At 66.3% G+C, this 110733-nt stretch carries 114 protein-coding genes, 3 tRNA genes and 1 rRNA gene (1 of these 118 only partly in view); 64 read left to right on the top strand and 54 right to left on the bottom strand.

The window, feature by feature from the left end:
- Positions 1-14 carry the 5' portion of an NfeD family protein gene (locus tag ACT4ML_RS05645; protein WP_444719985.1) on the bottom strand. It extends 580 nt beyond the left edge of the window, so the window shows 14 of its 594 coding nt (coding positions 1-14); its start codon is at positions 12-14; its stop codon lies beyond the left edge, outside the window.
- A 245-nt stretch (positions 15-259) separates the two neighbouring features.
- Between ACT4ML_RS05645 and ACT4ML_RS05640 the strand changes: the two genes are divergently transcribed.
- Genes ACT4ML_RS05640 through ACT4ML_RS05620 form a run of 5 tightly spaced genes read left to right on the top strand, consistent with a single transcriptional unit; the run spans position 260 to position 6405 of the window.
- Complete coding sequence (locus tag ACT4ML_RS05640) at positions 260-1348, top strand: M48 family metallopeptidase (RefSeq protein ID WP_444719984.1); 1089 nt, start codon at positions 260-262, stop codon at positions 1346-1348.
- Positions 1345-3006, top strand: a complete 1662-nt coding sequence (locus tag ACT4ML_RS05635) for a DUF4129 domain-containing protein (protein WP_444719983.1) — start codon at positions 1345-1347, stop codon at positions 3004-3006. The genes ACT4ML_RS05640 and ACT4ML_RS05635 overlap by 4 nt, the downstream gene beginning before the upstream one ends.
- Positions 3003-3677 carry a DUF7269 family protein gene (locus ACT4ML_RS05630; RefSeq protein WP_444719982.1) on the top strand — a complete coding sequence of 225 codons (675 nt, stop codon included), beginning with the start codon at positions 3003-3005 and terminating at the stop codon, positions 3675-3677. Before ACT4ML_RS05635 ends, ACT4ML_RS05630 begins: the two co-directional genes overlap by 4 nt.
- Complete coding sequence (locus ACT4ML_RS05625; protein ID WP_444719981.1) at positions 3674-5029, top strand: DUF58 domain-containing protein; 1356 nt, start codon at positions 3674-3676, stop codon at positions 5027-5029. The genes ACT4ML_RS05630 and ACT4ML_RS05625 overlap by 4 nt, the downstream gene beginning before the upstream one ends.
- Entirely contained in the window at positions 5026-6405 is a 1380-nt protein-coding gene (locus ACT4ML_RS05620) for a hypothetical protein (protein ID WP_444719980.1), read from the top strand. Before ACT4ML_RS05625 ends, ACT4ML_RS05620 begins: the two co-directional genes overlap by 4 nt.
- Here ACT4ML_RS05620 and ACT4ML_RS05615 read toward each other — a convergent pair.
- Complete coding sequence (locus ACT4ML_RS05615) at positions 6391-7359, bottom strand: AAA family ATPase (protein ID WP_444719979.1); 969 nt, start codon at positions 7357-7359, stop codon at positions 6391-6393. The two genes, ACT4ML_RS05620 and ACT4ML_RS05615, sit on opposite strands and share 15 nt — an antisense overlap.
- A 72-nt stretch (positions 7360-7431) precedes the next feature.
- Complete coding sequence (locus ACT4ML_RS05610; RefSeq protein WP_138246212.1) at positions 7432-7779, bottom strand: DUF7471 family protein; 348 nt, start codon at positions 7777-7779, stop codon at positions 7432-7434.
- 188 nt (positions 7780-7967) lie between these two features.
- Between ACT4ML_RS05610 and ACT4ML_RS05605 the strand changes: the two genes are divergently transcribed.
- Together ACT4ML_RS05605 and ACT4ML_RS05600 are read left to right on the top strand one after the other, a co-directional pair.
- The gene (locus ACT4ML_RS05605; protein ID WP_444719978.1) at positions 7968-8402 is read left to right on the top strand and encodes an SPW repeat domain-containing protein; all 435 of its coding nucleotides are present in this window, start codon (positions 7968-7970) and stop codon (positions 8400-8402) included.
- 147 nt (positions 8403-8549) lie between these two features.
- The gene (locus tag ACT4ML_RS05600; protein ID WP_138246214.1) at positions 8550-8879 is read left to right on the top strand and encodes a YbjQ family protein; all 330 of its coding nucleotides are present in this window, start codon (positions 8550-8552) and stop codon (positions 8877-8879) included.
- Positions 8880-8934: 55 nt separating this feature from the next.
- Here the strand turns inward: ACT4ML_RS05600 and ACT4ML_RS05595 are convergent, their stop codons facing one another.
- Positions 8935-9981: a phosphatase PAP2 family protein gene (locus tag ACT4ML_RS05595; RefSeq protein ID WP_444719977.1), complete on the bottom strand. Its 1047-nt coding sequence runs from the start codon at positions 9979-9981 to the stop codon at positions 8935-8937.
- A gap of 171 nt (positions 9982-10152) precedes the next feature.
- Between ACT4ML_RS05595 and ACT4ML_RS05590 the strand changes: the two genes are divergently transcribed.
- Positions 10153-10680, top strand: a complete 528-nt coding sequence (locus ACT4ML_RS05590; RefSeq protein WP_444719976.1) for a winged helix-turn-helix transcriptional regulator — start codon at positions 10153-10155, stop codon at positions 10678-10680.
- Between the two features lie 78 nt (positions 10681-10758).
- Here the strand turns inward: ACT4ML_RS05590 and ACT4ML_RS05585 are convergent, their stop codons facing one another.
- Positions 10759-11778 (bottom strand): AI-2E family transporter, encoded by a 1020-nt coding sequence (locus tag ACT4ML_RS05585; RefSeq protein WP_444719975.1) that lies wholly within the window; start codon positions 11776-11778, stop codon positions 10759-10761.
- 116 nt (positions 11779-11894) lie between these two features.
- On the opposite strand from ACT4ML_RS05585, the gene ACT4ML_RS05580 reads away from it, so the two are divergent.
- Positions 11895-12632, top strand: coding sequence for a DUF547 domain-containing protein (locus ACT4ML_RS05580; protein WP_444719974.1), 738 nt, complete (start codon positions 11895-11897; stop codon positions 12630-12632).
- Positions 12633-12644: 12 nt separating this feature from the next.
- Here ACT4ML_RS05580 and ACT4ML_RS05575 read toward each other — a convergent pair whose 3' ends face one another.
- Positions 12645-13346 carry an amphi-Trp domain-containing protein gene (locus tag ACT4ML_RS05575; RefSeq protein WP_444719973.1) on the bottom strand — a complete coding sequence of 234 codons (702 nt, stop codon included), beginning with the start codon at positions 13344-13346 and terminating at the stop codon, positions 12645-12647.
- A gap of 109 nt (positions 13347-13455) precedes the next feature.
- On the opposite strand from ACT4ML_RS05575, the gene ACT4ML_RS05570 reads away from it, so the two are divergent.
- Positions 13456-14259 carry an HNH endonuclease gene (locus tag ACT4ML_RS05570; protein ID WP_444719972.1) on the top strand — a complete coding sequence of 268 codons (804 nt, stop codon included), beginning with the start codon at positions 13456-13458 and terminating at the stop codon, positions 14257-14259.
- A 32-nt stretch (positions 14260-14291) separates the two neighbouring features.
- Here ACT4ML_RS05570 and ACT4ML_RS05565 read toward each other — a convergent pair whose 3' ends face one another.
- Positions 14292-15050 (bottom strand): Lrp/AsnC family transcriptional regulator, encoded by a 759-nt coding sequence (locus tag ACT4ML_RS05565; protein ID WP_138246221.1) that lies wholly within the window; start codon positions 15048-15050, stop codon positions 14292-14294.
- Between the two features lie 283 nt (positions 15051-15333).
- Between ACT4ML_RS05565 and ACT4ML_RS05560 the strand changes: the two genes are divergently transcribed.
- Positions 15334-17622: an amino acid permease gene (locus tag ACT4ML_RS05560; RefSeq protein ID WP_444719971.1), complete on the top strand. Its 2289-nt coding sequence runs from the start codon at positions 15334-15336 to the stop codon at positions 17620-17622.
- 26 nt (positions 17623-17648) lie between these two features.
- On the opposite strand, the gene ACT4ML_RS05555 is transcribed toward ACT4ML_RS05560, so the two are convergent.
- The 4 genes from ACT4ML_RS05555 to ACT4ML_RS05540 form a co-directional block, all read right to left on the bottom strand.
- Entirely contained in the window at positions 17649-18377 is a 729-nt protein-coding gene (locus ACT4ML_RS05555) for a nucleoside phosphorylase (protein WP_444719970.1), read from the bottom strand.
- 124 nt (positions 18378-18501) lie between these two features.
- The gene (locus tag ACT4ML_RS05550) at positions 18502-18804 is read right to left on the bottom strand and encodes a HalOD1 output domain-containing protein (protein ID WP_444719969.1); all 303 of its coding nucleotides are present in this window, start codon (positions 18802-18804) and stop codon (positions 18502-18504) included.
- 140 nt (positions 18805-18944) lie between these two features.
- Positions 18945-19832 carry a carbohydrate kinase family protein gene (locus ACT4ML_RS05545; protein WP_444719968.1) on the bottom strand — a complete coding sequence of 296 codons (888 nt, stop codon included), beginning with the start codon at positions 19830-19832 and terminating at the stop codon, positions 18945-18947.
- 86 nt (positions 19833-19918) lie between these two features.
- A complete protein-coding gene (locus ACT4ML_RS05540; RefSeq protein WP_444719967.1) occupies positions 19919-20740 on the bottom strand; it encodes a DUF63 family protein in 822 nt (273 codons plus the stop codon).
- Between the two features lie 345 nt (positions 20741-21085).
- Between ACT4ML_RS05540 and deoC the strand changes: the two genes are divergently transcribed.
- Together deoC and ACT4ML_RS05530 are read left to right on the top strand one after the other, a co-directional pair.
- Positions 21086-21721: a deoxyribose-phosphate aldolase gene (deoC, locus tag ACT4ML_RS05535; protein WP_444719966.1), complete on the top strand. Its 636-nt coding sequence runs from the start codon at positions 21086-21088 to the stop codon at positions 21719-21721.
- A 75-nt stretch (positions 21722-21796) separates the two neighbouring features.
- Complete coding sequence (locus tag ACT4ML_RS05530; protein ID WP_444719965.1) at positions 21797-23224, top strand: universal stress protein; 1428 nt, start codon at positions 21797-21799, stop codon at positions 23222-23224.
- 320 nt (positions 23225-23544) lie between these two features.
- On the opposite strand, the gene ACT4ML_RS05525 is transcribed toward ACT4ML_RS05530, so the two are convergent.
- Positions 23545-24732, bottom strand: a complete 1188-nt coding sequence (locus ACT4ML_RS05525) for an NAD-binding protein (RefSeq protein WP_444719964.1) — start codon at positions 24730-24732, stop codon at positions 23545-23547.
- A gap of 169 nt (positions 24733-24901) precedes the next feature.
- Between ACT4ML_RS05525 and ACT4ML_RS05520 the strand changes: the two genes are divergently transcribed.
- From ACT4ML_RS05520 to ACT4ML_RS05510, 3 genes are read left to right on the top strand one after another with little or no spacing between them, the layout of a single operon-like run.
- The gene (locus tag ACT4ML_RS05520; RefSeq protein WP_444719963.1) at positions 24902-26164 is read left to right on the top strand and encodes a potassium transporter TrkA; all 1263 of its coding nucleotides are present in this window, start codon (positions 24902-24904) and stop codon (positions 26162-26164) included.
- Between the two features lie 52 nt (positions 26165-26216).
- A complete protein-coding gene (locus tag ACT4ML_RS05515; RefSeq protein ID WP_444719962.1) occupies positions 26217-27503 on the top strand; it encodes a potassium transporter TrkA in 1287 nt (428 codons plus the stop codon).
- A gap of 31 nt (positions 27504-27534) precedes the next feature.
- Positions 27535-27816, top strand: coding sequence for a ubiquitin-like small modifier protein 1 (locus ACT4ML_RS05510; protein WP_444719961.1), 282 nt, complete (start codon positions 27535-27537; stop codon positions 27814-27816).
- Positions 27817-27865: 49 nt separating this feature from the next.
- On the opposite strand, the gene ACT4ML_RS05505 is transcribed toward ACT4ML_RS05510, so the two are convergent.
- From ACT4ML_RS05505 to ACT4ML_RS05490, 4 genes are all read right to left on the bottom strand, one after another.
- A complete protein-coding gene (locus tag ACT4ML_RS05505) occupies positions 27866-28831 on the bottom strand; it encodes a GNAT family N-acetyltransferase (protein ID WP_444719960.1) in 966 nt (321 codons plus the stop codon).
- Between the two features lie 500 nt (positions 28832-29331).
- Complete coding sequence (locus ACT4ML_RS05500) at positions 29332-30135, bottom strand: alpha/beta fold hydrolase (protein WP_444719959.1); 804 nt, start codon at positions 30133-30135, stop codon at positions 29332-29334.
- Between the two features lie 397 nt (positions 30136-30532).
- Positions 30533-31783, bottom strand: coding sequence for a Glu-tRNA(Gln) amidotransferase subunit GatD (gene gatD, locus ACT4ML_RS05495; RefSeq protein ID WP_444719958.1), 1251 nt, complete (start codon positions 31781-31783; stop codon positions 30533-30535).
- A 365-nt stretch (positions 31784-32148) separates the two neighbouring features.
- Complete coding sequence (locus tag ACT4ML_RS05490; protein WP_444719957.1) at positions 32149-33441, bottom strand: glycosyltransferase; 1293 nt, start codon at positions 33439-33441, stop codon at positions 32149-32151.
- A gap of 87 nt (positions 33442-33528) precedes the next feature.
- Between ACT4ML_RS05490 and mfnA the strand changes: the two genes are divergently transcribed.
- Positions 33529-34746, top strand: coding sequence for a tyrosine decarboxylase MfnA (mfnA, locus tag ACT4ML_RS05485; protein WP_444719956.1), 1218 nt, complete (start codon positions 33529-33531; stop codon positions 34744-34746).
- 51 nt (positions 34747-34797) lie between these two features.
- Here the strand turns inward: mfnA and ACT4ML_RS05480 are convergent, their stop codons facing one another.
- Positions 34798-35082, bottom strand: coding sequence for a hypothetical protein (locus ACT4ML_RS05480; protein ID WP_444719955.1), 285 nt, complete (start codon positions 35080-35082; stop codon positions 34798-34800).
- Positions 35083-35337: 255 nt separating this feature from the next.
- On the opposite strand from ACT4ML_RS05480, the gene ACT4ML_RS05475 reads away from it, so the two are divergent.
- From ACT4ML_RS05475 to ACT4ML_RS05440, 8 genes are all read left to right on the top strand, one after another.
- On the top strand, positions 35338-35514 hold the full coding sequence (locus ACT4ML_RS05475; protein ID WP_444719954.1) for a hypothetical protein: 177 nt from the start codon (positions 35338-35340) through the stop codon (positions 35512-35514).
- A 327-nt stretch (positions 35515-35841) separates the two neighbouring features.
- The gene (gene metG / locus ACT4ML_RS05470; protein ID WP_444719953.1) at positions 35842-37962 is read left to right on the top strand and encodes a methionine--tRNA ligase; all 2121 of its coding nucleotides are present in this window, start codon (positions 35842-35844) and stop codon (positions 37960-37962) included.
- 158 nt (positions 37963-38120) lie between these two features.
- Positions 38121-38900, top strand: coding sequence for a potassium channel family protein (locus ACT4ML_RS05465; RefSeq protein WP_229504731.1), 780 nt, complete (start codon positions 38121-38123; stop codon positions 38898-38900).
- A gap of 108 nt (positions 38901-39008) precedes the next feature.
- Positions 39009-40766 (top strand): pyruvate kinase, encoded by a 1758-nt coding sequence (gene pyk / locus ACT4ML_RS05460; protein WP_138246241.1) that lies wholly within the window; start codon positions 39009-39011, stop codon positions 40764-40766.
- A 65-nt stretch (positions 40767-40831) separates the two neighbouring features.
- Positions 40832-41143 (top strand): DUF7312 domain-containing protein, encoded by a 312-nt coding sequence (locus ACT4ML_RS05455; RefSeq protein WP_444719952.1) that lies wholly within the window; start codon positions 40832-40834, stop codon positions 41141-41143.
- Between the two features lie 60 nt (positions 41144-41203).
- A complete protein-coding gene (locus tag ACT4ML_RS05450) occupies positions 41204-41572 on the top strand; it encodes a hypothetical protein (RefSeq protein ID WP_444719951.1) in 369 nt (122 codons plus the stop codon).
- Between the two features lie 97 nt (positions 41573-41669).
- Positions 41670-42923: a tRNA (N(6)-L-threonylcarbamoyladenosine(37)-C(2))-methylthiotransferase gene (locus ACT4ML_RS05445; RefSeq protein WP_444719950.1), complete on the top strand. Its 1254-nt coding sequence runs from the start codon at positions 41670-41672 to the stop codon at positions 42921-42923.
- Between the two features lie 86 nt (positions 42924-43009).
- Positions 43010-43375 (top strand): helix-turn-helix domain-containing protein, encoded by a 366-nt coding sequence (locus ACT4ML_RS05440; protein ID WP_444719949.1) that lies wholly within the window; start codon positions 43010-43012, stop codon positions 43373-43375.
- Positions 43376-43420: 45 nt separating this feature from the next.
- Here the strand turns inward: ACT4ML_RS05440 and ACT4ML_RS05435 are convergent, their stop codons facing one another.
- Complete coding sequence (locus ACT4ML_RS05435; RefSeq protein WP_444719948.1) at positions 43421-44305, bottom strand: mechanosensitive ion channel family protein; 885 nt, start codon at positions 44303-44305, stop codon at positions 43421-43423.
- An 83-nt stretch (positions 44306-44388) separates the two neighbouring features.
- Positions 44389-44928, bottom strand: a complete 540-nt coding sequence (locus tag ACT4ML_RS05430; RefSeq protein WP_444719947.1) for an HIT family protein — start codon at positions 44926-44928, stop codon at positions 44389-44391.
- Between the two features lie 253 nt (positions 44929-45181).
- Here ACT4ML_RS05430 and ACT4ML_RS05425 point away from each other — a divergent pair, with 253 nt between their 5' ends.
- A complete protein-coding gene (locus tag ACT4ML_RS05425) occupies positions 45182-45382 on the top strand; it encodes a DUF7835 family putative zinc beta-ribbon protein (protein ID WP_138246247.1) in 201 nt (66 codons plus the stop codon).
- A gap of 149 nt (positions 45383-45531) precedes the next feature.
- On the opposite strand, the gene map is transcribed toward ACT4ML_RS05425, so the two are convergent.
- Both map and ACT4ML_RS05415 read right to left on the bottom strand, forming a co-directional pair.
- Positions 45532-46431: a type II methionyl aminopeptidase gene (gene map / locus ACT4ML_RS05420; protein ID WP_444719946.1), complete on the bottom strand. Its 900-nt coding sequence runs from the start codon at positions 46429-46431 to the stop codon at positions 45532-45534.
- A 71-nt stretch (positions 46432-46502) separates the two neighbouring features.
- Positions 46503-46628, bottom strand: coding sequence for a hypothetical protein (locus ACT4ML_RS05415; protein WP_267877914.1), 126 nt, complete (start codon positions 46626-46628; stop codon positions 46503-46505).
- 600 nt (positions 46629-47228) lie between these two features.
- On the opposite strand from ACT4ML_RS05415, the gene icd reads away from it, so the two are divergent.
- The gene (gene icd / locus ACT4ML_RS05410; RefSeq protein ID WP_444719945.1) at positions 47229-48491 is read left to right on the top strand and encodes an isocitrate dehydrogenase (NADP(+)); all 1263 of its coding nucleotides are present in this window, start codon (positions 47229-47231) and stop codon (positions 48489-48491) included.
- Between the two features lie 108 nt (positions 48492-48599).
- Here the strand turns inward: icd and ACT4ML_RS05405 are convergent, their stop codons facing one another.
- Positions 48600-50330 (bottom strand): sensor histidine kinase, encoded by a 1731-nt coding sequence (locus ACT4ML_RS05405; protein ID WP_444719944.1) that lies wholly within the window; start codon positions 50328-50330, stop codon positions 48600-48602.
- A 288-nt stretch (positions 50331-50618) separates the two neighbouring features.
- On the opposite strand from ACT4ML_RS05405, the gene ACT4ML_RS05400 reads away from it, so the two are divergent.
- Both ACT4ML_RS05400 and ACT4ML_RS05395 read left to right on the top strand, forming a co-directional pair.
- A complete protein-coding gene (locus tag ACT4ML_RS05400; protein WP_444719943.1) occupies positions 50619-51056 on the top strand; it encodes a GNAT family N-acetyltransferase in 438 nt (145 codons plus the stop codon).
- Positions 51057-51181: 125 nt separating this feature from the next.
- Positions 51182-51337: a hypothetical protein gene (locus ACT4ML_RS05395; RefSeq protein WP_444719942.1), complete on the top strand. Its 156-nt coding sequence runs from the start codon at positions 51182-51184 to the stop codon at positions 51335-51337.
- 21 nt (positions 51338-51358) lie between these two features.
- Here the strand turns inward: ACT4ML_RS05395 and ACT4ML_RS05390 are convergent, their stop codons facing one another.
- Together ACT4ML_RS05390 and ACT4ML_RS05385 are read right to left on the bottom strand one after the other, a co-directional pair.
- The gene (locus tag ACT4ML_RS05390; RefSeq protein ID WP_444719941.1) at positions 51359-52732 is read right to left on the bottom strand and encodes an NRAMP family divalent metal transporter; all 1374 of its coding nucleotides are present in this window, start codon (positions 52730-52732) and stop codon (positions 51359-51361) included.
- An 80-nt stretch (positions 52733-52812) separates the two neighbouring features.
- Complete coding sequence (locus tag ACT4ML_RS05385; RefSeq protein WP_444719940.1) at positions 52813-53205, bottom strand: cupin domain-containing protein; 393 nt, start codon at positions 53203-53205, stop codon at positions 52813-52815.
- A gap of 147 nt (positions 53206-53352) precedes the next feature.
- On the opposite strand from ACT4ML_RS05385, the gene ACT4ML_RS05380 reads away from it, so the two are divergent.
- The 3 genes from ACT4ML_RS05380 to ACT4ML_RS05370 all read left to right on the top strand — a co-directional run bounded on the left by ACT4ML_RS05380 (position 53353) and on the right by ACT4ML_RS05370 (position 54841).
- Positions 53353-53685, top strand: a complete 333-nt coding sequence (locus ACT4ML_RS05380) for a DMT family transporter (RefSeq protein ID WP_444719939.1) — start codon at positions 53353-53355, stop codon at positions 53683-53685.
- 105 nt (positions 53686-53790) lie between these two features.
- Complete coding sequence (locus ACT4ML_RS05375; protein ID WP_444719938.1) at positions 53791-54315, top strand: DUF5817 domain-containing protein; 525 nt, start codon at positions 53791-53793, stop codon at positions 54313-54315.
- A gap of 79 nt (positions 54316-54394) precedes the next feature.
- Positions 54395-54841: a hypothetical protein gene (locus ACT4ML_RS05370; protein ID WP_444719937.1), complete on the top strand. Its 447-nt coding sequence runs from the start codon at positions 54395-54397 to the stop codon at positions 54839-54841.
- A 101-nt stretch (positions 54842-54942) separates the two neighbouring features.
- Here the strand turns inward: ACT4ML_RS05370 and hmgA are convergent, their stop codons facing one another.
- Together hmgA and ACT4ML_RS05360 are read right to left on the bottom strand one after the other, a co-directional pair.
- Entirely contained in the window at positions 54943-56169 is a 1227-nt protein-coding gene (hmgA, locus tag ACT4ML_RS05365; RefSeq protein WP_444719936.1) for a hydroxymethylglutaryl-CoA reductase (NADPH), read from the bottom strand.
- A gap of 98 nt (positions 56170-56267) precedes the next feature.
- A complete protein-coding gene (locus tag ACT4ML_RS05360; RefSeq protein ID WP_444719935.1) occupies positions 56268-56669 on the bottom strand; it encodes a hypothetical protein in 402 nt (133 codons plus the stop codon).
- Between the two features lie 175 nt (positions 56670-56844).
- Between ACT4ML_RS05360 and ACT4ML_RS05355 the strand changes: the two genes are divergently transcribed.
- The 3 genes from ACT4ML_RS05355 (at position 56845) to ACT4ML_RS05345 (ending at position 60086) form a co-directional block, all read left to right on the top strand.
- Complete coding sequence (locus tag ACT4ML_RS05355) at positions 56845-58452, top strand: amidohydrolase (RefSeq protein WP_444719934.1); 1608 nt, start codon at positions 56845-56847, stop codon at positions 58450-58452.
- Positions 58453-58540: 88 nt separating this feature from the next.
- Positions 58541-59524, top strand: a complete 984-nt coding sequence (locus ACT4ML_RS05350; protein ID WP_444719933.1) for an LLM class flavin-dependent oxidoreductase — start codon at positions 58541-58543, stop codon at positions 59522-59524.
- Between the two features lie 106 nt (positions 59525-59630).
- Positions 59631-60086: a DUF2267 domain-containing protein gene (locus ACT4ML_RS05345; protein WP_444719932.1), complete on the top strand. Its 456-nt coding sequence runs from the start codon at positions 59631-59633 to the stop codon at positions 60084-60086.
- 37 nt (positions 60087-60123) lie between these two features.
- On the opposite strand, the gene ACT4ML_RS05340 is transcribed toward ACT4ML_RS05345, so the two are convergent.
- Positions 60124-61023 (bottom strand): glycosyltransferase family 2 protein, encoded by a 900-nt coding sequence (locus ACT4ML_RS05340; RefSeq protein WP_444719931.1) that lies wholly within the window; start codon positions 61021-61023, stop codon positions 60124-60126.
- Between the two features lie 53 nt (positions 61024-61076).
- On the bottom strand, positions 61077-61784 hold the full coding sequence (locus tag ACT4ML_RS05335; RefSeq protein WP_138246263.1) for a class I SAM-dependent methyltransferase: 708 nt from the start codon (positions 61782-61784) through the stop codon (positions 61077-61079).
- Positions 61785-62008: 224 nt separating this feature from the next.
- Here ACT4ML_RS05335 and ACT4ML_RS05330 point away from each other — a divergent pair, with 224 nt between their 5' ends.
- The 3 genes from ACT4ML_RS05330 (at position 62009) to ACT4ML_RS05320 (ending at position 64101) form a co-directional block, all read left to right on the top strand.
- Positions 62009-62290, top strand: a complete 282-nt coding sequence (locus tag ACT4ML_RS05330) for a MarR family transcriptional regulator (protein WP_444719930.1) — start codon at positions 62009-62011, stop codon at positions 62288-62290.
- A gap of 203 nt (positions 62291-62493) precedes the next feature.
- Positions 62494-63348, top strand: a complete 855-nt coding sequence (locus ACT4ML_RS05325; protein WP_444719929.1) for an MBL fold metallo-hydrolase — start codon at positions 62494-62496, stop codon at positions 63346-63348.
- 30 nt (positions 63349-63378) lie between these two features.
- Positions 63379-64101, top strand: coding sequence for a YkgJ family cysteine cluster protein (locus tag ACT4ML_RS05320; protein WP_444719928.1), 723 nt, complete (start codon positions 63379-63381; stop codon positions 64099-64101).
- Between the two features lie 185 nt (positions 64102-64286).
- Here the strand turns inward: ACT4ML_RS05320 and ACT4ML_RS05315 are convergent, their stop codons facing one another.
- Together ACT4ML_RS05315 and ACT4ML_RS05310 are read right to left on the bottom strand one after the other, a co-directional pair.
- On the bottom strand, positions 64287-64700 hold the full coding sequence (locus ACT4ML_RS05315) for a TRAM domain-containing protein (protein WP_138246267.1): 414 nt from the start codon (positions 64698-64700) through the stop codon (positions 64287-64289).
- A 204-nt stretch (positions 64701-64904) separates the two neighbouring features.
- Complete coding sequence (locus ACT4ML_RS05310) at positions 64905-66632, bottom strand: radical SAM protein (protein WP_444719927.1); 1728 nt, start codon at positions 66630-66632, stop codon at positions 64905-64907.
- 277 nt (positions 66633-66909) lie between these two features.
- Between ACT4ML_RS05310 and ACT4ML_RS05305 the strand changes: the two genes are divergently transcribed.
- From ACT4ML_RS05305 to ACT4ML_RS05295, 3 genes are all read left to right on the top strand, one after another.
- Positions 66910-68316, top strand: a complete 1407-nt coding sequence (locus ACT4ML_RS05305; protein ID WP_444719926.1) for a winged helix-turn-helix transcriptional regulator — start codon at positions 66910-66912, stop codon at positions 68314-68316.
- Positions 68317-68474: 158 nt separating this feature from the next.
- On the top strand, positions 68475-68633 hold the full coding sequence (locus ACT4ML_RS05300; RefSeq protein WP_444719925.1) for a DUF7559 family protein: 159 nt from the start codon (positions 68475-68477) through the stop codon (positions 68631-68633).
- A 206-nt stretch (positions 68634-68839) separates the two neighbouring features.
- Positions 68840-69349 carry an Hsp20/alpha crystallin family protein gene (locus ACT4ML_RS05295; protein WP_444719924.1) on the top strand — a complete coding sequence of 170 codons (510 nt, stop codon included), beginning with the start codon at positions 68840-68842 and terminating at the stop codon, positions 69347-69349.
- 18 nt (positions 69350-69367) lie between these two features.
- On the opposite strand, the gene ACT4ML_RS05290 is transcribed toward ACT4ML_RS05295, so the two are convergent.
- Both ACT4ML_RS05290 and ACT4ML_RS05285 read right to left on the bottom strand, forming a co-directional pair.
- Positions 69368-70552 carry an NAD(P)/FAD-dependent oxidoreductase gene (locus ACT4ML_RS05290; protein ID WP_444719923.1) on the bottom strand — a complete coding sequence of 395 codons (1185 nt, stop codon included), beginning with the start codon at positions 70550-70552 and terminating at the stop codon, positions 69368-69370.
- A 423-nt stretch (positions 70553-70975) separates the two neighbouring features.
- Complete coding sequence (locus ACT4ML_RS05285) at positions 70976-71269, bottom strand: DUF7521 family protein (RefSeq protein ID WP_444720600.1); 294 nt, start codon at positions 71267-71269, stop codon at positions 70976-70978.
- 154 nt (positions 71270-71423) lie between these two features.
- On the opposite strand from ACT4ML_RS05285, the gene ACT4ML_RS05280 reads away from it, so the two are divergent.
- Entirely contained in the window at positions 71424-71723 is a 300-nt protein-coding gene (locus ACT4ML_RS05280; protein WP_138246272.1) for a CDGSH iron-sulfur domain-containing protein, read from the top strand.
- A gap of 15 nt (positions 71724-71738) precedes the next feature.
- Here ACT4ML_RS05280 and ACT4ML_RS05275 read toward each other — a convergent pair whose 3' ends face one another.
- The 3 genes from ACT4ML_RS05275 to ACT4ML_RS05265 are packed head-to-tail and all read right to left on the bottom strand — an operon-like array spanning position 71739 to position 75273.
- Positions 71739-74222 carry a heavy metal translocating P-type ATPase gene (locus tag ACT4ML_RS05275; RefSeq protein WP_444719922.1) on the bottom strand — a complete coding sequence of 828 codons (2484 nt, stop codon included), beginning with the start codon at positions 74220-74222 and terminating at the stop codon, positions 71739-71741.
- Positions 74223-74224: 2 nt separating this feature from the next.
- A complete protein-coding gene (locus tag ACT4ML_RS05270; protein ID WP_444719921.1) occupies positions 74225-75031 on the bottom strand; it encodes a sulfite exporter TauE/SafE family protein in 807 nt (268 codons plus the stop codon).
- Between the two features lie 26 nt (positions 75032-75057).
- Positions 75058-75273 carry a cytochrome-ba3 oxidase subunit gene (locus tag ACT4ML_RS05265; RefSeq protein WP_444719920.1) on the bottom strand — a complete coding sequence of 72 codons (216 nt, stop codon included), beginning with the start codon at positions 75271-75273 and terminating at the stop codon, positions 75058-75060.
- A 100-nt stretch (positions 75274-75373) separates the two neighbouring features.
- Between ACT4ML_RS05265 and ACT4ML_RS05260 the strand changes: the two genes are divergently transcribed.
- The 5 genes from ACT4ML_RS05260 to ACT4ML_RS05240 all read left to right on the top strand — a co-directional run bounded on the left by ACT4ML_RS05260 (position 75374) and on the right by ACT4ML_RS05240 (position 78713).
- Positions 75374-75610: a hypothetical protein gene (locus ACT4ML_RS05260; protein ID WP_444719919.1), complete on the top strand. Its 237-nt coding sequence runs from the start codon at positions 75374-75376 to the stop codon at positions 75608-75610.
- Complete coding sequence (locus ACT4ML_RS05255; protein ID WP_444719918.1) at positions 75607-76407, top strand: cytochrome c oxidase subunit II; 801 nt, start codon at positions 75607-75609, stop codon at positions 76405-76407. Before ACT4ML_RS05260 ends, ACT4ML_RS05255 begins: the two co-directional genes overlap by 4 nt.
- On the top strand, positions 76400-78151 hold the full coding sequence (locus tag ACT4ML_RS05250; RefSeq protein ID WP_444719917.1) for a b(o/a)3-type cytochrome-c oxidase subunit 1: 1752 nt from the start codon (positions 76400-76402) through the stop codon (positions 78149-78151). Before ACT4ML_RS05255 ends, ACT4ML_RS05250 begins: the two co-directional genes overlap by 8 nt.
- Positions 78152-78361, top strand: coding sequence for a CbaC protein (locus ACT4ML_RS05245; protein WP_444719916.1), 210 nt, complete (start codon positions 78152-78154; stop codon positions 78359-78361).
- 151 nt (positions 78362-78512) lie between these two features.
- Positions 78513-78713 carry a DUF7534 family protein gene (locus ACT4ML_RS05240; protein WP_444719915.1) on the top strand — a complete coding sequence of 67 codons (201 nt, stop codon included), beginning with the start codon at positions 78513-78515 and terminating at the stop codon, positions 78711-78713.
- Positions 78714-78774: 61 nt separating this feature from the next.
- Here ACT4ML_RS05240 and ACT4ML_RS05235 read toward each other — a convergent pair whose 3' ends face one another.
- Together ACT4ML_RS05235 and ACT4ML_RS05230 are read right to left on the bottom strand one after the other, a co-directional pair.
- A complete protein-coding gene (locus ACT4ML_RS05235; protein ID WP_444719914.1) occupies positions 78775-79830 on the bottom strand; it encodes a mannose-1-phosphate guanylyltransferase in 1056 nt (351 codons plus the stop codon).
- A 1-nt stretch (position 79831) separates the two neighbouring features.
- Positions 79832-80143, bottom strand: a complete 312-nt coding sequence (locus tag ACT4ML_RS05230; protein WP_138246281.1) for a DUF7091 family protein — start codon at positions 80141-80143, stop codon at positions 79832-79834.
- A gap of 115 nt (positions 80144-80258) precedes the next feature.
- On the opposite strand from ACT4ML_RS05230, the gene ACT4ML_RS05225 reads away from it, so the two are divergent.
- The 3 genes from ACT4ML_RS05225 (at position 80259) to ACT4ML_RS05215 (ending at position 82901) form a co-directional block, all read left to right on the top strand.
- Positions 80259-81149 (top strand): dihydrodipicolinate synthase family protein, encoded by an 891-nt coding sequence (locus ACT4ML_RS05225; RefSeq protein WP_444719913.1) that lies wholly within the window; start codon positions 80259-80261, stop codon positions 81147-81149.
- 173 nt (positions 81150-81322) lie between these two features.
- Positions 81323-82255 carry a replication factor A gene (locus ACT4ML_RS05220; RefSeq protein ID WP_138246283.1) on the top strand — a complete coding sequence of 311 codons (933 nt, stop codon included), beginning with the start codon at positions 81323-81325 and terminating at the stop codon, positions 82253-82255.
- Position 82256: 1 nt separating this feature from the next.
- Complete coding sequence (locus ACT4ML_RS05215; protein ID WP_444719912.1) at positions 82257-82901, top strand: RPA family protein; 645 nt, start codon at positions 82257-82259, stop codon at positions 82899-82901.
- A 51-nt stretch (positions 82902-82952) separates the two neighbouring features.
- Here the strand turns inward: ACT4ML_RS05215 and ACT4ML_RS05210 are convergent, their stop codons facing one another.
- Together ACT4ML_RS05210 and ACT4ML_RS05205 are read right to left on the bottom strand one after the other, a co-directional pair.
- A complete protein-coding gene (locus tag ACT4ML_RS05210; protein ID WP_444719911.1) occupies positions 82953-83624 on the bottom strand; it encodes an alpha/beta hydrolase in 672 nt (223 codons plus the stop codon).
- Positions 83621-84580 carry a VOC family protein gene (locus ACT4ML_RS05205; protein WP_444719910.1) on the bottom strand — a complete coding sequence of 320 codons (960 nt, stop codon included), beginning with the start codon at positions 84578-84580 and terminating at the stop codon, positions 83621-83623. Before ACT4ML_RS05205 ends, ACT4ML_RS05210 begins: the two co-directional genes overlap by 4 nt.
- A gap of 144 nt (positions 84581-84724) precedes the next feature.
- Between ACT4ML_RS05205 and ACT4ML_RS05200 the strand changes: the two genes are divergently transcribed.
- Positions 84725-85141, top strand: coding sequence for a ribbon-helix-helix protein, CopG family (locus ACT4ML_RS05200; RefSeq protein WP_138246287.1), 417 nt, complete (start codon positions 84725-84727; stop codon positions 85139-85141).
- Between the two features lie 84 nt (positions 85142-85225).
- On the opposite strand, the gene ACT4ML_RS05195 is transcribed toward ACT4ML_RS05200, so the two are convergent.
- Positions 85226-85681: a DUF5814 domain-containing protein gene (locus ACT4ML_RS05195; protein WP_444719909.1), complete on the bottom strand. Its 456-nt coding sequence runs from the start codon at positions 85679-85681 to the stop codon at positions 85226-85228.
- A 180-nt stretch (positions 85682-85861) separates the two neighbouring features.
- Here ACT4ML_RS05195 and ACT4ML_RS05190 point away from each other — a divergent pair.
- The 3 genes from ACT4ML_RS05190 to ACT4ML_RS05180 all read left to right on the top strand — a co-directional run bounded on the left by ACT4ML_RS05190 (position 85862) and on the right by ACT4ML_RS05180 (position 87943).
- Positions 85862-85933, top strand: a tRNA-His gene (locus ACT4ML_RS05190).
- Positions 85934-86118: 185 nt separating this feature from the next.
- The gene (locus tag ACT4ML_RS05185) at positions 86119-86472 is read left to right on the top strand and encodes a hypothetical protein (protein ID WP_444719908.1); all 354 of its coding nucleotides are present in this window, start codon (positions 86119-86121) and stop codon (positions 86470-86472) included.
- 190 nt (positions 86473-86662) lie between these two features.
- Complete coding sequence (locus ACT4ML_RS05180) at positions 86663-87943, top strand: hypothetical protein (RefSeq protein ID WP_444719907.1); 1281 nt, start codon at positions 86663-86665, stop codon at positions 87941-87943.
- Between the two features lie 60 nt (positions 87944-88003).
- Here the strand turns inward: ACT4ML_RS05180 and ACT4ML_RS05175 are convergent, their stop codons facing one another.
- From ACT4ML_RS05175 to ACT4ML_RS05165, 3 genes are all read right to left on the bottom strand, one after another.
- A complete protein-coding gene (locus ACT4ML_RS05175) occupies positions 88004-88867 on the bottom strand; it encodes an aldo/keto reductase (RefSeq protein ID WP_444719906.1) in 864 nt (287 codons plus the stop codon).
- A gap of 357 nt (positions 88868-89224) precedes the next feature.
- Positions 89225-90748, bottom strand: coding sequence for an outer membrane protein assembly factor BamB family protein (locus tag ACT4ML_RS05170; protein WP_444719905.1), 1524 nt, complete (start codon positions 90746-90748; stop codon positions 89225-89227).
- 521 nt (positions 90749-91269) lie between these two features.
- A tRNA-Phe gene (locus tag ACT4ML_RS05165) sits at positions 91270-91343 on the bottom strand.
- A gap of 222 nt (positions 91344-91565) precedes the next feature.
- Between ACT4ML_RS05165 and ACT4ML_RS05160 the strand changes: the two genes are divergently transcribed.
- Positions 91566-92012 (top strand): DUF7344 domain-containing protein, encoded by a 447-nt coding sequence (locus tag ACT4ML_RS05160; protein ID WP_138246294.1) that lies wholly within the window; start codon positions 91566-91568, stop codon positions 92010-92012.
- A gap of 519 nt (positions 92013-92531) precedes the next feature.
- On the opposite strand, the gene ACT4ML_RS05155 is transcribed toward ACT4ML_RS05160, so the two are convergent.
- Positions 92532-92605: transfer RNA gene (locus ACT4ML_RS05155), tRNA-Val, on the bottom strand.
- 62 nt (positions 92606-92667) lie between these two features.
- Here ACT4ML_RS05155 and ACT4ML_RS05150 point away from each other — a divergent pair.
- The 3 genes from ACT4ML_RS05150 to ACT4ML_RS05140 all read left to right on the top strand — a co-directional run bounded on the left by ACT4ML_RS05150 (position 92668) and on the right by ACT4ML_RS05140 (position 96051).
- Positions 92668-93339 (top strand): DUF192 domain-containing protein, encoded by a 672-nt coding sequence (locus tag ACT4ML_RS05150; RefSeq protein ID WP_444719904.1) that lies wholly within the window; start codon positions 92668-92670, stop codon positions 93337-93339.
- A gap of 37 nt (positions 93340-93376) precedes the next feature.
- Complete coding sequence (locus tag ACT4ML_RS05145) at positions 93377-95323, top strand: ABC transporter ATP-binding protein (protein WP_444719903.1); 1947 nt, start codon at positions 93377-93379, stop codon at positions 95321-95323.
- Between the two features lie 107 nt (positions 95324-95430).
- Positions 95431-96051 (top strand): Yip1 family protein, encoded by a 621-nt coding sequence (locus tag ACT4ML_RS05140; protein ID WP_444719902.1) that lies wholly within the window; start codon positions 95431-95433, stop codon positions 96049-96051.
- A 50-nt stretch (positions 96052-96101) separates the two neighbouring features.
- On the opposite strand, the gene ACT4ML_RS05135 is transcribed toward ACT4ML_RS05140, so the two are convergent.
- On the bottom strand, positions 96102-96446 hold the full coding sequence (locus ACT4ML_RS05135; RefSeq protein WP_444719901.1) for a DUF5789 family protein: 345 nt from the start codon (positions 96444-96446) through the stop codon (positions 96102-96104).
- Positions 96447-96507: 61 nt separating this feature from the next.
- A complete protein-coding gene (locus ACT4ML_RS05130; protein WP_444719900.1) occupies positions 96508-97464 on the bottom strand; it encodes a phosphatase PAP2 family protein in 957 nt (318 codons plus the stop codon).
- Between the two features lie 130 nt (positions 97465-97594).
- On the opposite strand from ACT4ML_RS05130, the gene ACT4ML_RS05125 reads away from it, so the two are divergent.
- Positions 97595-98332: a creatininase family protein gene (locus ACT4ML_RS05125; protein WP_444719899.1), complete on the top strand. Its 738-nt coding sequence runs from the start codon at positions 97595-97597 to the stop codon at positions 98330-98332.
- A gap of 48 nt (positions 98333-98380) precedes the next feature.
- Here the strand turns inward: ACT4ML_RS05125 and ACT4ML_RS05120 are convergent, their stop codons facing one another.
- The 3 genes from ACT4ML_RS05120 to ACT4ML_RS05110 all read right to left on the bottom strand — a co-directional run bounded on the left by ACT4ML_RS05120 (position 98381) and on the right by ACT4ML_RS05110 (position 100998).
- A complete protein-coding gene (locus ACT4ML_RS05120; RefSeq protein WP_444719898.1) occupies positions 98381-98872 on the bottom strand; it encodes a DUF5790 family protein in 492 nt (163 codons plus the stop codon).
- Positions 98873-99010: 138 nt separating this feature from the next.
- Entirely contained in the window at positions 99011-100501 is a 1491-nt protein-coding gene (locus ACT4ML_RS05115) for an aldehyde dehydrogenase family protein (protein WP_444719897.1), read from the bottom strand.
- 134 nt (positions 100502-100635) lie between these two features.
- On the bottom strand, positions 100636-100998 hold the full coding sequence (locus ACT4ML_RS05110; protein ID WP_444719896.1) for a dihydroneopterin aldolase family protein: 363 nt from the start codon (positions 100996-100998) through the stop codon (positions 100636-100638).
- Between the two features lie 356 nt (positions 100999-101354).
- Between ACT4ML_RS05110 and azf the strand changes: the two genes are divergently transcribed.
- Positions 101355-102098, top strand: a complete 744-nt coding sequence (gene azf / locus ACT4ML_RS05105) for an NAD-dependent glucose-6-phosphate dehydrogenase Azf (RefSeq protein ID WP_444719895.1) — start codon at positions 101355-101357, stop codon at positions 102096-102098.
- Between the two features lie 223 nt (positions 102099-102321).
- On the opposite strand, the gene ACT4ML_RS05100 is transcribed toward azf, so the two are convergent.
- Positions 102322-102900 (bottom strand): SHOCT domain-containing protein, encoded by a 579-nt coding sequence (locus ACT4ML_RS05100; RefSeq protein WP_444719894.1) that lies wholly within the window; start codon positions 102898-102900, stop codon positions 102322-102324.
- 246 nt (positions 102901-103146) lie between these two features.
- Here ACT4ML_RS05100 and ACT4ML_RS05095 point away from each other — a divergent pair, with 246 nt between their 5' ends.
- Positions 103147-104118, top strand: a complete 972-nt coding sequence (locus ACT4ML_RS05095) for an aldo/keto reductase (protein ID WP_444719893.1) — start codon at positions 103147-103149, stop codon at positions 104116-104118.
- 22 nt (positions 104119-104140) lie between these two features.
- Here ACT4ML_RS05095 and ACT4ML_RS05090 read toward each other — a convergent pair whose 3' ends face one another.
- The 3 genes from ACT4ML_RS05090 to ACT4ML_RS05080 form a co-directional block, all read right to left on the bottom strand.
- A complete protein-coding gene (locus tag ACT4ML_RS05090; protein WP_444719892.1) occupies positions 104141-104755 on the bottom strand; it encodes a DUF309 domain-containing protein in 615 nt (204 codons plus the stop codon).
- 438 nt (positions 104756-105193) lie between these two features.
- Entirely contained in the window at positions 105194-106288 is a 1095-nt protein-coding gene (locus ACT4ML_RS05085) for an aminopeptidase (RefSeq protein WP_444719891.1), read from the bottom strand.
- Between the two features lie 52 nt (positions 106289-106340).
- Positions 106341-107066 carry a queuosine precursor transporter gene (locus ACT4ML_RS05080; protein WP_444719890.1) on the bottom strand — a complete coding sequence of 242 codons (726 nt, stop codon included), beginning with the start codon at positions 107064-107066 and terminating at the stop codon, positions 106341-106343.
- A gap of 434 nt (positions 107067-107500) precedes the next feature.
- Here ACT4ML_RS05080 and ACT4ML_RS05075 point away from each other — a divergent pair, with 434 nt between their 5' ends.
- The 3 genes from ACT4ML_RS05075 to ACT4ML_RS05065 all read left to right on the top strand — a co-directional run bounded on the left by ACT4ML_RS05075 (position 107501) and on the right by ACT4ML_RS05065 (position 110351).
- A complete protein-coding gene (locus ACT4ML_RS05075; RefSeq protein ID WP_006182670.1) occupies positions 107501-107695 on the top strand; it encodes a cold-shock protein in 195 nt (64 codons plus the stop codon).
- 388 nt (positions 107696-108083) lie between these two features.
- Positions 108084-108359 (top strand): PadR family transcriptional regulator, encoded by a 276-nt coding sequence (locus tag ACT4ML_RS05070; protein ID WP_006429019.1) that lies wholly within the window; start codon positions 108084-108086, stop codon positions 108357-108359.
- A gap of 645 nt (positions 108360-109004) precedes the next feature.
- Complete coding sequence (locus ACT4ML_RS05065; protein WP_138246309.1) at positions 109005-110351, top strand: RNase J family beta-CASP ribonuclease; 1347 nt, start codon at positions 109005-109007, stop codon at positions 110349-110351.
- A 116-nt stretch (positions 110352-110467) separates the two neighbouring features.
- Here the strand turns inward: ACT4ML_RS05065 and rrf are convergent.
- Positions 110468-110589 (bottom strand): 5S ribosomal RNA (rrf, locus tag ACT4ML_RS05060).
- Between the last annotated feature and the right edge of the window lie 144 nt (positions 110590-110733).

Here is a 110733-nt window from a genome sequence, read left to right as displayed (position 1 = left end):
AGAGATTCGACCATACTTAGCGCTAGCATCCCGTGAGAATTAAATGTTTGTCAAGTGCCACGCAGGAGTTCAACGTGGGGCTGACCAGGGTGAGGCGTCGCCGTTACGGACTCGCGAGAGCACTATCGCGGCTCTCCGGATTCGGCGACGGTACATCGGTCGTCCGACCGGAGCGGTCGGTGACCGGAGACGATACTCGCCCGAAACGTTCGGGGAAAATTTTTGGTCTCGGAGTCGAGAATTCGATCAAGCGCCCTCCATGAATCTCCGCTTGCGGATCTGTGCGGTCCTCGGTGTGTTCGTCGCGGTTACTACCGTGTTCGTGCTCACGCTGCTGTGGACGTACGGCGTCTTGCTCCCGGGCGTCGTCGGCGGGACGATCGTCTTCCTCCAGTACGGCACCGTCGAGTTCGACCCCCTCCGGTTGCCGGTCTCGTGGACAACGGCGCTGATACTGGTCGGCGGCTTCCTCGCGGCACAGACGTATTACGGCTATCGGCGCGTGCTCTCGGGAACGCACGGCGTCGCCGGTGACGAGGACCACGCCGTCGCCCGAACGGTCCGGCAACTGGCGATGACCGCCGACGTTCCGGAACCGGACGTTCGCGTCGTCGCCGACGAGACGGCGAGTTGTTACACCGTCGGTCGGCTCACCGACGCGACGATCGTCGTCACGACGGGACTGGTCGAAGCCCTCGACGCCGACGAACTCGAGGCGGTCCTCGCCCACGAAATCGCCCACGTCGCAAACCGGGACGTGACGCTGATGACGATCACGACGCTGTTCCTCGAGATCGCCGATCGAGCCTACCACGCGGCGCTGCTCGCGCGCCGCGCGCTTTCCGATCCCGGCGAGCTATCGGACGGCGGGCGGATCGCGTTGTACTGGTTTCTCCCCTTGGTCGTGCTCACCTCCGTCTTCGTCGCGCCGATCCTCTGGGTGTTTCCGACGATCGCCGACTGGGCGACCCGAACGCTGTCACAGACGCGAGAGTTCGCCGCTGACGCCGCGGCCGCCCGGATCACCGGGACGCCGATGGCGCTCGCGAGCGCGCTGGTGACCCTCGCCGAGACGGCCGGGACGCCGGAGACGGACCTCCGGACAACCAGAACGCGAGCGCTGTGTATCGTCCCGACCGATCCCGTGACGGGCGACGAGACGACATCGCTGCCCGAGATCCGGCAACCGACTGATGAGACGACTCGGCGCGCGAACGTGACGTCGTGGCTCGAGGCCACTACGCCCTCGGGACCCGTCCATGCCGACTCGTCCGATACTCACCCGCCGGTCGACGTCCGCGTGCGACGGCTGTCCGAGATGGCGGCCGAACTGGAGGGGACAGCGTGACGGGGGCGCGCCGGCTCTTGCTCGTCGTCGGCTGTCTGTGCTGTCTGTTCGTCGTCGCGAGCGCGCTGCCCGCGGCGGATCCGCGACTCGACGGGCCCGGTGGGGGCGACGGCGAGCCGATCGCCGGTGACTGGGACTCGATGGAGGACACCCCCGAGTTCGTCACGGAATCGCCCGACGACACGAACGGGCCGGACGACGATCGGGACGACGAGTCGGGTGCAACCATCGAGATCGACGAGGAAATCGAACCGGGAGGCAACGTGACGGTCCAGACCGACTATACCAGCCATTTCACCACGAAAACCATCGCAGTGAACGGCGAGAACGTCACGGAGATAGACGAGGTCGGCAGGGCCACGATCATCGTTCCCTACGCCGAGGAGATGACCGTCTCGATACCCGAGCAGAATCAATCGCGAACGTTCGATGTCCAGACGGCTGCGACGCTCGAGACCCACGGCGTGGCGGCTCCGGCTCGCGACCTCGAGATCACGGCCGAGGTCGGCTCGACGCCGGTGCCCAACGCGACGGTCTCCCGCGACGGGACAGTCGTCGCGACGACCGATGCGGACGGGGAGGCCACCGTGACGCTCCCGGAGACGACCGGTCCGGTCGACCTCCGCGTCGAACGCGAACCGGTCGCCGGCGAGCGGACCGTCGAGGTGGCCGAACCGACGGTCGAGTTCGTCTCGCCGGTCCTGTTCCCGGGCTCGCCCGCTCCGGTCCAGGTGTCGGCCGACGGGGGCGGGGTTCCGAACGCGACGGTCTCCCTCGAGAGCGGCGGGACGGCGACGACCGGCGAGAACGGGCGGACGCGGCTCTGGCTGCCGATCGGCGACGAGGCGACCGTGACGGCCGAGGTCGGTGCGGAGACCGCGACGGCGACCGTCGGGGACCTCTACCTGCGGCTGGCGGCGGTCGTCGTGCTCGTCCCGGGGTTCTGCATCGGCGGTGTCGTGACCTACGTCCGACTGATCGCCACCAGCGAGCGACGGCGCGGAAACGCGGCGGCCGAGCTGTTCGTCGCGCTCGCGGATCTCGTCGGGGGCCTCGGGACCGCGCTCAGCCGTCTCTTCGGCGCTATCGGCGGATACAGCCTGCCGTCGATATCGCTCCCGACTATCTCGATGCCCAGTCTCGAGTTCGGCGGCACCGGCCGCGGGTCCCCCGCCCTCGGTTCGGCCCTCTCGTCGATCGGCCGGGCGTTCGGCTCCCTTCCGTCGCTCGGGTCGTTGGGCTCGCTCGGTCGATCGTCGGCCGACAGGGATCGGTCGCTGCTCGAGGGGATTCTCGGACCGACTGCGGACGACGAGGACGCCGACGAGCCGGGCGATTCCGAAGCTCACGAAGCGGGGAGTCCCGGTCTCGCGGCCGAGCCGCTGGCCCCTCGCGGGCCGCGCGCGGAGGTCCGGGCGGCGTGGCACACGTTCCTCGACCGCCTCGAGATCGCGGACCGCGAGACGGCGACCCCCGGAGCGGTGGCTCGCGACGCGCTCGCCGCCGGGTTCCCCGCCGACCGCGTGAGCCGCCTCGTCGCGATCGTTCGCGATATCGAGTACGGCGGCCGCGAGCCGTCTGCGGAGCGGGCGGCGGCGGCGCGGGCCGCGGTGCGTGAGCTGCTCGACCACGAGCCGGACGAGGAGGGATCGGAATGAGTTCGCGCTCGTCTTCCGGACCGGGGCGAGATCCGCTGGCCCGGCTCCCTGCCATCGATCTCGAGCGAGTCGTGACGGCCGTGGTCGGTGCCGGTGTCGTCCTCGCGATCGGGGCGGTGCTACTCGGCGGCTTCGTCCCGTCCGTGCGGGCCCTCACCGTCCTGTTGTACCCGCTCGCAGTGCTGTTTCCGGCGCTCGGGATCGTGATCGCGGCGGCCACGGGCTGGTGGCTGTGGACCCGCGGCCGCTCGAGCGAGTCGCCGCTGGTCGAGGGCGTGCCGCCGGAATCGGTCGTCAGTGGCACCGAGACGGCAGTTGGCGGCGAGACGGAACGGGCCATCACCCACGCCGCACAGGGCCGGTACCGCTGTCGAGCGAACGAGTCGGCGACGGACGTTCGGCGACGGCTCACGGAGGGTGCGGTTCGCGTCATCGTCACGAAACGCGGGCACGCGGCCGACGCGGCTCGCGAGGCCGTCCGCTCGGGGACGTGGACCGACGACCCCGTCGCCGCCGCGTTCCTCGCCGACGGCCGGCGACAACCGCTCAGCGAACGGCTCCGGGCCGCGGTCGATCCCGGGGCGGCCTACCAGCGCCGCGTCCGTCGCACCCTCGCGGCGATCGAAACCATCGGCGGGGACGCCCGGACCGACGCGGAGGTGGACCGATGAGCGATCGGACCGTCGAGCGACTCGAGGGCGACGAGTGGGCCATCACCGCGACGCTCGCGCTCGCGGGGCTCGGCATCGCCGCCGGCAGCCAACTCCTCGTCGCCGCCGCGACGCTCCCGCTGTGGTACGTCGCCGCGGCCGCGTTCGGGACGAACCAGCCGGCGATGGTGCGTGTCACCCGTCGGATTTCGGTTCGCGACGGCGCGAGCGGCGAGGCCATCGACGACGCCGACGAGAGCACGGACTCCGGTTCCGCGGCGGTGTCCGCCGACCCCGGTGAGACCGTCATCGTGCGGACGACCGTCCAAAACGCCGGCTCGGAGACGATAGTCGACCTGCGCGTCGTCGACGGCGTCCCGGAGGCGTTGCCGGTCGTTTCCGGCTCCCCACGTGCGTGCGAGACCCTTGAGCCGCTCGAGGAGACGACCCTCGAGTACGAGGTCGAACCCCGGCGCGGCGAGCACGCGTTCGACGACGCGACGGTTCGAACGCGCGATCTCACGGGAACGGTAGCCGAGACGTGGCGGGCGGGCGTGAGCGGCGACGACGCAATTCGCCGTTCGCCGACCGTCGAGTCGGTGTCGCTCGGCGACGGGGCGAACGACTACGCGGGCGAGGTGCCGACCGACGAGGGCGGCAGCGGCCTCGAGTTCTACGCCGTCCGCGAGTACGAGCCGGGCGATCCGGTCCGGTCGATCGACTGGCGGCGATACGCCGGGAGCCGGGAGCTGGCGACCGTCGAGTACCGCGCCGAGCGGGCGACGCGGATCGTCTGCGTCGTCGACGCTCGACCGAGCCAGTTCAGCGCGGCGACGACCGCACGGCCTCCCGCGATCGAGCGCTCGGCCGATGCCGCCGAGCGAGCGCTCGAGGCGCTGATGGCCGCGGGCCATCCGACCGGCGTCGTCGGGCTCCACGAGCAGCGGTTGACGACCGTCGCTCCGGGAACTGACCCCGCGACGAGACGGAAAGCGTCGCAGCTACTCGAGGGCGTCCGGGAGGCCAATTACCTCGGCTACCGGTCGAACGCTCGGACGCGAACCGACGATCCCGTCGCGGACCTTCCCCGGACGCTACCGGGCGAGGCGCAGGTGTACCTGTTCTCCTCGTTCGTGGACGACGAGCCCGTCGACCTCGTCGAGCGGCTCCGGGCGCGGGGGTACGCGGTCCGCGTGATCTCGCCCGACGTCACGGCCGGCTCCGACGATATCGCGACGCGGCTGGAATCGCTCGATCGGGAGACGCGACTGGCTCGAGCCCGCGCGACGGGCGCTCGCGTCATCGACTGGGAACGCGAGCGATCGCTCGGGGTCTTACTTCGCAACGCGATCAGGACGGGAGGGACACGATGAGTACCGACGGTCGACTCCCGCCGACGACGAGGCGAGGGGTCGCGTTGGCCGCCGGTATCGGTGCGCTGGCGCTCGCCCTCGCGGAACCGCTCGTCGCCGCCGGCGTCCTCGTCGGGATCGGTCTCGCGGCGGCGGTGGGGTTGTCCGCGAGTTCGTACCGCCGCGTCGCGGTCGCGTCGGCGCTGCTGCCGATCGTCGTCCTCGGCGGAATCGCCGTGGTCGGTCTCGCGGGAACGACGGTCCCGGCTCTCACGGCGCTCGTCGGCGCGCTCCTCGGGCTCGCCGCAGGTGGCGTCCTCGGCGGTAAGCCGACGCCGGTTGCGCTCCTGCGAGCGGGCGCGTCGGCGCTCTGTTCGGCGGTCGTCGCCGGCGGCGTGGCACTGCTCATCGCAGGGATCGACACGCTGGGCGGCGCTGGACCGGCGCTCGCCGCGGTCCCGTGGCTCACCGGCGACGGGCCGTCCGGACTGTTCCTCGCGCTCGTCGCCGCCGCCGTCGCGGTCGCGTCCGCCCTCTTTCTCGTCCCGCCGGCGGTGTTCACCGTCCCCTCGAGACGCGACGCCTACGACGGGACTCGAAACGCGCTCACGAGGGCGGTCGGGGTCGCGACCGCGCTCGCGATCGCCGTGCTGGCGGTATTGACGATGCTCTCCCCGTTCGTCCCGCCGCTCGAGTCGCTCGTCGACGCGGTCGCCGGCAGCGTGGTCGTTCGCGGACCGCTCGCGGCCGTGACGGGTGTGGCCGCCGTCGTCGCCGTCTCGGCGGCGGTCGTCCGCGGCGCGTGGGTCCAGACGGACGGGCGTCGGAACGCGACCGTCGCGATCGTCGTCGGCGCGGTCTCCGGCGTGGGGCTCGCGGTCGCCGGCGTCGGGAGTCTCGGCGGTGTCGAGACGACTCTCGTGGCCGCTGGTTTCGGCGCGACGGCAATCGTCCTCGGCGTCGGCTGGTTGGTGGCGTGGCTCTACGAGGGCGCGGTGCTGCGAGACGATGCCCCCGACCCCGTTACCGCCCTCGCCGGGGCGCTCGCGGCGGGCGGGATCGTCGCCGGTTCTACCGCCGACGCCGTGCTCCTCGACCTCGAGACGGTCCGGGTCGGTGTGGCGACGATCGTTCCGATCGCAGCCGCGCTGTTTACCTACGATGTCGGCCGCTACGGACGGACGCTGGCACGCGAGATCGGCCCCCACGCGTCCCGCCGGCCACAACTCGTGCGACTCGGCTGGAGCGGGACGATGGCGGCCGTCGGCGTCCTCGTCGCGGCTCTCGGGCTGGCCGGAGCGGCGGTCCTCGCGCCGACGCTGTCGGTTCCGGCGACGGCGGGCGTGATCGGCGCCGTGGTCGCGATCCTCGGCGGGACGTGGTTACTGGTCCGCTGAGGGCGGTTCCATCGCCGGCACCGCACACTCCTCGAGCACGTCGTCGATGACCGCGCGCCGGGAGACGCCGTCGACGCTCGCCTCGGGCGTCAACACGAGGCGATGGGCGAGCGCGGGCCCGGCGATTCGTTTGATGTCCTCCGGAACGACGTACTCGCGGCCCTCGAGGACGGCTCGAGCCCGGCTCACCTCGAACAGTCGCTGGACGCCGCGGGGCGAGACGCCGACGTCGACGCGGCCGTCGGTTCGGGTCGCTCGGCAGACGTCGCCGATGTAGTCGCGGACCGGGCCCTCGACGGCGATTCCCTCGGGAACGCGCTGGAGTTCGAGCACCCGCTCGCGGTCGACGACCGGGTCGACGGTCGGGTCCGGGCGGTCGCGGTCGGCCCGGCGGTCGATCAGTTCCCGCGTTCCGTCGGCGTCGGGATACCCCAGCGAGGTCTTGATCATGAAGCGGTCGCGCTGGGCCTCGGGCAGTTCGAAGGTTCCCTCCTGCTCGACGGGGTTCTGCGTCGCGATGACGACGAACGGGTCGGGGAGGTCGTGGGTCTCGCCGTCGACGGTCACCTGTCCCTCGCCCATCGCCTCGAGCAGCGCGGACTGGGTCTTCGGCGGCGCGCGGTTGATCTCGTCCGCGAGGACCACGTTCGCGAACACCGGCCCGGGCGTGAAGTGGAACTCGCCGGTCTCCTCCTCGAAGACGTACGACCCGGTGATATCGGCGGGCATCAGGTCCGGGGTGAACTGGATCCGGGAGAACTCCAGCCCGAGCGCGGTCGCGAACGACCGCGCGGTGAGCGTCTTGCCCGTTCCGGGCACGTCCTCGAGTAACACGTGGCCGCGGGCGAGCACCCCGGCGATGACCTCCTCGAGAACGGTTCGATCGGCGACGACTGCGGAGAGGATCTCGTCGACGACGGCTGCCGCCGTCGCCGCGGTGTCGGGGACTGACATACCGATACCCGTCCCTACGCGAACTTATATCTCACGACGACCGACACGAACGACGGGGCCCGGTCGCGCGGACTAGTCGTCCGGGTCGACCGAGACGGCGTCGGTCCTCGAGCCGCTCCGATAGACCGCAGCGAGGACCAGTACCGCGATCAGGAAGTCGGAGCCGTGCTCGACGAGGTGGTGAATCGTCATCGGAACGAGGCCGAGGACGGTCCCCAGCCCGGTCACCGACCGGACGACGAGCACGCCGAGTGCGACCGTTATCAGCAGGTATCGGAGCGTCCGACGCCGAGAGTACGCGACGAGTCCGGCGACGAACAGCACCGCCGTTCCCAGCACCGCGAGCGCGATCACGCAGACGAGGACGGGGGCGAGTTGCGGGTTTAACCACTCGCCGGCGACCGACGTTGGGAGCGCCATGCGATCGATAGCTGTAATCGGGCGGACACCCACGTATTCCCTTCGGTGTTTCCGGCCGAGCTAAGATCTTCTCGCGTGCGTGCGGAACGACAAACGGCGGGGACACCATGCGGGCCCACGAGTTTTTCCCGACAGGTGCAGGCACTGTCGTTTTGCGCGAATGGCAGCTACCGACACGTGAGGAAACTATGAGTGACACACCGAATACCGACACCGACCGCGAGACCCGAGCCGACTACAACTCGCTGAACACGGACGCGATGCAGTGGCTGAGCGCCCTCGTCGCGCTGATCGGGCTCTACATCGTCGCGTCGCCGTTCATCCTCGAGTCGACGGAGGCGGCGATCTGGAACGACACGCTCGTCGGGACGGCGATCTTCCTGACCGCCGGCTACAACTTCGTCCGGCTGTCGAGAGATCGACTGGCGAGCGTCGGCATCGCGTCGCTGGCCGTCCTGCTCGGCCTCTGGGCGCTCATCTCCCCCTCGTTCATCGAGATGGGGAGCAGCGAGCTCGCGACCGGGACCGCGATCTCCGGCGCGGCCGTCGCGCTCATCTCGGCGTACAACGCCTACGCGAACAACAAGGCCGACACGCCCGAACAGACCCGCGCTCGAGCCTGATTCCGACGACGATTCGTTGCGTCGCCGATTCTTTTCGACCGGAACCGCTCGCGGTGGGCGGGAGGACACGGATACCCCCGAGCGGATGTTCCGGAACTGTACATCCGACTCTCGATTTATATCTGATCGCAACGTATCCGCCTGTGAATGTCTGAAATAACCATCACGACGACGGACGGCCTCGAGGGACGGGAGATCACGGACTACCGCGGCGTCATTTCGGGGGAAGCGGTCATCGGCGCGAACGTCGTCAGCGACATCGCCGCCGGCATTCGGGACGTCGTCGGCGGACGGAGCGGTTCCTACGAGAAGAAGATCGAGCAAGGGCGAACGGAAGCGATCGCCGACCTCGAGGCCGAGGCACGGGACCTCGGGGCCGACGCGGTCGTCGGCGCGACGTTCGACTACGAGGAGATGGGCGAGGGCATGCTGTGGGTCAACCTCTCGGGAACCGCGGTTGAGACGCGACGGGAATAGCGACGACGACCGAGTTCCGGCCGCTCGATCACGCTGGAGGGCGATAATGGCGACCCTACGTCTCCGGACGAATCCAGCGCCGAAGTCGGACGCCGTACTGCCGACCGAGGGTCAGCCCGCGTCGCCACGTCGTCGGCGAGAGCAGGAACCGAAGCCCGAGGGCCGCCATCGTCGTCCAGAAGACGAGCGCCGTCCAGAACCGCTGGGCGCGCTCGGAGTGTTTCATCACCGGGACCGTGACGAACGCGGCGAGAACGACGCCCCGCACAGCGCCGCGAGCGGGCAGCGAGAAGAGGTGAAACTCGTCGATCGCGACGGCCAACGGCGCGAGTGCGCCGGCCGCGAACACGCCGCGAACGACGAGCGGTCGAACCGCGTCCGATGGCCGGTCGGCCGCGAACACGTGCCGTCCGAGCACTACGAGTTGCCAGCCCCCGAACGCGCCGAGTGCCGCTCCGAGGAGCGAGACGCTATTGGCGTCGACACCACTGACGACGAGGTTCACGGTTCCGGCGACGATCGCGAGCGCGAACGCCCCCGTTCCGTGATCGATCGAATAGCGGGCGAGGAGCCGTTCCGCACACAACAGGAACGCGATTCCGACGGCGACCCCGGCGACCACGTCGACGAGGTAGTGGACGCCGAGCGCGATGCGCGAGAAACACACCGCAGCGATACCGATTCCCGCACCGGCGAACCGTCGGCGACGAGTGCTGATCGAGAGCCGGTGTGCGAGACCGAGATACACGATAGTCGTCATCAGCGCGTGGCCGCTCGGAAAGCCGTACCCGCCGGCCATCGCGGTCGCTTCGTAGAGCGGTTGGAGTATCCACGGCAGCGTCTCGATCGCGACTAACGGTTCGCCCGGACGCGGTAACGAGAAGACGTGTTTGAGCGCGCTGATGAGCGCGAGTCCGGCGAGCGTAAAACCGACGATGACGGCGGCGTCTTCCCGTTTCTCCGCGTGAAACCAGTAGATGAGGCCGACGAAGAGACTGAGAAACCAGACGTCACCCAACTGGGTGACGAGCGCGACGAGTACCGCCGCCCACTCTGGGATCACCGCCTGAACGGGTTCGAACTCTCCAATTCCACGACTCATAGCTACTGATAATCGAGGTATATAGTAAACTGTTTTGACGTGAGAGGACCGTGTACGAGCGAACCCGCGACCGAGAGACGGTTCTCGAGGGTTGGGAACGTGGGAAACCCGTTATACGTCCCCCAGCAGTAGCCGACGATACGTCCGCGTTTCGGACACTACGAGATATCGATGACCGACACTCGACAGCAGATTCAGGCCCACATCGGCGACAACGCCGGCGTGCACTTCAACGAACTCGTCAGAGAGTCCGATTTCGCACCGGGACAGGTCCAGTACCACGTCCGGCGGCTGCGCGAGGACGACCGCCTCGTCCGCGAGGAGTTCTACGGCCGGACCCACTACTACCCGCCGGCGTATGACGAGTGGGAACGTGCCGCACTGGCACTGTTCCGTCGGGAGACCGCCCGCGAGATCGTCGTCTACCTGATCGATCACGAACCGGCAGCGCCCGGTGACATCGCCGACGCCCTCGAGATCGCCCGGAGCACGCTCGAGTATCACCTGAACCGGCTGGTCGATCACGACATCGTCACGAAGCGCTACGACGAGCGCAATCGGGTCGTTCTGGGACTCGCCGAGCCCGAAGCGACGGGCCGGCTGCTGGCGACGGTGACGCCGACGGTTCCCGATCGGCTCGTCGACCGGTTCACGCGGCTCGTCGACGAGTTGCTCGCGGGCGGGCAGGAATCGCGGTAGCGGTCGCGGTCGGGTACTGCGGTCGCGGTCACGGTCGGCGGTCAGTTGCGGTCGCCGCCAGCCGACCGCAGGGCAGCGTTACGACATCCCGGGCGTTTCCTCGAGTCGATCGTAGTGGTCGTTCATCACGTCGAGCGTCGCGATCAGCGCGCCGAGGACGACGGGGCCGTAGAACAGACCCATGACGCCGAAGGCGTAGACGCCGCCGAGGACGCCGAGGATGATGACGGCGGGGTTGAGTTCGGCGTAGCGATCGACGAGGACCGGCCGGAGGTAGTCGTCGGAGAGGCCGACGATGATCACGCTGTAGACGAACAGCCCCACTGCGAACAGTGGCTGGTCGATCAGGAAGAGATAGACGACGGCCGGCCCCCAGACCAGAAACGAGCCGATCAGCGGGATCAGCGAGAGAATGATCATGACGAACGTCCAGAACGCGGCGTTCGGGACGCCGGTCGCCAACAGCCCCAACCCGGCGAGAGTCCCCTGAATGATCGCGATCAGGACGTGCCCGGCGAGGACGGCCCACATGACTTCGTCCAGTCGCTGGTAGAAATCGTCCTGTGCGTCGTCCGGCAGCGGCGTCAGGTCCCGCAGCCACGCCAACAGGTCCCCGCCGTCTTTGAGCAGGTAGTAGAGCAGGAACAGCGCGAGCCCCAGTCCGATCAACACGTGCGTAAGCGCGCTGAACCACTCCGTCGAGCGCTCGAGCGCCACCGTCCCGGCGCTCTGTGCGGCGTCGGCGAGCGCCGACGGCAGATCGACAGTCTGGCCGGTCTGTTCCTCGATCGCCCGCTCGAGGTCGGCCACCTGCAACGAGTCGGTGTTGACCTGCTCGAGGAGTCGGCGAGCGTCGCTGGCGACCGCCGCGACGATGCCGATCAGCGGGACGACGAAGCCGGCGATCGCGAGGGCGACGAGTCCGAAGGCGGCGATCGGCGCCGCGACGTGTGTCTCGAGGCGCTGCTGGACCGGGTAGAGGACGTAGGCGATGAGGATGGCACCGAGGATGTACTGGGAAAACGGAAGCACGAGCAACAGGGAGAGATACGCGAAGAGGGCGACGAGGACGAGGAGAAATCCCTTGCTGAGATTCACACCATTATTTCTACCGTCGGCGGCATAAAACCACGGCCTGAACCTGTATTCAGTCCAGACTGTCGTGCGTACCCGTCACACGGCTTCAAGGGGCTGGTTCGCGAATTTCGGACCGAATGTCGACTCAGCTCGATCCCCTCTCGCTCTCGGCCGATCTCCTGTATACGGTCAAGACCGAGGGAGACGCCGATCAGTTACGAGAGCATCTGGCGGCGCTCGAGCGAACGCAGCTAGAGCGAGCGCTCTCCGGTCGAGAGGGAAAACTCGCCTTCTGGCTCAACTGTTACAACGCCTACGCGCAACTGCTGATAGAGGAGGAAGAACCCGATCTGCTCGAGGGCGGGCTCCTCGACCGCTGGAAGTTCTTCGCGCGCGATCAGATTCCCGTCAGCGGGGTCTGGCTGAGTCTCAACGATATCGAACACGGCCTGCTCCGGAGTTCGAAGCAGTCGTGGGGCTTCGGATACGTTCCCCGGCTGTTTCCCTCCTCGTTCGAGCGGCAGTTCCGCCTCGAGGAGTGCGATCCGCGGGTGCACTTCGCGCTGGGCCACGGGGCCGAGCACTGCCCGCCGATCGCGGTCTACTCGCCGCGGGACGTCGACGAGGAACTGGACATCGCGATCGAGTGGTTCTTAGAGGAGAACGTCAGCTACGATTCCGCGGACGACACGGCGACGGTCCCGCGACTGTTCCGGCAGTACCGCGGTGACTTCGGCGGCAAGCGAGGCGTCGTCGACTTCCTCCGGGAGTACAACGCCGTTCCGGCGGAGGCCTCGCCGTCGCTCGAGTACGAGCAGATCGATCACTCCGCGGAACTCGACGTGGATTTAGACGCCGAGGATATCCGATCGTAGCTCGCTGGTCTCCTACTCGAGTCGGTCGATCCTCGCCGCCGGCGCGCTCCGCATGACGCTCCGGGCCGCCCGTTCGGCGTTGGATCGCGAGGCGTACCCCTCGCCGCTGTCGGCGACAATGTTCCCGTTCCAGTGGACGAGCCGCCAGCGCCACTGGCCGCCCTTGTCCTCGTAGACCTCGAAGCGACTGGTCCGGCCGGAGTCGGTCGCCCGGTCGGCGTCCGTCGGCGCTGTGGCGTCGTCGCCACCGTCGCGGTCCGCCACCCCTTCGAGGGGCATCACCGCCGCCGCGGGATCGACGTCCGCCGAGTCCGCATCCGCACCGCGGTCGGCAGTCTCGGTTTCGGCGGCCGCAGCCGTCTCGGCCGACCCGGCGGTGTCGACGTCGGCGATCGAGTCGCGGTCCGTGACTCGAACGCTCGAGCCGTCGGGATCGTCCCACTCGAGTTCGAGTTCCAGTTCGCCGACCGGCGGCTCGTCGTCGGCATCGTACTCGGCTTCGAATTCGGCGACGACGCGCTCCGGAACGGCGATCCTAACAGTTTGATCGTCGCCGTCCAATCGGACGGGGCGGCCGTCCTCGAAGGCGGTCGCGAACTCGCGGAAGACGGCGGCCAGTTCCGCGCGGTCGTACCCGCGCTCGAGTTCGAACTCGGTTTCGCCGTCCGTCTCCGAGTCGTTCGATCCGTCCGAATCGTCGGGTGAGTCGACCATACGGGGATTACGAGCGGCGTCCGGTTAGTATTTCGTGCGTTCCCACCGAACGCCGACGGTCGTCCGGGCTGTCGGTGCGCTTTTGTCGTCGCGCTGTCTTCGCTCGGTCATGACTTCACGCGACTGGCGCGCCGACCGCGATGCCGTCCTCGACCGCGACGGGTTCTCGTGTCGACACTGCGGCACCGACGGCGGCGACGACCCGGCCACGCTCCGACTCGTCCCCGTCGGCGACGTTCCCCTCGAGGGAGATGTCCACGAGAGCGCGCTCGTCACCGTCTGCGACGAGTGTTTCGCGACGCTCGAGTCCTCGCCGTCGGCGGACCCGATCGCCAGCGACGAGCTGTTTCGCCGCGTCCGCGCAACGACCGGCGTGCAGGGCGAGACGATTTCGGACATCGCGTCGTTCGCGTCGATCGCGACGTCGCTGCCCGCCACCCTCGAGTCCGCCGTCGACGACGGAACGGACGCCGAACTCGACGACTCGATCTCGGAGTATCGCCGCAGTCGCCGCGACGTGTTGCTCGCGCTCGCGGTCGTCGACGCCCGACTCGAGCGACTCGCCGCCCTCGACGACGACGCGTACGACCCCGAGATCCGGACCGCACTCGAGGACTTTTCCGACGCCGCGGCCGACCTGCAGTCGACGCTCCGCGAGGTCGTCGCACTGAGCGAAACGGTCGCGGTCGGCCTCGAGCGCTGCCACGGCTGTTTCGGCGCGCTCGAGGGAGAGACGTGTGAGACGTGCGGGCTCGAGGCGCGCGAGACCGCGGAGTGGGAGGGCGACGACGGGACCCTCGCGTTCGAGCGGCTGTTCGCGACGATCAACGACCGGCTACAGGGGGCATCGGAGACGACCGAGACGCTGACCGATCGAACGACGACGCTCGCGCGACGGCTTACGGCGGCGTAGTCGGGGAGAACGTCGAACGACTCGCGAGCCGCTCAGGTGTCGGCGACCACGCTCGAGTCGAAGTTCGCGATCGTTTCGTCGGTCACACCGCCTCGCGAGAACAGCGTGACGATGTCGTCGGAACGGATTTCCGTGTCGCCGTGTGGTGTCAGCACGGTATCGTCTCGCTCGATAGCGATCACGAGCGTGTCGTCGGTGAGCGCGTCACAGCGGGCCGCTTCCTGAATCCGCATTCCCGCGGCCGGGGCGTCCCGATCGACGGTCACCTCCGCGACTTCCGCGTCGCCGGAGAGGCTGATGAAGTCCGTCAGCACGGCGTTCTGGGTCTCGTCGGTGGGACCGTACGGCGAGTACGCGCGAGTCGTTTCCGTCTGAACGAGAACCTCGTCTTCGATCTCGACGCCGAGGTCCGAGAGCGATCGGGCGATCCGGCGTAAGTCCTCGGTGTCGCTCCCGACCGCGAGCACGTGCAGGTTCCGCCGTCCGGTCATCAGTTCGCGGACGTTGACGACTCCCGGAATGATCTGGGCCTGTCGCGCGATCGATTCCCGCTCGGAGACCGGCGCGTTGCACATAAAGAGGTTCGGCAGATGACCGTCCGCCCGTTCGAAATCGATGCTCGCGTGATAGCCGGTGATAACGCCCTGCTCCTCGAGTTGCGAGATCCGGTTCCGAATCGTCCCCGGAGAGACGTTCAGGTCGTCCGCGATCGCCGGAGCCGAGGTGTTCCGAGCGTCACCCATCAGCGCGTGAATGATCCGACGATCGATCTCGTCGAGCCGATAGTCCATATCCGCGCTGTACGCCGGCGGGTACTATATTCTCCGTTGATCGTCGCCGGTGGTGTCACCAACATATTATTTTTGCTGTATCAGTAATTTATTGGATCTGCACTCAGGTATCCCCAATCATATCGGATTATTTATACCGGTGTCGCGGAAAGGACCACACAAATGATCGAGGACGACCCCGCGAGGCCCGCCGCGAGCCGGCGGGACGGCACTGGTATGCGGAACCATCGACCCCGCTCGAGCGCGGATCGGCCGCGAATCACACTGCGGCGATGCCAGACCGATGAGTGACGACGAACTCGCCAAGGACCTGGGGCTCCTGTCCGCCCTCGCGATCGGTATGGGGACGATGATCGGCGCGGGTATCTTCGTCCTCCCCGGGGCCGCCGCACAGGAAGCCGGTCCGATCGTGGTCATCTCGTTCGTGATCGGCGGCGCGATCGCGATGGTCAACGCGTTAGCGGTGAGCGAACTCGGGACGGCGATGCCGAAAGCCGGCGGCGGCTACTACTACGTTAACCGCGGTCTCGGCCCGCTGTTCGGGTCGATCTCCGGCATGGGTGACTGGATGGGGCTGGCCTTCGCCTCGGCGTTTTACTGCATCGGCTTCGGGGGCTATCTCACCGACCTGCTCGCCGGCACGGTGCTCGCGTTGCCGACCCTCGAGTTCGGGCTGTTCGCGCTGACGGACATCCAGTTGGGAGCCCTGATCGCCGGGCTCCTGTTCGTCGGCGTCAACTACGTGGGCGCGAAGGAGACCGGGGGCGTCCAGACGGTGATCGTCACGGTCCTGTTGGGCATCCTTACGATCTTCGCCGCAACCGGCTTTCTGCATTTCAACTGGGGGACGCTGACGACCGACGGGCTCGCGCCGACCGACGCGGGCTACGGCGCGATCCTCCCGGGGACCGCCCTCGTCTTCGTCTCCTTTCTCGGCTACGCGAAGATCGCGACCGTCGCGGAGGAACTGAAAAACCCCGGTCGGAACCTCCCGATCGCGGTCATCGGCAGCGTCGCCGTCGTGACGGCCATCTACGCCGTCCTCGTCGGCACGATGGTCGGCATCGTCCCGTGGCACGCACTCGACGACAGCGTGCCCGTCTCACAGGTCGCCGAGATCACGTTCGCGGGGATCCCCGTGCTCGACGCCGTCGGCGTCACCCTGATCTCGCTGGCCGCGATGCTCGCGACCGCCTCGAGCGCGAACGCGTCGATCCTCTCGTCGGCCCGGATCAACTTCGCGATGGGCCGGGACAAGATCGTCACGGACAGACTCAACGAGATCCACCCCACGTACGCGACGCCGTACCGGTCGATCCTGCTGACCGGTAGCGTCATCGTCGTGTTCATCGCCGCGCTGGGACAGGACCTCGAGATCCTCGCCAAGGCGGCGAGCGTGCTCCACCTGATCGTCTACGGCCTGATGAACCTCGCGCTGATCGCGTTCCGGCAGGCCGACGTGCCCGACTACGACCCGGACTTCCGGGTGCCGTTTTACCCGGTGACGCCGATCGTCGGCGCGGTGCTTTCCTTCGGCCTCATCGGGTTCATGGACCCGATCGAGATCGGCCTGAGCCTCGCCTTCGTCGCCGTCGCGGTGCTGTGGTACGCGCTGTACGCGCGCTCGAAGACGCCACGGCAGGGCGTCCTCGGCCAGTACATCCTCGACCGGTCCGAGGCGATGCCGGACGTCGCGGTTTCGGCGGCGAACGCGGCCAGACCCGATGGTTCGGGCGAGTATCGCGTGCTGGTCCCGCTGGCAAACCCTCGGACCGAGCGACACCTGATCGAGTTCGCCGGCACGCTCGCCGCCGAACGGGACGGCATCGTCCACGCGGTCCACGTCGTACAGGTCCCCGACCAGACGCCGCTCGAGCGCGGTGTCGAACGGATCGACACCGAATCCGAGAGACTGCTCGAGCGGGCCCGCGAGCACGCCGCGGCCCGCGACGTGGAGATCGAGACGACGACGATCGCCTCGCATCGCTCCGTCGAGGAGGTGTTCGACGCCGCCCGCGAGTACGACGCCGATCAAGTCGTGATGGGCTGGGGCGGGGACCGGCCGTGGTCCGTGGGCCGCGCCGAACAGCCGCTCGACGAACTCGCCCGCGACCTCCCGTGTGACTTCCTCGTGTTGAAAGACCGGGGCTACGATCCCAGCCGGATTCTGCTGCCGACCGCCGGCGGGCCGGACTCCGATCTCAGCGCCGAGATCGCGAGAACCCTGCGTTCGGCCACCGGTGCCTCGATCGACCTGCTCCACGTCGTCGACGACGAGAGCGAGCGCGAGGCCGGCGAGGCGTTCCTCACCGAGTGGGCCGCCGACCACGATATCGGGGACGCCGTGCTGACGGTCGACACCTCGGGCGACGTCGAAGGTGCGATCGCCCGCGAGGCCGCCGGGGAGACGCTCGTGATCATCGGCGCGACCGAGCGCGGCCTGCTCTCCCGGCTCGTCCGCGGCTCGCTCGTCTTCGACGTCGTCGACGACCTCGAGTGTTCCGTGTTGCTCGCCGAGCGGCCGACGACGCGGTCGCTCCGCGAGCGGCTGTTCGGTCGCTCGAAGGAGTAGAAACGGGCGGTCGGATTCGGAGCCGCTTACAGTTCGGTCGCGGCCTCGAGCGAGAGATCGATCGCGCGCCCGACGTTGTTTTTCGCCTTGTCCGGGAGTTCGTCGTCCTCGGTGTCGGTGCCCTTCTGGGTGCCTTCGACGAGGTTGCCGTCGACGGTACAGATCGCGCCGGCGCGCAGTCCCTTGCGGCGGGCCAGCGAGAAGACGGCGGCGGCCTCCATCTCGACGGCTAACATGCCGGCGTCCTCCCAGTCGGTGACGTGTTCGTCGGTCTCGGCGTAGAAGGCGTCGTCGGAGACGATGGGGCCGACGTGGACATCCTCGTCGTTCGCCTCGGCGGAGTCGACCAGCGCCGAGAGCACGTCGTAGTCCGGGACCGCGGGGTACTCGGTGGCCTCGTAGCGCTTGCTCGTCCCCTCGTGTTTCGCGGCGCCCGTCGCGACGATCATGTCGCCGATCTCGATGCCGGACTGGAGCGCGCCGGTCGTCCCGACCCGGAGGAACGTCTCGACGCCGACGTTGGCCATCTCCTCGATCGCGATCGCGGCGGAGGGACAGCCGATCCCCGTCGAGCAGATCGTCAGCTCACGCCCCTCGTAGGTGGCGTTGACGATCTTGTACTCCCGGTTCTGTGCGATCGTTTCCGACTCGTCGCAGTGATCGGCGATCCGATCGACTCGCCCGGGGTCGCCCGGAATGAGCGCGATGTCCGTCAGATCTCCGTCGTCGACCAGCAGGTGTGGTTGGGTCGCCATACCGTCGGATTCCGCGGGCGGTGCAAAAAAAGGTTCGAGGAAGGGCCGAGGCAGACCGACTCGCCCGGCGATCCTCGACATCACCCCCGTTTCCCGCACTCGCCCGGCGACCCGCCCGTCGCCGTCAGTCGATCGGGCACACGTCGACGCGCTCGGGTCGGATCGTGACCAGCGCGTCGTCGATTTCGAACTCGACGGTCCCCGCCGACCGGCTATCGCCCCGATTCGTCTCGGCGAAGAGGCTGTCGAGTGCGTCCGGATCGATGTAGTCGTAGAGCTGCGTACTGGCCGCGGTGACATCGTCACCGTAATACCGGGCCAGTGCCGTTGCAGCGGCAATACTCGGCGGTTCGTCGTCTCGTCGGTCGTACTGGATGCGCCGTTGAAGGTCACATCCGTGGGACTGGTTTACCCTTCCTTCCGTCATGTCTCTCAGTCACGGGATCGTGACTGTTACTCGAGTGGGCAACGGCGTCGTCCATATAACTACCGTCAGACAACACCCGGTGAGAACCACACGACTGCAGCGCTTTCGCGCGGTCCGGAGAGCACGTAAGAAGACACCGGTCAGGATCGGCGCGTGAGAACGTCCTCGACCGCCCCTTTCGTCGGTGCGTTCCGCGCTCCGTTGTGGCTCGCGGTCAGCGCACCACAGGCGTTTCCGACCGCGAGCGCGCGGTCGATCTCGCGCTCCGCGAGCCACGTCGCGAGGAATCCCGCCGCGAAGGCGTCGCCCGCGCCGGCCGTGTCGACGGGATCGATGTCGAACCCGGGATGAACGACCGTGCCCTTCGGCGTGTACGCTTCCGCCCCGTCGGCCCCGCAGGTCACCACGACGATCCGCTCGTCGGTCGCCGCATCGATCGCGTCGGCCTCGAGCAGCACCGCGGCCTCCCGGTCGCTGACGAAGACGAGGTCCGCGAGCGCGAGCGCCTCGCCGTAGTCCCGATCGCCGATCCGGCGGCCGGGATCGAAACTGACGGAGACGCCCGCCTCGCTCGCGATCCGTGCGATCGCAGCGGCGGTCTCCGGCCATTGGCCCGTGAGGTGGACGTGGTCGGCCGCCCGAATCCGTGCCGGCTCGAGGTCCGCGGGCGTCACCGCCTCGTTGACGCCGTCGTTGCCGAGTATCGCGACCTCGCCGGTCTCGTCGACCAGCAGGTACTTGACGGCCGTTTCGGCCCCCTCGATTACGCGGACGCCCTCGAGGGAGACGCCCGCGGCCTCGAGTTCCCGGCGGGCGAGCAGGCCGTGGTCGTCGTCGCCGACGCTCCCGATCAGTTCGGAGTCGACCTCGAGTCCGGCGAGTGCGGCGGCGACATTCGCGGCGCTCCCGCCGCCCGACTGGCGCTGCGAGCGGATCGCCGCCTCGCCGTCGGGTTCGGGAAACCTGTCGACGCGAAGGGTCACGTCCCAGTTGACGTGACCGGCGGCGAGTACCGTGATCGGATCCATTCGAGACTACTGGGAGGACGGCTCCGCCCGGCAAAAATCTAGGGACAACGCGGCGGAGTCACGCGGTTGCGGTGGAAATCGAACGCTCAGGCGACGGCGAACAACAGCGTGTTGTGGACGGCCGGTCCGAGCCCGACCGCGGCGACCAGCGCGAGGAGCGTCCGAGCCTGCTGTGGGGCCTCCTCGACGTACTCCCGGAAGAGGCCGAGGATGACCATCGCGAGGACGACTTTGACGAGGACGAACAGCCAGCTCGCACCGACGTACTCCGCGGTCGGCAGCGCCTCGCCGGCCTCGAGAATCAGCAAGGAGAGCGGCACGTCCTCGCCGGCCCCGAGGACGTCGTAGCCGATCGCGGTCGTGACGCCGTCCAAGGTGTGTCCGAAGACGACGAGCGCGCCCGTCGCGCTCGTTGTCGTCGCGATATCGGTGAACCAGAGACTCAGCGCGATCCACGCGACCGCGGTGACGATGCCGGCGACGACGACGGCGATGACCGGCCAGAACGGCTCAAGCGTCCCCGCCTCGAGACCGAGCGAGAGCGCGAACATCGTGAAGACGGTGAAAAACGCCGTCCCGGCGATGCCGACGAACCGGGGGATCGTCGGCTGTAACCCGCCGACGTGGAGGAAGATCGCGATAATCCAGACGATTCCCGCGACGGTCGCGGTCACCGCGTAGACCATCGGCGCGGTAAACAGCGGCTCGATCGTCGCCGGGAACGCACCCAACTTGTAGAGGACGTGGAGACACGCGCCGAACATCATCCACGGCGCGAACGCGATGACCGTCCGATCGGTCACCGGCGGCTCGAGCGCCCACAACAGCGCGATGACACCGCCGAGAACGACGATGACCGGCCCCAGCAGGTACCACGGCGGGACGACGAACCCCTCGGGTAATACCATAGGGTGGAATAGCTCACACCAGCGACTAACACTTTCCGATTATCGGATATTCGTGTAATCGAACACATCTGACGCTCGCGACAGCGCAGACGGTACGTGCGGCGGAAAAGAGCCGGTCTCGGGCGGTCCACGGGTCATCGGTGGTCCCGCCGAAGCGTTCCCGGACGAGTGACACAATGGGACCCGGCGAGAACGGACCGCGCTCGGCGTCGTCTTCGTCACGACAGTCCGACGGTATCTCACGGTGACTGATAGCCAGACCGTTGCAGGCTGATCGTCCGGCTCCGCACGACCTCGCAGACTCGAGTGGGCGGCTTTTTCTTCGTCCGGCGAGTCGGCCCGTGTATGGACCGCAGCGAACTCGCCCCCCTGATCGACCACACCGTCCTCGGCCCCGAGACGACGCTCGAGGACGTTCGAGACGTCCTTGATGCGGCCGCCGAGCACGGCATGAACGCCTGCATCCCGCCCTACGCGGTGGAGACGGCCGCCGAGTACGCACCCGACGTGACTCTCGCGACGGTGATCGGCTTCCCGCACGGCCAGCACGCGCCCGCGGTGAAACGCAAGGAGGGAGTTACGGCGTGGCAAGACGGCGCGGACGAACTCGACGTCGTGATCAACGTCGGCCGACTGCGAGCGGGCGAGGACGACGCGGTCGAGGCGGAGCTCGCGGAACTGGTCGCCGCGGTGCCGATTCCGGTCAAGGTGATCATCGAAACCGCGCTCCTGACCGACGCCGAGAAACGGCGGGCCTGCGAGGCCGCCGCCGCGGCCGACGCGGCGATGGTCAAAACCTCGACCGGCTTCGCCGGCGGCGGTGCCACGGTCGACGACGTCGAACTCATGAGCGAGTCCCTCCCCGTCAAGGCCAGCGGCGGCGTCGGCAGCTACGACGACGCGATCGCGATGCTCGAGGCCGGAGCCGAACGGATCGGGGCCTCGAGCGGGGTCGCCATTCTCGAGGGCGCACCGGAGTAGAAGCCGGACGGGAACGGCCCGCCGACCTCGAGCGAAGCCGAACGGTTTTGGTCGCTGCCCGAACAACGGAAAGCTATGCTCGAGGGTGTGCGAGCGCGGCTGTACGCGCTCGCGAGACGACTCCGTCGGCTGGAGCGACGCGAACTCGACGCCGTCCTGCGGTGGCTCGAGCACACGGGCAATCTCGTCCACCTCTCGGTGCTGGTGTTCGTTCCGTTGCTGATCGCCGCGGTGACGTGGCTGGCGAACATGACGGCGGCGATCTCGTTCCTGCTGTTCCCGCCGCTCGCCTCCGGAACCTACACGCTCTTCGCCGATCCGGAGGGGAAGTACGCCACGCCGTCGAAGTTCGTCGGCGGGATGACCGTCGGCGCGCTCTGTGGCTGGTTCGCACTGTCGCTCGCGGCGGCCGTCGGGCTGCACGCCGGCGGGGTCAACGCGGCCGGGGCCGCCCTCGGCATCTTCTTTACCGGCGTCTGTACGTGGGCGCTCGACCTCGAGGAGCCGACGGCGTTCTCGACCGCTTTGCTCGTCCTCGTGACCGGCAACACGCAACTCGCCTACGTCCTCGGGATCGTCGTCTCGAGTTCGTTCGTCGCGGCGGCCTTCGTCGTCTGGCGGCGCCACTTCTACGAGCAGCGCGCTCGCTACCTCTACCAGACGACCAGCGGGGACGATCACGTGCTCGTCCCGATGCACGACTGTTCGGAGACGGTCGCCCGTTTCGCCGCGTCGATCGCCGGCGCACACGACGCCGGGAAAGTGGTGCTGTTCGACGTGATCGACGACGAAGACGCCGAGCGGCAACGCGACGCCGCCGGCGCGAGCGATGGTCGAACGGGCGCGAGCCCCACCGAACGCGCGGCCGGCGACGCCGCTCGTCGCCTCGAGTCGATCGCCGCCGACCTCGAGCGCGCGTACGACGTTCCCTGCGAGGTCGTCGTCGCGGCCGACGGCGGGCTCTCGGCGGGGCTCGTCCTGCAGACGGCCCGCGAACAGAACTGCGATCTCATCGTCGCGCCGTACGCCGAACGCGAGGACGGCGGACTCTCGGCGTTCATCACGGGGCTGTTCGACAGCGAGATCGACGTGATCGCGTTCCGGTCGAACGGAACCCGACGACGGCGGTGGCAGAACAGCCTCGTCGCGGTCCGGGGTGCCGGCGACACCGCTCGAGCAATGCTCGATTTCGCGATCCGCGTGTCCCAGTCCGGCCAGCCGGTCAGCGTCTGTACCTGTATCGACGCCGAGTCGCGCCGCCGCACGGCGGAGGCGACCCTCGCGGATCTCGTCGACGCGTTTCCGGGCCCCTTCGAGACCCACGTCGCCACCGCGTCGGTCGAGTCCTATCTGGGCCGGACCGCGCCCCGGTACGACGTCTGCTTCGTCGGCTCGAGCACCGACCGGTCGGCCGCCTCGCGGTTCGTCTCCCCGCCGACGTTCCGGAAGCTCAGCGACCTCGAGGCCGACGTGGCGATCGTCCACCGCGGTCGGCACCGGTAGCGGACGTTTGCGTCTATCCACCTATCTGCTGATGGAATCGAGGAATTGCTGCTGGAATCACGTGCGGCGAACCGTCCGCGTGCAACGAAGCGTCCTGCTATCGTGGCAACAGGGAATCGCCACGCCCTCCCCAACCGATTCGCTCACTTCGTTCACTCATCCCTCGCACATCTTTGGCTCGCGGCTCACCCGTCGGTTCGCCGCGGCCAGCGCGCGCCACCGCACGCCGGTTGGTCAATTGGGAGTGAGACGCCGATCAACTGTCCCGAATGTGTCCGTAAGTTCGACCGAACGGCTCGTCCGACCTCCTCCTGTGCGGGCTACTCCCGCTCGAGGATGCGATCGATCAGCCCGCTCTCGTCGCTGCCCAGCGCCGACCGCACGAGCAGGTGGCCGCCGAGCATCGCGGGGCTGATCACGGCGTCGGCGCCGGCCCGCTCGAGTTTCTTCGTGTTCTCGCGGTCGGTCGCGGCGGCGACGATGCGGGTGTCCGGCGCGAGTTCGCGCGCGGTGAGGACGGTCAGGGCGTCCTCGGCGTCGTGGTTCGTGGCGACGAGGATCGCGGCCGAGCGGTCGATTTTCGCGCGGCGAAGCGGCTCCTCGTCGCTGGGGTCGCCGCTGACGACGGCGAGGCCGCGGTCGGTGAGGGTCGTCGCGGCCTCGCGGTCGCTGGTGACGACGACGAACTGCCGGCCGGCGTCCGCGAGTTCGTCGACGATCGGTTCGGTCAGTTCGCCGTAGCCGAGCACGAGGATGTGGTCGTCGAGGAGTTGGAGTTGTGAGTCGCTCATCTTTCCGAGTGTTTTCGAGATTCTGGCCTGAATCGCCGGGCCCACGAGCGCCCCGATGGCGATACCGAAACTGGCGACGCCCAGGACGAGCACCGACATCGTAAACAGCATCGCCTCGGTCGAGCCGGGGTTCGGCGTCACGTCGCCGTAGCCGACCGTACTCGAGGTGATCAGCGTGAAGTAGAAGGCGTCGAGGATGCTGGTGATACCGTCGAAATTCTCCCGGAGCGCGTAGCCGCCGATCGTGCCGTACAGTTGGACGCCGACGAGCGACGCGCCGGCCGCGATCTGGGTCGTCGACAGCGAGAGGGGTTTAGTAAAGCGCTTGCGGGTGAACAGCAGTATCGGGATCGAAACGACCGACAGGGCGACCAGCGGCAGCGAGTACGGGCTCGACTGGAGGAGTCCCTGTGCCGCGGTCAACGGGAGCAAGAGCAGCGTCGCCCACCAGCCCGTCCGCAGGCCGCGCCGGAGTGCGAGCGCGCTGCCGACCATCAGGAACCCGGTCAGCGCACCCGTGAAGGCGGCGGCGCTCTGGACGGCCTCGGGAACGTATTCGGCAAGCGGCCCGCCGACGTTGTTCGTCCCGATGTTGAAGACCGCGGTTGCGACCGAGAGCAGCGCGACGAGCAAGACGAGAATCACGGCCGCTCGCGTCGTGAGGACTCGCGGCCAGTTCTCCGGTAGTCGCGCTCGAGGCGACCCGTCGTCGACCATACACACCGATGAGCGTCGGTACGGGATAAACGTCTTCGGTATCGACCGGCCGCTCTGCGGCCGGAACGTCCCGGTGCCGGCGACGGCTCCGTCGCGGTTCGACCGGCGCTCCAGCCCCGCTCGGTTCGCTGTCGGTGCTGATTTAACGGTTCCGTCCCACCGACACACAATGCAATCGCTTCCGGTCGAGTTGCTGATCGAAGTGCTGCTCGGGCTCTATCTCGGGCTCCTGACCGGCATCGTCCCCGCGTTCGTCGCCGGTTCGCTGGGCTTTCTCGTGCGGTACTTCACCGGCGTCACGCTGCCCGGGTTCGGTGTCGTCGTCCTCGCGCTGTCGATCGCCAGCGTCCAGGGCGGCCTGCTCGGCCTCGTCGAACCCACGATCGCCAAGTCGCCGCAGCTGCTGATCGCCGTGCTGGTCGTCCTGATGCTCGCGCTCTACGCCCACAATCAGGGCGACAAACTCGGGGCCGAACTGCCGCGCCGGCTCTCCTTTACCCGCCTCCGGCAGCGGACCCTCTCGGCCGACGTCGTCGAACTCGTCGGCTCGGTCGGTCAAGTCACGGTGCGCCCGACCGGCGAGATCCACGACATGGAGGGATACCCGCCGCTATCGCCCGATTTCCGGCGGACACTCAAGGCCGGCTCGTGGCGACTCCCCGCCGACCTCCCCCTCTCGGAACTCGCGTCCCGCCTCGAGGAGCGACTCCGAACGGAACACGACCTCGCGGACATCGACGTCACGATCGACGAACAGGGGCGGGCGACTATCGTGGCGGCACCGCCGTCCGGAAGCCTCTCCCGGCGGGTGTCGGCGGGTCAGCGCGCCGTCTCGATCGCGACGCTGGTCCCGACGGGGCTCGCCCGCGGGGACGAGGTGACCGTCCGGACCGGCGATCGCTCGATCACCGGACGGGTGCTGAGCGCCCGGACCGAAGTCGACGACGAACGCGCCGCGGCCGCCGTCCCAGCGGAGCCCGTGGCGGACGAGGTCGCGACCGACGGCGGCGAAGACGACGAGGTGGTCGCCCCTTCCTCGAGGGCGAACGCGGCGACGGCCGGCGGGCCGGGACGCGTCACCCTCGCCGTCGCGCGGCGGGACATCAAGCCGGTCCTCGAGGCCGACTCGCCGCGACTCGTCGTGCGGTCTCGCGGCACGAGCCGCGAGTTCGAGGCGCTCGCGCTGGTCAAGCGCGAGGGGTACGCCATCCGTCGGTTCACTGTCGGCGCGGCCGGTGCGGACGACGAGACCGCGTCGGCGGCGGCCGTGACGATCCTCGCGGTGCGACGGCAGGGCAGCGAGACGAGCGGTCGCCGCCACGGCTGGGTGTTCGGCCCCGGCATCGAACGACGACTCGAGGCCGGCGACGAGGCGTTCGTCGCGGGGCCGGAGGACGCCACCGAAGCGTTCGCGGAGGCGATCGCCCGATGAGCCACGCCGCGATCGACGCCCGCGCCGGGGGGACGACTGGGGGTGAGCGCCCGTGGTAGCCCTTCGGGTTGTACAACTGGTCTCGACCGAACTGCTCTCGTCCGAGACGCTGCTGGAAGCGCTCGTCGGGATCATCGGGTTCGCACTGCTCGCGGCCGGTGCGAGTGTCGCCGTGGCGTTTGTCTTCCGCTGGTACAGCACCGAGGCGGTCCCCGAGGGCGTCGCGGTCCTCTTCGGCGTCGCGATAGTCGCGCTCTGGTTGAACACCCAATCCGCCCTGCAACAGGCGATCATCGGCGATACGCCGCTGACCGATCCCAGTACCGCGGTCTACACCGTCGCTGCGTTCACCGCCAGCGCGGTCGCCGCCGACGTCGGCCGGCGGCTGGGTGACTACCTCGCTCGAGACGTGTTCATGGTCGCCACGCCGCGGACGATCACAGAGGTCACCCAGCTCGTCCGCTCGGCCGGCCGCGTCGTCAGCGTCGAACTGCCCGAGGAGATCGGCGACATCGACGGCTACGACGCCGTCGAGGAGTCGGTGAAAGCCGAACTCGCGGGCCAGACGTTCCGCTTCCCGCGCCGGCTCTCCGTCGACCAACTCCGCGAGCGACTGATCGTCCGCCTCGAGCGGGATCACGGAATCGGCCACGTCGACGCGGACCTCGCCGCGGACGGAACCGTCGAGTACCTCGCGGTGGGGAGCCGACCGGCGGGGATCGGGGCGACGCTCGCGCCGGGGACCGTCGCCGTCGCCCTCTCCGGCGACCCCGCGGCGGACGCCAGCCCGGGCGACGCGGTCCGTATCTGGGCGCGCGACGACGAGGGCGGCACCGCTCGGCGGGTCGCCGGCGGCGAACTGCGGGCGACCGCCGACGACACTGCGACCGTCGCCCTCGACGCCGAGGACGCCCGCGACCTCGAGCCCGGTCGAGAGTACCGGCTCGTGACCCTGCCGGGCAGCCCCGACGCCGAGCGGGACCTCGTCTCCCTGCTCCGGACGGCCGACGAGACGGTCACGACCGTCGCTGTCGGGACCGCCGACCCGCTCGCCGGGCTGGCAATCGATTCGCTGCCCGTCTTGGTGCTGGGGCTCGAGCGAGATCCCGACGGCAGTGACGGCGACGGCGGCGACGAGTACCTGCCGCTGCCGGCCGGCGACGAGCGACTCGCGGCCGGCGACGTCGCCTACGTGCTCGGTCGTCCCGACGCGCTCCGACGGGTGACTGAACGGACGCTGGTCGAGGCGGGCGACCGGAGCGGCGAGCAGGAGCGAGCGCGGGAGACTGTCGTCGACGAACGGGACGATCGCGAACAGGAACAACCACAGGAGCGGTAGCTACTTGCCGCCGGCACCGATAGCGCCACGTATGCCCACGGAGTGGAAACTGTTCGCCGATCTCGCCGAACGCGCTGGCGACAAACACGTGACCGTCGATACCGCGGCCGGCGACACCGTCGGCGATGCCCTCGAGGCGCTGCTCGAGGCGGCCCCCGAACTCGAGGGGCGCGTGCTCGAGGACGGCGACCTGCGATCGCAGATCAACGTGTTGCGCAACGGGACGAACGTGCTGGTCGAGGAGGAGGGCCTCGAGACGGAACTCGAGGAGGGAGACGAATTGGCGCTGTTTCCGCCGGTCAGCGGCGGGTAGCGCCTGATTCGAATTGAATCGCGGCACCGGCCCCTTCGACACCGCCCCGTCACTTCCCGCTGAGATCGATCCCTAATACGAAATCGGGTTCGTCGGCGATCCCGACGCCGGCGTAGGGCGCGTCGGTGACGTGCCGGGGCGTTTCAGGGATCAGCACCCGCGTCTCGTCGGCCCCGCAGTCGGCCGCGTCTCGAGCGATCGCGGCGAACAGCGAGCGGGCGGCGTCGACGTCCGCCCACGCGCCGAGGCCGTACTCGGCCCACGTCTCGGTTTGCGGGTCCGCGTCCGATTTGTCGTCGCTCGAATCATCATCCTCGACCGGCCGCTCGTACGTTCGCGATCGGTAGGCAGTCCCCGCGAGTCCGTTTTCGTCTTCGACCGCGAAGACGGCCGTCTCGTCGGCCAGCCGCTCGAAATCGTCTCGAGCGAGTTCCCTGACGGCCCACGACTCCTCGGGTGCCAGACCGAGCCCCGACAGGTACTCGCGCGCGTCGCTGTGGGTCCAGTACCGCCACGCCGCCGCGGGATCGCTCGAGACCGCGTGCGACGCCGGCCCGTCGGCGTCCGGATCGGGGTCGGGGTGGGCGAAGCGAAACTCGGTGATCGGCTCGTAGCCGCTTGCCCGCGCCGCGCCGAAGGAGGCCGCGTTCCACGAGAAGATCATTACGCGGCCGACCGTCGCGCCCCGCTCGCGGGCCCACTCGAAGGTCGCCTCGTTCAGCCGGTGGCTCACCCCCTGTCGGCGGTAGTCGGCCGCGACGCGCATGCTCTGGAACCAGGCCTCGTCGTCGGTGAGCATCACGCCTTGGACGATCCCCGCGGCCTCGCCGTCGACCTCCGCGAGGAAGGTCTTCTTGCCCTGTCCGGGCTCGTCCTCGAGCCAGTCGTGGTAGATCCGCGGGATGTAGTCGCCGCCGCGCTCGGGCCAGATGTCTCTCGTGAAGTCGACGACGGCTTCGTAATCGTCGTGGGTCGCGCGACGGATCTCGACGGAGGGATCGGCGTTAGCTGACATCGGTCGGTGAACGATGGTACCTCATGCGGTCTTTCGGGAAAGTGCTTCGCAGAACGGGCGGTGGCGCGCACTGGAGAGCGGGGAGCCGATGGCGAACCGCTCGAGGGAGTCGTGCGAGGCCTTCGCGAACCTGTGAGCGAACGGCTCGGAAGTCGCAAAGCGTCTTCCGCTGGACGAGTGAGTGAGGAAACGAATGAGCGAGGAGGGGCGGCGATTCCCTGCCGCCAGCGTGAGCAGAACGTTTCTCTCTGTAACCGAAATCGATACGATGGTATCAGAGACCAATTCGCATGGTATTCTTTTCATTTTATCTGGACTGTCCGTTCACTACACATGCATACTTACCGCTGTAACTTCTATCAGATACGAGTATATTATAAGAATCGTATTGAATGCAGGGCACGTATCTCTCACAACCCTGTTTCCGGTGGATTGGTAGGTTTACGTTGGTGATGAAATATGACGAGGCTGATTCTGTCAGCTCCATCGTTTATTTAGAGCTATTTGCAGAATTCAGTCAGTTCTTGGTTGAGTTTCTCTTTTTCCTCGTAGAAGAGTGCATGACTACTCTCCTCGAAGGGAACGAGCTCCGTGTTTTCAATTCCGTCGTGGAGCTTCTCCGCCGTCAGCTCGAACGGACAGGCCTGATCGTGGACACCGTGACAGATGAGCGTCGGAACAGAGATGTCTGCGAGGTCGGAACGAAGATCCATCTTCGCGACCGCTTCGATCGAGTCGGCCATGGCCTGCGGCGACGATTCCATGCTCATGTTCCAGAGCCAATCTTTTAGCTCGGGACTCGGGGCGGAGTGAAACAACGAATCACCGAAGTCACTGCTTACTTTCGCCCGGTCCTCATAGCATCCCTCGGCAAGGTCCATGAACGCGGCTTCATCGACGCCTTCCGGAAAGTCGGATTTCTTGGTCAGAACGGGGCTCGCAGCACCAAGCAGCGCCAGTTTTGACACGTGTTCTTCGTTATGCCGACTCATATACCGGGTGACGACTCCTCCACCCATCGAAAAGCCCGCAAGTGTTACGTCATCGACATCAAGTTCGTCGAGAACCGTCTTGAGATCGTCAGCGAACGTGTCGAAATCGTATTCACTCCAGGGTTTACTGGACTGTCCGTAGCCACGGAGATCGATACCGATACACCGTACGCCCTCCCTCGGGAGTTGGATGTACTGATATTCGAACATCCTGTGGCTCAGTGGCCACCCATGAATAAACACGAGCGGATTACCTGATCCCCAGTCCTGAACGAACAGTTCTACTCCTTCTCCAACGTCTATTCGGGTCATATTGACCAAGGTACAGGACCCTCCCTGAGTATATAAACACCTAACCAATATTTCTGACTATTTGATTGTTTTCTGCAGAGATGAGTCTGACACTCTACATTGAGTTCCGGTATAAACTTGTGGATTGAGAAGATAATAGCCAGATCGTTCTGCTTCTGCTTAGAGGTGTATTTGACAGGAATTCTATCTTTTGCTGAATAGATTCTCTGGGCCTTATTCAGTAGGTCCTTTCTGATATTCAGCCGAGATGTGGGTAGCTGCTCCGGTAACGCCTTCGCCTGTACTTACCGTTCGTCGGTAGCCACAGAGTGGTATGTAAACCGTTCTATGATATGCTTGAGATTGACGCAGAAAAGTCGGTCTGTAACTCTCTACCAGGTCCGTCTCGAGTCCGCCGTCACTCCCACGGAACCGACCGTTCTTGAATCTCGCCGGCCAGCGAGGTCCCCATCGCCTCTTCGACATCTTCGCTGTTTGCGAGCGCCCACATCAGCTTCACCTTCGCCGTTCCCGGCAGCGTGTCGCCGCCCTCGAGCACGCCGGCCTCGAGCAGGTCCCGACCGGTGTCGTAGACCCGATCACAGACACGGCCCTCGAGACACTGGCTGGTCATGACGACCGTCGTCCCGTCCTCGATCAGTTCCTCGATGCGGGGGATCAGATCGGTGTGGACGTGGCCGAGTCCGGTGCCCTCGAGGATCAGCCCCTCGCTCCCCTCGGCGACGTCGAGGAACGCGGGGTCCATCCCGGGCGTGAATTTGAGGAGTTCGACGTCGCTCTCGAGGTCGACGGTGAGCTCGAGGTCGGTTTCGTCTCGCTGCTGGTAGTCGCGGCGGAAGCTGACTTCCTCGGTCTCGTAGTCGACCTCGCCCAGCGGCTCCGCGCCGACGGTCTCGAACGCGTCCCGGCGGGAGGTGTGGTTCTTCCGCACACGGGTCCCGCGGTGGAGCGCACAGTCGTCGTCGGATTCGGAGGCGTGCATACAGACCAGTACCTCCGCGCAGTCGCTCTTGGCGGCCTCGACGGCCGAGACGGCGTTCATCACGTTGTCCGACGACGGCCGGTCCGCCGAGCGCTGCGAGCCGGTGAAGACGATCGGTACCGGCGTCTCGAGCATGAAGGAGAGCGCGGAGGCGGAGTACTGCATCGTGTCGGTGCCGTGCATGACGACGACGCCGTCGGCACCGGCCTCGATCTCCTCGGCCACCGCGTCGGCGAGGTCCCGCCAGAGCGGCGGCTCCATGTTCTCGGAGAGGATGTTGGCGACGACGCGGCCGCGGTAGTTCGCCCGCCCCGCGAGGTCGGGCACGGCGCGGAGCACGTCCTCGGCGTCGAACTGGGCCGTCACCGCGCCGGTGCGGTAGTCGACCGTCGAGGCGATCGTCCCGCCGGTCGAGATCAGCGAAATCGTCGGCAGATCGTCGTCGAACTCGATCTCCGAGCCGGCGTCCTCTCCCGTCGCATCGGTGCCGTCGATCCGGTAGACGTCCTCCGCGAGGACCTCCACGTCGGCTCCCTCCCGATCGACGCCGACGTTGTAGCCGCCCTCGAGTTTCACCACGAGGTGGTCGTCCGTGCTCGAAGGGAGCAACACGCCTTCGTAGGTGCGGTCCGCGCGATCGACGCGGACGCGGTCGCCTGGGTTCATGCGTTGGCGTTGCGCGGCGTCGGACTTGAAGGCACGCTTTCGCTCTAACTGAGAACAGAATTCTGTTCAATCGCGTGAATGCGTGTTCGACAACAACTCGAAAGCCCCTGCTTCGCTCGACCGCGCCGGGGCTCGCTGCGGTCCTCGATCGTTCCCGTCGGTCACTCACTGCGGTCCTTGCGTCGCCCGGGCGGGATCGAGCAACGGGAGAGCACGACTCTCCCGAGCATCGCGGACGCTGTGGTCCGCTCAGCGAAGCAGCCCCTTTCAGTCCCACCCCGCCGTGGATCGTCGAGCGGGCCGTTACTCGAGCCAAGACAAACGCACGACTCGTCGAACAGCCGACTCGTCGCAAAACACCGCCGTCAGGAGCCGCTTTTCTCGACGTGGTACCACGTCCCGTCCCACGAGAGGCCGTACTCGAGCAGCGATTTGAGGGTGAGCACGCCGAAGGCGGGGTAGAGCAGCGGCGCGAAGGCGACGCTCCAGCGGAGGCCGTCGATTCGGCCGTCGCTGGTGTCGCGCCACGCGACGAGGCCGACGGTCGCGATGAGGACCGATGCGAGGATCAGGAACGCCGATTCGACGTCCAGAACGAGCAACAGCAGGAGCTTCGAGGTGAGCGCGAGCGTGAACAGGCTCCCGAGCAGGCTCGAGCACATCCGACCGATCGAGATGACGCCGCGGCGATCGACCTGCCCGTGCAGGGCCTCGAGCAGCGTCGCGTGGAGGACTTCGATCTGGCCGACGCGCCAGCGCTTTCGCTGGCCCCAGAGGTCCCGCAGGCTGTGGGGGGCCTCCATCGTGTTCGTACACTGGCGGGCCTGTCGCACGTCGAGGCTCTCGCGATAGCAGGCGTGGGCGAAGTCGAGGTCCTCGGTGAGCATGTCGTCGTAGCCGTCGACGCGCTCGAACGCCTCGCGGGTGAGGACCGTCGAGGAACTCCGGCAGTTCGCGAACCCGGAGAGTTCGACCAGCTTGTAGCTCGCGTGAAAGACCACCCGCTCACAGTACGCGACCGTCTCGATGACACCGGTGGGCCGCGGGATCCGGCGGCCCTGAAAGACGTCTGCGCCGTCGAGTATCCCGCCCATCGCTCGCGGCAGGAACTCGGGTGAAACCCGCTCGTCGGCGTCGAAGACCGCGATATGTTCGGCGTCGGTCTGGCGAACGGCGTCATTGATCGCGCCCGCCTTCGAGCCGGGGTTCCCGTTGATCAGACACTCGACCCGCTCGTGAGCGCTCGCGAGTTCGCGGGCCCGCTCGAGGGTCGCGTCGTCGTTCGGCTCGGCGACGATGACGACCTCGAGGTTCTCGTAGGCGCTTTCACAGAGGCTCTCGACGCTTTCGTCCATCACCGCGTGGTCGCGGTAGACCGGCACGACGGCCGTCAGCCGCGGGCCGTCGGTCACCGGATCGATGACGTCCCGAGAGGTCCACACCTCGCGGACCAGCAGCAATCCGGTGATCGCGACGAAGCACGTGAAGACGGCCATCGACGACAGCGCGTCGAGGAACACCACCCGCACGGTCACCACGAGCAAGTCGAGGGTGTACTGCTGGATTTCCCGTCCCTGTGTGAACCCGAACAGCAGCAGGGAGAGGACACCGACGACGGTGGCCCCGTGTTCGACGGCTCGAGACGCTGTCGAAATCATTGCCGGTGGTTTCGGTCGGCGTGTTATCAACATTGCCCATACAGACGGCGAGTCCAGCGCGGACAGCACCCGCTCTCGGGGTCACGAATGCGGGCGGGGAGACAGCGGCGGTTCCGATCGATCGGACGAGAGCTGGGGGAGATCGGGCGAGAGCAGCGAACGGCCGCGGAAACGTCGCCGAACGCAACAAATAAACCGACGACCGAGTACATACGTGATATGCAAATCGAGCCGCAAGCGTTCGACCGGGTCCTCTCCTCGATGTGTACGGAACCCCACCCGGCGGCGCGCGACGCGGCCGAACGGTTTCTCGCGACGAACCCCGGCGATCCCGGTACCTATCCGAACGTTTCAGCCCTCGAGGACGACGCGATCGCGCTGCTGAGCGAGATCGCGGGGCTGGACGATCCGGCGGGCTACATCACGAGCGGCGGCACCGAGGCGAATATTCAGGCCGTCCGGATCGCCCGCGAGCGGGCCGAGAGTCGGACGCCGAACGTCGTCATGCCCGAATCGGGCCACTTCAGTTTCCAGAAGGCCGCCGACCTGCTCGGCGTCGACCTTCGGATCGTCCCGACAGACGACCGGCAACGGGCCGATCTCTCGGCCGTCCGCGCCGCCGTCGACGACGACACCGCGCTGGTGATCGGCGTCGCGGGGACCACCGAGTACGGCCGGGTCGACCCGATTCCGGACCTCGCCGAGATCGCCCACTCGGCCGACGCGATGTGCCACGTCGACGCCGCGTGGGGCGGCTTCGTCCTCCCCTTTACGGACTACGAGTGGAACTTCGCCCACGCCGCGGTCGACACGATGGCAATCGATCCCCACAAAATGGGACAGGCCGCGGTGCCCGCTGGCGGGCTGCTCGTCCGCGATTCGGCCCTGCTGGATGAACTCGCCGTCGACACGCCCTACCTCGAGTCGACCTCGCAGGCGACGCTGACCGGAACCCGTTCGGGGGCTGGCGTCGCAAGCGCCGTCGCCGCGATGGAAGAGCTGTGGCCCGACGGCTACCGCCGACAGTACGCCCGGTCGCAGAACAACGCTGAGTGGTTGGCCGACGCCCTCGAGAAACGGGGCTACGAGGTCGCCGACCCGACGCTGCCGCTGGTGGCGGCCGACGTCCCCCGATCGACCTTCGACGCGCTGCGGGCCAAGGGATGGCGCATTTCGAGAACTGCCACTGACGAACTGCGCGTGGTCTGTATGCCCCACGTCACCCGCGAGATGCTGGCCTCGTTCATCGGGGATCTCGACCGGCTCGAGGTGCGCGCGAGCGTCCCCGTCGCGAGCGACGACTGACGGTCGATGCTGTCCCGTTCGATCGGACGTAGCGGCGACTCGAGACGATTCTCAGCCAGCCAAGTCCCTGTACACGGCGATGAATTCGACGATGTAACAGTACAGAAGGCCAAGCAGGAGAAGAAACGCGATCGATTGTCCGATTCGAGACGGAACGAAACCGTCGTACAAACCTAGAACGAGGTAAAAACCCACCCAGCAGAGAACCGCTGCGACGACGTACTTCCAACTGCTAGTTGGACGACGATGCGATTTGACGATGACGAGAAAACCGAGGCCAGAGAGGAAGATTACCAGATCCACGAGCGGGAACATCTCTCCGATCAATTCGATCATCGTTTCTCACTACTGTACAAAAATGTTTGAGTAGTTGATATATGTGGCGAGGTTAGTCCGATCCATTCGCCGGCCATCACTATATCACCACGTATCGATACCCGTTTCACACTCGCCGCTCGAGCCCTTCGCATGGCGATGGATCGGATCGACGCGGCCGTGCTCGTCGGCTCGCGCTGCTAGCGGCATCGGCGCTGCTGTTCGATCTCGAACGACTCGTCGTCGCCGCGATGGCCGCCGGCTTCCTGCCCTCCGGTGTCGATCTGGCGGCTGTACGGCGGGCGCGTGTGGGAGGCGCTTGGCTGGCTCGCATGGGTCGGCGCCGCGGGCACGCTCGTCTTCGGCCTCGTCGGCGTCTTCCTCTTGATCGGTGGCCGGGCCGGCTATCTACGCGACGTCTGGCGCGTCGATTCGACCGCTCGAAAGGGGTGACGTTGCGTTCGGCGACGGTCGTCAACAGTTATCCCACCGGAACGAGTAGCCGAATGTGAGTATGCCGACGCGCGCTGTCGCCTCCGTTGATTCTCGCGTTCGCATGCCCCGCGGTATGCGTGTATGGATGTAGCGGCGGCGCTGTCACGGGGGAACGCGTCGCAACGCAACCGGTCATACGGTCTTGTTCGCGGCGTCGAAACCCGGACGCGAACGATCCGATACAGCAGCCACGCGTATCGTTCGACCCCGATCAGTCGATACCGAACTAACCGACCCGCGATCGAAACCGGCGGGTTTTACGCCCGCCACCGACAGCACACGTATATGAGCACGCACAACGACGACTTTCCGACGGACAATCCCGCCGTCGTGACCTGCGGGCTTCCCTACGCGAACGGGGACCTCCACATCGGTCACCTGCGGGGCTATATCGGCGCAGACGCGTTCAACCGCGCGCTCCAGACGCTCGGCCAGGAAACCGCCTACGTCTGCGGGTCTGACATGCACGGCACCCCGGTCGCCGTCAACGCCGAACAGCAGGGCGTCGATCCCGCGGACTTCGCCCTGGACTGGCACGAGCAGTACGAGGAGACGTTCCCCAAGTTCAACGTCGACTTCGACAACTACGGCCACACGCACGACGAGACGAACACCGAGTTGACCCAAGAGATCGTCCGGAAACTGGACGACGAGGGCTACATCTACGAGAAAGAGATTCAGGTCGCCTACGACCCCGACGCCGACCAGTATCTTCCGGACCGCTACGTCGAGGGCACCTGTCCTTACTGCGGCGAGAAAGCCCGCGGCGACGAGTGCGACGAGGGCTGTCAGCGCCACTTAGAGCCCGGCGAGGTCGAGGACCCGACGAGCACGATCACGGGCAACCCCGCGGAGTACCGCGAGCGGACCCACAAGTTCTTCGAGGTCTCGGAGTTCGCCGACTTCCTGACCGAGTTCCTCGACGGCCTCGAGGGAACCTCGAACGCGCGCAACCAGCCGCGTCAGTGGATCGAAGACGGCCTGCAGGACTGGTGTATCACGCGGGACATGGACTGGGGGATCGACTACCCCGGCGAAGACGGAGACGGGGACGACCTCGTCCTCTACGTCTGGGTCGACGCGCCGATCGAGTACATCGCGAGTACGAAGCAGTACTCCGAGCGCGTCGGGACCGACGAGTACGACTGGGAGCAGGTCTGGAAAGGCGACGGCGAGATCATGCACGTCATCGGCCGGGACATCATCCAGCACCACACGATCTTCTGGCCCGCCATGCTCGAGGGCGCGGGCTACAACAAGCCCCGCGGAATCGCCGCGACCGGGTTCATCACGATCAACGGCAAGGGACTCTCGACCAGCCGCAACCGCGCGATCTGGGCCAAGGAGTACTTGGACGAAGGCTTCCACCCCGATCTGCTGCGGTACTACCTGACCACGACGGGCGGCCTCCAGCAGGACGTCGACTTCTCGTGGGACGCCTTCCAGGAGAAGGTCAACGGCGAACTCGTCGGTACCGTCGGCAACTTCTGGTACCGCTCGCTGCTCTTTGCCTACCGCAACTACGAGGGCACGCCCGACACGGACGTCTCCGCGGAAGTCGAGGAGCGCATCGAGGGAGCCATCGGCGACGTTCGCGAGAACGTCAACGACTACTCCATGCGCGGGGTCGGACAGGCCGCGACGCAGCTCGCGCAGTTCGGCAACGAGTACATCCAGCGCAACGAGCCGTGGAAGCTCACCGACGAGGAACCCGAGGAAGCCGCGCAGGTCATCCGCGACTGCGTCCAGATCGCGAAGGCCGTCGGCGTCCTGCTCGAGCCGATCGCCCCCGACAAGGCCCAGGACCTGTGGGAGCAACTCGGCGAGGACGGCGCGATCGCCGACGCCCACCTCGAGGACGCGCTCGAGGCCCCGCCGCGGAACTTCGACGAACCCGGCGAACTCTTCGGCAAGATCGAGGACGACCGGGTCGACGAACTCACCGAAAAGCTCGAGGAACGGGTCGCGGCCGCCTCGGACGACGGGGAGGAATCCGACGACGGCGACGCGGAAACCGAAAGCGACGACACCGCCGCGAGCGAATCCGAGAACATGGCAGAGACGGACGACCTCGAGCCGCTGCTCGAGGACCGGATCGGATTCGAGGACTTTCAGGAACTGGACATTCGCGTCGGCCGGATCGAATCGGCCGAGGGAATCGAGGGCGCGGACGATCTCGCGAAGCTCGAGGTCGATATCGGCTTCGAGACGCGGCAGGTGGTCGCGGGAATCAAGCAACTCCACGACCTCGACGAACTGCCGGGGACGAAGTGCGTGCTGCTGGCGAACATGGAGCCCGCGGAACTGTTCGGCGTCGAGTCGAACGGCATGATCCTCGCGGCCGGCGAGGAGGCGGACCTGCTGACGACCCACGGCGACGCGTCCCTCGGCGAGAAGATCAAGTAACGGGTCGTCTCTCGCGGCCGAGAACAGCTTTCGGATTGTTCGAACGATTTTCCGCCTATTGAACTCCATAAAGGCACTAATCCCGATCGCAAACACCCGAATGTGCATTAAAAACAACTCCAAATAGATATTTGTAGTCAGGGAGATGCTATTCGTCTGTGTTCCCCGATAGCGTTTCACACGTCGACGATCGGCCGATTTTGCGCCACGCGGTCGCGCCGATCGGTACGTTCGTCGCGATCGTCGTCGCGGGGATCGCGGGCCTCGCGGCGCTCGGGAACGTCGGCCCCGTGGAGGCGGCGTTCTGGCTGGTCGATCTGACGAGCATCGATCTCCACTTTCAGGACCGCGCGGGTCCGGAACGGGCGACCAAGGCCTACGCCGTGTTGGTGACGGTCGGGCTCGTCGTCTCGGGGCTGTGGATCGGCGAAACGGTCGTCACCGAACTGTTCGGGGGACGGATCTCCGCGGAGGTATCACGAGCAACGATGCAACGACGAATCGACAACAGCGACGATCACGTCATCGTCTGTGGCTACGGGATGTTCGGACGGACGATCGCCAACCGGCTCGCCGAGGCGGACCGGCAGGTGGTCGTCATCGAAATCGACGAAGAAAACGCGACCCGCGCCCGCGAGGACGGGCATCTGCTCGTCGAGGGCGACGCCAGACGCGAGCGGGTACTGCGGTCGGCCGGGGTCGACCGAGCGACGAAACTCGTCGCTGCGATCGACGACTCGAACGTCAACATCCAGATCGCGATCGTCAGCGGCACGGCGACGTCGACGCCCGAAATCATCGTCCGCGTCGGCGAGGAGATGTACGAACCGGTCGCGCGGGAGGCCGGTGCCGACGAGGTGATCATCCCCGAAGTCGTCAGCGGCGAGCGCGTGACCCGCCTGCTCGAGCGACCGACGGATCGCCGCCCGGCGGACTGACTCGAGCGCCGAGGCGCGGACAGCCGTCTCGCCGCGGACGGCGTCGAATGCGTACTCGAGGGCGAGTAAGTGACCATCTTTTAGGGCGTGCTGACGCTATCTCCCGCCATGAGAAACGCGAAAATAGTCAGTACGCTGGGGCCGGCGACGAACGACCGGGAGACGATCCGGGAGCTCGCCGCGGCCGGGATGTCCGTCGCACGACTGAACGCGAGCCACGGCAGTCCGTCGGATCGCGCGGCGTTGATCGATCGCGTCCGCGCGGTCGACGAGGAGCGGGCCGAACCCGTCGCGATCATGCTCGACACGAAGGGGCCGGAGATCCGGACCGCGCCGCTGCCCGAGGGCGAGACGGTGAGTCTCGAGACGGGCTCGGAAATCCGGTTCGTCGAGGGCGAGGAGTCGACGCCGGAAACGGTCGGCCTCTCGGTGGCGATCACTGCGGTCGAACCCGGGGACCGAATTCTGCTCGACGACGGCCTGATCGAGACGACCGTCCTCGAACACGACGGCGACGCGGTTCGGGCGCGGGTCGACACCGGCGGCGAACTGGGCGGCCGCAAGGGCGTCAACGTCCCCGGCGTCGAACTCGATCTCGACGTCGTCACGGAGAAGGATCGCAGGGACCTCGAGCTGGCCGCCGAGAAGGAAGTCGACTTCGTCGCGGCGAGCTTCGTCCGGGACGCGGATGACGTCTACGAGGTCGGCGAGGTCTTGGAAGAGGCGGGCGCGGACATCCCGATCATCGCGAAGATCGAACGCGCCGGCGCGGTGGAGAACTTAGACGAGATCATCGACGCCGCCTACGGCGTGATGGTGGCCCGCGGCGACCTCGGCGTGGAGTGTCCGATGGAAGACGTCCCGATGATCCAAAAGCGGATCATCCGCAAGTGCCGCGAGGCCGGGCGGCCGGTCATCACGGCGACGGAGATGCTCGACTCGATGGTCCACGCCCGCCGGCCGACGCGCGCGGAGGCCTCCGACGTGGCAAACGCCGTCCTCGACGGCACCGACGCGGTCATGCTGTCGGCCGAGACCGCGGTCGGCGACCACCCCATCGCCGTCGTCGACGCGATGGACAGCATCATCCGCGAGGTCGAGGGCTCCGAGGAGTACGCCGAGTTGCTCGAGCAGCGCGTCCCGGCGTCGGGCGAGGCGCGGACGGACGCGCTGGCCCGGTCGGCGCGGTTCCTCGCGCGGGACATCGGCGCGGACGCGGTCGTCGCCGCGACCGAATCCGGCTACACGGCGCTGAAGACAGCGAAGTACCGCCCCGGCGTGCCGGTCGTCGGCTCGACGCCGAGTCAGGCGGTGCGTCGCCAGCTCGCGTTGACGTGGGGCGTGACGCCGCTGTACGCACCCGTCTCGGATCAGGGGGCCGACGCCGTCGTCGAGAAGGCCGTCCAGGCCGCCCTCGACGCCGGGATCGCCGAGAGCGGGGACACCGTGGTCGTCCTCTGCGGGATGATGACCGACCTCGAGGGGGCGAACACGACGAACATGCTGAAGGTCCACGTCGCCGCCGACGCGCTGACGACCGGACAGGTCGTCGTCGAGGGGCGGGCGACCGGGCCGGTCGTCCACGTCACCGACGGCGACCTCTCGGAGATCCCTGAGGGGGCGATCCTCGCCCTGCCCGCCGATTTCGACGAGGAGTTTTCCGGCGATACGAGCCGCATCGGCGGCATCATCAACGCCGAGCGGGGGATGACCGGCTACCCGGCGCTGGTCGCACGCGAGTTGGGGATTCCGATGATCAGCGACGCGGACGGCACGGACATCGCGGCCGGCGAGGTCGTCACGGTCGACGCCGAACGCGGCGTCGTCTACGGCGGCGATATCAGCGACCGCACCGTGCGACGCTGAAGCAGTCCCGACGGCACCCGCGATCGGACCGCGGGTTTTTGACGGCGGACCCGTTAGGATGGCGTATGGCAGACGATCCGTCCGGAGACGACGACACCGACCGATGGGGCGAGCCGTCGGCGACGGACCCGGGCGCCGGACCGACGAGCGAGACCGACTCGAGCGGCGACGAATGGGATCGGATCCCGCTGGACCTCTCCGGCTCGAGCGACGAGTCGGACGACGAAGCGGCGACGGACGACGACGAATACGCGCCCGAAGCCAGTTCGACGCCGATCGAGTCCGGCGATCCGGACCTCGAGAACGCGCTGTTCGTCGTCTTGGGGGCGATCGCGATGGTGCTCGTGCTCGTACGGCTGCTCTCGGTTCCGCTCTGATGAGGGGCGGCCGACTCGCTCGAGCCCCGTCGCGTTCGAACCCGACTGATTCGTAGAATCATGCGCGTTCGAAGCTACATTTACGACGGCGAGACCGCCCCGGCACACGTCGACGCCGTCCTCGAGCGGCTATCGGACCGCAAGGAGTCGGTCGACCGGCTGGACGTCAGCGCGGCGGCCGACCGGGACGACGCGGTCCGGGAGGCGATGTTGCGGGTCCGCGAGTCGGTTCGGATCGGCACGAGTCCCGACGGGATCTACGACGAGGACGGAAACCCTGACTTTTCGGCCGGCGTGCTCATCGCACAGGAGCCGACCGGCCGTCGCTCCCTTTTCGTGGGCGAAGTGGCGCTCAAGGCACTGGCCGACGACGCTGAAACTGAGACCGGAGACGGGACTGCGGGCAGGGCCGACGCCGACAAGCGGTGATCGAGGCGACGAAGACACCGGACCGTCGCGGCCGCGCTCATCCCGCCCGCGATCCGTCGCGCTTTTGATTCGCCAGCCCCGAGAACGGTCCAAGCGAATGGCCCGGTATCACATCGAAACGTACGGCTGTACATCGAATCGCGGGGAGAGCCGTGAGATCGAGCGACGGCTCCGCGATGCGGGTCACTACCGGGTCGACGGGGCCGAGGAGGCGGACGTCGCCATCCTCAACACCTGTACCGTCGTCGAGAAGACCGAGCGGAACATGCTCCGGCGGGCCGAGGAACTGGCCGACGAGACGGCCGATCTCTTCATCACGGGCTGTATGGCGCTGGCCCAGGGCGAGGAGTTCGCGCGGGCCGACGTCGACGGGCAGGTCCTCCACTGGGACGAGGTGCCCGAAGCGGTCACCAACGGCGAGTGTCCGACGACGACACCCGACGCCGAGCCGATCCTCGACGGCGTCGTCGGCATCCTCCCGATCGCGCGGGGCTGTATGTCCGACTGCTCGTACTGCATCACCAAGCAGGCCACCGGCAAGATCGACTCGCCGTCGATCGAGGAAAACGTCGAGAAGGCCCGCGCGCTGATCCACGCGGGCGCGAAGGAGATCCGCATCACCGGCCAGGACACCGGCGTCTACGGCTGGGACGAGGGCGAGCGCAAACTCCACCGCCTGCTCGAGGAAATCTGCGAGATCGAGGGCGACTTTCGCGTGCGGGTGGGGATGGCCAACCCGAAGGGCGTCCACGGCATCCGCGAGGAGTTGGCCGACGTCTTCGCGGAACACGAGGAACTCTACGACTTCCTGCACGCGCCGGTCCAATCGGGAAGCGACGACGTGCTCGGCGACATGCGCCGCCAACATCAGGTCGAGGAGTACCTCGAGGTCGTCGAGACCTTCGACGAACGGCTGGACTACTGGACGCTGTCGACGGACTTCATCGTCGGCTTCCCGACCGAGACCGACCACGACCACGCCCAGTCGATGGCGCTGCTCCGCGAGACCCGCCCGGAGAAGATCAACGTCACCCGCTTCTCGAAGCGGCCCGGTACCGATGCCGCCGAGATGAAGGGACTGGGCGGCACGATCAAGAAGGAGCGCTCGAAGGAGATGAGCGAAGTCAAACGCGAAATCGTCGCCGACGCCTACGCGGACATGGTCGGCGAAACTCGCGAGGACGTACTGGTCGTCGAGGAGGGCACCGCGGATTCCGTCAAGTGTCGCGACTCCGCCTACCGCCAGATAATCGTCCAGAACGCGACCGACTACGGCCTCGAGCCCGGCGACTTCGTCGACCTCGAGGTGACGGCCCACGAGACGATGTACGCGTTCGGGAAGCCGGTATAGCGGCCGGAACGAAGGCGTACGGGCCGATCCCCAGTCGGCGGGAACGGGCGGCGAGAGCAAAGTAAACGCCGCCCGTAGTTTCGTCTATGAGCGACGGAACCGATCACCCGCGCCCGTGTCCGCGGCTGGGACAGGACGGCGAGTTGGGGTGTAATCCCCGCCGCGTTGTGGATCTGCTCGCCGATGACGACGCCCGAGCGGTGTATCTGTACGCCGAGGAGCCGGCGACGGTCAGCGAGATCGCCGAGGCGGTCGAGCTCCCGCAGTCGACGGCCTACAGAAAAGTCGAGAACCTCCGGGAGGCCGGACTCCTCTCCCGGCTCAACGATCGCTCGCGGACCGGGACTCCGGCACATTACGTCCAGGCCATGGATCACGTGTCGGTGACCTACGACGATCCGCTGCGGATCGAATGCGAGTGCAACGGCCGCCCGCTGTACTGTGAGCCCTAACACAGACGCTCGTCGACTCCCGAACATCGTCCGCTTCCGTGGCCGCTACTCCCCGTCACCAGGTTCGTCCGTACCCGCTCGAGACGCCGGTCCCCGATCGATGCCGATCGATTCCTCGAGCGCCGACGGCGTCGCGGCGCCGAGATCGATCCCCTCGCGCTCGAGGCGATCGACGATTTCGCGGGCGTACTCCGAGCGGACGCGTCCGTAGGTGCTGCGGTCGGGATCGGCGATCCAGAAGAGGGCGACGACCCGGACCGCGTCCTCGAGATCGACGATCCGGGCGGTCGGCTCCGGGTGCTCGAGGACCGTCGGGTGATCGACCGCCGCGTCGGTCAGGATGCGAGCGACGGCGTCGAGATCGTCGTCGTACCCGACCGCGACCGGCACCCGAAGCCGGAGCCGATCGTTGAGGACGGCGTTCGTGACCGCGTTCGCGGTCAGTTCCGAGTTCGGCACCGTGATGATCTCGTTGTCGAAGGTGCGGACCCGCGTCGATCGGAAGCTGATGTCCTCGATGACGCCCTCCTGATCCGACCAGCGGATCCAGTCGCCGATGTTGAAGCTCGGATCGGTGACGATGAACGCGCCGCTGACGAAGTTGCCGACGACGTTCTGTGCGGCGAACCCGAGCGCGACCGTCAGCGCGGCGACGAGGATCGCCGCGCGCTCGAGGACGAAACTGAGGCCGGCGATTGACAGCCCGACCACGACCGCGGCCGTGATCACGCCGATTGCGACCACGCGCTCGAGGCCCTGCTGGAGGGTCCGTTCGGTGTCCCGGTAGTCGAGCGCGGCGCTCACGAGCGGCCGGACGGCGAACCGGCCGACCGCGTACACCAGCACGAACGTCAGCAGAAAGGTCGCGACGTTGTCGAGCAGGGAGAGGTACGCCGCGATCAGTTCCTCGAGACGAGTCAGGACGTACACGCGTTCGGCGTTCGGCGAGGACTCGCACAAGGGTTGGGCCGGCAATCGCGGCAGCGGCAGCCGGACGAAGCCGAGCAGGGTCGCTACTCGAACACGACCGCGCTGTCCTCGTCGGGGACCGTCGCGCCGTCTTGGGCGGCGAAGGCCTCGTGGACGTGATCGTACGTCGCCTCGAGGGCCTCGACGATCACGGTCGTGTCACTGAGGACGGGCATGAAGTTGGTGTCGCCCTGCCACCGCGGGACGACGTGGGTGTGGAGGTGGTCGTCGATCGAGCCGCCGGCCCCGTCACCGAGGTTCAAGCCGGCGTTGAAGCCGTCCGGCTCGAGGGCGGCCTCGAGCGCGTCGAACGTGCGCTGTTTCAACCGGGCGTGATCGAGTAAGACGTCGTCGTCGAGTGCCGTGTAGTCGCCGGTGTGGGTGTGCGGGATCACCATCACGTGCCCCGGGTTATACGGGTAGTTGTTCAGCATGACGAACGCGTGTTCGCCCCGCGCGACGATCAGGTTCTCCCGGTCGTCGTCCAGCTCGGGCAGTTCACAGAAGACACAGTCCTCGATGTCGGGGTTTCCCTCGTCGCGTCGGATCCACTCGATGCGCCACGGTGCGAACACCTGTTCCATATCCGATACCACGCGAGGGCGACCTAAAGCGTTTCAGTCCGCCAGTATGGTACGCAAGTTCCGGTAATATTTTCGTGCACGTGTGCGACAGTAACCCACAATATCGATATAGCGACTCAAGAGCGGGTTCTAAACGATCTGGGACGTTCTGAAGGCGTATTATGGAAAAGGTAACGCCGTCTTGCGATTGTGACGACTCAGCGGTCAAAATGAAGCGTGGGTTTAAGATAGGGCTACTGCAAGTAATTCAGTAATGGCAACGACCGACGACTCCTTCAACGGGATGACCGAGCACTGCGAGGACTGCGATCTAGAAACCCTCCACGAAGTGTCCGTCCAGATTCGAACCGAGAGCCTGAAAAAAGAGAACGCGCAGTTCTCCCGCGAACCCTACCGCGTCAGCGAGTGCCAGCGCTGTGGGAATCGCTCGAGCCAGCGGATGAACAACGCCTGAGTTTCCGACTGCGACCGATAGCAAAATCGACAGTACAGCCGACAACCGCCCTCGTTGCCCGGTCTCCCGTGTTCGTTTCTTCTCCCGACGGACGTCCCGAGCGGTAGTTTATTACCGATACAGATGGCCGGTGGAATCCCCCGGGCCGGTTACCGCTCAGTCGTCACTTCACAACCGTCCTCGGTGACGATGATCGTGTGCTCTTTCTGACTGACGAGGAAGCCGTCGTCTTCCTTGAGCACGGGATAGCCGTGGACGATGTCGTTGCGCTTGAGTCGGCGCAGCGCCATCTCCGCACGGTCGGTCTCGAGCCAGCGCGTCGCAAAGGGCAGCGTACGGAACTCCTCGGTGATCTGTTCCAAGGCGTCGCGGGCCTGCCGGTTGCGAACGCTCCCCTCGCGCTCGAGCGAGAAGATCTCCTCGCTCGCCCCTTCAGTGACCTTGCCGCCGCCGTCGGTCGCGAACGGCTCGATCGCGACGACGTCGCCGACCTCGAGGGTTGTCCCCTGCGAGACGGCGCGGTTGGGGATGTTCGGGCTGGTGTGTTGCTCCCAGTGGCCCAGTCCGTGCCCGGTGAGGTTGACCACGGGGTTGTAGCCGTAGCCGTCGATGACGTCCTCGATTGCCGCGCCGATCTCGCCGGTGCCGATCCCGGGCTCGACGATATCGACCGCGGCCTCGAGGGCCTGTTCGGAGGCCTCCGCCAGTTCGGGGTTACCCGAGAGGTCGACGGTGATCGCGGTGTCGGCCAACCAGCCGTCGACGTGGACGCCGATGTCTAAGTTGACCATCTCCTCGCCGAAGGTCGTCTCGTCGCCGATCGAGGGCGTCGCGTGAGCCGCCTCCTCGTCGATGGAGATGTTGACGGGGAACGCGGGCTGGCCGCCGAGTTCCCGAATGCGATCCTCGGCCCACTCGGCGACCTCGAGGTGGCTCGCGCCGACCTCGACGCGCTCGGCGGTCTCGTCGCGTACCTGCGCGAGGATTGCCCCCGCTTCGCGATGCTTCTCGTACTGCTCGGACTCGAGGTCCACCTCGGATTCGGCCATGTCTCGGGGTTCGGCCGGTCGACAAAAAGAGGTTCCGTCTCTCGTCGCCGGTCGTCGCGAACGGCTTGCAGTCAGCGACCCTCGGGGTTGCCGTCGACCCACTGACACGCCGGACAGGCGTCCACGCCCTGTACGTTCGACAGCGTCGCGGCACAGTGGGGACACTGGCGCGCAGCGTACTGCGGTGCTCGTAACATGGTTCGCCCAACGCCTACGTCAATAATAAATGTACTCCACGACGATCGTCGAAATCGAGGGGCGCGCGGCTGCGAGTCGCCGAGGCACGAACCGCCCTCCGAATCGACCGTTTGCGGAAGAAACGACGCGTAACGGGGCCGGAATCCGTGAAACGGTCGCCACTGGTTATACACGCCGCGCCCCTCGAGTCAATTGGCGTGAGAGACGCCAGATCGAGCCGGATCAGTGGCACACCGACACCGGCTCGCGAGCCGTGATCGCCGGCCTCGAGACTGAACGTCGCGGTGTTCCCGGCGGGTGGATTCGTCAGTCTCGAACCGGCGGCGTCACGGCGGTTTTCACACGCGTCAGTTCGATTTACTCGAGAGCGCCCGAGAACAGCCCCCGGTCGAGAAATCCCGGTTTTACGGCAGATGGACCCCTTATTTGACTCATTTTTATATAGGGTGCGAAATTACTTATTCGTCCTGTGGCCGCTATAGAAGCCCGATACCGCCGCTAAATCGCCGTTCGGGACGAATGGGGGATCGGTCAATTCTTGCCGGACCGAGACGGAAATGGTAGACCTTTTACCCCCGTCGAAGAACCGTACAGACGAGATGAGCTACGACAAGATCGAGGTCCCCGACGAGGGGGAGCAGATCACGCTGAAAGCGGGTACCGAGAACGAACTCGAGGTGCCTGACAACCCGATTATTCCGATTATTTACGGCGACGGCGTCGGGAGCGACGTTGGTCCCGCCGCACAGACGGTTCTGGAGGCTGCCGCGGAGGCGACCGGCCGCGACATCAACTGGATGCGAGTCTACGCCGGCGAGTCCGCACGGGAGAAGTACGACGAGAACCTGCCCGAGGAGACCGTCGAGGCGATCAAGGAACACCGCGTCGCGATCAAGGGTCCGCTGACGACCCCCGTCGGTGCCGGTTTCCGATCGCTGAACGTCGCGCTGCGAAAGAAGCTCGACCTCTACGCGAACGTCCGACCGACCTACCACCTCGACGGCGTCCCGTCGCCGGTCAAAAACCCCGGCGAGATGGACATGGTCACCTTCCGAGAGAACACGGAAGACGTCTACGCCGGCATCGAGTGGGAGGAAGGCACCGACGACGTCCAGCAGGTCAAGGAGTTCGTCGAAGACGAGATGGGCGACGACGACGTCATCCACGACGGCCCCGTCGGTATCGGCGTCAAGCCGATCACAGAGTTCGGAACGAAGCGACTCGTCCGCCGCGCCATCGACTACGCTCTCGAGCACGACCGCGATTCCGTCACGCTGGTCCACAAGGGGAACATCATGAAGTTCACCGAAGGCCAGTTCCGCGACTGGGGCTACGAGGTCGCCGAAGAGGAGTACGGCGACGAAGTCATCACCGAGGACACCCTCTGGGAGGAGAAAGACGGTGAAGCCGACGAGGACACCCTCGTCGTCAACGACCGCATCGCCGACAACATGCTCCAGCAGCTGCTGACCCGAACGGACAACTACGACGTCATCGCGACGATGAACCTCAACGGTGACTACATGTCCGACGCCGCCGGCGCACAGATCGGCGGCCTCGGCATCGCCCCCGGTTCAAACTTCGGCGACGGCCTCCTGCTGGCCGAGCCCGTCCACGGCTCCGCACCCAAGTACGAGGGTCAGGACAAGGTCAACCCGACCGCGATGATCCTCTCGGGCCGCATGATGCTCGATTACCTCGGCTGGGACGACGCCGCCGACCTCGTCCGCGACGCCGTCGAGGAGACCATCTCCTCCGGCAAGGTCACCTACGACCTCGAGCGCAACCTCGAGGACGCCGAGAAGCTCTCGACGAGCGAGTACGCCGAGGAAGTCGTCTCGAACATCGAAAAACTGTCGTAGAGCGTTTTTCGCGTCCGAATCTCTTCTTTATCGAGTGCGGTAGTATCGACGCGCGACCGTCCTCACTGACTCGAGCCCGCAACGACCGACGAGTCAGCCGTCCCGCATTCACTCGCGGTAGCGCCGCAGTTCGACGACGAACGCGGCTCCGCCCAGGTCGCTCGATTCGATCCACACGTCGCCGCCGTACTGCGAGACGAGCGTGTCCACGAGGTAGAGGCCGACGCCCGATCCCTCGCTCTCGAGCCCCTTCTCGCCGCGGCCGAAGGCGGCGTCGCGACGGGCGGGCGGGATTCCCGGCCCGTTGTCCGAAACGCGGATGGTCACCGTCTCCGGGCCGCTCGCCGCGGCGATGACGACGCGCGGCTCGGCGGCGTCGTTGTGCTGGACCGCGTTGTTCAGGAGGTTTCTGAACACGGTCGACAGGAGCGGTCCGGCGCGGACGGTCGCCGGAATCGAGCCATCGACGACGAACTCGGCGTCGGCGTACGCCTCGCGTCGCCGCTCGATCGTCTCCGTGAGCGTCGTCTCGAGCGGGGTCGGTTCCGTGTCGCGGTCGCCGTCGGTGTCCCAGAGCTCGGTGAACGCTTGCAACGTCTCGGTGAGTTCGACCGTGTGCCGTGTCGTATCTAGCATCCGCTCGAGCATCGCGCGTTCGTCATCGTCGAGGCGGTCGTTCAGTTCCTCGCCCCAGCCGAGGACGACCGCCATGTCGTTGCGGATGTCGTGACGGACGATCCGATTCAGGAGCAACAGTTCCTCGTTGCGGCGGGACAGCACCGCCTCGCTTCGCTCGAGGCGACGGCTCAACGCTGCCGCATCGAAGAAGACGTACGACTGGCGGGCGACGAGCGCGAGCAACACGAGCACGCCGAGGGCGAGTCCGACCGGGTCGAGGGAGGCGGTCGAGGCAGCGTAGCCCGTGACAGCCATCGCGAGCAGGAAGGGTGCGTAGGGGGCGACCGTCTCCCGGAACGCGTACCGGCGGCGATCGACTTCGGGCGGGGGCGTCGCGGCCGCCGGATGGAACGCGGCGAGCATGACGATCAGATTGCCGGCGAGCCAGATCATGTCGAGTTCGCTGTAGACATATCCGCCCGTGATCGACAGGTACGCGAACGCGCTGTCGCCGAACGCCCAGACGAGATTGCCCGCGGCGAGGAGCGTGATCGGGACGCGCCGCGGACCGCGCGCGTGGGCCGCGACGATGAACGCGATCGATCCGAGGACGATATCGAGCGTCGGGTACGCCGCGGACACCCAGAGTGTCGCGCCGCCGGCGGCGCTCTCCGTCAGCATCGGCTCGAGCACGAACTGCCAGTTGATCGCGAGCAACGCGATCGCGACGAGGAGTCCGTCGAGGGTGATGCGAAGGAGCGATCCCAGACGGTGCTGGGACGCGGCGATCACTAACAGTCCGGCCGCGAGGAAGCAATAGTCGCTGAGATAGAAGAGATCCGGGACGCCGGGAAACGGAACGCCGCCCAGCCACAGTTCGTAGCACATCCACGCGAACTCGCCGGCCGCGAACAGGCCGATACCGACCGCGGTGAGCCCCCAGCCGAGCGCGTCCGGCGACTCGCTCTGGCGGGCCAGCAATCCCAGCGCGACGGCGGCCGTAGCCGCACTGGTGGTGAGGACGAGATTCGAAAAGAGGAGGGTCCCCCGGGGGCCGCCGATCGATAGGTGCATCCACCCGATCGACGCGAGGACGAACACTCCCGCGGCGAACCACGCCCACCGGAACTGCGTCGGTTCGAACCGGAACCGCGTGTCCGACCCGAGTTCCGAATCGGAGCCTGCGGGATCGGACGCTCCGGAGTGTGGGTCGACGCTCATCGCTGTCTATTACACCAAGACGGAGCCATCGTAAAGGAACTCCGGCCACATATATTCCATATTTGATTGGATTCCGTTCGATCGAGTTCGAGGGAGACACAAGAGAGAGGCTCTTCCATCGCCGTCCGATCGGAAACTGGCAGAAATACCGTCACTACATGACAGTAATTATATGTCGTGTGAGACGCCGTTCACATCGGACGGAGGGATCAGCCGACGTTCAGGATCGGTGACAACAGGGATCCCGATCGATACCGTTCTCACGCTTGAGACGCTTAGGCGCTCTCGATGAACGATATCGACGTACGCATCGTCGACACGGAACGGGGACGAGAGGACGCGTTCGCCGTCCGACAGGCGGTATTCGTCGACGAGCAAGGGGTCGACGAGGACGTAGAGTACGACGAGCACGACGAGACGGCCGTCCACTTCGTCGCCTACGACGGCGACGAGCCGGTCGGCGCGGCCCGACTCCGGGAGTACGCGGACGGCGTCGGCAAGGTCGAACGGGTCGCCGTCCTCGAGTCGCGACGCGAGGCGGGCGTCGGCCGCGCGCTGATGGCATCCCTCGAGGAGCGAGCCGACGCGCGCGGCTTTACGGAACTGAAACTCCACTCGCAGACCCGAGCCGCCGACTTCTATCGCCGACTGGGCTACGAGCGCCGCGGCGAGGGGTTCGAGGAGGCCGGCATTCCCCACGTCGAGATGCGGAAAGCGCTCGAGTGATGTCCGTCCACGCGGGCGGGATACGCACCCGTGCGACCGCTCGAGCGCGCAGCGGGTCGCCGGAGCAACCCCACGCCGTGAATGTCTGACTGACTTTCAAATAGGTGTCCGTGCGTAGTACTGCTATGCAACAGTCGATTCGTGCGCCCCTCGAGGCGATAACGACCACGGCAGCGACCGTCCAGCGCGCCGGCCGGATCCTCCTGCCGCTGGGTCTCGCGGCCGCGAGTACCGGCGTCGGACTGCTCGTCTACTTCTGGTTGGTCGCCGCGGTTCTGTAACGGCTCGCGCGACCGAACCAGCTACGCCGTCGTGATCCGATCGCGGACGTATCTGGCACCCAATCCGAGAACCGCCAGCGTCATCGCCGCCGCGAAGGCGACGACGAACGCCGAGACCGGTTCGGTGATCGTCTCGAGTTCCGCGAGGACGAACTCGCCCGCGAGGACGGCGGCGACGGCGAACAGTGCGAACCCGCCGACGTTCGCCGGAAGCGAGTTCGTCTCGGGGACGACCGCGGGATCGTTCAGCAAGTAGAGGAGCACCGCGATGGCGAATGGCGTCCCGACCAGCCCGAACGCGAGCGTGAGGACGAGGAGTTGGAAGAAGGCCCCCTCGAGGAACGCGCCGACGGCCGAGGCGAGCGCGACGGCGACGATCGCGGCCCGGTAGCGGCCGTCGCTGACGGACTGCTCCCAGCCGAGTTTGTCGGCCAGCAGGTACGGCGGGACGATCGTGTTCCCGCCGAGCGTCGACACCGCTGCGCCCAGCAGACCGGCGAGGAACAGCCACATGGCGTACTCGCCGGCGATCGGCCCGAGAGTCTGTGCGGCACCCACGCCGTCGATCGTCGCCGGATCGACGCCGGCCGACGGGAGCACGCTCGCCGCGACGAGGAAGACGCCGAGGCTGAAGACGCCGAAGGCGGCGAGCATCGAACTGACGACGTCGAACGTCGCGATGTCTGCGTCGCCCGCCGTCCAGCCGCGGGCGCGCATCGTGTAGCTCTGCATGGTCAGCAGCGTGATGTGGACCGCACCGCCGAGAATTCCCGCGGCGATGAGCGCGCCGTCCACGCCGGCCGGGATTTCAGGGGTCAGCCCCGCAGCCGCCGCGGCCGGATCGATCGGGACGACAAAGGCCGAAGCGACGAATGCGACGACGACGATCGAGACGAGGAGTTTCGCCCCGTGTTCCGCGAGGCGGTAGCCGCCGCCCGCGAGTCCCAGCGCGAGGGCGACGGCCCACGCGATCCCCCAGAGGCGTGGATCGGTCAGCGCGGCGACGCCGACGCCCGCTTCGGCGGCCATCGTCGCGCTAACCGACGCGAGCGTCTTCATGATCACGATCTGGGCCAACCCCGCGGCGAGCACGGCGTCGATCACGAGCACCCACGCCCAGAACGAGCCGAGGTGTCGCTCGACGACCGCGACGATCCCCGCCTCGGTGAGCAGCCCCAGCCGCATCGCGAGGTACTGACCGACGGTGCCGAGGATCGCCGAGAGGACGACGACCCACAGCAGCGCGTACTCGAAACTCGCCCCCGCGACCAGCAGGCTCCCCATCGTCGCGGGCCCCGCCGCGATCGCGCCGGCGAGCCACGTCGGCCCCAACCGCTCGAGAAACGACCCGATTCGCCCCAGTCCAACTGATTGCTGTGTCCGCTCAGTTGCCATCGGACACCCCTTTCGAACTGAGACATATAACTGGGTGGTATTCGTTGGTGTCGGGAAGAAAAGGCGATCGGAGAGCGAGTTCACTCAGTCTGCCAACTCGGGTTCTCCCGCGGCGGGCTGAAGATGTCGACGCCCCGGACCGTCTCGTCGCCGCGGTTCTCGGCCGCGTGGGGCTGGTCGCCCGGAATCGCGTAGGAGTCGCCGGGGCCGCAGACGATCTCCTCACCGTCATCGGAAGTCGACGAGTTCCGATTGCTCGATGAGCTTCGCTCATCGCTGTCAGTGAGGAACGTCAGTTCGCCCTGCGTGATGTAACCCGTCTGGTCGTGGGGGTGGCTGTGCTCGTCGACCGTCGCGCCGGGTTCGATCTCGAAGTGCTGGACGTTCATCGACTCGGTCCCCGCCAGCAGCGCGAGGCGGACGCCGTCCGCGGCTTCCGACGGCTCGAGGTCGTCGAGGGAAACGCGTTCCATACGCGATTCCACGGGGACGGACACTATAGTTCCGTGGATAGCGGCGCTGGCAGGCTGTGCAGCCGTCGGGATCGGCAAAGTTCGTCCCAGCACTCGAGTCTGGAGCCCTTCGAAACAGATATTAATTTTCCAACCTGAAACCATCGCATGAACCCGTACGTGATACTCGCCGGTGCGATCCTGTCGGAGCTGTTCGGAACGACGGCGCTCAAACTCTCCGAGGGGTTCTCGCGGCCGCTGCCGAGTCTCGGCGTCCTCGTCGGCTACGGCGCCGCCTTCTATCTGCTCTCGCTGACGCTCGAGGAGTTACCGGTCGGGGTCGTCTACGCGACGTGGGCCGCGCTCGGCATCGTCGGCGTCGCGTCGATCGGCGTGCTGGCGTTCGACGAGCACCTCGACGGCGCGGCCGTCGCCGGACTCGGGCTCATCCTCGCCGGCGTCTACTGTCTCAACGTCCTCTCCGACGTCTCCGCGCACTAAGGCTCAGGTTCCGCCGCGTTCGGTCCGCCGCCGCGGCCCGACGGCGGCGATCACTTCCGCCGCGCTTGCCGAACCTTGAACTACCGCGAGCGGCCACTGCGAGACATGTACGCCGTCGTCGGCTGTAGCGAGTGCTCGAACCTCTGGATCATCGAGGGCCGGTCCGAGACGACCCAGTGCCCCCGCTGTGGCTCCCGCAAGGCCTACGAGAAGCGCAAGAAGTTCGTCGAGACCGACGACGCCGCCCACGCCCGCGACGTGCGCGCCTCGATGCTCGCGAACCGACAGGGCGAGGGCGAGGCCTTCGCCGAACTCGACTCCTTCGCCGCCCTCGAGGACGACGTTGCCGATGGCGTCGTCGACGACGCAGAGTACCTCGAGCAGGCCGGACTCGATGTCGAGGAGGTCGAGGCCGCCGGCGACCGCGATCCGCGCGGGCCGAGTCGCAGCGGCAGCAAGAAAGAGATCGTCGAAGGCGCGCTCGAGGCCCTCGAGCGGCCGACCGAAGCCGAGGTCGTCGATTACGCGAGCGAGCGCGGAGTCGACGCCGAGTACGTCAGGGACGCCCTCGAGAAGCTGACGCGCCGCGGGGTCGTCAGCGAGAGCCGCGGGCGGTATCGGCTGCTGTAGGTCGTTGCAGCGTGTTGTCTGCTGTCGCTCGCCGCGGCGGTATCGCCACGGCTATCCCCGTCCGGCGGCTCGAGCCGGTATGACAGAGACGGTCGATCTGCAGGGGAGCGTCATCGGCGCGGGACTCCTGCTCGCGGTCGGATTCCTCGTCTACGGAACGGTCGTCAGCGGGACGATCGTCGGGATCGACGCGGCGGCCGCGGCGACGTGGGTCCTCGCGCTGACGTTCATCGCTCTCGCCGGCGTCCACGCGAGCGTCGGCCAGTACGATTTCGCGCTCGGACATGGGGGTGCCGCCGCCGGCTGGCTGTTCGTGTTGCTCGGATCGTCGGGATTTCAGACCGTCCTCGGACTGGTACTGCTCGTCCTCTCCGGGAGTTACATCGCGATCAGAACGTTGCGAGCCCGATCGGACGGAACCGACGGGGATGGGGCCGACGGGGGTGGAACCGACGGCGATGGAACCGATGAAGACGACACCGAAACGGACGGAAAACGGGACTCAGTCTCGGACGACATCGAATAACTAACCCTCGCAGTCGAAGGGCCGCGAGTTATCGGCAGGTGTCCGATTCTTGCCGCGAGACCACTGCTGATTCTCGCTCGACCCGGATACCGCCGTTCGGATTACCGGCCGAGATCCTCGTGTGCGCTCGCGAGGTGTCGCGAGGAGAGCGCGCCGAGCAGGGAGAGTTCCCCCGCGAGCGCGCCGACGGCGATGATCTCGGCGAGCGCGTCGGCGTTCGAGCCGGCCGGATCGCCACCGCCCTTGAGGCCCAGAATCTCGAGGGCTTCGGCCTGCGTCGGCAGTTTCGTCCCGCCGCCGACGGTGCCGACCTCGAGCGAGGCGAGCGAGACGCTGGCGTAGAGATCGGTGGTGCCGTCCTCGCGCTCGCGAGCGTCCATGGTCGTGATCGTGTTCGCTGCCTCGACGACCTGAGCCTCGTCCTGTCCGGTCGCGAGGAAGGCCGCGCCGACGACGTTGGCCGCGTGGGCGTTGAATCCCAGACTCCCCGCTTTGGCGCTGCCGATCAGGTTCTTGCGGGTGTTGGCCTCCGCGATGGCGTCGGCGGTCGTGTGGAGTCGCTCCTCGACGAGTTCGCCCGGGATCTGGACGTCCGCCGTCACCGAGCGACCGCGGCCCTCGACGGCGTTGACCGCGGCGGGTTTCTTGTCCGAGCAGAGGTTGCCCGAGAGCGCGACGAGCGAGGCCGGGGTCTCGCTCTCGACGAGTTCGCAGGCCTCGCCGGTCGCGATCGTGGCCATGTTCATCCCCATCGCGTCCTTGGTGTCGTAGGCGAAGCGCAGGTAGACGGAGTCGCCGACGACGTAGGGTTCGATATCGAGGAGTTCGCCGTGGCTCGTCGTCGACTCGGCGGCCTCCCGGAGCGCCTCGAAATTGCCCTCGACCCAGTCGACGGTCTCGGCGGCCTCGGCGACGCCGTCGACCCGAAAGACGGGGGCTCGAGTCATCCCGTTTTTCGTCACGCGCGCGTCGGCCCCGCCCGCAGCGCGGATCACGGAGAGCCCGCGGTTGACCGACGCCAGCAGCGCGCCCTCCGTCGTCGCGAGCGGGAGGTAGTGCTCGCCGTCGGCCGCGCCGCCGGAAACGGGCACCGGGCCCACGACGCCCATCGGCACCTGCGCCGCGCCGATCATGTTCTCGATGTTCGGGTCCGCTCGCTCGGCGGGGAACGCGTAGTCGCCGATCGCCTCGAGTTCGGTTCCCGTCTCGCGCTCGACGAGCAACCGGCGCGCCTCGGCCGCGGTGTCGTAGTCGGCGTGGTCCTCGAGTTCGTGAATGCGAAGGTCGCCCTCGCGCACCCGCTCGGCGAGGTCCTCGGGGTCTGTCATGGCTCAGCCAAGAGGGCGGTGGCTCCTAACAGTTGCTGATCGTGACGGCTCGAGCGGCCCCGCCGCTCGAGGCCGACCGGCGGCCGCCGCGTCGGTGATCAGGTAACCCGCGTTACGGACTCGTCGCTCTCGGCTCGGTAGTCGGTGAGAACCTCGTAGCAGACCAGTGCGACGAGCGAGCCGGACCCGATCAACCCGATCAGCAGGTGGGCGAGTCCCTCCGCGTCGGCGGCGAACGCGATCGCGAACGCCGCCGTCGCGACCGCGGCGAACCGGAGCCGACTCCGCGATCGGTCCCCGTTCCGCGAGCGCTCCCCGTCGGTGACCGCGAGGTACAGTTGCGGGAGCGCCACGGCGACGCCGGCGAACAGGAGATACGACAGGAGCGGCCAGTCCTGAATCCCGAGTCCGAACTGGCGATCGACGACGAGCGAGCCGGCGAGCGCGAGGACGAGCAGGAGAAGCGACCCGAAGATGATGCGGTCTTCACGATCGAGCATACGAACCGATCGACGGGCCGGCAAGTCAAGATTGCGCTCGATTCCAGTCCGTAGGCCCGCGTTACACTCCGGTATCGGCTGTTGGCGCTCCCTACTAGCTGCGACTCGAGGGGCGAAGCCGGCCGGCGAGGACGCGGACCCAACTGTTTTGACACTCGGCCGCGGGCACTGATCCATGACGGCGGCCGCAGACCTCCTGTTGGTCAACGCGGAGGTCCACACGCTCACCGAACCCGATACCGTCCGCGAGGCGGTCGCGATCCGCGACGGCGAAATCGTCCGCCTCGGAGACACGTTCGAGGTCGAGTTCCTCGCGGGCGTCGAAACCGACGTGATCGACTGCGAGGGCCGCGTCGTCCTGCCGGGGTTCATCGACGCGCACACGCACATGGAGCAACTGGGGCAGCACCTGGTCCACGCGGACCTCTCGGCCGCCGACAGCGCCACGGACTGCGTCGAGCGACTCCGCGAACTGGCCGCGGACGACCCCGGCCGCGAGTGGCTCCTCGGATTCGGCTACGACGAGAGCGAGTGGACGGGAACGGAAACGGAACCGGCACCGCTCACTCGAGCGGCCCTCGACCGCGTCAGCGAGGACCGGCCGGTCGTCGCGATGCGGATCGATCTGCACACCGCGTCGCTGAACACGGTCGCGCTCGAACGCCTCGCCGAGGCGTTGCCCGACTCCGATCTGCGATACGAGGACGGCGAACCGACCGGGGTCGCCGTCGAGGACGCTGCCGAGGCCGTCAGGAAGCGACTCGCGGCCGACCGCGAGGAGATGCGCGAGGTGCTCGCGGCGGCGACGCGCGACGCGGTCGCGCGCGGCGTTACCGGCGTCCACGACAAGGTCCGGGGCTCGGTCGCGCCGCGGGTCTACCGCGACATGGCCGCCGACGGCGATCTCCCGCTGCGCGTGCGGGTCGACTACTGGAGCGACCACCTCGAGGCCCTCGCCGAGGTCGGGCTGGGGACGAACGACGGGACCGGCCGCGTTCGGACGGGCGCGATCAAGTCCTTCTCCGACGGCAGTTTCGGGAGTCGGACGGCGAAGCTCCGGGAGCCGTACGCGGACGCCGGCGGCGATACTACCGACGAACGAGCCGACGGCGACCCGGACGAATCCGACGGCGACGAGCGCGGCCAGTGGGTCGTCGACCCCGACGACCTCGCCGCCCTCGTCGAACGGGCCGACGCCGAGGGATTCCAGCTCTGCGTCCACGCCATCGGCGACGACGCGATCGAGGAGACGCTGTCCGCGCTCGAGGCGACCGCCGACCCCGGCGGCTCCCGCCATCGGATCGAACACGCGGAGCTGGCGACCGACGACCAGCTCGAACGCATGGCCGCGGCGGGGATCGTCGCCTCGATGCAGCCGAACTTCCACCGCTGGGCCGGCGACGACGGGCTCTACGAGCGGCGACTCGGCGAGCGGCGGCGCGATCGGACGAACCGATTCCGGCGGGTGCTCGAGGCCGGCGTCCCGCTCGCGTTCGGCTCGGACTGCATGCCGCTGGATCCGCTTCTGGGCGTCCATCACGCGGTGAACGCACCGACCGACGCACAGCGGCTGTCGGTCACCGAGGCGCTGCGAGCGTACACCGCCGGCGCGGCGTACGCCGGCTTCGACGAGGACCGACTCGGGACGATCGAGCCCGGCAAGCGCGGGGATCTGGTGGTGCTCGAGGAGTCGCCGTGGGACCGACCGGACCGGATCGACGACATCGAGGTCGCGATGACGCTCGTCGACGGTGAGATCGTCTTCGACGGGCGCGAGGAATAGACAGTCGCCGGCTGACGGGATGTCTCACTCGTCTCCGAGGCTGCGACGAACGGGTCGATTTTTGCCGTCGGGGAGCGACGACAAGCGCATGGAAACCGGACTCATGGTCACGGCGTTCGGCGACGCGGACCTCGCGGACGTTGCGGTCCGCGCCGAGGAACGGGGCTACGACGCCGTCTGGGTCGGCGAACTCTGGGGAGCGAGCGGCGTCGTCCAGGCCACCGAGATGGCCTGTCGAACCGACGAGATCGGTATCGGGACCGCGATTTTGAACGTCTACTCCCGCTCGCCCGCAGTGCTCGCGATGACGGCCGCCTCGCTCGAGGACGCCGCCGACGGCCGGTTCACGCTCGGGGTCGGGACGAGCACGGCCACAGCGGTCGAGGGGCTCCACGGGATGTCGTTCGATCGACCGGTGCGACGCGCCCACGAGACGATCGAACTGATCCGGAAGTTCACGGCCGGGACCGGCGACCCGGTCGACTACGAGGGCGAACTCCTCGAGGCGGCGAACTTCCCGTCGATCGAGACCTCGGTGCCGATCTATCACGCCGGCCTCGGGCCAGCCAACCGGCGCGTCGTCGGCCGGCTCTGCGACGGGTGGATCCCGCACAATATCCCGTTCTCGCGGCTCGAGGACGCCTTCGAGGAGGTCGCGGCGGCCGCGCGGGAGCGCGACCGAGAGCCGGACGAGATCGCGATCGCGCCGTACGTTCCGTCGGCGGTCAGCGACGACCCGAGCGAGGCCCGCGAGGTGCTGCGGCGACACGTCGCCTACTACGTCGGGAGCGGCGAGGGCTACCGGCGCGCGGTCGCGACGGCGTACCCGGACGAGGCCGACCGGATCGCAGACGCGTGGCGCGCCGGCGACCGCGACGACGCCGCGAGCGCGGTGACCGACGAGATGATCGCCGATCTCGGCGTGGCCGGAACGCCCGAGGAGGCCCGCGAGCGACTTCGAACGCTCGTCGCCGAAACGGGGATCGACCACCCGATCGTCGTCATCCCGGAACCCGCCTCGAGCGACGTGACCGAGACGACCATCGAGGCGCTCGCACCGGAGCGGTCGTAGCGCCGGCTCGGACCGTCGTCGCCGCCCGCGATGCGGCCACCCTTGCGAATCCGCGGACAGCGTTTTTCCACCCCACTGCCGACAGTCTCGAGTACCGGAGCAACCCATGAGCACGAGCTACACCGACTTCATCGGCGAGGTACAGCACCGAATCGAAGCCGGGACGCAAGCCGAGGCCGTCCGAACGACGCGAGCGGTCCTCGAGACGCTGGGCGAGCGCGTCGGGGACGGCGGCGCGACGGACATCGCGAGCCCGCTCCCGATGGAGGTCGATCGGTATCTCTTGGCGGCCGACCACGGCCAGACCTACGACTACGACGCGTTCGTCGATCGCGTGCTCGAGCGGCTGAACTACGACGATCTGGACCTCGACGCGTCGTACGGACGACCGTCGAACATCGACCGCTCGGAGGCGGTTTACCGGATCAAGGCCGTCGTTGAACTCGTCAGCGAACGGGTCCCCGGCGGCGAACTGGCCCACGCCGAAGAGCAGTTGCCCGGAGAGTACGGGGACATGTTCGAGTTCGTCGACGCCGAGACGAAACCGTGGGAAGAAGCCTAAGCTCGCTATCGTCGCCTGTAATCGCGTTCGGGATCGGTCAGCGCCGGTCGTAGACTCGGACCGCCCGGTCGTGTCGCGTCGAGAGCCCGTTGGGATTTCGCCGGCTCGAGCGATCGGCATAGCGGGCGCGGACGCCGTCCCAGAGCCCGTGCGTAACGTTCGCGATCACGTCGGTGCCGTCCGACACCCAGCCCGTCGGCGTCGCCTCGCCGGACGCTAGCCGGCAAACGCCGCTGAGGGCGTCCCGGAGCGCACTGCCGGCGGTCCGGGCGAGAACGGTCGGCCGCAGGCCGTAGTTCTTCGCGAGCCGATAGGACAGCGACCGGTAGGTTGCCCCCCAGTCGGGGTCGGCCCGGCCGCCGTCGGTCCCGACCTCGCAGCGGGCGGCCATCGTCGCCGTCCACGACACCTCGTGACCGAGCCCGGCTACGCGGTGGGCGCAGTCGCGCTCGCTCTCCTCCTCGATGTACTCGTCGAACCCGTCGAGGGACTCGAGGACGGACCGCTCGAACGCGACGTTGTCGCCGTGGAAGAGGGTGACCGTCTGGCCGGCGACCCGCCGCGGCGACTGCAGGTCCGCCGTGACGGGACCGCCGGTCACGGGACCGGTGACGACGGCCGTCTCGTCGGTGATCGCCTCCTCGATCGCGCCGTACCAACTGTGATCGATCGCGTACTCGCCGTCGAGGAAGGCGACGACGTCTCCCGTCGCGAGTTCGAGGCCGGCGTTCCGGGAGACGCTGGGGTTCCGTTCCGAAATCTCGACGAGGACCTCGACGTCATCCCGCTCGCGGACTACGCCGGTCGTCCCGTCGGAGGAGGGACCGTTGACGACGATGACTTCCGTCGACGACGGCGTCCGCTCCGCCAGCGCGTCGAGACACGACAGCAATCGCTCCCGGTCGTTGAGCGTCGACACGACTACCGAGAGCTCCATACCGCCCGATAGGGGCTCCTGATAGTAAATAGATGGGATTCGAATCGGGCCGGTCAGCGAACCTGCGCGTTCCAGTACGACACCGACGCGAAGTGGTCGGTGATCGGCAACTCGCCGACCGCCTTGTCGAGCGCGCGAAGCGGCGACGCGAGCCCGTTCGGGATCGATCGGTACAGCCCGTACGGAAGGAGGAAATCGTCCTCGACGTCGACGAGAGTGAGGTCCGTCTTCGCGAGGAGGACCGCCACTTCGCTCTTCGAGTAGAGTCGCGACCCCATCGGGAGCGCCCAGTTGTAGACGCTCCGCGTCGAAAACCGGTTGAACGTATCGAAGACGATCTGATCGCGGGAGACGCGCCGCATCTCTTCGAGGAACGCCTCCGGATCGTCCGCGAGATGGAAAAACCGCATCGCGATGACGGTATCGAAGTGATCGTCCGGGAACGGCAGTCGCCCCGCGTCACCGCGGAGGAACTCGAGGGTCCCCGCCAGCTCCGCGTTCTGGGCCTTCCGTCGTCCCTGCTGTAGCATCGCCGCCGAGATATCCAGTCCGACGACGTCGGCACCCTGATGGGCCAGCATGACCGTAAACCGCCCGGTACCACAGGCGATCTCGAGGACCTTTCGGTCCTCGACGGGCATGATAGCCTCGAGGACGGCCTCCTTCTCCCGGCGGTCGATCAGCTGTCCGCCCTGGGAGAACCGCTTGTCGTCGTATTCCTCGGCGATATCGTCGGCTTGGTACCACTCCTGTCCTTTCACACTGGGCGAATCTACTGTTGTGAGAGGATAAAACGATACTGGAGTCCGCCGACGGTCCGCTAGCGGTCCCAGATCGCCACACGGCGGTTTCACACGGCGGCTGACACCGAAAGACAGCGGTAATCGATCTGTGTTAATACCTCATTCATATGCCTTATACAAACTGCATTATTCGTATCCACATATAGGGAAGCTTTACCATCGCCGATTCCGCTCACGTAGGTATGAGCATGGGTACAGCCGAGGACCGTGGCGCCGCCGTCGAAGAAACCCTTTCAGAGGACGAATACCGCGACCGGCTCCGCGATCTGCCGCCGAGCGCGAAACTCGTCGCGAAAGTGCTCGAGACCGACTCGCCGCTCTCGCAGGGCCAACTCGCCGAGGAGTCGCTGCTTCCCGACCGCACCGTTCGCTACGCGCTCAACCGACTCGAGGACGTCGGCCTCGTGGGCTCTCGGTACAGTTTCCGGGACGCTCGCAAGCAGGTCTACTACCTCAAGCACTGATACGGACTGCTGGAAGTCGTTTCCGGCGCAACCGCCCTGCGTTGTGTCGGGAAACCGTTACAGCATCCGTCTGAACGGTCGAACCGAGTCAGCGGCGAGTCGGTCGCGTCTCGCGGCAGTCGCGACGCAGTCGTCACGGTCACCACGGTCGCGGGGGCCGGGACCGCCGATATCCACTTTTTCGCTCGGTCGCATGTCGACGTATGGATCTCGTTTCCCGGTCGCTTCCAGTCGCGACGCGCGCCCCCGGCGGCGAAACCAACGCCTATCTGCTCCGAGCGACGACGCCGGCGACCCCGGACGGCGAGTGCCGACCCCGCGACTCCGGAGCCGACCCGGCGGTCCTCGTCGATCCGGCGGCGCGCACCGACGACCTCGATCGGCTGGTCCGCGAGCACGCCGTCGACCACATCCTCGTTACCCACACCCACCCCGACCACGTGGGTGCCGTCGACGCCTACGCCGCTGAGACCGGCGCGACGGTCTGGGCCCGATACGGTCGAACCGACCGGTTTCGCGAGGCGACGGGCTGCGAACCGGACCGGACGTTCGCGCCGGGGACGACGATTCCGCTCGAGGACGAACGCGTCCGCATCCTCGACGCGCCGGGCCACGCGCCGGACCACGTCGCGCTCGAGGCCGGCCGCGGCGGCCCGATCGTCTGTGGCGACTGCGCCGTCCGCGAGGGTAGCGTCGTCGTCGGCGCGCCTGAGGGAGACATGCGCGCGTACGTAACGACCCTGCGACGGCTGTGGGCGATCGACCCGCCGGCGCTCTACCCCGGCCACGGTCCCGAAATCGACCAGCCCCGTGAGACCCTCGAGCGACTGCTCTCCCACCGGGCCGAGCGCGAAGCGCGGGTGCTCGAGGCGGTCTCCGGCGGAGCCGAGACCCTCGACGAAATCCTCGAATCGGCCTACGAGAAGGACCTCTCGGGGGTGCGCGACCTCGCGCGGGCGACGGTCGTCGCCCACCTCGAGAAACTCGCCGTCGAGGGGCACGTGGGGTGGGACGGCGAGCGGGCGACACCGGGACCGACCGCGGGCGCGGACGACTGACTTTTCCGCGTCGACCGCGTCTGCTGCGGTGTGCAATCGCTCGACGCCGAACTCGAGGACGCCCGCCGACTCGCCATCGACGACCTCGCGGACGCGATCGAGTCGATCGGCTTCGAGTGTACCCGCTGTGGGGCCTGTTGCAAAAGTGAGGCCGAGGACGACCACACAGCGACGGTGTTTCCGGACGAAGTTCGAAATCTCGAGGAGAGCGCGGCGCGTAGCGCCGCGGATGATCAAGCGGTGGAGCCGCGAGATAGCGACAGCTACGACGGCGACTACGACTGGCGCGACGTTGCCCGGCCCATGCCCTACGGGCTCTCGGAAACGGAGGAGGGCGGCCTCGAGGGCGAGACCTTCGAGTGGGCCCTACAGACCGACGACTGCGGCGACTGTACCTTCTACGAGGAAGACGAGTCCGGGACCGGGGCCTGCGTCGCCCACGACGACCGACCGCTGATCTGCCGGACCTATCCGTTCAGCGTGGCGCTTTCGGGCACTAGCCAGCCGATGGGCGAAGCAGTCGACGAGGCGGGCGTAGTCCGGGCCCACGAGTGCGAGGGACTCGGCCGCGACATCTCCCGGGAGGACGCCGAGGAGTTGGCTCGAGCGCTGAAAGAACGGGCGGTCCGGGAACTCGAGGAGGCCATCGCGGTCCGGGACAACTACGCGCCCACCGATCCCGACCCCGGCGAGGTCGTCGTCCACGACTCCGAAGGCGCAAAGCGCGCGGACGGGACGCCGCTCGAGGAGTAAAGGATCGATCGCTGTAGCTCAAGCCCCGAAACCCTCTCAGTAGCGGTTCCGTACGGCGCGCTCCGCGCGCCGTTTCACCGAGCGCGAGCGGAGCGAGCGCTCGGCCTTTTTTGGTCAAGATTTTTTGCCGGGATTGAGGTCGGCGTCTTCGATGCCGGCCGATATCCCCGGCAAAAAGGTCGTTTCTAGAACGTGTCTTCGATGATCTCGCCGACGGCGAAGTTCGACTTGACCTCGGTGACTTCGATCTTGACACGCTCGCCGACGTCGGCACCGGGAACGATGATGACGTAGCCGCGTTCGACGCGGGCGATGCCGTCGCCCTGTTTGCCGATGTCTTCGATCTCGACGTAGCGCGTCTCGCCGACGTCGACCGGCGGCTGCGGCTCCGATGGCGCGCTCTGGGGTGTGGCCGTCGCCGAGGCGTCGTCGTTGCTCGCGACCTCATCCTCTCGCGAGATGAGCGCGACGCGGTAGACCTCGCCCGGGTCGATGTCGCCGGTCTCGACCTCTTGACGTGGTACCTCGATGACGTATCGATCCTCCTCTTCCGAAACGTCCGTACTGAACAGACACAGCAGTTTTTCAGATATTTCCACAGGCAGACCCTCGATTTCACCTCTGATTCCCCTCCATAATAGAACTACCGACACCGTGCCGTCGATTGACGGGGAAAGCGTCTTGGGCTCCGGTATGCGCGGGCTGCGAACGATAGTCACAGAGCAGCCCACACGATCAACAACCGGCTCTCACGGGTCCGACCGGAAACAAGCGACCGAAGAAGACGGGGAAAGACGACGGACTCAGTCCGCCGGCTCGAGCGGCCGCGTCGTCATGAACTGGGAGAGATCGAACTCGGTCCCGAGGTCGGCGTCGGCGATCGCCTCGTAAGGCCGGTTGACGACGATGTCGCCGGCGGTGCTGTCGCCGATGCCGGGGACGGCGGTGAGTTCGTCCATCGAGGCCGCGTTGAGATCGAGCGGGTACGGGACGCCGGTCACCGAGCGGTAGCCGTGATCGACAACGGCGACGTCGATCGTCCGGCCGAGTTCGCGCTCGCCCGGGATGCCGACCAGTAGCGGGTAGGTGCCGAGCTGGCGACCGAAGGTCTTGCCGTCCTGATGGTACTCGAGGTGGACGTTTCGGAGGACGGTTCCCGGCGGGGCGACCCGTTCGAGCATCGGGTTGTCGATCTCCTCCCGGACCTGCTGTTTGTACCGTTTGAACAGGTTCTTGTGGTCTCTGGCGATCTCGGCCCCGGTGTCGGACATGTCGGTGCCGTCGAAGGCCATCACCTGCCGGATGTTGATCCGGCGGAGCATGTAGCCCTCGTCGTAGACCCGCTGGAGGAACTCGCGGTTGCGCTCGTAGGTCTCCTCGCGCTCGCCCTTGAGCCCGTGGAGGAGGTTGATGCCGGGGAGGAGCTTCGGAAGACGACGCGCCGCGTCGTCGCCGAAGTTCGGCGCTGTTTCCCTGTCCCCGCCGGGTCGCCACCCTGCCTCCTCGTTGACGATTCGGACGGCCTCGAAACACTCCTCGGCGGTGACGTTCAGGTTGTTCTCCTCCTGGACGACCGGATCTGCCGACTCGAGGCCGAACGCGGCCGTGTCGCCGGGCGTGTTGTGCTCGGCGATGATCCGAATCCCCTCGCGGCTCTTCTCGGGCCACTCCACGATCGTGATGGGGTTCATGTTGTCAAGATGCAGCGTCTCGAGGTCGGGCGCGACCTCTCGGATGCCGCTGTAGAGTTGGCGCAGGGCGTCGGGATTGGGCGCTTCGCCGTCGCCGCCGTAGGCGAGGATGTCGGCCTGTCGGCCGATCCGGAAGTGTTTCACGCCGTAGTTCGAGAGGGCGTCGACCTCGCCGACGACCGTCGGCGGCGGCCGGAACTCGGGGTTGCCGTAGAGCGGTTCCGTACAGAACGAACACCGGTAGGCACAGCCCCGCGAGGTCTCGAGTTCGCAGATGAGATACTCCGGGTGGTTGGGATGCTGTTCGACGATGAACGCGCCCTCCTGGGCCCACCGCGAGACCTCGTCGAGGTCGCGCATCCGGTTGTTAAAGCCCTCGAGGCCGCTCTCGACGAGGTCGTAGACGGCGGCCTCGACATCGCCTTTGGCGACGAAATCGAAGTCCAGATCCTGCCGTTCGGTCTCGGTCGCGCCGGCGTTTTCGTCGCCGACGCCGAACTTGACGGGGCCGCCCATCAGGCTGGTGCCGTTGGCGGTCCAGGCGAGCTTGCGGACCTCGTCGGGTTCGGCGGGCGTGCCGCCGACGTACTTGCCGGGAACGGTCATGCCGCCGAGGTAGAGCAGGAGGTCGGCCTCGTCGACGTCTCGCCAGTAGTCGGGTTCGTCGCGGAGCCGATCGATCGTGTGATAGGTGATCTGCTCGCGCGGGACGCCCGCGTCGACGAGCGCACCCGCCGCGTACCGCGGGTACGTCGAGATGTACGGCGGCACCCCGAAGTGAGCGGGCTCGTCGACGTAGCCGTCGACGATCGTCACCGACAGCGTCTCGGGGTCAGTCATGGCTCCCGATAGCGCCTCGAACGATAAAACGGTGACTACACGCCGTCGATCGATCGTTGCGAGCCCGACGCCGCCGGCCCGCCGACTCGAGGGCACCGACTGCAGTAATTTAATGGATGAAGCGTTCAATTATCGTGACTAACTGCGAGGAGTGTCGTCGATCCGGCCCTCCGACTGGGATGCGCCGAGCCACAGCTCTCGGCCGCTCGCTCCACCTCGCAATCCGACCCGCCGCGCTGCTGGTCACGACCCCGCCACGAGGGCCGTCTCGAGAGGTATGATCCGGAACACGATCGTGCGCACGATGCTGTGTGCGAGTCTCGTCGTCGCACTCGTCGCGACGGCGGTTACCGCGGGAGCCGCGGCAACGGTCGACGCTGGCCCCGAACGCGAGACGGTGACGGTCGACTCGAGCGCGACCGAGTCGATACTCACAGTACAGAACGACTCCGATGACCCGGACGACCCTGACGATCCCGACGATCCCGACGACCCCGACGACGCTGATGATCCCGACGATCCGGATGGGATAACCGGGACGAACGAGACCACCAGTTCTGACGATACCGATGGAACAACCGAGACGAACGATACCAGCGGTTCCGATAGTCAGGACGATCCCGATGATCCGAACGACCCGGATGACCCTGACGATCCGGCCGATACGAGCGATACCAGTGACTCGGACGATCCGGATGACTCAGACGACCCGGCCGATGCGGACGATCCGGATGACTCAGACGACCCGGATGACCCTGCTGATCCGGACGACCCTGACGATCCCGATGACTCGGACACGCCGGACGGCGCCGATGACTCGGCGAACGTCACCGAGCCCCCCGATTCGGCCGGCTCGAGTGACGGGACCGAATCCGACCCCGACGGCGGCCGCGAGGGGCCGACGGCGGGCGATGGGGGCAGAAACGGCGCTGCCGTGACCGCGGACGGCGGGGACGCGACCGACGCCGAGACCGAAGCGGCCCCCGACGAGTCGTCAGGGCCGGGTGAAGGGGCCAGCATCGCGCTCGCGACCCTGCTCACCGCGGCGGCCGCCAACGCGTCGTCGGTCGGGAACGCGACCGTCGTCGTCGTCGGGCAGTCGTCGTCGCTGCAGGGGTCGGTTCGCATGGCGACGGCGACACTCGAGCGGGCCGGATCCGACGGCGGCTGGCGATATCTCGGCACGCTGTTTCGCTACAGCAGGTTCGACGATTCCGACCCGCTCGAACACGACTCCCGGCGGGAGATCTATCGAACCATCGCGGACGATCCGGGCATCAACCTCTCCGCGGTCGCGGCGGCGACCGACGCGTCGCTGTCGACGGTCCGGCACCACCTCCGGATCCTCGAGGAGGAACGCCTGATCGAGTCGGAGAAGGTCCGCGGGAAGCGCTGTTACCGTCGCGCCGATACGACCGACGAGATCGATATCGCACTCCGGACGGCGCTCGAGAAGCCGGCGACCCGTCGGATACTCGAGACGCTGGCCGAACACGGGCCGGCACAGACGACGACGCTGGCGGACGAACTCAACCGGGACCCGAGTACGGTGACTCACCACCTCTCGACGCTGTCGGACGACGGACTCGTCGTCAGAGACCGCGACGGATCGGCGGTCATCACGCGGCTCGCACCCGGCGTCGAACGCAGCCTCGAGCACCGGGAGCCGCCGTCCTCGGACTGAGAGCGGTCACCGATCCGCTCTCTCGAACGCGTCATATGGAGGGGAATAAACGCGCCCAAACGACCGGTCGGCAGATGCGCGACAGCGGGACGCGGCCGATTCCTGCAGTCGTCGTGGGTGAAGCCAATGTTGATTAGTTCGGCACCCCAAGAGCCGATATGCCGCCGACGGAAGAAATCGTCTGTACCGACGAGGACTGTTTTCTCGACATCTTCGAGAACCATTACACGTACGATGTCCCGGACGATTTCGGCGTCTCGGAGCTGTCGTGTCCGGTCTGTGGGGGGACCGACTGTCTCGAGCGAGTCGAACTCTAACCGGTGGCCGTCCGCGCTCCCATCCCGGCGGGATCGACCCGGGAACGGGCGACCTCGTCAGACGTTTCTTTTGAACTCGGCGAAAGGGATATGAATCGGGCTGTCATAACCGTCTGTACGGCCATCTCTGCCATGCACTGTCAAGCCCTTCTCTCGGTTCCCACGACCGCCGCCCGCGTCGCACGCACCGTCCGGGGTGACACCCCGTGACCCTCAAAGATCTCGGCAAATCGGTCGGCAGCGCCCTCTATCGTCAGGTCGGCCGCGCGAACGGTCGCGTCCAGAATCACCGATCGCTCCCCGTCGATATCCTCGAGAACGATACCTCGTATCGCATCGTCTTCGACGCGCCCGGTGCCGAACCGGACGACGTACAGGTCCGCTACCTCGAGGGGAACATCAAGATTCGCATCGACCGGTTCCGGCAGTTCCACGAGGGGTACGAGATGCGGTTCCCCGGCCGCGGAATGTCGCTGAACGGCGAAGCCGAACTCCCGACCGACGCCGTCGTCGATCCGGACGCCGGAACGGCTCGACTCAGCGAAACGGGCACGCTGAGCGTCGAACTCCCGAAGGATTCGGCGGTCGACGACACAGATGAGAGCCGCGAAGCCGACGCGGCGGACGAACTCGAGGAACTCGCCGACGCCGAGACCGATCCGGATCTCGGGCAGGGGACGGACGCGGAAACGGAACCGATCTCCATCGACGACTGACTCGAACGGACGGACACCTCAGTCCCGATCGAGCGCCATCCCCTCGACGACGTCGAACGCCTCGTCGCCGTCGAACCGCGTCGGATCGAAGGCGTCGATCCCCGCCCCGCCGAGTATTTCTTCCGCGAGTCGCTCTCCGATCGCCGGCGCACGCATGAAGCCGTGGCCCTGGAATCCGGTCGCGACGTACAGCCGGTCGTCAACCTGTCCGACCAGCGGATCTCGATCCGGCGTCGCCGTACAGAGACCGGCCCACGCCCGCTCGAGGTCTCCCTCCGCGACGCCCGGAACCCGGTGTGCGACCCGCTCGAGGAGGTCGTCGGCGAACGTCGGGTCCGCGTCGCGATCGTACGCGTCGGGATCGGCCTCGCGTTCTTCGGTGCCGTCGCCGGCGAGGAAGCCGTCGGCGTGGGGTCGCAGGTAGAAGTTGCCGCTCGCGTCGTAACACATCGGCTCCGCGAGGTCGCCGTCCGCGACGAGCGCCTGCACGCGGTAGGGTTTCATCGCGAGGGAGATGCCCGCGTCCGCGAGCAGCGCCTTCGTGTGCGCACCGGCGGCCACGAGCACCGCGTCCACCTCGCGGACCTCGCCGTCGGGGTGGACGACCCGCGCGGGATCGGTTCGCACCTCGACCGGCGTCTCAGTCTCGAGGGTCGCTCCGGAGCCGGTCGCCGCGGCCGCGAGACAGGCCGTATACGCCGCGGGATCGGTGTAGCCCGCCCCGCCGGCGATGCCCGCGACGGCGACATCGTCCGTCCGCAACGCGGGGAACCGGTCGGCGAGCGCGTCGGCGTCCATCTCGAAGGCGACGATCTCGTTGTCCTGCATGCGACGCACCTGCTCGCGGATGGCGTCGGCCCGGTCCGCGTCGCCGTCGCGGGCGAGCCAGACGTAGGGACACTCGACGAACGGGAAGGTCTCGTCGCCCGAGAGCGCGCGGAACCGCTCGATCGCGTCGCCGGCGATTTCGGCGTCGAGCCCGTCCGCGAAGGCGTCGTAGCAGATCCCCGCCGCCCGCCCGGACGCGTCGTTCGCGACGGTGCCGCGGTCGTAGAGGGTCACGTCCGCGCCCTCGCGTGCGAGGTCGTAGGCCGCGGTCGCGCCGACGGCACCCGCGCCGACGACCGCCACCTCGAGGCCGGCACCCCGATCGGTGAAGGCGTCCGCGCCGACGGCCAACTCGGGCTCGTCGGTCCCGCTCATGGCCGCTCACTCGCAGGGGCGGTTCCGTGGAGTCGACTCGAAATGCGACCGCTGGGCGTCCTCGCGTCGTCGGGATCGGGTTGCATAGCCCCAACTCGGGACGGGGCCCACTTACCTCTGGGTGATTACGGCGTGAAAAGTACCCCGCGACTCGAGACGAAGAGTCGGGCGACCGGCTATTCGACGAGCGCAGGCGTCGCATCACAGTAGAGACGGGAGGAAGGGGGGGGGGGTACGACGGCAGGGACGAGCTCCATGGTTCAGTGCCGCCTTTCCTGCCGTACGCTGATCTACCACGGTCTCATGCATACGACTGTCCCCAAAACGATTTGGTCCAGTGATCGAATCGGACAGCACACTGACTGGTCGGGCGAAGCGGGAGGTAGAGAAATGCAACTGCAATCGAAATCGGGGAGCCACGACTCACGTGACGTACAGCGAGCGCGCGATCACGAGGAAGCCGGCCAGCACCAGCAGGCTCTCGAGCAGGACGCCGGTCATCAACGGCACGGAGAGGAGTTCGTACAGCATGCCAGCGAGCACCAGTCCGAGGGTGACGAGGCCGAATCCGACCGAGAGATAGCCCAGCGCCGGCTGTCGTGTCCGCCGGTAGGCCTTGTACGCGAAGAACGTGATAACGCCGCCGACGATGAGCACGAGCGTTTTGACGACCGCGAGCGCGATCGCGGTCGGCATTACCGCGGCGTAGAACGACATCTCTGTTCTCATTCGGATATTCAAGACCCGAACCAAGAACCTTGCCGTTCCCGGAAACCGTGAACCGTGTCAGCCATCTCCGTAGAGAGTGACCGGGTTCCCGTTCGCCCTCGCGAGCGAAGGGTTTTGGAGTCGGCGATCGGAGCGGTGGCAAATGACACGATTGGTCGAACTCGAGGAGACGGGACCGCGTAAACTCGAGCCGTCGGATCTCGACGACGAGAAGGGAGATATCGCGGTCTGTCGGTGCGGGCTCTCGGACTCGTTTCCGTTCTGTGACGGGAGCCATCGGCGGACCCGCGACGAGGACCCGGAGACGACCTACGTCTACGAGGACGGCGAGCGGCGGGTCGTCGAGCGAGTCGCGACCGAGGACGAGTCAGTCGCCGACAGCGGCGGCGACGGCACTGGCGATACCGAACCCACCGATACTGGCGACGGCGGCCTCGAATAGGCGACCCGACTGCAGTCACCGCATCGAGCGCGAGGAGTTGAGCACGACCAGGAGGCTGCTCGCGGCCATCGCGACGGCGGCGAAGAGCGGGTTCAACAGTCCGGCGACAGCGAGCGGGATCGCGACCGCGTTGTAGCAGAACGCCCAGCCAAGGTTCTGGCGGATGCACCGGTGCGTGCTCGCGGCGATCGCGAGCGTCTCGCCGACCGCCTCGAGGTCGTCGCCGACGATCACCGCGTCGGCCGCGTCGGTCGCGAGCTGGGTTCCGCCGCCCATCGCGATACCGACGTCGGCGGCGGCCAGTGCGGGCGCGTCGTTGCTCCCGTCGCCGACCATCGCGACCGTCCCCCGCGTTCGGAGACGGTCGACGGTCTCGGCTTTCGCCGCCGGCGGGACGCCCGCGAAGACCTCGTCGACGCCGTCGTGTTCGCGGAACCGCTCCGCCGCCGGCTCCTCGTCGCCGGTGAGGACGACGATCTCGCGATTCGGTGAGAGCGTCTCGAGCGCCGCGTCGAGTTCCTCGCGTTCCGAATCGCCGACCGCGATGACGCCGCGGGTCCGGCCGTCCCAGCCGACCGCGACGGGGACGCGACCGACCGCACGGGCGTCGGCGATCGGGGACTCGAGGGCGTCGGGAACCGACAGCCCGCGCTCGCGACAGAAGTCGGGGTGGCCGACGACGACGCGCTCGCCGTCGACGACGCCGCTGACGCCGCGGTCGGCTCGCTCGAACGAATCGACGGCTGTGGAACCGTCGGCGCCGGCTACGGTACTATCGTCATTTTCGGCCTCGAGACCACCGCCGTCGGCCGCGGCGACGGGCGACGCTTCGACGATGGCGGCGGCGATCGGGTGCTCCGACAGCGATTCGACCGTCCCGGCCCGCCGGAGTAGCTCGTCGGAAGCCGTCCCGTCGACGGCGTGGACGTCTTCGACGGCCATCCGTCCGGACGTCAGCGTTCCCGTCTTGTCCAGCACGACGACGTCGACGTCCGGTGCGTCTTCGAAGATCGTCTCCGCGGCGACGACGATACCCCGCTTCGCGGCGGCCTGGACGCCCGCGGCGATCGCCAGCGGCGTCGCCAGCCCGAGCGCACAGGGACAGGAGACGATGACGACCGTCAGCCCGATCAGGAGGGCGGTCGACGGGCTCGAGCCGGTCGCGAGCAGGACGGCGGCCGTCCCGACGGCGAGGGCGACGACCAGCGGGACGAACACCGTCGCGAGCTTGTCCGCGAGCCGCTGGACGCCGGGCCGGGAGCTCTGGATCGACCAGAGCAGCGAGACGAGCCGGTCGAGGGTGCTCTCGGCCTCGTCGCCGACCGCGAGGACGATCGGCGCGTCGGTGACGACGGTGCCGCCGCGGAGGTCGTCGCCGGGGGCCTTCCGGACGGGGAGGGACTCGCCGGTGACCAGCGACTCGTCGACCGCGGCCGAGCCCTCGAGAACTTCGCCGTCGAGGGGGACCCGCTCGCCGGGGCGGACGAGCAGCCGATCCCCGGGCTCGACGGCCTCGAGAGGGACCGTTTCGCCGCTCTCGAGGCGGGCCTCGTCGACCTGTCGTTCGGTCAGTTCCGAGAGCAGTCCCGTCGCACGACGCTTGACCGTCCGCTCGTAGTGAGTGCCCGCGGTGACGACGAGGACGACGGCGACGGTGACGTCGAAGTAGAGGTGACTCTCTCCGAGGACGATTGCGACCGCACTGTAGCCGTACGAGCCGAGCGCGGCCGTCGCGACCAGCAGGTCCATGTTCGGCCGGCCCGCCCGGAGGCTGACATACGCGCCCCGGAGGATCGGATACCCGGTATAGAAGAGGATGAACGACGTGAACGCCCAGATGTTCGCCGACAGGAACGCGAGCTCGTAGCCGTCGAAGGCGACGACCGGCTCGAGGTCGAAGTAGGTCGGGTAGAGAAAGAGGACGTACCACACCATGACCATCATCCCGAAGAAGCCGCCGAGCAGCAGCCGAGCGAGCCCGTCGTCGTCCGGATCGCTGTCGGCGGCCGATCTGTCGGCTGCGGTGTAGCCGTAGCCCGAGACGATCTCCGGGAGGTCGTCGGCCGCGAGCCGGTCGGGGTCGTAGACGATCCGGATCGTGTCCGTCGCGTAACTCGCCGTCGCGCCCAGCACGCCCGCCTCGCGCTCGGCGACCGACTCGAGAAAGGCCTCGCAGGTCGAACAGTGCATCCCGTCGACCGCGAGGAAGGCGTCCTCGCCGTCGAGATCGTCGAGGTCGCGGCCCGCTGCCGCGTCTGCCCCGTCTAGGCGCGATCGAACCGCGGCCTCGTCGGGGCCGTCATCACGCCGCTCGAGGGTTCGCGCGACCTCGAGACAGCCCCGGCAGCAGTAGGTGCCGTCGACGGCCGGATCGGTGAGCGGCTCCGCGGGAGTCGGCAGGTCACAGAGGTCGCAGCCGTCGCTCCCGTCGGCCGACGACGGCGAGGCGGGCGTCTGCGCGCGTTCGACCGAGTCTTGGGTCCGTGAATCTGAACACATCGTTAGAACGGTGATGCGAACGGCAGCGGCGGGTGAGGCAGGTGGATTCCGTACAGCATCAGTCCGTGCGAGAGCGGGACGTAGCCGAGGACGACGAAGCCGACGCCGAGCCCGCGGTGAAGGCGGACGCGGGTCCTCGACTCGAGGGCGGTCAGGACGGTGCCGTAGGCGAACAGCGTCGGGATCGTCCCGAGCCCGAGGACGGCCAGCGAGAGGGCCCCGCGGGTCGGCGAGCCGACCGCGAACGCGTAGAGGTACGCCGGGTAGATGATCGGGCACGGCATGAATCCGTGGACCGCGCCGAGGGCGGCGATCCCCGGCGAGGTCGCGAGTCGGTCGATCCGACTCGAGAGCAGCCCCGAGAGTCGACGGAACAGCGCGCCCGCGACGGGGAGGTCGTGGCCGGGGACGGCCGTGCGCCCGCGGACGTAGTAGAGCCCGCTCGCGATGATGGCGATCCCGACGAGGATTCCCGTCGCACCCCGGACGGAGTCGCCGACCGCGGCGACGGCCTCGCTCGAGGCGACCGTCGCCGCGCCGAGGAGTCCGAAGCAGCCGCCGATCGTCGCGTAGCTCGCCGTCCGTCCGAGGTTGAACAGCGCGTGCTGGCGCACCTCGTAGCCGGTGAGCGTGTCGTCCCGGCGCTTGTCGCTGGCGGTGCCGATCCGGTCGGCGTAGGCCGTCACCAGCGGCCCGCACATCCCAAGGCAGTGGGCACCGGCGAGCAGACCGACGACGAAGAGGACGACCAGGTCCGCGTGCTCGAGTCCGAGCCCCGGCCCGGCGCTTGCGAGTGCTATGAGCGTCATCTACGGCTGTCGTCCGGCCATCGACATCACCTGGCGGCTCCGTTTTCGGTCGCGGAGTGATCGCCGTGTGATCCCTCGACCGGCGACATCGCGAGGTATAACGAGCCGATGATCACCGCGACGTTGACCGCGCTGACGAGGCCGGCGAGTCCGGAGTTCGTGACTCCGTAGACGAGCACCGGCACGACCGCGAGTAGTCCGACGGCTGCCGCATACCGCGGTGTGACTGTCTCGAGGGCCATAGCCGTTTCTGGGGCAGTCAACGGGTTAATACCTCGAGAAGTTCCCATCGCTCTGGAATTACGAGCGGTCGTAAGTGCTCACCCTTCCCTACCAACCCGTATGAGTTCGGCGACAGAACAACGGACGGCCGATCAGGCCGCCGAAAGCGACTCCGGCGAGACCGGGGCGATCCGCACGATCGGGCACGACGAGTTCGATCCGATCGGGACGGCGATCCTGATCGCGCTCTACTTCCTCATACTGGTACTGCTCTGGCTGTTCATGTACTTCGTCGAGTTCCTCGGCAACGGCCCGACCGTCGTCGGGGTGGTCCTGACGGTGGTGGGACTGGCATGAACATCCACACCTACGAAAAGATCTGGCTGGGCGCCGCGATGGTGTTGATCGTCGGCTTCATCGCGACGATCACTTACGGCGCGGTCGGCCCCGGAATCGCGATGGTCGACGACGACGGCGGGGACATCACGCCGAGCGAGATCAACGACGACGAACGCTTCGCCGAGCCCGGCGTCGAACACGTCGGCGGCAACGAGTACGAAGTCGCCGTCGTCGCGCAGGCGTGGTCGTACAGTCCGGAGCAAATCGAGGTGCCGGCGAACAGCGAAGTGACCTTCTACGTGACGAGTCGGGACGTGACACACAGCTTCTCGGTCGTCGGGACGAACGTCAACACGATGGTCATCCCCGGGCAGGTCTCGGAGATGACCGTTCGGTTCGACGACCCGGGCGAGTACGGCATCCTCTGTAACGAGTACTGCGGGGAACGCCACCACACGATGGAAGGGCTCCTGACCGTCGTTCCGGAAGACGAGTTCGACCTGACCGAACTGGACGTCGAGGCCCCCGACGAGGTCGAGGCGGGCAACGAGACGACGATCAACGCGACCGTCAGCGACGGAATGCAGACCGACCTCGAGACGACGGTGACCCTCGAGATCGGCGACCAGCAGTACGAGGAAGACGTTACGATCGAGGGCGCCGGCAGCGAATCCGCCGAGTTCGCTGTCGACACCGACGAACTCGGCGCGGGCGACCATGACTGGACGGTGACCGTCGACGACGAATCGGAGAGCGGCACGCTCACCGTCGTGGACGGCAACGGCGGCTCCGACGGAGGTGACGGCGATGCGTAACGCCTACATCGACCAGTTCCCCGCGGAAGCGAAGGTGATCACGGCCGCGTTCTGGAGTTCGTTCCTCGCGCTGGCCATCGGCGGCACGCTCGGGCTCGTACAGGCGCTCCACCGGACGGACGTCGTCCGATTCATCGATTCGGCGGACTACTACACCGTGTTGACCGCCCACGGCGTCCTGCTGGCGATCACGTTCACGATCTTCTTCCTCGTGGGCATCTTCACCTGGGCGGTGACGACCAGCCTCGAGCGGGGCGTCGTCGACACCCGCTTTACCTGGTCGTGGTACGCCATGATGGTCGTCGGCACGGTGCTGGTCGGCGTCACGATCTTCGCCGGCTTCCTCGAGGACGCGCCGGAGATCCTCGGCGCGCCGCTGAACGCGGACGTCCTCTTTACGTTCTACGCGCCGCTGCAGGCGCACCCCTTCTTCTACGTCGGACTGGTGCTGTTCGTCGTCGGCTCCTGGCTGGCCGGCGTCGACTGGTTCAGGACGTGGTTCGCCTGGCGTGAGGACAACCCCGACGAGCGGATCCCGCTCCCGACGTTCATGGTGCTGACGACGACGCTGTTCTGGTACATCTGTACGTTCGGCGTCGCCCTGTCGATCCTCGTCTTCCTGCTGCCGTGGTCGCTGGGGATCGCCGACTCCGTCAATCCGCTGCTGACCCGGACGCTGTTCTGGTACTTCGGCCACGCCGTCGTCTACTTCTGGCTGATGCCGACGTACATCATGTGGTACATTATGCTGCCGAAGTTCTCCGGCGGGAAACTGTTCAGCGACCCGCTCGCGCGCGTCGTCTTCGTGCTGTTCCTGTTGCTCTCGACGCCGCTCGGCATCCACCACCAGTATCTGGATCCCGGCATCGCTGAGGGATACAAGTTCATCGCGATGACGAACACGATGTTCCTGTTGCTGCCGAGCCTGCTGACCGCCTTTACCGTCGTCGCGAGCATGGAACACGGCGCGCGCCAGCGCGGCGGGAAGGGCTATCTCGGCTGGCTCAAAGCCCTGCCGTGGCGCGATCCGGTCTTTACCGGCATGGCGCTTGCGGGCCTGATGTTCGCCGCGGCCGGCTTCTCCGGCATGATCAACGCGGGCATGAACATCAACTACCTCGTCCACAACACCTGGTGGGTCGTCGGTCACTTCCACCTGACCGTCGGCACCGCCGTCGCGCTGACGTTCATGGCGGCGGCCTACTGGTTCATCCCGCAGGTGACCGGCAAGGAACTTTGGAACCGCTCCGTCGCGCTGGGCCAGGTCCTGCTCTGGTTCGTTGGCATGACGTTCATGTCGAACGCGATGCACCGGTCGGGACTGTTCGGGATGCCCCGCCGGACCGCCGAACCGCAGTACCAGAACTTCTCGTTCGAGCCGGCCGCCGGGACCGTCGGCGAGATCAACGCGCAGGTCGCCCTCGGTGCCGTGATCCTGACCGTCTCGCTGGCCCTGTTCCTCCTGAACATGGTCCTGACATCGTTCAACGGGACCAGCGACGCGATCCCGGACAACACCTACGCCGGGACGCTCTCGGGGGCCGAGGACGCGCCGGAAATCCTCGACAACCTCAAACTCTGGACCGCCATCGCAACCGTCCTCGTGATCTTCGCCTACACGCTCCCGCTCGCCAGTATCATCGACTCCGGCGGCGTGTTCGGCCCCGGTATCGACGGCTTCAAATTGACCATCGGGACCGACCCCGCGCTCCTCCTCGAGTCCGTTCGGGAGGTGATCCCCTAGATGCGCATCTCGCCGGGCGCGTTGCTAGTCGTCATTGCCGTCCTCGTGCCGTTCGTCGTCGAGTTCCGGACGGCGCTCTCGTGGTTCGGGGTCGAGCTCTCAGTCCTCGAGTCGGTCGCCCTCGCCGGTGTGTTCGTCCTCGGGCTCCTGATCTGGGCGATGTGGCCCCAGAACGGGGGCGACGAAATGGGATCGGCTGACTCGAACTAACGGGCGAGACCGTCCGCTCACGTTTTTCTGGCGGACGGCAAAATCGTGCGCCGGAGGGTGAATACGTCTATTCCAACCGAGAGACGAGGATTTTCGTCTGACCGAAAGTATGAGACAAAATTCATGTGGATGGTGACGGAATTCCTCTCGTATGAACAACAAAAACCGCGGCCAATTTTTGCGTACAACAGTTGCGCTCTGGTTACTCGCGGTTGCGGTCTCGGGGATCGTTGCTCCGCCGGACCCGTTCGCGCAACTGCTGTACACGGGTCCGCTCTTGCTTCTCGCCGTCGGTGTTTCGTATCTGCTCAGTTACAGAGGCGGGTTCGAATATGTGCGATCGAAGCTGTGATCGATGCAACGTCCGTCACCGAATCGAGCGGTTCCGGTTCAGTAGCGGGACCGGCTCCGAATCAAAACAGATCGCGCTCGCGCAGTCGAGCGACCGCGTCGCGGACCCGCTGTGAGGAGTCCCGCGGCGCGACGAGGATTCGGTCGTCGTACGCGGCCACGATCAAGTCCTCCACCTCGAGCAGCGAGACGTGAGCGTCGGGGGCGGCGACGACGTTGTTCGCGGCGTCGATCGGGAGGATATCCCCCGCGACGGCGTCGTTGGCCGTGGCTCCCGCGTCGTCGGCATCGGCGGCGGCCTCGAGGGTTCGGCCGACGGCGTCCCACGTTCCGAGGTCGTCCCACGCGACCGACAGCGAGGTGACGAAGACGTCGGCGGCGCGCTCCATGATCGCGTAATCCACGCTGACGGGGTCGACCGCGTCGAAGCCGCGGTCCGGGTCGCCGTCCTCGAGCGCCGCGACCAGCGGGGCGAGCGGCGAGTCCCGGGCCGCGTTCAACAGCGAGCCGGGCGTCCACGCGAAGACGCCGGCGTTCCAGTACGCACCGGAGTCGACGAGTCGCGCCGCCTCCTCGCGGTCGGGTTTCTCGGTGAAGCGATCGACCGCGGCGTAGTCGGCGCCGCCGGAGCCGCCGTCGAAATCGCTTCTCGAGGGAACGACGTAGCCGTAGCCCGTCGACGGCCGCGTCGGCTCGACGCCCAGCGTGATCAGCCCGTCCGTTTCGACCGCGATTTCGGCGGCTCGCTCGAGCCGCGTCGCGAACGCCGCCTCGTCCTCGACGTGGTGGTCGCTGGGGAGACAGACCAACACCGGCTCCCGGTCGAACCGCTCGCGGAGCCGCCACGCGGCGTAGACCAGCGCCGGCCCGGTGTCCTTGCCGTCGGGTTCGACCAGCACGCCCGCTTCGGGCGCGTGGTCGTGAATTTCGTCGGCGAAGGAGTCTCGAGTGAGCACGTAGCGCTCGTCGGCGAAGGCCGTTCGGTCCATCGTCCGGGAGAGCAGCGAGCGCTCGCCGCCGAGCGCGAGAAACTGTTTCGGGCGGTCGCCCCGACTCGCGGGATAGAGTCGGCTCCCGGTGCCGCCGGCGAGGACGCAGGCGATGACGGGCCGATCCATCTTACCAGGTCTCGATGCGCCCTTCGCGGACGTCCTCCGCACAGCCTTCGCAGTCGGGATGGCCCGCCTCGTAACAGGCCGGCCGGTACTCCTCGTCGAGTTTCGCCGCCCGCTGTTCGGCGTAGCGCCGGCAGACGATCTTGGCCCGACCTGCCTCGTCCGAGGGCAGTCCGCGGGCGTTCTTCGCGACTTCGTAGGAATCGCGGGCCTCCCCGAGTTGCTCGTCGGTCGATCTGCGGAGCTCTTCGAACTGCTCGCCCGCCTCCTGCAGCGTCGAACGGAGGAACCGCTCGAGTTGACGCCGATCCGCCATTGGGCCATCGTTCGGCCGCCGGACACATATACTGTTGGCCGTGGCCGGTCGTGCGATTCGCCGAGCGGATGACAACGATGACAACGGTTTTGGCCGGCTAGCCGAATCCACGGATATGGCTATCCGCGATGCGCTTCGAGGGATCACCTGTCCGCTGGTGACGCCGTTCGACGACGGAGAGATCGACGAGGACGCACTGGCCGACCTGCTCGAGCACCTCCACGAGGGCGGTATCGACGCGGTCTTCCCCTGCGGAACGACCGGCGAGTTCCCGTCGCTGACGGCCGACGAGCAACACCGCGTTCTCGAGGCGACCGTCGAGCGCGCCGAGGTGCCCGTCGTCGCGGGGGCCGCAGCGACGAGCGTCGACGATACGATCGCGGCGATCGACCGCGCCGCCGCGGCCGGTGCCGACGCCGCCGCGATCGTCGCGCCCTACTTCATCGCCGCGAACGCGCCCGAGGGGAACCGGCGGTTCTTCGAGGCCGTCCTCGAGGACGCGTCGCTACCTCTCCTGCTGTACAACATCCCGCAGTGTACGGGCCAGCGAATCGAGCCCGAGACCGTCGCCGCCGTCGCGGACCACGAGCGGGCGCTCGGGATCAAGGACTCGAGCGGCGACCTCGCGTACTTCCTGTCGGTGCTCGAGGGGACGCCCGAGGAGTTCCTCTGTCTGCAGGGCTACGACGCCCTGCTGGTGCCCGCGCTGCGGATGGGTGCCGACGGCGGAATCAACGCGCTGTCGAACGTCGTTCCCGAGATCATGGGTGAGGCGTTCGAGCGAGCCGACGACGAGCGCGGCCGGGAGCTACAGCGCGACGCGATCTCGCGCCTCTTCGAGGCGTGTACGACCCACGGCTTCGCCCCGGCGGCCAAGACCGCACTGGCCGAGCGCGGCGTCATCCCCAGCGACGACGTTCGGCCGCCGCTCGTCGCCGTCGACGACGCGGGTACCGAGACGATCGGCGAGGCGCTCGAGGCCGCGCTGGCGGTCGGCGAGCAGTAGGAACGGATCGCCACGACTGCGCCGCGAGACTGTCGTCCTGAATCGGCCCATCGACGCCGTCCGTCGGTTTCTTCCGCCGACGTTCACTTTCACTCCGGTCCCCGTAATTTAAATACTATCGGGCGCGAACGGACGTATGCCTCCCAGTGAAACCAAAGAGGAGGCGAGACACAATGAGCGACGTACGACAACACGCGGACGACATCCACGAGCAGTTTTCGGACCACCTCGACGACGTGAGCGTCGAGGACGTCGAGGAGCGCCTGACCACGCTCGTCGACGAATACAAAGTACCGATCGATGAGGCGCGCCGGAGCGTCACCAACCACTACCTTGAGGAGGCCGGCCTCGAACGAGAGGACATCTCGAGCGGCGACAGCGAGGCGGCGAACGTCGAGGACGTCGACGAACCCGAGGAGTGGATCGACCTCACCGCGAAGGTCATCGAACTCTGGGATCCCCGCAGCGACTCGGTCGCACAGGTCGGCCTGCTGGGCGACCCGACGGGGACGATCAAGTTCACCAAGTGGGCCAAATCCGATCTCCCCGCGCTCGAGGAAGGCGGCGTCTACGAGCTTCGCAACGTCGTCACCGACGAGTATCAGGGCCGGTACTCGGTCAAACTCAACTCGACGACGGTGATCGAGGAACTCGACGAGGACCTCGAAGTCGGCAACGACACCAGCGAGATTGAGGGCGCACTGGTCGACATGCAGAGCGGCAGCGGACTGATCAAGCGCTGTCCGGAGGAGGGCTGTACCCGCGTCCTCCAGAACGGCCGCTGTAACGAACACGGCGAGGGCGAGGGGGAATTCGACCTCCGTATCAAGGCCGTCGTCGACGACGGCATCGACGCCCACGAGGTCATCTTCGACAAGGACGCCACCGAGGAGTTGACCGGGCTGAGCCTCGAGGAAGCAAAGGACATGGCGATGGACGCGCTCGATACGACCGTCGTCGCCGACGAGATCGCCGAGGACATTATCGGCACCTACTACCGCATCGAGGGGCCGACGTTCGGCCGCTACGTGCTGGCCGACGACGTCGAAGAACTCGACGGGCCGGCGGATCCGGAGGAACTGCTGATCAAAGCGAGGTCGATGTGAAATGAGCCAGTCAGAACTCACCCGCGAAGTCGCCCGCCGCGTCTTCGCATCCGAATTCAACGATTCGACGTACACCTTCAAAGAGAGCGACGACGAGCGCGCGCCCAACTACGCGCTGCTCCCGACGGGCGACCGCGCGAACCGCGTGTTCGTCGCCGGCACCCTCACCGAAACCGAAGACGTCGGCGACGACAGCGAGTACTGGCGCGGCCGGGTCGTCGACCCGACCGGGACGTTCTTCGTCTACGCCGGCCAGTACCAGCCCGAGGCCGCCTCGGTCCTGCGGGACACGGAACCGCCGGCCTACGTCTCCATCGTCGGCAAACCCCGCACCTACGAGACCGACGACGGCACCGTCAACGTCTCCCTGCGACCCGAGTCCATCGCGGTCGTCGACGACGCCACCCGCGACCGCTGGGTCGTCGAAACCGCCGAGCGAACGCTCGACCGCATCGAGGCCTTCGAGGAGTGGGAAGCGGAACAGGAAGCGCCCGAAAGCGGCTCGACCGCACCGACGAACGAGTACGCCGAGATGGCCCGCGAGCGCTACGACTCGCCCGTCGTCAACTACCGCAACGACGTGATTCAGGCGCTCGAGAGCCTCGAGACCGTCGAGGCGAACGACGACCCGGAAGCGACGGTCTGAGGCAGCGAGCCACCGGCCGTTCTCTTTGTTTTCGAACCGTGAGCGTGGAGTCTATAGCAGGGCCTCGAGCATCGCGCCGATCGCGTCGAACTCGTCGTCGGTGACCTCGTGGCCCGTCTCGGGATAGCACCGCTCGTCGACTGCGGCGTCCGCTCGCTCGAAGACGCGGACCGTCTCGGCGACCCGCTCGCGGTCGACGTGCGGATCGTCCGCACCGTAGCCGACGAGGACCGGCGTCCCCTCGAGCGAGCCGTCGATCCCGGTCGAACGGAGTTCCTCGGTCGATCCGGGGAGCAGTCCCGAAAGAACGGCGAGACCGCCGTAGCGGGCCGGACTGCGTCGGACGAACTCCGCGGCGACGCAGGCACCCTGCGAGAAGCCGGCGATGACGGTCCGCTCGGGCGGGATATCGATCGCGCGCGCTTTCTCGAGTGCGGCCGCGACGCAGTCGACGCTCGAGGTGAGCCACGGTTCGTTGTCGGCTCGCGGTGCGGTCGACGGCTTCGGATACCAGCGGCCTCGCTCCGCGTGGGGCGCGAGGACGGTGACGCCGTGGCGCGTGACCGGTTTCATGAGGTTGATGACGCCCTGTGCGGTCGCACCGCGGCCGTGACAACAGACGAGCGCAGCCTCCGCGGCGAGTGCGGGCGCGCCGGCGGTGACTAGCGGTCGGCCGGCGTGGGGTCCCGAGACGGCGTTCATCGATCGGGTCGAGTCCGTCATGGCGTATCGTCACCGCCGCCCGTCGGAACCGTCAGCGCCGGCAACTGACTTTCGATCAGGTCGCGGTCTCGTTCGAACCAGTCGGGGAGATAGAGCGACTCGCCGGGTTCGTTCGTTCCCTCGTTCGCTGCGACGCCGCCGGTCTCGGTTGCCAGTTCGAAGAGAATCCCGCCCGGCTCGCGGACGTACAGCGAGTGGAAGAAGTGCCGGTCCTTGACCCGGGAGACGTCGTAGCCGCGGTCGTCGAAGAGTTCCCGCCACTCGTGGAGGTCGTCCTCGCGTTCGACGCGGACCGCGACGTGGTGGAGCGTTCCGGTCCCTTCGCGGCCGAATCCGGCCTCCCGATCGAGCACGTCTACGACGGTCGCTCGCGATCCGGACGCGCGATACCGGATTCGGTCGCCCTCCTCCGCGTCGTGCTCGAACCCAAGCGTCTCGAGCGTCCCCGCGGTCGCGTAGGGGTTGACCGACAGCGTGGAAACGCCGTGAAGGCTACAGAGTGCGCGGTCCGCCGGGACGGGGCCCGCGGTCCACGGCTCGATATCGGTCGGCACCGGCGGGCCGGCCACGAGTTCGATGCGGGTGCCTGCGGGGTCCTCGAACCGCAGGACCCGCTCGTCGAATCGCTCGAGCGGGCCCTCAACTGCGACGTCGTAATCCGCGAGTCGGGTTTCCCAGTACGCGAGCGACTCGGCCGGGACGACGAACGAGACCGATTCGATCTGGGGCTTGCCGGGTCGGCCGGGATCGCCGTGGGGGTCCGGGAAGTGCGTGAGGACCGTCCCCGGCGTCCCGGAGGCGTCGCCGAAATAGAGGTGATGTTGCAAGATATCCTCGAAGTTGACCGTCTGCGTGACGAGTCGAACGCCGAGGACGCCGCTGTAGAAGTCGATCGCCTCCTGTGGGTCCCCGACGATCCCCGTCACGTGGTGGAGTCCCAGCGTGTCGGACAGCATTAACCGTCGATTGGGCCTCGAGATGGATAGCCTGCCGGGTCGAGCGCCGAATCGGTTCGACCGGGATCTGCGGCCCGCTCTTCGCCGATCGAATCCCGCGTCTGACAAATGGTTAAGTGTCGTGAACGACGACTAGGGGTATCGATGGGGAACAAGAACAAGACCATCTCGTTTCGGGTCAACGAGGACGCGTTCGAGGCCCTGCAGGCGATCGCCGAAGAACGCGACATCTCGCTGTCCGCGGTCTTCCGGGATTACGTCGACCAACTCGTCGAGCACGACGGGCAGGTCGAGGTCGTGCCCGAGGACGACCTCGAGGCCCGGACCAGTGAGGACGGGGACGAGATTTCGTTCCCACCGACCGTCGAAGTCCCGAAGCGCTTCATCCGCGAACACGAGCGACTCGAACTCGAGGCCGAGCACCTCCGAGAGCAACTCGACGAGTACAAGGGCTACGTCAACGACCTGCAGGACCGACTCGAGGACGAGGAAGACGAGGTACTGCTGCTCGACGAGTTAGACGAGTTAGAAGACGAAGACGAATCGTATCAGTTACGATAACGAGGACGGACGGCAGCGACGGATAGAGTACTGCGACTGGTATCGAGCACTGCCGGCGGTCATGGCTGAGAGCCCGCAGTCCCGTTATCGCTCGAGTTCCCGTTTCGCCTGCCGGATCTCGTCGTACTTCTCGTCCGCGCCGTCGACGCGAGCGAGCCCCTCCGCGGCCTCGAGGGTTCGGACGCCGTTATCGAGGAAGGAGAGCACGTCGCCGGAGTAGGCATAGACCATGTAGTCGTCAGTCATCACGTCGACGATCGCGTCCGGGCCGAGCCCCTGTGCGCGTAGTTCGAGCAGGTACTTGATGAACTTCCGCTCCGGACAGCCACAGTAGGGATTGTTGTCACAGCCGCAGTCGAGGAAGTCCTGCGTGAAATCAAGCACCCGATCGCGAGTCGCGTCGTCGAGTTTCTCGAGGCCGTCGCCCTGAAAGAGCATATCGAGCGTCGCGCCCTTGAACGCTCCCTTGGGGATGTTCGTCTCGAGCTGGGAGCTGAGCTGCCGGTGGTTCTTGATGTAGATCTTGTCGGTGATAGCCACGCGTTGGCGGTCCTAGGGGCTGTGGGTCGAAAAACGTCTCGGTCGCGACCGGACTCGAGTGTTCCAAGCTATCACGGCTCACACACGGATGCCGAAATCGCGCGGTATGGCTCCCCACACCGTATCGGAGAGTCGTAACGTATTTGAGTCCAACCGGCCGTAGGATAACCTGTACACGTGTCCGGGTTGGGGTAGTGGTTATCCTTCAGCCTTGTGGAGGCTGAGACGCGGGTTCGATTCTCGCACCCGGACTTTGTCGCCGCGAACAAATCCGTGAGCGGCGCAAATCCGACCGAGATCGAACCAGACGAGTCGCGCGCAGCGCAGCGAGCACGTCTCGGCGTGGTTCGATTCTCGCACCCGGACAGATCGAACTCTGAGGACGAACCAGTTCGCTGACGCGCAGTTTTTTATATATTGTTCCGCCAGTAGCAGACATGACTCGCGGATTGGAGCCCACGGAGGAGTACGACGGCTCCATCGTCGTTCGGCTGTTAGACGACCAGAGCGGAACCGAGCGGGTTCGTTGTCCATCGTACGAGGACGCGATCGCCGTCGTCAAGGAACACCACCGCTCGGTCACGGTCGCGAAGATCGTCGACAGGGACGGCGACATCGTCTTTACCTCCGCCGGGATGGATATCGACGACTGGGAGACGGAGTGGGAGCACGCGAAACGTCGTCTCTCCGTCGACGTCGAGGAGTACGACTGCCCGTACGACAACATCGCCTGTGTCGCCGACGACCACTGTATCCAGTGCCAGATCGACGCGGTGCAGGAACAGTACTGAACAGGGCTATAGAAGCCACTGAAAGCCACTGCACACCTGATCGCCGGACTGCGCTGCGATCAGTGTTAAATTCGTTTCAGTGGCTACGATACCTTCCTCGAGGGGGACTCGTCTCGAGACACTGCGATGGGACCGTTCGGCGGCTTTGTCATGCGCCCGCGTTTAGGAGCGCCGGCCCGTAGCGCGTCGTATGGCGGATACCCAGCACGGCGAGATGTTCGGCAAAACGCAGCAGAACGCGGCGCTCGCCTGGGTGATCACGTTCGCGCTCGTCGTGCTCGCGCTCAATCACGGGCTCGGCGACTCGTACCGCTGGTTCGCCTTTACCGGGTTCGCGGTCGCGATCGTCTTGCTCCCGGCCGTCGCGTTTCGGGATCCGCTCGTGATGCCGCCCTGGGAGCTGCTGGTCCTCGTGTTGCTCCCCGTCGTCGACGCGACGATACTCGGCGAGACGTTTCTCACCTCGATCGCCATCTACGTCGCCGTCGCCGCGATCGCGCTCGTCGCCACCGTCGAGATCGATCGGTTCACGGCCGTCCGGATGAACCACGCGTTCGCGGTCGTGCTGGTCGTGCTCACGACGCTGGCCGTCGCCGGCGCGTGGCACGTCGCCCAGTGGCTCGCCGACGTGACGTTCGGGACGAACTACATTCTCGACGGGCGGTCACAGGACGCGGCCAATCACGACCTGATGGTCAACTTCGCGTACGCGGCGATCGCCGGCCTGTTCGCGAGCGTCGTCTTCAGTCGGTACTTCGGGTCCTACAGCGACGACATTGAGACCCAGCGGACGCCGACGCCGCGGGAGACCTCGCCCGATTCCGAACCGGACCCCGTCCCGACCCTGATCCGCGATCAGTTAGACGCCCCCGAATCGACGGTCAGGCGACTCTCCCGGATCATGCAGGTGGCCCTCGGCATCCTCCTGCTGTACGGGCTCGTCACCCTCGATCTGACGACGGTCTCGAACGCCGCCATCGCGCTCGCGATCACCTTCCTCCCCGCCCTCCTCGAGCGGGACTACCGGCTCACGCTCGAGCCGGGGCTCGTGTTCTGGCTCACCGCGGCGGTGTTCCTCCACGTGCTCGGCTCGGCCGGACTGTATGCGCTCATCAGCCCGTGGGATAGCCTGACGCACACGATTTCGGCGTCGATCGTCGCCGCGGCGGGCTACGCGGTCGTCCGGGCGATCGACCTCCACACCGACGAGATTTACGTCCCGCCGGCGATGCTGTTCGCGTTCATCCTCGTGTTCGTCCTCGCCTTCGGCGTCGTCTGGGAGCTGCTGGAGTTCACCCTCGACTGGAGCGCACAGCAACTCGGCATCGGGGCCGTCGTCGCCCAGCACGGCCTGAGCGATACGATCGTCGACCTCGTCTACGACGTCGTCGGGGCCGTCGTCGCCGCGGTCTGGGGCTCGTTCTACCTCACCGCGCTCTCCCAGCGTATCGCTGCCCAACTCGACGGCTAACGGCTTCGGCCCCGCTCGAGCCGGTCCGGCCGACTCGGCTGGAATCGAAAACGGGGTGACTCAGTCCGCCGCCTCGGTCAGTCGCTGTACCTCGTCCTCGCTGAGCGAGAGCTGCGAGCCGGCGATGTTCGACTCGAGGTGGTCCGGATCCGACGTCCCCGGAATCGGGAGGATGACCTCGGAGCGCTCGAGCAGCCACGCCAGCCCGACCTGTCGGCGGGTCGCGTCGTGTTCCTCGGCGATCTCGTCGACGAGATCGCCGTGTTCGTCCAGATCGTCGCCGTTGATCGGAGCCCACGGGATGAAACCGATGCCCTCGTCGTCACAAATCTCGAGGACCTCTCGGCTCCCGCGGTCGTTGAGGTTGTACCGGTTCTGGACGGTCGCGATTTCGACCTGTTCGCGGGCCCGGTCGAGGAGTTCGGCGGAGACGTTACTGACGCCGACCTCGTCGACGACGCCCTCGTCTTTGAGTTCCGCGAAGGCTGCGACGGAGTCCTCGAAGGGGGTGTCCTCGTCGTCGGGCCGGTGGAACTGGTAGAGGTCGATGGTGTCCGTCTGGAGCCGATCGAGCGACGTGAGGGCCTGATTCCGGATGTAGTCCGGATCGCCGTGGGCGATCCAGTCGCCGTCGCGGTTGCGCAACAGGCCCGCCTTGGTCGCGACCAGCACGTCGTCCGGGTCGCCGATCGCCTCGCCGATGAGTCGCTCGCTCACGGCGGGGCCGTAGGAGTCGGCCGTGTCGATGAGGTCGACGCCACAGTCGACGGCGTGTTGAACGACCTCGCGCGCGAGGTCCTCGTCGTCGGGCGCGCCGATAATATCCTCGCCGGTGAGCCGCATCGCGCCGAATCCCAGCCGGTGGACGGTCGAATCGCCGATCTCGAACGTGTCGCTCTCGTTTGTGATCGAGTTGCTACTCACGGGCGTACTGACAGCCTCGCACCTCTTGAGGGGTAGGCTACCCCGAACGGAATGCCGGTTATCGAGTAACGAGACAGAGGAGCAGTCCGATAAACACGATGGCAGCACCGACGACGAAATACGTCATTTGGTGGCCGTCGTCAGAGATCCCGACCGGTCGCTTCTTCCGCAGTCTCCTCGACACCCTCCGCCACCGCCTCCTCGGTTCCACCGGAACTGTACCCCTCGATCATCTCCGTGACTATCTCGAGTACGGTCACGACTGCCAATTATTCCGAGAGAATAATAAATTATCGTATCACGTTTCCCAGTCGATTATATCGAGCCGGTAGATCGACGAGAGACCGTCGCAGCGATTCAGTCCTCGACGCTCAGTGCGCGTAACGGTCCGTTCGGTTCGTTGAAGTAGACGACCCCGTCCGCCACCGACAGCGATCCCGGAACGCCCGACGGGACGCTCATCGACCAGAGCGTCTCGCCCGTCTCCGTGTCGAGCCCGTAGAGGGTCCCCTGCTCGCTGGTGGCGACCAACACTCCGTCCGAGACCGACGGCGGTCCGAGTACGCCGTCGGTCGCTCCGGACACCCACTCGACGGTACCGTTCGCGGCGTCGAGAGAGACCGTTCGATAGTCGTTTGCACGCTGTGCGTACACGGACCCGTTCCCGACGGCGATCCGTTCTCCGTGGAAGGGGCCCGGTGCGAACCAGCGTATGCGACCCTCGGCCAGATCGAGCGCGATCAGTTGGGAGGAGGTGAGAGCGAAGACGGTGTCGTAAGCGACCGCCGCAGCGGCGACCGGTTCGCCACCGGAGACGCGCCATCGGACGGTCCCCGTCTCGGCGTCGATCGCACGGAGCGGGTCGCCGCCGGCCACGACGACGCCGTCGGAGACCGGGGGCGGCCCCGCCAGCGGTCCCCCGACGTCTGCCGTCCAGTCAACCTCGCCCGCGGCCGCATCGATCGCGTGTAGCTGCCCGTTCGTCGTGTACACTCGGCCGTCAGCGATGGTCGGGGCTCCGTGCCAGATATCGCCATCGGACGAGACGGTCCACCGGACCTCGCCGCTTTCCGCCTCGAGGGCGCGAACGTCTTCCGGCGTCCCGAACGCGACGACACCGTCGCCGACCGCGAGGGGACTGGTTCGAGCGGGACCCTCGTGAACCCACTGCTCGCCGCCGTCGCTGACAGACAGCGCCCGCACGGACCGGCCGGCGACGACGGTACCGTCCGCGACGACCGGTCCCGACTCGCTGAAGGCGTACTCGACCGCCGACTCAGTCCACGCCGCCGTCGGCTCGGAGCGAGGTGCCTCCGTCCCCGGGTTGTACGCGGTCGCGCCCGGATCGTAGGCGATACCGGGCCACGCGCTCCCGCCGTCGATAGCGGCCTGTTCGGACGGCGTCACGAGCCCCGGGTACGCCTCGCGGACCTCGTCGTTCCGGAAGGTCCCATCGAAGCGGAATTCACCGTTTTCCGGACGGTCGATACCGTCCTCCCCGAAGAACTGCGGCCGGAACGAGAGGATAACCTCTCGCTCGATTCCGGCCGCCAACAAGACGGGCCGATCGCGATCGATCGATCCCTCTGCCTCCGTGTGAGACAACGTGACAACGAGGTCGGCCTGACGGGCCTCTGCGCCGGTATTTTCGATCGTTACGGCGACTCGAACCGTCCGTCCGCCACCGTCGTCGACCCGTTCGATCCCGCTCACCTGTAACGGCCCGCTGTAGTCGGACCCTGCCGCCGTCTCGGTATCACCGGGCGGCTCCGACTCCGCATCAGACTCGAGCACCCCCGAACAGCCCGCGATTCCCCCCACTGCGGCGACGGTCCCGGTCGTCAGGAACCGGCGACGCGTCACCGTTGATTGATCAACCATGATCCCGACCGAAGAATTCAGAATAAATAAATCTATATGAGCGTAACAGGTGCAGCCGAAATTTTCGCCGAGACGCTCGAGTCTCGCACAAACAGGTTGTGGATATGCCACTTTTCCGTCCAAATCACGTCGTGTGCTGACGATTCATTGTCACACCAGCATCTGCGCGGCCACGGTCTCGCTCGAGTTCAGTACAGCCTACTGACTCCCGTCGCCGTCCTCGATCTACCAGTCGCACGCGGACAACGGACCGCGACCGCGCTCGGCGAAGCGGTAGCGAGCCGCGAACTCGAGACGCGGTCTCGATCAGTTGCACCTGTGCTCATCACCTTGCAAACACCGGCGCAGAGACTACTGAACAGGGGATTTGTGGTTACGGTATGGAACCGAGAAAGTATGCCGCCTCCCGAATTGTGAACTACGCGAACACGGTCGTTCGCGTTGCTCGCGCTGCGTGTTCTCTAGTTCAAATCCGCTCGGATCGAACACTCGCGGCTCACGAAGTTGTTCGCCGCGAGAAGTGCCGCCTCCCGGATTTGAACCGGGGACAGCTCGATCTTCAGTCGAGTGCTCTCCCAGTCTGAGCTAAGGCGGCCTACTCCTTCCTCCGTCCATGGTATAAAAAAGGATTTCGAATCGGGATCGTCGTCTCACCTCAATTACAAGATAAACAAGAGATTCGCTCACTGCTCGAGTACGGCATCGAAAACCGAGTAACGGAGACAATACGGGAATCTCTATACGGGATTACCCGCCGTCTGTTGGAATTTCGGATATTCAAGACACCCTTTTGCGCCTCGGGGGGTAATATCATGTTATGGAAGCCCTTACCTCGAGCCGAGAACAGAATGAACTCTCCGCTGACACGATCCTCGAGTTGCTGGCGAACCGCCGCCGGCGATATCTTCTCTACGCACTGCGCGGGCAAGAAGACCCCATCGAGCTGTCGACGTTGGCCGAAACGGTCGCGGGGTGGGAACACGACGTTCCCCCGGACGAAGTCGCGAAAAACGAGTACAAGAGCGTCTACGTCTCGTCGGTCCAGTGCCACGTCCCGAAACTGGACGACGCGGGCGTCGTCGACCACGACGAGGACAACCACACCGTCGTCCTCGCGGACAACTTCGCGCAACTCGAGCCCTACCTCCGGATCGTCGTCGAAGACGAACCGGAGAACTCGACGCTACACGCCGCCCTCCAGACCGAGTCGGGTGACGGCCTCCTCGGCCAGATCCGGGAGAACGTGGCGCGACTCAAGCAGTGACTACCCCCGAAGCACGCGTCGGTGGTCGTGATAGTCCCTGATTAGGGCGCTGAGTCTGGCTTGAGGGCATTTCTCCGGTCGTTGGTCTCCCGCTGCTATTCCTTGCTCGAGGGGGACGGCCGGTACGCGTTGGCTCGACACGGGGCACAGAGTCGAAGCGGGCGAGCAGTTTGGACGGAGCCAGAGCGACTCGAGCGAGTGCGAACCGCAGTCGCGGTGAATCGTCTCTGATTCGATCGGACTCGAGGCAGATGGTCGCTGCTCGTGTTCGGCTATCGAAAGGGCTCGGGCGGGTTCGAACAACGCGAAGCCGTGCTCACTACGTTGTGCGCGTCTCGTCTACTTCGAACCGCCCTCCCATCACGATGCTGTCGCTCACGGATTGTTCGCGATAGCAATAGTGGGCTCGGGCGGGTTCGAACCGAAATCAGACGTGCTCGCTACGCTGCGCGCGACTGATAGGGTTCGAACAGCCCTCGTATACAGTTCTGTGGCTCGCGGTGTTGCTCGCCACAGAAATGGGCTCGGGCGGGTTCGAACCACCGACCTCGGCCTTGTAAAGGCCGCGTCATGACCAGCTAGACCACGAGCCCGCACCCGCAACGAGTGCGTCCGTCCGAATAACCTTTACTCTCTCGCGGTGCAGGTATCGTTCATGGCACTCGAGTACGTATGGAAAGGGCTACTCGTCATTGCTGTCCTCTCTATCGTCGGCGTCGTCCTCGTTCAGGCCGGCGTGGTCTCTGCTCCATGGGGGCCTGACAGCGGGGAGGTCCGCGTCTTCGACGACGAGGAAGACGGTGAACCGACCGCGGAAGCGGACAATGAAACGAGCAACGAAACCGCCGACGACGACCGCGAACCCAAAGCCGTCGTGGATGTCGAGATCGCAGACTCCAGTCGAGAACGGCATACCGGACTGAGCAATCACGACTCCCTCGAGTCGGGTAACGGGATGTTGTTCATCCACGGCGACGAGGACGACCTGACCTACGTGATGCGCGAGATGGACTTCGATATCGACATCATCTTCATCGACGCGGATGGCGAGATCACGACGATTCACCACGCCCGCGCGCCCGGGCCCAACGAGGACGGAAACGATCTCGAGTACTCCGGCCGTGGTCAGTTCGTCCTCGAGGTGCCACGCGGCTACGCGAACGAGACGGGGATCGAGGTCGGCGACGAGGTCCAGATCGACCTCGAGTCGAATCAGACGATCATCACCAGTGCCGAGTCCGGGTCGCTCGACCGGGTCGCCGCGACGACCGACCGCGACGTGACCGCGCCACCGGCGGTCGCCACGACGGCCTATTTCGATTCGTAGGTAATCCTTATTGCCGGCGGTCCCCGAAACGCGGACAATGAGTGGCGCCGACTGGGACGAGGACGATCCGTTCGAGGAGCAGCGCGAAGAGATCGAGAACCCCATGAAGCGCCTGTTTCTCGAGTACGGATCGAACTACAAGGGTGCCGCAGTCGTCGGCGTTATCGCGAGCATCTTCGCCCGAGTGCTTGATCTGCTGCCGGCGCTCATGCTCGGGGTTGCACTCGACGCCGTGATCCGGCAGGACATTCCCTACGCGGAGGCGTTCCCGGTCGGCGGCGGGCTCGTCGCCCCCTACGTCCCCGAGGGGCGACTGGCCCAGTTCTGGCTGACGATCGGGATCATCGCGGGGGCGTTCTTTCTCTCCGCGATCTTCCACTGGACCCGCAACTGGGGCTTTAACACGTTCGCACAGAACGTCCAGCACGACATCCGGACCGACACCTACGACGAGATGCAGCGCCTGGACATGGGCTTTTTTGCCGACAAACAGACCGGCGAGATGATGTCGATCCTCTCGAACGACGTCAACCGCCTCGAGAAGTTCTTAAACGACGGGATGAACTCCCTCTTTCGGCTGCTCGTGATGGTCCTCGGCATCGGCGGCCTGCTGATCGCGATCAACTGGCAACTGGCGCTCGTGGCGCTCCTGCCGGTGCCGCTGATCGCCGTCTTCACCTACCTCTTCATCCAGACCATCCAGCCCAAGTACGCGCAGGTTCGCTCGACCGTCGGGAAAGTCAACTCCCGACTCGAGAACAACCTCGGCGGGATTCAGGTCATCAAGTCCAGTACGACCGAGTCCTACGAGTCAGACCGCGTCGAGGACGTCTCACGACAGTACTTCGACGCCAACTGGGGCGCGATCCGCACGCGGATCAAGTTCTTCCCCGGCCTGCGCGTCCTCGCGGGAATCGGCTTCGTCATCACCTTCCTCGTCGGCGGCCTCTGGGTCATCTCGGGTCCGCCGGGCCCGTTCTCGGGCACTCTGAGCAACGGGATGTTCGTCGTCTTCATCCTCTACACGCAGCGCTTTATTTGGCCCATGGCACAGTTCGGGCAGATCATCAACATGTACCAGCGCGCTCGCGCCTCGAGCGCCCGCATCTTCGGGCTGATGGACGAACCCAACCGGGTCGGCGAGGAACCCGACGCTCCCGACCTTGAGGTGACCGAGGGTCGCGTCGAGTACGACGACGTGTCCTTCGGCTACGATGACGACGAGCGGATCCTCGAGGACATCGACTTCACCGTCGACGGCGGCGAGACGCTGGCACTGGTCGGGCCGACCGGTGCCGGCAAGTCGACCGTCCTGAAACTCCTCTTGCGGATGTACGACGTCGACGAGGGCGAGATCCGCGTCGACGGACAGAACGTCCGGGACGTGACGCTGCGGAGTCTGCGCGAGTCGCTCGGCTACGTGAGCCAGGACACGTTCCTCTTCTACGGCAGCGTCGAGGAGAACATCAAATACGGCACCTTCGATGCCGACCGCGAGGACGTGATCGAGGCCGCGAAGATGGCCGAGGCCCACGAGTTCATCGAAAACCTCCCCGAGGGCTACGACACCGAGGTCGGCGAGCGGGGCGTCAAGCTCTCGGGCGGCCAGCGCCAGCGGATCTCCATCGCCCGCGCGATCCTCAAGGACCCAGACATCCTCGTTTTGGACGAGGCGACCAGCGACGTCGACACCGAGACGGAGATGCTCATCCAGCGCTCGATCGACGACCTCGCGGAAGACCGGACCACGTTCGCCATCGCCCACCGGCTCTCGACGATCAAAGACGCCGATCAGGTGCTCGTCCTCGAGGGCGGCGAGATCGTCGAGCGGGGGACACACGAGGAACTCCTCGAGAACGGCGGCCTCTACTCCCACCTCTGGGGAGTCCAAGCCGGCGAGATCGACGAGCTTCCGGAGGAGTTCATCGAGCGCGCCCAGCGCAGGCAGGCCCGAACCGAAGTCGACGCCGGGGACGACGACTGAGCGAGCGCTACACGCACTCAACGGTGCCTATTCAGAACCGTCGATGAAATTCGAGTAGTACTCGATACGATAGACATATTTTTAATGAGTGGCTATGACGTTGAATTATGCCCCCACGCACACCGCTTTTCGATCCTGGCGGGTACTTCTCGGCCCGCGAAAACGCACGTCGGGATGGGCTACTCGCGTTCGCCCTTTTCGGCGCTGCCAACCTCGTGTTCATCTACGCCGTCGTCCGGCTGGTATTCGATCAGGTTACGGGGCTCCCACAGGGCGTTCGGAGTCAGGCCTTCTCGATCGTGATTCCGATGACCGCGTTCAGTCTCGTGATCGCCTGGCTCGTCGTCGCGGCCGTCATGCACTGGCTGGGCGGCAGCGGCTCGTCGACCGGGACGTTCGGTGACGCGCTGGCCGTCGCCGGCTGGGCGTACGTCCCCGATCTCCTCGGTCTCCCCCTCAAGTATCTGTTCGCCCGATCGAAAATCGAGTCGCTGTCGATCGACGCGACCGATCCGTCTCAGTTCGCGGCCGAGGTCGAGGCGGTGCAGGCGGAACTCGGTCTCGCCGTGGTTCCGTTGCTCGTACAGGTGGTCGCGGTCGGCTGGAGCGTCTACGTTCTCGCGGGTGGCACTGCCGAAACCCACGACGTTTCGCTCGAGTCGGCCGCCGGCGCCGCCGCCCTGATCGGTATCGGATCGGTTACTCTCACCCTATTAAACGGACTCTGAGCCGGTCGTCACACGGGAGAGCCCCCGACGTTCCCGGTGTAACGCGAATTTCAGAACGACTCCTGCTCTTCCTGCCCACCCTGATCCGGTGCGCCCTCGTCCTGCCGGTCTTCGCCAGAGGCGGGCGGGGTACGGTCGCTGTAGTTCTTCCGCCCGATCGCCTCGTCGCCGACCATGTTCATGATCGCCTGTTCGACCTCTCCGTAGTCCCGATACTCGTCCTCGCCGAGCGGGCCGATGAGGTCCTCGAGCGTCGTCGTGTTGCCGCTCATCTCGACCGTCTCGTCGCCGTGTTCCTCGAGGAGTTCGTCGTGGCCGATCGGGTACTCCTCGGCCTCGAGTTTTCCTTGGAGGTCGCCGAGTTCGACGCCGAGCTCGCGACTGTCGTCTGGCATACGTGAACTGACGAGAGGGAGTCGCAAACGGATTGGGCCTGCGTTCGCCGTGGCGCGGGCCTCAGCGCGTCGTTGTCTCGACGGCCGTCAGTCGCGGAAATATCACGGCCGGCAACACCGACAGGAGTCCGAGGAGCGCGGCCGACGCGACCAGTTTCGGGCGACCGCTGAGGGCACCGACGCTGCCGACGGCAGCCAGCGGAACGAACGCGGTCACCAGCATTCCCGCCGACGGCTCCGTCGGAAACCGCTCGAGAGAGGTCGACTCGACCGTCGTCCCCGACGTACCGGCGATCCAGCCCGCGAGCGCCCCGGCCGCGAACGCGGCGTACTCGACGGCGCTGTCCGCGCGTCCGCTGGCGACCATCGCCGCGGCGGCCAGCCCCAGGGCGAGCGCGAACGCGGTGAGCGTCCGATCGAACGGGGACCGCTCGAGGAGCCGCCACGCCGCGGCGAGATAGCAGCCGCCGACGACGACCCCCGCGACGACGTCGAGCGGGTAGTGAACGCCGAGGATCAGCCGGGTGAGACAGACCGCGGCGACGATTACTGCGGCGACCGCGAGCCGGAGTCGTCGCGTCCCGGCCTCGAGGGCCAGCGCGAACAGGCCGTAGGTGACGGTCGCGCCGACCGCGTGACCGCTCGGAAAACCGTAGCCGTCGGCGCTCGCGATCGACGCGTAGAGCGACCGGGTCGACGACGGAAGCGCGGCCGGATCGAGCGTCGCGAGGTCCGGCCGCGGGAGCGCGAAGAGGTGTTTCAGGGCGGTCATCACTGCTAGCCCGCCGACGATGACAGCGACGACCCACGGGCCGTCCGGTCGTCGAGCGGGTCGATCGCACTCGAACGGCGTCGTCTCTCCCGTCGCCCGCCGCCACGCGACGGCCCACGACGCGCCGATTCCGAGCATGAGGAGAAACCAGCCGTCGCCGAGCTGTGTCACCGCCGCAGCGAGGGCGCCGGCCCACGCCGGAACGAGGTCGCGGATCGCCTCGAGAACCGTCGCGCCGCGGTACATACGACCCGACTTCCACGACGCCGGGGATAACCCCCGGGCAGGAGCCTGCAGGGCGGACGCCGCCGATCGAGCGTTCGAGTCGCGTCGGGCCACCGCGGGTTTCATGTCCGCACGGGCGACACACTCCGCCATGGATCTCACAGCGGCGACGTGGACTGACATTCGGGACCTCGAGACGGACCTCGCGGTCGTCCCCGTCGGGAGCACGGAACAGCACGGCCCCCACGCTCCGCTCGGAACCGACGTGCTGACCGCCGAGGCGGTCGCCGACGCCGGGATCGAGCGGGTCGACCGCGAGGTCGTTCGCGCACCGGCGATTCCGGTCGGCGTCGCCGAGGAACACCGCCAGTTTCCCGGGACGATGTGGGTCTCGGAGGACACCTTCCGGGACTACGTCGGCGAGGCCGTCGCGAGCCTCGCCCACCACGGGTTCGACCGCGTCGTCCTCGTCAACGGCCACGGCGGAAACGTCGACGCCCTCCGGGAGGTCGGCGGCCGACTCACGCGGGCGGGCGACGCCTACGTCGTCCCCTTCACGTGGTTCGAGGGGGTCGGCGAACACACCGCCGACATGGGCCACGGCGGCCCGCTCGAGACGGCGCTCCTGCGCCACATCGAGCCGGAGCTAATCGCCGAGGAACGGATCGACGAGGCCCGAGCCGGCGCTGCCGACGGCTGGGGCGACTGGACGAGTTACGTCAATCTGGCCTACGACGCGGCGGAGTTTACGGAAAACGGTGTCGTCGGCGATCCGGCAGACGGCGGCCAAGAACGAGGGGAGGAACTGCTCGAGTTGGCGACAGAGACGCTGGCTCGGCTGCTCGAGGCGGTCGCCGAGCGCGACATCTCGCGGCCCGAGCACCGATAGGTCGCGGGCCGGTTCGACTGCCGAACGTAGTGGGTCGATCGGAGAGAATTACTCCTCGTCTTCCTCTGCGTCCGCATCGGTATCGGCGTCCGCTTCCTCGTCCGCGGCATCGGCATCGTCGGCCTCCTCCTCGTCGTCGGCACCCGCGGGCCCGGCGTTCTGGAGCGTGCCGCGGAGCGCCGGAATCGTCGACGTGAGTTCGCCGACCTGTTCGCCCGCCTCGGCGATGTCTTCGATGGCTTCCTCGAGGTCTTCGATCTCCGCTTCGAGGTCGTCGGCGTCGTCGAAGGCGTCGGCGCGCTGGCCCATCGTGAACCACTTCTTGGCGTCGCGGAGATCGTCCTCGGCGTCGCCGGCCTCGAGCGCCGAGTTGAGTCCGTTGAGGGCGCCCAGCACGTTGTCGGCGTCGGTCTCCCACACGTCGTCGGCATCGGGCAGTGCTTCCCACGCGTCCGCGAGCGAGGATTCGACGTCCTCGCGCATCTCGTTGGCCGCTTCCCCGAACAGTTCCTCGTCGTCGCCGAGCGTGGCTTGGCTCATGTCACCGTCTTTGCGGGCACCGAGGTTAAAAGGTAGCCCGAAAGTGAAAGTGAAATCCGTCGGAAGCGGATCGATATCGGGCGAACGACGGCGGGATTTCGAAAGGAAAGTCGCCGACGGTGCTGCCGGCCGACGCCGTCAGAAGGGGTACTCCCGCCGGTCGTGCTGGACGGAGATCCACTTCTTCTCGGTGACCCGGTCGAGGATTTCGGTGGAGTTGTAGCCGCCGGACCCCGAGGCCTTCGTGCCGCTGAAGGGGACGTGGGCCTCGTCGTTGATCGGTTGGTCGTTGACGTGGACCATGCCGGTGTCGAGCCGTTCCGCGATCTGCATCCCGGTCCCGACGTCGCCCGCGTGCACCGACCCGGAGAGGCCGTACTCGGTATCGTCGTGGAGTCCGATCGCTTCCTCGACGTCCGAGAACGGAACGACCGGCGCGATCGGGCCGAAGTGCTCGTTACACGCGGCGGACATCTCGTTCGTCACGTCGGAGAGCACCGTCGGCGCGACGACCAGCGAGTCGTCGACGCCCTCGAGTTCGACCGTCTCGCCGCCGGTTTCGAGGGTCGCGCCGGCGTCGACGGTCTCCTCGACGTAGCCGAGCATCTCGTCGCGCTGGCCCTCGTCGATGATGGGGCCGACGACCGTGTCCTCGTCGTGGGCGCTCCCGGCCGGGAGCGACGCCGCGCGGTCCGCGAGTAAGTCGACGTACTCGTCGTAGACGTCCTCGTGGACGAGGTGGCGATTGATCGAGATACAGACCTGCCCCTGATGGACGAACGACCCGAACGTCCCGGAGTCGACCGCCGCCTCGAGGTCGGCGTCGGCGGTGACGATGTGGGCGTTGTTGCCCCCGAGTTCCATCGCCGCCACGGAGAGGTTCTCGCCGGCTTTCGCGGCGACGCCGCGGCCCACGGGCGTCGAGCCGGTAAAGGCGACCACGTCGCTCTCCGGATGTTCGACGACCGCATCGCCGATGTCCGAACCGTGGCCGGGGACGACGTTGAGCAGGCCGTCGGGCAGGCCCGCCTCCTCGTACAGCTTCGCCATCAGGAGCCCGCCCGTGATCGGCGTGTTCGAGGCCGGCTTGACGACGACCGCGTTCCCGGTCGCGATGGCCGGCGCGATCGCCCGACCCGAGAGGTTGAGCGGGAAGTTCCACGGCGAGATGACCGTGACCACGCCCTGTGGCTCCCGGCGGACGAAGTTCTCCTTGCCGGGAACGTTGGAGTCGGCCTGCTCGCCTTTCATCCGACGGGGGAAGGTCGCGGCCTCGTTGGCCTGATCGGTCGTGATGCTGATCGAGGTCTCGCCCATAATTCGCGAGCCACCCGCCTCGTGAGCCAGCAGTTCGATGATCTCCTCGTCGTACTCCTGAACCGCCCGTGCGAACGCCTGTGCGACCCGTTCGCGCTCGGCCGGCGGCGCTTTCTCCCACTCTGCCTGTGCCTCCGCGGCGGCCTCGTAGGCGGCGTCGACGTCCGACTCGACGGCCGCGGGCACGCGTGCGACCTCCTCGCGCGTCGACGGATCCTCGACTGCGATCTCCCCGTCGCCATCCGAGGGTGTCCACTCGCCGTCGATGTAGAGGCTGTTCCACTCGTCGTCGATCGAGAGTTCCGGTCCCATCGAGCGGGCTACGCGAGTCCGACTGAAAAGTCGATAGCGAGCACTCCCAAGGACGCGCCGTCGTCCCCGTTTTCGAACGTGCGCGGGCTCGAGACCGGGCCTCGAGCGACCGATGGGGTACTCGTCGCGGGACCTCAGTCGTCCCGAACCGACTCGAGTCGCATCAACGGATAGCCGTCCTCCATTTCCATGCGGGTGACGACCTCACAGCCCTCGTAGTCGACGACGATTTCGACCTCGAGGAACCGGCCCGTGAGTTCGGTGTAGTCGGCGGTCGAGTCGGCGAGTTCGGCCTCGAGTTCCTCGAGGCGGACGTCGACGGTCACCGCGGTGCAGTGGGGTTGGTTCTCGATCGATTCCTCCATCGCCGTCGCGAGGCTGGCGGCGCTGTCGGGCGAGATCGGCGTGCCGGCGAACTGGTGGTAGAGCGTGCCGAACTTGATACCGGCTTCGAAGCAGGCGGCTTGGGCGTCGGTGGGTGTCGTGTCCGGAGACATATGCGAGTGCTCGCGGGCGGTCGGGAAGGAGATTATGATGTGGCGGATAGGATGCTTCGTCACTCGCGCCAGCGGAGTCGAGTGTCCTGCTCACGCTGGCGGCACAGAATTGCCACGGCCTCCCCAACCGATTCGCTCGCTTCCAGTAGTCGCTCACTCATCCCTCGCGCATAGTCGTCTCGCGGTTCGCCGTTATCGGCGAACCGCGATCCAGCGCGCGCCACCTCGGCGTGGATCCCCACTTAGGAACGAGACGGAGCAGAAGGAGACGTCTCTCCGGGGGATGCGTGCCACCACCGACCGCACCGACGCGGAACCGCATGGTACTTATCGACGCTTTCCCTCACACCGAACGAATGGCACAGTCAGTCCTGCTCACGGGGGCTGCGGGGCGGGTCGGAGAGGCCATCCTCGGCGGCCTCGCGGACGACCACGAGTGGCGGTTGCTGGATCGCGATCCGCCGACGGACGATCACCCGGGCGAGTTCGTCGTCGCGGACATCACCGACGACGAGGCCGTCCGCGACGCGATGGACGGGATCGACGTCGTGATCCACCTCGCGGGCGACCCGCGTCCGGAAGCGCCGTGGGACAGCGTGCTGACTAACAACATCGACGGGGCGCAGACGGTCTTCGAGGCCGCCGTCGACGCGGGCGTCGAGAAGGTCGCCTTCGCCTCGTCGAACCACGCCGTCGGGAACTACGAGACCGACGAGCGCACGCCCGCGATGTACCGCGAGCACGACGAGTACCTGCTCGATGGCACCGAACTCCCCCGGCCGAGCAACCTCTACGGCGTCTCGAAGGCCGCCGGCGAATCGCTCGGGCGCTACTACCACGACGAACACGACCTCTCGGTCGTCTGCGTTCGCATCGGGAACCTCACCGAAGGCCACCCGCCGATCGACTACGAGCGCGGGCAGGCGATGTGGCTCTCCTACCGGGACTGTGCACACCTCTTCGATCGCTGTATTCGGGCCGACTACGGCTACGAGATCGTCTACGGCATCTCCGACAACGACCGGAAGTACTACTCGCTCGAGCGGGCCCGCGACGTGTTGGACTACGAGCCACGGGACAACTCCGCGGATCACGACTGAGCGTCCACCCGGTAGTTTTCTCACGGATCGTTCTGCTGGTCAAATTCGCCGTACCCACGCGCTTTCGCTACGTCTTTCCCGAATCACGGTGGCAATGTCCGACTTCAGCCACTTGTTGAACATCGTTGAGGAAAGATGATCAAGTTACAGACAAAACGCTGGACGAGAAGGGAGAAAACGATGGAGACACCTGACTTCGCGTTCGACTGCTCTCGAGTGTCAGCTAAAGTTCTTCCAAGATCTCTGCTTTCTTTTCTTCAAACTCCGCCTCAGTGATGAGGTCCTGATCGTGCATCTGCTTCAGTTCCTCGAGCCGGTCTGCAGTGGTAGATGCGGCCGCCTGACTTGTCTCTCCCGCCTGTATTTCGTGCATCCGTTTCCGGACGTACTCGACGGCATCTTCGCCTTCCGTTCCTGCTAGGAAGATGAACTCTACCGTCCGCCCACCGGATTGAGTTACCTTGAGCGTCGTTCCGTCGTCCTCCACTTCACTGATATTCGTATAGGGGACGCTGAAGCTGTTGTCCGTCGAGTAGTAGAAGATCCGTCGGTCGGTAACGACTGTGGTACGCATATGCCCCTTCTTGTATCGAGGCCTGTCGTCGGGGTTCCAGCTCAACTGCAGGTCTGGGTGTTCGTACCGCTGAACGAAGTGTGGTTGCTCCCCCTCGTCGAGATGGCTGACGATAGAAGAGTACGATGACTTGGCAATCAAACCCGTTTTTACCGTTCCCGAGTCCTCGAGGACTGCTTTCGTGACCGAGTCTCCCTTGGCGTGTTCCACCAACTCGTCTACGTCCATCTTCCAGCGTAGAGAACAGAGTAGCACGTGAAAAAGGTATTCGCCATCGAAGCGCGTGCTCGCGCTGCCACGTCCATAGTACTATTCGGAACAGAAGTCAGAGATGAATGAAGGCTACGAGCCACAGGATAACTCCGCGGATCACGACTGACGGCACCAGAACCGATCGCGGGTCGCGTTTGGCAGAGCCGGCAACCGACTCGGACGAGCCACGACGTTTTGTCGCCGGCCGTCGCAACTGGCCCCATGGAGTACACCACGCTCGGGTCGACGGGCATGAAAGTCAGCCGGATCTGTCTGGGCTGTATGAGCTTCGGGACCGGCCGGGAGTGGATGCTCGAGCCCGACGAGAGCGCGAACCTCATCGAGCGCGCGATCGACCTCGGAATCAACTTCTTCGATACGGCCAACGTCTACTCCACGGGAGAGTCCGAAGAGATTCTCGGCGACGCTCTCGCGGGCTATGACCGCGACTCGCAGGTCGTCGCGACGAAGGTCTTCGGCGAGATGGACCCCGACAACCCGAACGCGAGCGGACTCTCCCGCAAAGCGATCGAACAGGAACTCGAGGCGAGCCTCGATCGGCTGGGGATGGACACGATCGATCTCTACCAGACCCATCGCTGGGATTACGACACGCCGATCGAGGAGACGTTACGGGCCCTCGACGACGCGGTCCGCCGCGGACAGGTGCGCTATATCGGAACCTCCTCGATGTGGACCCACCAGTTCGCAGAGGCCTTACACACCAGCGACACGCTCTCCCTCGAGCGGTTCGCGACGATGCAGAACCACTACAACGTCCTCTACCGCGAGGAGGAACGCGAGATGTTACCCCTGTGCGAGAACGAAGACATCGGCGTCATCCCGTGGTCGCCGCTGGCCCGCGGCGTCGCGACTCGCCCCCACGAGGAGATCGAGTCGACGACGCGGGGACAGACCGACCAGTACCTCGAGCAGATGTCCTATCTCCAGGGTGGCGGCGAGGCGATCAACGAGCGGATACAGGAACTCGCCGACGAGAAGGGCGTCTCGATGGGCCAGATTTCCCTCGCGTGGCTGCTCCACAAGAACTGGGTCGACGCCCCAATCGTCGGCACGACGAGCGTCGAGCACTTGGAAGACGCCGTCGAGGCACTCGAGATCGACCTCTCCGACTCGGAGATGGAGTACATAGAGGAGCCCTACGAGCCGCTGCCGGTAGCGGGCCACGAGTGAGCACGGCGCTCGCGGCACGCGATTAGAACAGTCCCTTTACGTCTTCCTCGCGGGCCCGGCGTCTGCCGACGTGGTCGGAGAGTCGCTGGAAGATGATCCCGCGGTGCTCGTCCTCGCGGACGAAGTCGAACAAGAGCGTGATGAACTTGCTGTCGTCCGCCCCGGCCTCGAGGTCCCGCTGGGCGTACGTGCGAGCCCGATCGACCGGCTGCTCGTCGTACCCGAACTCCTCGGCGAGGACGACCGCCGCGATCGCCGTCGGTTCGAACTCGAGGTCCGCCAGCGTCGGGACGGTCCCCTCGTGTTCGAGGCGGACCGGCCCCCGGCGCTCGACGAGTTCGGGATCGGCCGCGAGCCGGGCGAGAAACGACCGCACGGGCTCGAGTCGGAGGTCGCGGTAGTCGGCGGGCAGCGCCGCGAGATACTCGCCGGCGCTCTCGGCGAGTCCGACGGCCCCCTCCCAGTTGCGCTCGCGGGCATGGAACACCGCGCCGCTGTACTGGATGAGTCCGTGGAGCAGGCGCTCGTCGTCGCTGCCGGACTCGAGGTCGAGCCAGCGGTCCTCCCAAGCGTCGTGGGCGGCGTGATAGTGGCCGTCATTGAAGATGGCGACGCCCGCCCGAAGCCGATCGCACATAGCCGTGGTTGGGGCTCGAGACTCGAGAACGTGACGAAAACGGTGACCGCCGGATATCACGTCGGCAGCGCGACCGGAACACTCCGGGAGCGAGCGACTCCGATCGACGAGAGCCGACGGCACACTACCGCCTCCGGCAGGGCGGGCAGACAACTGCGACTGCGTCGATTCCGGGACGCTGTCCCAACCGGTTATTGACCGCCACCGGTCCGGCGGTATTCGATATGAGGGATGGCGTACATATTAGTATGCGACGACTTCTCCCTTCCGAGGGCGCTTTCGACGGGCCGTAAGCGCCACTTACCGGCGCTCGATCGAAAGGGACTGTTGTCTCCGTGACATCGAACTGTCGCGTTGTGTACAATCCCGAATCGACGGTTTGCCGGTCTGGGATGAGTTCACTGCGCGAGTTCTTCGGAACGTCCGATCCCGTACGACTCAGATCTCGTCGTCCTCGAATCGGAATGTTCCGTCGCGCTGGACGACCTCACCGTCGATCTCGAGTCTGGAGTCCTCGCTGACGTCGGTGATCAGATCGACGTGGACGTCCGACTCGTTGCCCGACTCCCCATTGGGCAGGCAGGCGTCGTAGGCCCGGCCGAGCGCCAGATGGACGGTATCGCCCATCTTCTCGTCGAAGAGGATGTTGTCCGTGTAGCGGTCGATACCGCGGTTCATGCCGATCCCGAGTTCGCCGAGTCGACGTGCGCCCGCATCCGTCTCGAGGATCTCACCGATCACGTCCGCGCCCTGTTCCGCGCCGTAGTCGACGACCTCGCCGCCCTCGAACTCGAGGCGGACGTTCCGGACGGACTCGCCCCGAAGCGTCATCGGCACGTCGAATGTCACCTCGCCCTCGGTCGCGTAGGGCGCGGTGAAGACCTCACCGCTCGGCAGGTTGTGCGAATCGTAGGCGACCGAGGCAGCGCTGTTGACCGCCGTCCGGTCCTCGATCTGCATCGTGAGATCAGTGTTTCTCGAGACGAGTCGCACTTCGGAGCCGGCATCGAGCAGGTCTTTCAACTGTGCCATCTCGTCGGCCAGCGACTCCCAGTCCCGTAGGATAGCGTTGTAGGCGAACTCCTGGTACTCCTCGTAGGCCATGTTGGCCTGCTGTGCGAGCGACCGCGTCGGGTGGACCGTCGACACCCAGCGGGTCCCCAGCCGAGTTTCGCGGATCTCGCTTCGAGCGCTATTGTAGGCCCGCCGCCGGTTGCCGGGCACGTCGGCCGTCGCGCTCGTGTTCCGCCCGCCGCCGAGCGAGAGGTAAACGTCGGCGTTCTCGACCAGGGCGAGTTCGTGGGCCGGGTCCTCGTCGAAGTCGCCGTCATGGGCCCTGAGATAGGCCCGCGTGATCTCGCCCGAGCCGTAGGTCGCGAGCAGGTTCGCGCCCCGTTCGCCGAGTTTCTCGGCGACGGCGACCGCCAGCTCGTGAGCGTCCGGCCCCACCGAGAGTACGACGTCGTCGCCCGCCTCGACGCGGGCGCTCCAGTCGACCAGCACGTCGGCGTGTTCGCGTACGCGTTCGTCCATATCCAACCCTCTCGAGCGGGCTACTAAACGCTCTCCGTTCGGAGCGCAGAAATCAGGCGGCGTGGGTGTCCTCGGCGGTGAGTCCCTCGCGCGAGCGCACGAACGAGACGATCGCGTAGACAACCGGTGTGTCCAAGAGGGCGATCGCGAGTTTCAGCACGTACTGACCTACCATCAGCGAGAGGATGACGTGCGTCGGGAGCACGGCACCGACGCCGAGGACGGCGGGCGCAATGGCGAACGCGACCGAGACGAAGATGACGGTATCGATCGCCTGACTGCTCGCCGTCGACGCGATATTCCGGAGCCAAAGCTTCTCCGAGCCGGTGTACGATCGAATGCGGTGGAAGACGAGCACGTCCCAATTCTGGCTGACGATGTACGCCAACAGGCTCCCGAGGACGACGTTCGTCGATGCGCCGAGGGCCGTCTCGAACGCCGCGGGATCGACGCTGTTCGGTGCGGCCGGCGCGGCGATCGTCGACCAGACCAGCGCGAGGACGACGAAGTTCAGAACGAACCCGACGTTGACGACGATCTGGGCCGCACGCCGGCCGTACAGCTCCGTATAGCAGTCACTCGCGAGGAACGTCAGTGCGTACGCGAGCGCCGCGCCCGGTAAGGCGAGTTCCGCGCCCGTAATCGGAAGCGCGAACGGCAGTTCAAAGGCGAGTACCTTCGACGCAGTCAACTGTGCGGTCACGAGCGCCGTCACGAAGACGCCGATCAGCGCGACCTGCGCGATCGTCGGCGCATTGGCGCTCTGTGTCTGACTCATACAGCCGCGTATCAATCGGATCCACGTAAACGGTACTATTCAGCGATTACCGAGCGATGTCTGTGTTCCGGCTCGAGTATGCTCGATCGAAAAGCCTGTCAGAGGCAACCACACCCTACGAAAAGCGATCGCGATCGCTTCTGGACGAACAGTCGATTAGACCCACACTGCGAGAACGGGATACGGACCCGCTCACGTCGACTCTCGAGGAGAGCGACCGGCCCACAAACGGCGCCGAAACGACTGCAGCCCCGTCTCGAGCGGTCTACAGGCCGATCTATCGGGACTACCTCTCGGAGAAAATGCAAGACCGGTTTCGAGGTTTCTCCGCCATTCGGCCGTCTATCGTTGGGTTCGAAACGAAATTGTGTTTGTTTCGACAAACGATGCGTAACACAACTGTTATACGTATCCCGGGCCTCGATTGAATTGCAATGGCGAAAGGAAACGTTGATTTCTTCAACGACACAGGCGGCTACGGTTTCATTGAGACGGACGACGCAGACGATGACGTTTTCTTCCACATGGAAGACGTTGGCGGTCCGGACCTCGAAGAAGGCACAGAGATCGAATTCGATATCGAACAGGCCCCCAAGGGCCCCCGCGCCACCAACGTCACCCGCCTGTAACACGGCTTTTCACGTTCGGTAACGGGTTTCACACTTCGAATATCATTCTTCAGCACACTACACGACACCCAGCGGAAGCTATCTCGCATCGATCGCACGGAATCGAAATCGGGTTCCCGTAGTGACGACACCGACTGTCGAATCCCGTACTCGAGTACAGATCCGACAGGAAAGCGTATCCATGCCATCAGTCATAGGTCACTTTCGTCGCCGGCGGTGTGAGATGGGAGAAAAGCGGGACGAACCGCCGAATGTAGGCCGTGGTTACCAGACGAAACGACAGACAGTACCACGAATGACTCAGTTAGCTTCGCTGAACGTACTGGAAACAGTTGATACGAAATCGATAACAAATAGTCGGCTTCCCATCCGTCCACCTGAGTACAAAATGGACGATCTGACAGGGTTTCAACGCGACCTTCTGTACGTGATCGCAGGAGCCGATCAACCGTCGGGCCAGGACGTAAAAGACGAAGTCGAGACATATTACAATAGTGAGATCAATCATGGGCGACTGTATCCCAATCTCGACACGCTCGTCAACAAGGACCTCGTCGAGAAAGGCCAGCTCGACCGGCGAACCAATTACTACGAGATCAGCGATCGCGGCCAGCAGACCATCGAAGAGCGCCGCGAGTGGGAACAACAGTACATCGAGGACTAACGGACCGGACTGTCCTGCGATATCCACTCTCACTATCGCGTAACATCAGTTCTAGGGACGGAGACAGGAATGCTGGCCCCACGAGACTCGCTGTAATCGACCGCACGCTACCGATTCCGCCGATGGAACGGACCAGCAGTAGCGGCTGTACTGTACCCCGGAAAGCAGTCTCGCCTCTGCCGAATCTCTGGCGTGACGACGAACTCTCTCGGACGCTCCCTCCCCATCCCGGCCAATCTGTAGCCTCGGCCCCACTCGTCGAAACGAACCGTTCGAGTCACGACCACTCGAGCGAGTAGCCCCTCCGTCGTGGTCTCTTCCCGGCGGTTTCGGGTCTCGACACACAGCAATCCCGGTTCGATGGCACCGAAGATGAGACCCCGCGTCTCAACTATGTGCTGGCACTCCCGTTCTGTTCGTGACTGTCACTCGAGTCGGACGATCCCTCTCCAAAACCCAGAACTACTTACGTCGGGAGAGTCGTTGTTCTACTAACCGAAATAGGCGCTGTCCTTGGCGCAGTCGGGACGGAACGTTCGACGCCAGGGACGTGACCGAGAACTCGCTCACGTGCAGGACGTTTCTGCTCCCGTGGCCATTCCGGCCAGGAGACTGTCCGAAGGACAGCTATGATCGGACCTACAAATGGAAATAGAAATTGCGACAATTGGCGGTTACGAGGAAGTCGGCCGACAGATGACGGCTGTCCGCGCCGGTGACGACATCGTGATCTTCGACATGGGACTGAACCTGTCGAAGGTACTCATTCACGACAATATCCGAACCGAAGGGATGCACAGTCTCGATCTGATCGACATGGGTGCCATCCCCGACGACCGGATCATGAGCGACCTCGAGGGAGACGTCAAAGCGATCGTCCCCACCCACGGCCACCTCGACCACATCGGTGCGATCAGCAAACTCGCACACCGATACGACGCACCCATCGTCGCGACGCCGTTCACGCTCGAGCTGGTCAAAGGCGAACTCGAGGAGGAAGGGAAGTTCAACACCGACAACGACCTCGTCGAAATGGAGGCCGGCGAAACCATGTCGATCGGCGACAGCGGCGTCGTCGACCTCGAGTTCGTCAACGTCACCCACTCGATCGTCCAGGCGATTAATCCGGTCCTCCACACGCCCGAAGGCGCAGTCGTCTACGGACTGGACAAGCGGATGGACCACACGCCCGTCATCGGCGATCCGATCGATATGGAGCGATTCCGCGAGATCGGTCGCGAGGGCGAGGGTGTCCTCTGTTACATCGAGGACTGTACCAACGCGAACAAGAAGGGCCGCACACCTTCCGAGAACGTCGCTCGGGAACACCTCCGCGACGTCCTCTACAGCATGGAAGACTACGACGGCGGCATCGTCGCGACCACCTTCTCGAGCCACATCGCCCGCGTGAAATCGCTGATCGAATTCGCTCGAGACATCGATCGGACGCCGATCCTCCTCGGCCGTTCGATGGAGACCTACTCCGGAACCGCGAAACAGATCGGGATCGACTTCCCGTCCGACGTCGAGATGGTCGGCTACCGCCAGTCCATCGAACAGACGTTCGAGCGCATCATGAACGAAGGGAAGGAGAACTTCCTCCCCGTCGTCACCGGCCATCAGGGCGAACCCCGTGCGACGCTCACTCGAATGGGCCGCGGCGAGACTCCATACGAACTGGAAGACGGTGACAAGGTCGTCTTCTCCGCCCGCGTCATTCCGGAGCCGACCAACGAAGGCCAACGCTACCAAGCCGAAAAGCTCCTCCGCATGCAAGGCGCGCGTATCTACGACGATATCCACGTCTCCGGTCACCTCTGTCAGGAAGGTCACTACGAGATGCTCGATGCGCTGCAACCTGAGCACATCGTTCCTGCCCACCAGAACATGAGCGGGTTCTCGGGCTACGTCGATCTGGCCTCCAACCAGGGCTACAAACTCGGGCGCGACCTCCACGTCACCTCGAACGGGAACATCATCGAGCTCGTCTAAGTCAAGCAACTGCGGCGCTTTCGCTTTTCTCTTTCAGACTCGAGTAGTGGTAGCACTGTACAGCAACAAATGCGAAAAACCCGCACAGTTGCTACTGTGCGGGTTGAAAGTATGAATGAAAGCGGCGAATCGGATTTCCCAGAGGGTCGCCCACTCCAGTACTGACCGAAACGTAGGCGAGCTTATCTTCCGTGTTCGGGATGGGTACGGGAGGCACCTCGCCACTGTGGCCGCTGTAATGCCGACCGGCGGAATCGAACCGCCGTCAGACCACTGTCGGGATCGAGTTCGACCGAATTGGTCGATATGAGTGGTGGCGGCGAAACGGGGTTCCCAGAGGGTCGCCCACTCCAGTACTAACCGTAACGCAGGCGAGCTTATC

Source organism: Natrinema sp. LN54 (assembly GCF_052439245.1).
GTDB classification, from domain to species: Archaea; Halobacteriota; Halobacteria; order Halobacteriales; family Natrialbaceae; genus Natrinema; species Natrinema versiforme_A.
This window is presented reverse-complemented; position numbering and strand designations above follow the sequence as displayed.

Coding starts and splice junctions, on each gene's coding strand:
- ACT4ML_RS05625 (WP_444719981.1), top strand. CDS start 3,674: ATGAGCGATCGGACCGTCGAGCGACTCGAGGGCGACGAGTGGGCCATC.
- ACT4ML_RS05530 (WP_444719965.1), top strand. CDS start 21,797: ATGCTCGAGGGTGTGCGAGCGCGGCTGTACGCGCTCGCGAGACGACTC.
- ACT4ML_RS05205 (WP_444719910.1), bottom strand. CDS start 84,580: ATGCTGTCCGACACGCTGGGACTCCACCACGTGACGGGGATCGTCGGG.
- mfnA (WP_444719956.1), top strand. CDS start 33,529: ATGCGGGCGGGGAGACAGCGGCGGTTCCGATCGATCGGACGAGAGCTG.
- ACT4ML_RS05240 (WP_444719915.1), top strand. CDS start 78,513: ATGAACAACAAAAACCGCGGCCAATTTTTGCGTACAACAGTTGCGCTC.
- ACT4ML_RS05095 (WP_444719893.1), top strand. CDS start 103,147: ATGGAGTACACCACGCTCGGGTCGACGGGCATGAAAGTCAGCCGGATC.
- ACT4ML_RS05360 (WP_444719935.1), bottom strand. CDS start 56,669: ATGCTCGATCGTGAAGACCGCATCATCTTCGGGTCGCTTCTCCTGCTC.
- ACT4ML_RS05215 (WP_444719912.1), top strand. CDS start 82,257: ATGAGCCAGTCAGAACTCACCCGCGAAGTCGCCCGCCGCGTCTTCGCA.
- ACT4ML_RS05135 (WP_444719901.1), bottom strand. CDS start 96,446: ATGCCAGACGACAGTCGCGAGCTCGGCGTCGAACTCGGCGACCTCCAA.
- ACT4ML_RS05245 (WP_444719916.1), top strand. CDS start 78,152: ATGCGCATCTCGCCGGGCGCGTTGCTAGTCGTCATTGCCGTCCTCGTG.
- ACT4ML_RS05170 (WP_444719905.1), bottom strand. CDS start 90,748: ATGGTTGATCAATCAACGGTGACGCGTCGCCGGTTCCTGACGACCGGG.
- ACT4ML_RS05270 (WP_444719921.1), bottom strand. CDS start 75,031: ATGACGCTCATAGCACTCGCAAGCGCCGGGCCGGGGCTCGGACTCGAG.
- ACT4ML_RS05260 (WP_444719919.1), top strand. CDS start 75,374: ATGAGTTCGGCGACAGAACAACGGACGGCCGATCAGGCCGCCGAAAGC.
- ACT4ML_RS05490 (WP_444719957.1), bottom strand. CDS start 33,441: ATGATTTCGACAGCGTCTCGAGCCGTCGAACACGGGGCCACCGTCGTC.
- hmgA (WP_444719936.1), bottom strand. CDS start 56,169: ATGACAGACCCCGAGGACCTCGCCGAGCGGGTGCGCGAGGGCGACCTT.
- ACT4ML_RS05080 (WP_444719890.1), bottom strand. CDS start 107,066: ATGAGTCAGACACAGAGCGCCAATGCGCCGACGATCGCGCAGGTCGCG.
- ACT4ML_RS05390 (WP_444719941.1), bottom strand. CDS start 52,732: ATGGCAACTGAGCGGACACAGCAATCAGTTGGACTGGGGCGAATCGGG.
- metG (WP_444719953.1), top strand. CDS start 35,842: ATGAGCACGCACAACGACGACTTTCCGACGGACAATCCCGCCGTCGTG.
- ACT4ML_RS05550 (WP_444719969.1), bottom strand. CDS start 18,804: ATGACGGAAGGAAGGGTAAACCAGTCCCACGGATGTGACCTTCAACGG.
- ACT4ML_RS05570 (WP_444719972.1), top strand. CDS start 13,456: ATGACTTCACGCGACTGGCGCGCCGACCGCGATGCCGTCCTCGACCGC.
- ACT4ML_RS05540 (WP_444719967.1), bottom strand. CDS start 20,740: ATGGTATTACCCGAGGGGTTCGTCGTCCCGCCGTGGTACCTGCTGGGG.
- ACT4ML_RS05230 (WP_138246281.1), bottom strand. CDS start 80,143: ATGGCGGATCGGCGTCAACTCGAGCGGTTCCTCCGTTCGACGCTGCAG.
- ACT4ML_RS05425 (WP_138246247.1), top strand. CDS start 45,182: ATGGCAACGACCGACGACTCCTTCAACGGGATGACCGAGCACTGCGAG.
- ACT4ML_RS05115 (WP_444719897.1), bottom strand. CDS start 100,501: ATGGGACCGGAACTCTCGATCGACGACGAGTGGAACAGCCTCTACATC.
- ACT4ML_RS05590 (WP_444719976.1), top strand. CDS start 10,153: ATGACCGACACTCGACAGCAGATTCAGGCCCACATCGGCGACAACGCC.
- ACT4ML_RS05405 (WP_444719944.1), bottom strand. CDS start 50,330: ATGAGCGTCGACCCACACTCCGGAGCGTCCGATCCCGCAGGCTCCGAT.
- ACT4ML_RS05100 (WP_444719894.1), bottom strand. CDS start 102,900: ATGGACGTAGACGAGTTGGTGGAACACGCCAAGGGAGACTCGGTCACG.
- ACT4ML_RS05620 (WP_444719980.1), top strand. CDS start 5,026: ATGAGTACCGACGGTCGACTCCCGCCGACGACGAGGCGAGGGGTCGCG.
- ACT4ML_RS05140 (WP_444719902.1), top strand. CDS start 95,431: ATGCCCCCACGCACACCGCTTTTCGATCCTGGCGGGTACTTCTCGGCC.
- ACT4ML_RS05310 (WP_444719927.1), bottom strand. CDS start 66,632: ATGACTGACCCCGAGACGCTGTCGGTGACGATCGTCGACGGCTACGTC.
- ACT4ML_RS05520 (WP_444719963.1), top strand. CDS start 24,902: ATGCAATCGCTTCCGGTCGAGTTGCTGATCGAAGTGCTGCTCGGGCTC.
- ACT4ML_RS05445 (WP_444719950.1), top strand. CDS start 41,670: ATGGCCCGGTATCACATCGAAACGTACGGCTGTACATCGAATCGCGGG.
- ACT4ML_RS05415 (WP_267877914.1), bottom strand. CDS start 46,628: ATGTTACGAGCACCGCAGTACGCTGCGCGCCAGTGTCCCCACTGTGCC.
- ACT4ML_RS05255 (WP_444719918.1), top strand. CDS start 75,607: ATGAACATCCACACCTACGAAAAGATCTGGCTGGGCGCCGCGATGGTG.
- ACT4ML_RS05450 (WP_444719951.1), top strand. CDS start 41,204: ATGCGCGTTCGAAGCTACATTTACGACGGCGAGACCGCCCCGGCACAC.
- ACT4ML_RS05330 (WP_444719930.1), top strand. CDS start 62,009: ATGAGCATGGGTACAGCCGAGGACCGTGGCGCCGCCGTCGAAGAAACC.
- ACT4ML_RS05370 (WP_444719937.1), top strand. CDS start 54,395: ATGACAGAGACGGTCGATCTGCAGGGGAGCGTCATCGGCGCGGGACTC.
- ACT4ML_RS05505 (WP_444719960.1), bottom strand. CDS start 28,831: ATGTCAGCTAACGCCGATCCCTCCGTCGAGATCCGTCGCGCGACCCAC.
- ACT4ML_RS05340 (WP_444719931.1), bottom strand. CDS start 61,023: ATGGAGCTCTCGGTAGTCGTGTCGACGCTCAACGACCGGGAGCGATTG.
- ACT4ML_RS05400 (WP_444719943.1), top strand. CDS start 50,619: ATGAACGATATCGACGTACGCATCGTCGACACGGAACGGGGACGAGAG.
- ACT4ML_RS05600 (WP_138246214.1), top strand. CDS start 8,550: ATGTCTGAAATAACCATCACGACGACGGACGGCCTCGAGGGACGGGAG.
- ACT4ML_RS05355 (WP_444719934.1), top strand. CDS start 56,845: ATGACGGCGGCCGCAGACCTCCTGTTGGTCAACGCGGAGGTCCACACG.
- ACT4ML_RS05630 (WP_444719982.1), top strand. CDS start 3,003: ATGAGTTCGCGCTCGTCTTCCGGACCGGGGCGAGATCCGCTGGCCCGG.
- ACT4ML_RS05555 (WP_444719970.1), bottom strand. CDS start 18,377: ATGGCGACCCAACCACACCTGCTGGTCGACGACGGAGATCTGACGGAC.
- ACT4ML_RS05300 (WP_444719925.1), top strand. CDS start 68,475: ATGCCGCCGACGGAAGAAATCGTCTGTACCGACGAGGACTGTTTTCTC.
- ACT4ML_RS05220 (WP_138246283.1), top strand. CDS start 81,323: ATGAGCGACGTACGACAACACGCGGACGACATCCACGAGCAGTTTTCG.
- ACT4ML_RS05375 (WP_444719938.1), top strand. CDS start 53,791: ATGTACGCCGTCGTCGGCTGTAGCGAGTGCTCGAACCTCTGGATCATC.
- ACT4ML_RS05150 (WP_444719904.1), top strand. CDS start 92,668: ATGGCACTCGAGTACGTATGGAAAGGGCTACTCGTCATTGCTGTCCTC.
- icd (WP_444719945.1), top strand. CDS start 47,229: ATGAGCTACGACAAGATCGAGGTCCCCGACGAGGGGGAGCAGATCACG.
- ACT4ML_RS05440 (WP_444719949.1), top strand. CDS start 43,010: ATGAGCGACGGAACCGATCACCCGCGCCCGTGTCCGCGGCTGGGACAG.
- ACT4ML_RS05275 (WP_444719922.1), bottom strand. CDS start 74,222: ATGTGTTCAGATTCACGGACCCAAGACTCGGTCGAACGCGCGCAGACG.
- ACT4ML_RS05560 (WP_444719971.1), top strand. CDS start 15,334: ATGAGTGACGACGAACTCGCCAAGGACCTGGGGCTCCTGTCCGCCCTC.
- ACT4ML_RS05615 (WP_444719979.1), bottom strand. CDS start 7,359: ATGTCAGTCCCCGACACCGCGGCGACGGCGGCAGCCGTCGTCGACGAG.
- ACT4ML_RS05160 (WP_138246294.1), top strand. CDS start 91,566: ATGGAAGCCCTTACCTCGAGCCGAGAACAGAATGAACTCTCCGCTGAC.
- ACT4ML_RS05110 (WP_444719896.1), bottom strand. CDS start 100,998: ATGTCTCCGGACACGACACCCACCGACGCCCAAGCCGCCTGCTTCGAA.
- ACT4ML_RS05185 (WP_444719908.1), top strand. CDS start 86,119: ATGACTCGCGGATTGGAGCCCACGGAGGAGTACGACGGCTCCATCGTC.
- ACT4ML_RS05305 (WP_444719926.1), top strand. CDS start 66,910: ATGATCCGGAACACGATCGTGCGCACGATGCTGTGTGCGAGTCTCGTC.
- ACT4ML_RS05265 (WP_444719920.1), bottom strand. CDS start 75,273: ATGGCCCTCGAGACAGTCACACCGCGGTATGCGGCAGCCGTCGGACTA.
- ACT4ML_RS05065 (WP_138246309.1), top strand. CDS start 109,005: ATGGAAATAGAAATTGCGACAATTGGCGGTTACGAGGAAGTCGGCCGA.
- ACT4ML_RS05085 (WP_444719891.1), bottom strand. CDS start 106,288: ATGGACGAACGCGTACGCGAACACGCCGACGTGCTGGTCGACTGGAGC.
- map (WP_444719946.1), bottom strand. CDS start 46,431: ATGGCCGAATCCGAGGTGGACCTCGAGTCCGAGCAGTACGAGAAGCAT.
- ACT4ML_RS05070 (WP_006429019.1), top strand. CDS start 108,084: ATGGACGATCTGACAGGGTTTCAACGCGACCTTCTGTACGTGATCGCA.
- ACT4ML_RS05580 (WP_444719974.1), top strand. CDS start 11,895: ATGTCGACTCAGCTCGATCCCCTCTCGCTCTCGGCCGATCTCCTGTAT.
- ACT4ML_RS05075 (WP_006182670.1), top strand. CDS start 107,501: ATGGCGAAAGGAAACGTTGATTTCTTCAACGACACAGGCGGCTACGGT.
- ACT4ML_RS05500 (WP_444719959.1), bottom strand. CDS start 30,135: ATGACCCGAATAGACGTTGGAGAAGGAGTAGAACTGTTCGTTCAGGAC.
- ACT4ML_RS05180 (WP_444719907.1), top strand. CDS start 86,663: ATGGCGGATACCCAGCACGGCGAGATGTTCGGCAAAACGCAGCAGAAC.
- ACT4ML_RS05090 (WP_444719892.1), bottom strand. CDS start 104,755: ATGTGCGATCGGCTTCGGGCGGGCGTCGCCATCTTCAATGACGGCCAC.
- ACT4ML_RS05480 (WP_444719955.1), bottom strand. CDS start 35,082: ATGATCGAATTGATCGGAGAGATGTTCCCGCTCGTGGATCTGGTAATC.
- deoC (WP_444719966.1), top strand. CDS start 21,086: ATGGACCGCAGCGAACTCGCCCCCCTGATCGACCACACCGTCCTCGGC.
- ACT4ML_RS05610 (WP_138246212.1), bottom strand. CDS start 7,779: ATGGCGCTCCCAACGTCGGTCGCCGGCGAGTGGTTAAACCCGCAACTC.
- ACT4ML_RS05225 (WP_444719913.1), top strand. CDS start 80,259: ATGGCTATCCGCGATGCGCTTCGAGGGATCACCTGTCCGCTGGTGACG.
- ACT4ML_RS05145 (WP_444719903.1), top strand. CDS start 93,377: ATGAGTGGCGCCGACTGGGACGAGGACGATCCGTTCGAGGAGCAGCGC.
- ACT4ML_RS05200 (WP_138246287.1), top strand. CDS start 84,725: ATGGGGAACAAGAACAAGACCATCTCGTTTCGGGTCAACGAGGACGCG.
- ACT4ML_RS05130 (WP_444719900.1), bottom strand. CDS start 97,464: ATGTACCGCGGCGCGACGGTTCTCGAGGCGATCCGCGACCTCGTTCCG.
- ACT4ML_RS05575 (WP_444719973.1), bottom strand. CDS start 13,346: ATGGTCGACTCACCCGACGATTCGGACGGATCGAACGACTCGGAGACG.
- ACT4ML_RS05565 (WP_138246221.1), bottom strand. CDS start 15,050: ATGGACTATCGGCTCGACGAGATCGATCGTCGGATCATTCACGCGCTG.
- ACT4ML_RS05395 (WP_444719942.1), top strand. CDS start 51,182: ATGCAACAGTCGATTCGTGCGCCCCTCGAGGCGATAACGACCACGGCA.
- ACT4ML_RS05640 (WP_444719984.1), top strand. CDS start 260: ATGAATCTCCGCTTGCGGATCTGTGCGGTCCTCGGTGTGTTCGTCGCG.
- gatD (WP_444719958.1), bottom strand. CDS start 31,783: ATGAACCCAGGCGACCGCGTCCGCGTCGATCGCGCGGACCGCACCTAC.
- ACT4ML_RS05280 (WP_138246272.1), top strand. CDS start 71,424: ATGACACGATTGGTCGAACTCGAGGAGACGGGACCGCGTAAACTCGAG.
- ACT4ML_RS05120 (WP_444719898.1), bottom strand. CDS start 98,872: ATGAGCCAAGCCACGCTCGGCGACGACGAGGAACTGTTCGGGGAAGCG.
- ACT4ML_RS05605 (WP_444719978.1), top strand. CDS start 7,968: ATGAGTGACACACCGAATACCGACACCGACCGCGAGACCCGAGCCGAC.
- ACT4ML_RS05345 (WP_444719932.1), top strand. CDS start 59,631: ATGAGCACGAGCTACACCGACTTCATCGGCGAGGTACAGCACCGAATC.
- ACT4ML_RS05545 (WP_444719968.1), bottom strand. CDS start 19,832: ATGGATCCGATCACGGTACTCGCCGCCGGTCACGTCAACTGGGACGTG.
- ACT4ML_RS05385 (WP_444719940.1), bottom strand. CDS start 53,205: ATGGAACGCGTTTCCCTCGACGACCTCGAGCCGTCGGAAGCCGCGGAC.
- ACT4ML_RS05250 (WP_444719917.1), top strand. CDS start 76,400: ATGCGTAACGCCTACATCGACCAGTTCCCCGCGGAAGCGAAGGTGATC.
- ACT4ML_RS05510 (WP_444719961.1), top strand. CDS start 27,535: ATGCCCACGGAGTGGAAACTGTTCGCCGATCTCGCCGAACGCGCTGGC.
- ACT4ML_RS05380 (WP_444719939.1), top strand. CDS start 53,353: ATGAACCCGTACGTGATACTCGCCGGTGCGATCCTGTCGGAGCTGTTC.
- ACT4ML_RS05595 (WP_444719977.1), bottom strand. CDS start 9,981: ATGAGTCGTGGAATTGGAGAGTTCGAACCCGTTCAGGCGGTGATCCCA.
- azf (WP_444719895.1), top strand. CDS start 101,355: ATGGCACAGTCAGTCCTGCTCACGGGGGCTGCGGGGCGGGTCGGAGAG.
- ACT4ML_RS05290 (WP_444719923.1), bottom strand. CDS start 70,552: ATGAGCGGGACCGACGAGCCCGAGTTGGCCGTCGGCGCGGACGCCTTC.
- pyk (WP_138246241.1), top strand. CDS start 39,009: ATGAGAAACGCGAAAATAGTCAGTACGCTGGGGCCGGCGACGAACGAC.
- ACT4ML_RS05455 (WP_444719952.1), top strand. CDS start 40,832: ATGGCAGACGATCCGTCCGGAGACGACGACACCGACCGATGGGGCGAG.
- ACT4ML_RS05430 (WP_444719947.1), bottom strand. CDS start 44,928: ATGGAACAGGTGTTCGCACCGTGGCGCATCGAGTGGATCCGACGCGAC.
- ACT4ML_RS05350 (WP_444719933.1), top strand. CDS start 58,541: ATGGAAACCGGACTCATGGTCACGGCGTTCGGCGACGCGGACCTCGCG.
- ACT4ML_RS05325 (WP_444719929.1), top strand. CDS start 62,494: ATGGATCTCGTTTCCCGGTCGCTTCCAGTCGCGACGCGCGCCCCCGGC.
- ACT4ML_RS05525 (WP_444719964.1), bottom strand. CDS start 24,732: ATGGTCGACGACGGGTCGCCTCGAGCGCGACTACCGGAGAACTGGCCG.
- ACT4ML_RS05125 (WP_444719899.1), top strand. CDS start 97,595: ATGGATCTCACAGCGGCGACGTGGACTGACATTCGGGACCTCGAGACG.
- ACT4ML_RS05235 (WP_444719914.1), bottom strand. CDS start 79,830: ATGGATCGGCCCGTCATCGCCTGCGTCCTCGCCGGCGGCACCGGGAGC.
- ACT4ML_RS05285 (WP_444720600.1), bottom strand. CDS start 71,269: ATGTCGTTCTACGCCGCGGTAATGCCGACCGCGATCGCGCTCGCGGTC.
- ACT4ML_RS05210 (WP_444719911.1), bottom strand. CDS start 83,624: ATGACGGACTCGACCCGATCGATGAACGCCGTCTCGGGACCCCACGCC.